The organism is Mucilaginibacter sp. 320_HR (assembly GCF_059691875.1).
Genome location: NZ_JCAWAI010000005.1, coordinates 1 through 115,343, shown reverse-complemented (window position 1 = coordinate 115,343; position 115,343 = coordinate 1). Strand labels below are relative to the sequence as shown.

General features: G+C 42.6%; 101 protein-coding genes and 1 pseudogene (1 of these 102 running past the window's edge). 29 read left to right on the top strand and 73 right to left on the bottom strand.

The window, feature by feature from the left end:
* Positions 1-3,510: the 5' portion of an NACHT domain-containing protein gene (locus AC59GT_RS17835; RefSeq protein WP_497238896.1), read on the bottom strand. The gene continues 786 nt to the left of window position 1, outside the view; the window shows 3,510 of its 4,296 coding nt (coding positions 1-3,510); it begins with the start codon at positions 3,508-3,510; its stop codon lies beyond the left edge, outside the window.
* Positions 3,511-3,692: 182 nt separating this feature from the next.
* Here AC59GT_RS17835 and AC59GT_RS17830 point away from each other — a divergent pair, with 182 nt between their 5' ends.
* On the top strand, positions 3,693-4,010 hold the full coding sequence (locus tag AC59GT_RS17830) for a hypothetical protein (RefSeq protein WP_497238895.1): 318 nt from the start codon (positions 3,693-3,695) through the stop codon (positions 4,008-4,010).
* A 16-nt stretch (positions 4,011-4,026) separates the two neighbouring features.
* Here the strand turns inward: AC59GT_RS17830 and AC59GT_RS17825 are convergent, their stop codons facing one another.
* From AC59GT_RS17825 to AC59GT_RS17795, 7 genes are all read right to left on the bottom strand, one after another.
* Positions 4,027-5,457 (bottom strand): hypothetical protein, encoded by a 1,431-nt coding sequence (locus AC59GT_RS17825; protein ID WP_497238894.1) that lies wholly within the window; start codon positions 5,455-5,457, stop codon positions 4,027-4,029.
* Positions 5,458-5,493: 36 nt separating this feature from the next.
* Complete coding sequence (locus AC59GT_RS17820; RefSeq protein ID WP_497238893.1) at positions 5,494-6,597, bottom strand: hypothetical protein; 1,104 nt, start codon at positions 6,595-6,597, stop codon at positions 5,494-5,496.
* A 41-nt stretch (positions 6,598-6,638) separates the two neighbouring features.
* Entirely contained in the window at positions 6,639-7,601 is a 963-nt protein-coding gene (locus tag AC59GT_RS17815; protein WP_497238892.1) for a hypothetical protein, read from the bottom strand.
* A gap of 20 nt (positions 7,602-7,621) precedes the next feature.
* A complete protein-coding gene (locus AC59GT_RS17810) occupies positions 7,622-8,110 on the bottom strand; it encodes a hypothetical protein (RefSeq protein ID WP_497238891.1) in 489 nt (162 codons plus the stop codon).
* Positions 8,111-10,591 carry a GmrSD restriction endonuclease domain-containing protein gene (locus AC59GT_RS17805; protein WP_497238890.1) on the bottom strand — a complete coding sequence of 827 codons (2,481 nt, stop codon included), beginning with the start codon at positions 10,589-10,591 and terminating at the stop codon, positions 8,111-8,113.
* Positions 10,592-10,601: 10 nt separating this feature from the next.
* Positions 10,602-12,497, bottom strand: a complete 1,896-nt coding sequence (locus tag AC59GT_RS17800; RefSeq protein WP_497238889.1) for a DUF262 domain-containing protein — start codon at positions 12,495-12,497, stop codon at positions 10,602-10,604.
* A 180-nt stretch (positions 12,498-12,677) separates the two neighbouring features.
* A complete protein-coding gene (locus AC59GT_RS17795) occupies positions 12,678-13,277 on the bottom strand; it encodes a hypothetical protein (protein WP_497238888.1) in 600 nt (199 codons plus the stop codon).
* 316 nt (positions 13,278-13,593) lie between these two features.
* On the opposite strand from AC59GT_RS17795, the gene AC59GT_RS17790 reads away from it, so the two are divergent.
* A complete protein-coding gene (locus AC59GT_RS17790; protein ID WP_497238887.1) occupies positions 13,594-13,821 on the top strand; it encodes a hypothetical protein in 228 nt (75 codons plus the stop codon).
* Here the strand turns inward: AC59GT_RS17790 and AC59GT_RS17785 are convergent.
* Both AC59GT_RS17785 and AC59GT_RS17780 read right to left on the bottom strand, forming a co-directional pair.
* Complete coding sequence (locus AC59GT_RS17785; RefSeq protein ID WP_497238886.1) at positions 13,818-14,621, bottom strand: SOS response-associated peptidase; 804 nt, start codon at positions 14,619-14,621, stop codon at positions 13,818-13,820. The genes AC59GT_RS17790 and AC59GT_RS17785 overlap by 4 nt on opposite strands.
* Positions 14,622-14,624: 3 nt before the next feature.
* Entirely contained in the window at positions 14,625-15,113 is a 489-nt protein-coding gene (locus tag AC59GT_RS17780; RefSeq protein ID WP_497238885.1) for a hypothetical protein, read from the bottom strand.
* Between the two features lie 145 nt (positions 15,114-15,258).
* On the opposite strand from AC59GT_RS17780, the gene dinB reads away from it, so the two are divergent.
* The 5 genes from dinB (at position 15,259) to AC59GT_RS17755 (ending at position 28,297) form a co-directional block, all read left to right on the top strand.
* Positions 15,259-16,416 (top strand): DNA polymerase IV, encoded by a 1,158-nt coding sequence (gene dinB / locus AC59GT_RS17775; protein WP_497238884.1) that lies wholly within the window; start codon positions 15,259-15,261, stop codon positions 16,414-16,416.
* Positions 16,417-16,419: 3 nt separating this feature from the next.
* On the top strand, positions 16,420-19,362 hold the full coding sequence (locus AC59GT_RS17770) for a DNA polymerase III subunit alpha (protein WP_497238883.1): 2,943 nt from the start codon (positions 16,420-16,422) through the stop codon (positions 19,360-19,362).
* 160 nt (positions 19,363-19,522) lie between these two features.
* Entirely contained in the window at positions 19,523-22,783 is a 3,261-nt protein-coding gene (locus tag AC59GT_RS17765; RefSeq protein ID WP_497238882.1) for a DEAD/DEAH box helicase, read from the top strand.
* The gene (locus AC59GT_RS17760) at positions 22,783-27,630 is read left to right on the top strand and encodes a DarT ssDNA thymidine ADP-ribosyltransferase family protein (protein ID WP_497238881.1); all 4,848 of its coding nucleotides are present in this window, start codon (positions 22,783-22,785) and stop codon (positions 27,628-27,630) included. The genes AC59GT_RS17765 and AC59GT_RS17760 overlap by 1 nt, the downstream gene beginning before the upstream one ends.
* Complete coding sequence (locus AC59GT_RS17755) at positions 27,611-28,297, top strand: macro domain-containing protein (protein ID WP_497238880.1); 687 nt, start codon at positions 27,611-27,613, stop codon at positions 28,295-28,297. The genes AC59GT_RS17760 and AC59GT_RS17755 overlap by 20 nt, the downstream gene beginning before the upstream one ends.
* A gap of 74 nt (positions 28,298-28,371) precedes the next feature.
* Here AC59GT_RS17755 and AC59GT_RS17750 read toward each other — a convergent pair whose 3' ends face one another.
* The 34 genes from AC59GT_RS17750 to AC59GT_RS17585 all read right to left on the bottom strand — a co-directional run bounded on the left by AC59GT_RS17750 (position 28,372) and on the right by AC59GT_RS17585 (position 59,719).
* Positions 28,372-29,169 carry a DNA/RNA non-specific endonuclease gene (locus AC59GT_RS17750; protein ID WP_497238879.1) on the bottom strand — a complete coding sequence of 266 codons (798 nt, stop codon included), beginning with the start codon at positions 29,167-29,169 and terminating at the stop codon, positions 28,372-28,374.
* Between the two features lie 63 nt (positions 29,170-29,232).
* Entirely contained in the window at positions 29,233-29,712 is a 480-nt protein-coding gene (locus AC59GT_RS17745; protein ID WP_497238878.1) for a hypothetical protein, read from the bottom strand.
* 167 nt (positions 29,713-29,879) lie between these two features.
* A complete protein-coding gene (locus AC59GT_RS17740) occupies positions 29,880-30,110 on the bottom strand; it encodes a hypothetical protein (RefSeq protein ID WP_497238877.1) in 231 nt (76 codons plus the stop codon).
* 47 nt (positions 30,111-30,157) lie between these two features.
* Entirely contained in the window at positions 30,158-30,622 is a 465-nt protein-coding gene (locus tag AC59GT_RS17735) for a PH domain-containing protein (RefSeq protein ID WP_497238876.1), read from the bottom strand.
* On the bottom strand, positions 30,606-31,199 hold the full coding sequence (locus AC59GT_RS17730) for a hypothetical protein (RefSeq protein ID WP_497238875.1): 594 nt from the start codon (positions 31,197-31,199) through the stop codon (positions 30,606-30,608). The genes AC59GT_RS17735 and AC59GT_RS17730 overlap by 17 nt, the downstream gene beginning before the upstream one ends.
* On the bottom strand, positions 31,199-31,975 hold the full coding sequence (locus AC59GT_RS17725) for a DUF4099 domain-containing protein (protein WP_497238874.1): 777 nt from the start codon (positions 31,973-31,975) through the stop codon (positions 31,199-31,201). Before AC59GT_RS17725 ends, AC59GT_RS17730 begins: the two co-directional genes overlap by 1 nt.
* Before the next feature lie 3 nt (positions 31,976-31,978).
* On the bottom strand, positions 31,979-33,136 hold the full coding sequence (locus AC59GT_RS17720; RefSeq protein WP_497238873.1) for an ArdC family protein: 1,158 nt from the start codon (positions 33,134-33,136) through the stop codon (positions 31,979-31,981).
* Positions 33,129-33,560 carry a M23 family metallopeptidase gene (locus AC59GT_RS17715; protein WP_497238872.1) on the bottom strand — a complete coding sequence of 144 codons (432 nt, stop codon included), beginning with the start codon at positions 33,558-33,560 and terminating at the stop codon, positions 33,129-33,131. Before AC59GT_RS17715 ends, AC59GT_RS17720 begins: the two co-directional genes overlap by 8 nt.
* Complete coding sequence (locus tag AC59GT_RS17710; protein ID WP_497238871.1) at positions 33,557-33,967, bottom strand: hypothetical protein; 411 nt, start codon at positions 33,965-33,967, stop codon at positions 33,557-33,559. The genes AC59GT_RS17715 and AC59GT_RS17710 overlap by 4 nt, the downstream gene beginning before the upstream one ends.
* A 1-nt stretch (position 33,968) precedes the next feature.
* The gene (locus AC59GT_RS17705; protein ID WP_497238870.1) at positions 33,969-35,957 is read right to left on the bottom strand and encodes a type IV secretion system DNA-binding domain-containing protein; all 1,989 of its coding nucleotides are present in this window, start codon (positions 35,955-35,957) and stop codon (positions 33,969-33,971) included.
* 48 nt (positions 35,958-36,005) lie between these two features.
* Positions 36,006-41,441: a helicase-like domain-containing protein gene (locus AC59GT_RS17700; protein WP_497238869.1), complete on the bottom strand. Its 5,436-nt coding sequence runs from the start codon at positions 41,439-41,441 to the stop codon at positions 36,006-36,008.
* A 1-nt stretch (position 41,442) separates the two neighbouring features.
* Positions 41,443-41,658: a hypothetical protein gene (locus tag AC59GT_RS17695; protein ID WP_497238868.1), complete on the bottom strand. Its 216-nt coding sequence runs from the start codon at positions 41,656-41,658 to the stop codon at positions 41,443-41,445.
* 6 nt (positions 41,659-41,664) lie between these two features.
* Positions 41,665-42,459 carry a conjugative transposon protein TraN gene (traN, locus tag AC59GT_RS17690; RefSeq protein WP_497238867.1) on the bottom strand — a complete coding sequence of 265 codons (795 nt, stop codon included), beginning with the start codon at positions 42,457-42,459 and terminating at the stop codon, positions 41,665-41,667.
* A 65-nt stretch (positions 42,460-42,524) separates the two neighbouring features.
* Positions 42,525-43,664: a conjugative transposon protein TraM gene (traM, locus tag AC59GT_RS17685; RefSeq protein WP_497238866.1), complete on the bottom strand. Its 1,140-nt coding sequence runs from the start codon at positions 43,662-43,664 to the stop codon at positions 42,525-42,527.
* A 6-nt stretch (positions 43,665-43,670) separates the two neighbouring features.
* Positions 43,671-44,090: a hypothetical protein gene (locus AC59GT_RS17680; RefSeq protein WP_497238865.1), complete on the bottom strand. Its 420-nt coding sequence runs from the start codon at positions 44,088-44,090 to the stop codon at positions 43,671-43,673.
* Positions 44,068-44,682, bottom strand: coding sequence for a conjugative transposon protein TraK (gene traK / locus AC59GT_RS17675; RefSeq protein ID WP_497238864.1), 615 nt, complete (start codon positions 44,680-44,682; stop codon positions 44,068-44,070). Before traK ends, AC59GT_RS17680 begins: the two co-directional genes overlap by 23 nt.
* Before the next feature lie 59 nt (positions 44,683-44,741).
* Positions 44,742-45,899, bottom strand: coding sequence for a TraJ family protein (locus tag AC59GT_RS17670; RefSeq protein WP_497238863.1), 1,158 nt, complete (start codon positions 45,897-45,899; stop codon positions 44,742-44,744).
* Positions 45,896-46,672: a hypothetical protein gene (locus AC59GT_RS17665; protein ID WP_497238862.1), complete on the bottom strand. Its 777-nt coding sequence runs from the start codon at positions 46,670-46,672 to the stop codon at positions 45,896-45,898. The genes AC59GT_RS17670 and AC59GT_RS17665 overlap by 4 nt, the downstream gene beginning before the upstream one ends.
* A 46-nt stretch (positions 46,673-46,718) precedes the next feature.
* The gene (locus tag AC59GT_RS17660) at positions 46,719-47,381 is read right to left on the bottom strand and encodes a hypothetical protein (RefSeq protein ID WP_497238861.1); all 663 of its coding nucleotides are present in this window, start codon (positions 47,379-47,381) and stop codon (positions 46,719-46,721) included.
* Positions 47,378-48,043 (bottom strand): hypothetical protein, encoded by a 666-nt coding sequence (locus AC59GT_RS17655; RefSeq protein WP_497238860.1) that lies wholly within the window; start codon positions 48,041-48,043, stop codon positions 47,378-47,380. Before AC59GT_RS17655 ends, AC59GT_RS17660 begins: the two co-directional genes overlap by 4 nt.
* Positions 48,040-48,702, bottom strand: coding sequence for a hypothetical protein (locus tag AC59GT_RS17650; RefSeq protein ID WP_497238859.1), 663 nt, complete (start codon positions 48,700-48,702; stop codon positions 48,040-48,042). The genes AC59GT_RS17655 and AC59GT_RS17650 overlap by 4 nt, the downstream gene beginning before the upstream one ends.
* Entirely contained in the window at positions 48,699-51,017 is a 2,319-nt protein-coding gene (locus AC59GT_RS17645; RefSeq protein ID WP_497238858.1) for a TraG family conjugative transposon ATPase, read from the bottom strand. Before AC59GT_RS17645 ends, AC59GT_RS17650 begins: the two co-directional genes overlap by 4 nt.
* Before the next feature lie 82 nt (positions 51,018-51,099).
* Positions 51,100-51,387 carry a plasmid transfer protein gene (locus tag AC59GT_RS17640; protein ID WP_497238857.1) on the bottom strand — a complete coding sequence of 96 codons (288 nt, stop codon included), beginning with the start codon at positions 51,385-51,387 and terminating at the stop codon, positions 51,100-51,102.
* Positions 51,387-51,671, bottom strand: coding sequence for a DUF4134 domain-containing protein (locus AC59GT_RS17635; RefSeq protein ID WP_497238856.1), 285 nt, complete (start codon positions 51,669-51,671; stop codon positions 51,387-51,389). The genes AC59GT_RS17640 and AC59GT_RS17635 overlap by 1 nt, the downstream gene beginning before the upstream one ends.
* Before the next feature lie 229 nt (positions 51,672-51,900).
* On the bottom strand, positions 51,901-52,191 hold the full coding sequence (locus AC59GT_RS17630) for a DUF4134 family protein (protein WP_497238855.1): 291 nt from the start codon (positions 52,189-52,191) through the stop codon (positions 51,901-51,903).
* A 3-nt stretch (positions 52,192-52,194) separates the two neighbouring features.
* Positions 52,195-52,476: a hypothetical protein gene (locus AC59GT_RS17625; RefSeq protein WP_497238854.1), complete on the bottom strand. Its 282-nt coding sequence runs from the start codon at positions 52,474-52,476 to the stop codon at positions 52,195-52,197.
* Positions 52,473-52,814 carry a hypothetical protein gene (locus tag AC59GT_RS17620; RefSeq protein WP_497238853.1) on the bottom strand — a complete coding sequence of 114 codons (342 nt, stop codon included), beginning with the start codon at positions 52,812-52,814 and terminating at the stop codon, positions 52,473-52,475. Before AC59GT_RS17620 ends, AC59GT_RS17625 begins: the two co-directional genes overlap by 4 nt.
* The gene (locus AC59GT_RS17615; RefSeq protein ID WP_497238852.1) at positions 52,789-53,430 is read right to left on the bottom strand and encodes a ParA family protein; all 642 of its coding nucleotides are present in this window, start codon (positions 53,428-53,430) and stop codon (positions 52,789-52,791) included. Before AC59GT_RS17615 ends, AC59GT_RS17620 begins: the two co-directional genes overlap by 26 nt.
* A 17-nt stretch (positions 53,431-53,447) precedes the next feature.
* Positions 53,448-54,386 (bottom strand): relaxase/mobilization nuclease domain-containing protein, encoded by a 939-nt coding sequence (locus tag AC59GT_RS17610; RefSeq protein WP_497238851.1) that lies wholly within the window; start codon positions 54,384-54,386, stop codon positions 53,448-53,450.
* Positions 54,387-54,662: 276 nt separating this feature from the next.
* A complete protein-coding gene (locus AC59GT_RS17605) occupies positions 54,663-55,073 on the bottom strand; it encodes a plasmid mobilization protein (RefSeq protein WP_497238850.1) in 411 nt (136 codons plus the stop codon).
* Positions 55,074-55,215: 142 nt separating this feature from the next.
* Positions 55,216-56,142, bottom strand: a complete 927-nt coding sequence (locus AC59GT_RS17600) for a DUF8464 domain-containing protein (protein WP_497238849.1) — start codon at positions 56,140-56,142, stop codon at positions 55,216-55,218.
* A 577-nt stretch (positions 56,143-56,719) separates the two neighbouring features.
* Positions 56,720-57,556, bottom strand: coding sequence for an RteC domain-containing protein (locus AC59GT_RS17595; RefSeq protein ID WP_497238848.1), 837 nt, complete (start codon positions 57,554-57,556; stop codon positions 56,720-56,722).
* Between the two features lie 84 nt (positions 57,557-57,640).
* The gene (locus tag AC59GT_RS17590) at positions 57,641-59,014 is read right to left on the bottom strand and encodes a cysteine peptidase family C39 domain-containing protein (RefSeq protein ID WP_497238847.1); all 1,374 of its coding nucleotides are present in this window, start codon (positions 59,012-59,014) and stop codon (positions 57,641-57,643) included.
* 63 nt (positions 59,015-59,077) lie between these two features.
* The gene (locus AC59GT_RS17585) at positions 59,078-59,719 is read right to left on the bottom strand and encodes a hypothetical protein (protein WP_497238846.1); all 642 of its coding nucleotides are present in this window, start codon (positions 59,717-59,719) and stop codon (positions 59,078-59,080) included.
* Between the two features lie 104 nt (positions 59,720-59,823).
* Here AC59GT_RS17585 and AC59GT_RS17580 point away from each other — a divergent pair, with 104 nt between their 5' ends.
* A complete protein-coding gene (locus tag AC59GT_RS17580) occupies positions 59,824-60,468 on the top strand; it encodes a rhomboid family intramembrane serine protease (RefSeq protein ID WP_497238845.1) in 645 nt (214 codons plus the stop codon).
* A 6-nt stretch (positions 60,469-60,474) separates the two neighbouring features.
* Here AC59GT_RS17580 and AC59GT_RS17575 read toward each other — a convergent pair whose 3' ends face one another.
* Positions 60,475-60,669, bottom strand: a complete 195-nt coding sequence (locus AC59GT_RS17575) for a hypothetical protein (protein WP_497238844.1) — start codon at positions 60,667-60,669, stop codon at positions 60,475-60,477.
* 105 nt (positions 60,670-60,774) lie between these two features.
* On the opposite strand from AC59GT_RS17575, the gene AC59GT_RS17570 reads away from it, so the two are divergent.
* The 4 genes from AC59GT_RS17570 (at position 60,775) to AC59GT_RS17555 (ending at position 62,325) form a co-directional block, all read left to right on the top strand.
* Entirely contained in the window at positions 60,775-61,080 is a 306-nt protein-coding gene (locus AC59GT_RS17570; RefSeq protein WP_497238843.1) for a helix-turn-helix domain-containing protein, read from the top strand.
* Between the two features lie 115 nt (positions 61,081-61,195).
* Positions 61,196-61,402, top strand: coding sequence for a DeoR family transcriptional regulator (locus AC59GT_RS17565; protein WP_497238842.1), 207 nt, complete (start codon positions 61,196-61,198; stop codon positions 61,400-61,402).
* Positions 61,403-61,439: 37 nt separating this feature from the next.
* Positions 61,440-61,874 carry a MauE/DoxX family redox-associated membrane protein gene (locus tag AC59GT_RS17560; protein ID WP_497238841.1) on the top strand — a complete coding sequence of 145 codons (435 nt, stop codon included), beginning with the start codon at positions 61,440-61,442 and terminating at the stop codon, positions 61,872-61,874.
* Positions 61,875-62,013: 139 nt separating this feature from the next.
* A complete protein-coding gene (locus AC59GT_RS17555; protein WP_497238840.1) occupies positions 62,014-62,325 on the top strand; it encodes a DUF6520 family protein in 312 nt (103 codons plus the stop codon).
* A gap of 37 nt (positions 62,326-62,362) precedes the next feature.
* Here AC59GT_RS17555 and AC59GT_RS17550 read toward each other — a convergent pair whose 3' ends face one another.
* From AC59GT_RS17550 to AC59GT_RS17535, 4 genes are all read right to left on the bottom strand, one after another.
* Complete coding sequence (locus AC59GT_RS17550) at positions 62,363-63,718, bottom strand: RagB/SusD family nutrient uptake outer membrane protein (protein WP_497238839.1); 1,356 nt, start codon at positions 63,716-63,718, stop codon at positions 62,363-62,365.
* A 16-nt stretch (positions 63,719-63,734) separates the two neighbouring features.
* Positions 63,735-66,941, bottom strand: coding sequence for a SusC/RagA family TonB-linked outer membrane protein (locus AC59GT_RS17545; protein WP_497238838.1), 3,207 nt, complete (start codon positions 66,939-66,941; stop codon positions 63,735-63,737).
* Positions 66,942-66,955: 14 nt separating this feature from the next.
* Positions 66,956-68,218: a TlpA family protein disulfide reductase gene (locus AC59GT_RS17540; protein ID WP_497238837.1), complete on the bottom strand. Its 1,263-nt coding sequence runs from the start codon at positions 68,216-68,218 to the stop codon at positions 66,956-66,958.
* A 168-nt stretch (positions 68,219-68,386) separates the two neighbouring features.
* The gene (locus AC59GT_RS17535) at positions 68,387-68,611 is read right to left on the bottom strand and encodes a hypothetical protein (protein WP_497238836.1); all 225 of its coding nucleotides are present in this window, start codon (positions 68,609-68,611) and stop codon (positions 68,387-68,389) included.
* A gap of 334 nt (positions 68,612-68,945) precedes the next feature.
* Between AC59GT_RS17535 and AC59GT_RS17530 the strand changes: the two genes are divergently transcribed.
* The 6 genes from AC59GT_RS17530 (at position 68,946) to AC59GT_RS17505 (ending at position 75,460) form a co-directional block, all read left to right on the top strand.
* Entirely contained in the window at positions 68,946-69,203 is a 258-nt protein-coding gene (locus AC59GT_RS17530) for a helix-turn-helix domain-containing protein (protein ID WP_497238835.1), read from the top strand.
* A 213-nt stretch (positions 69,204-69,416) separates the two neighbouring features.
* On the top strand, positions 69,417-69,641 hold the full coding sequence (locus tag AC59GT_RS17525; RefSeq protein ID WP_497238834.1) for a helix-turn-helix domain-containing protein: 225 nt from the start codon (positions 69,417-69,419) through the stop codon (positions 69,639-69,641).
* A 136-nt stretch (positions 69,642-69,777) separates the two neighbouring features.
* Positions 69,778-71,991, top strand: a complete 2,214-nt coding sequence (locus AC59GT_RS17520; protein ID WP_497238833.1) for a DEAD/DEAH box helicase family protein — start codon at positions 69,778-69,780, stop codon at positions 71,989-71,991.
* Positions 71,991-72,209: a hypothetical protein gene (locus tag AC59GT_RS17515; protein ID WP_497238832.1), complete on the top strand. Its 219-nt coding sequence runs from the start codon at positions 71,991-71,993 to the stop codon at positions 72,207-72,209. The genes AC59GT_RS17520 and AC59GT_RS17515 overlap by 1 nt, the downstream gene beginning before the upstream one ends.
* A gap of 1 nt (position 72,210) precedes the next feature.
* A complete protein-coding gene (locus tag AC59GT_RS17510) occupies positions 72,211-74,400 on the top strand; it encodes an AAA family ATPase (RefSeq protein WP_497238831.1) in 2,190 nt (729 codons plus the stop codon).
* 1 nt (position 74,401) lies between these two features.
* The gene (locus tag AC59GT_RS17505) at positions 74,402-75,460 is read left to right on the top strand and encodes an AlbA family DNA-binding domain-containing protein (RefSeq protein ID WP_497238830.1); all 1,059 of its coding nucleotides are present in this window, start codon (positions 74,402-74,404) and stop codon (positions 75,458-75,460) included.
* 5 nt (positions 75,461-75,465) lie between these two features.
* Here AC59GT_RS17505 and AC59GT_RS17500 read toward each other — a convergent pair whose 3' ends face one another.
* The 5 genes from AC59GT_RS17500 to dndC are packed head-to-tail and all read right to left on the bottom strand — an operon-like array spanning position 75,466 to position 81,582.
* Positions 75,466-76,404, bottom strand: coding sequence for an O-methyltransferase (locus AC59GT_RS17500; RefSeq protein ID WP_497238829.1), 939 nt, complete (start codon positions 76,402-76,404; stop codon positions 75,466-75,468).
* Entirely contained in the window at positions 76,401-77,699 is a 1,299-nt protein-coding gene (locus AC59GT_RS17495) for an ATP-binding protein (protein WP_497238828.1), read from the bottom strand. Before AC59GT_RS17495 ends, AC59GT_RS17500 begins: the two co-directional genes overlap by 4 nt.
* Positions 77,700-77,742: 43 nt before the next feature.
* Positions 77,743-78,135 (bottom strand): DndE family protein, encoded by a 393-nt coding sequence (locus AC59GT_RS17490; protein ID WP_497238827.1) that lies wholly within the window; start codon positions 78,133-78,135, stop codon positions 77,743-77,745.
* Positions 78,125-80,263: an AAA family ATPase gene (locus AC59GT_RS17485; protein ID WP_497238826.1), complete on the bottom strand. Its 2,139-nt coding sequence runs from the start codon at positions 80,261-80,263 to the stop codon at positions 78,125-78,127. Before AC59GT_RS17485 ends, AC59GT_RS17490 begins: the two co-directional genes overlap by 11 nt.
* Positions 80,257-81,582 (bottom strand): DNA phosphorothioation system sulfurtransferase DndC, encoded by a 1,326-nt coding sequence (gene dndC / locus AC59GT_RS17480; RefSeq protein WP_497238825.1) that lies wholly within the window; start codon positions 81,580-81,582, stop codon positions 80,257-80,259. The genes AC59GT_RS17485 and dndC overlap by 7 nt, the downstream gene beginning before the upstream one ends.
* 93 nt (positions 81,583-81,675) lie before the next feature.
* Here dndC and AC59GT_RS17475 point away from each other — a divergent pair, with 93 nt between their 5' ends.
* Positions 81,676-82,782 (top strand): HNH endonuclease domain-containing protein, encoded by a 1,107-nt coding sequence (locus tag AC59GT_RS17475; RefSeq protein ID WP_497238824.1) that lies wholly within the window; start codon positions 81,676-81,678, stop codon positions 82,780-82,782.
* A gap of 3 nt (positions 82,783-82,785) precedes the next feature.
* Here the strand turns inward: AC59GT_RS17475 and AC59GT_RS17470 are convergent, their stop codons facing one another.
* The 3 genes from AC59GT_RS17470 to AC59GT_RS17460 all read right to left on the bottom strand — a co-directional run bounded on the left by AC59GT_RS17470 (position 82,786) and on the right by AC59GT_RS17460 (position 84,683).
* Positions 82,786-83,202 (bottom strand): hypothetical protein, encoded by a 417-nt coding sequence (locus AC59GT_RS17470; protein WP_497238823.1) that lies wholly within the window; start codon positions 83,200-83,202, stop codon positions 82,786-82,788.
* Positions 83,203-83,212: 10 nt separating this feature from the next.
* Positions 83,213-83,548 carry a hypothetical protein gene (locus tag AC59GT_RS17465; RefSeq protein ID WP_497238822.1) on the bottom strand — a complete coding sequence of 112 codons (336 nt, stop codon included), beginning with the start codon at positions 83,546-83,548 and terminating at the stop codon, positions 83,213-83,215.
* 67 nt (positions 83,549-83,615) lie between these two features.
* On the bottom strand, positions 83,616-84,683 hold the full coding sequence (locus AC59GT_RS17460; protein WP_497238821.1) for a DUF932 domain-containing protein: 1,068 nt from the start codon (positions 84,681-84,683) through the stop codon (positions 83,616-83,618).
* An 896-nt stretch (positions 84,684-85,579) separates the two neighbouring features.
* On the opposite strand from AC59GT_RS17460, the gene AC59GT_RS17455 reads away from it, so the two are divergent.
* Positions 85,580-85,714, top strand: a complete 135-nt coding sequence (locus AC59GT_RS17455) for a hypothetical protein (protein WP_497238820.1) — start codon at positions 85,580-85,582, stop codon at positions 85,712-85,714.
* A gap of 132 nt (positions 85,715-85,846) precedes the next feature.
* Here the strand turns inward: AC59GT_RS17455 and ligD are convergent.
* Positions 85,847-88,764: pseudogene (ligD, locus tag AC59GT_RS17450) on the bottom strand (DNA ligase D).
* Positions 88,765-88,832: 68 nt separating this feature from the next.
* Positions 88,833-89,006 (bottom strand): hypothetical protein, encoded by a 174-nt coding sequence (locus AC59GT_RS17445; RefSeq protein WP_497238819.1) that lies wholly within the window; start codon positions 89,004-89,006, stop codon positions 88,833-88,835.
* Between the two features lie 157 nt (positions 89,007-89,163).
* On the opposite strand from AC59GT_RS17445, the gene AC59GT_RS17440 reads away from it, so the two are divergent.
* The gene (locus AC59GT_RS17440) at positions 89,164-89,520 is read left to right on the top strand and encodes a helix-turn-helix domain-containing protein (RefSeq protein ID WP_497238818.1); all 357 of its coding nucleotides are present in this window, start codon (positions 89,164-89,166) and stop codon (positions 89,518-89,520) included.
* Positions 89,521-89,582: 62 nt separating this feature from the next.
* Here the strand turns inward: AC59GT_RS17440 and AC59GT_RS17435 are convergent, their stop codons facing one another.
* From AC59GT_RS17435 to mnmE, 3 genes are all read right to left on the bottom strand, one after another.
* Positions 89,583-90,716 carry a tyrosine-type recombinase/integrase gene (locus AC59GT_RS17435; protein ID WP_497238817.1) on the bottom strand — a complete coding sequence of 378 codons (1,134 nt, stop codon included), beginning with the start codon at positions 90,714-90,716 and terminating at the stop codon, positions 89,583-89,585.
* Between the two features lie 2 nt (positions 90,717-90,718).
* Positions 90,719-91,132: a helix-turn-helix domain-containing protein gene (locus AC59GT_RS17430; protein ID WP_497238816.1), complete on the bottom strand. Its 414-nt coding sequence runs from the start codon at positions 91,130-91,132 to the stop codon at positions 90,719-90,721.
* Positions 91,133-91,689: 557 nt separating this feature from the next.
* Positions 91,690-93,054, bottom strand: coding sequence for a tRNA uridine-5-carboxymethylaminomethyl(34) synthesis GTPase MnmE (mnmE, locus tag AC59GT_RS17425; RefSeq protein ID WP_497238815.1), 1,365 nt, complete (start codon positions 93,052-93,054; stop codon positions 91,690-91,692).
* A 102-nt stretch (positions 93,055-93,156) separates the two neighbouring features.
* On the opposite strand from mnmE, the gene AC59GT_RS17420 reads away from it, so the two are divergent.
* Together AC59GT_RS17420 and AC59GT_RS17415 are read left to right on the top strand one after the other, a co-directional pair.
* Positions 93,157-94,215 carry a nucleoid-associated protein gene (locus AC59GT_RS17420; protein WP_497238814.1) on the top strand — a complete coding sequence of 353 codons (1,059 nt, stop codon included), beginning with the start codon at positions 93,157-93,159 and terminating at the stop codon, positions 94,213-94,215.
* A gap of 25 nt (positions 94,216-94,240) precedes the next feature.
* Positions 94,241-94,624 carry a hypothetical protein gene (locus AC59GT_RS17415; RefSeq protein WP_497238813.1) on the top strand — a complete coding sequence of 128 codons (384 nt, stop codon included), beginning with the start codon at positions 94,241-94,243 and terminating at the stop codon, positions 94,622-94,624.
* An 11-nt stretch (positions 94,625-94,635) separates the two neighbouring features.
* Here AC59GT_RS17415 and AC59GT_RS17410 read toward each other — a convergent pair whose 3' ends face one another.
* The 4 genes from AC59GT_RS17410 to proS form a co-directional block, all read right to left on the bottom strand.
* Entirely contained in the window at positions 94,636-94,992 is a 357-nt protein-coding gene (locus AC59GT_RS17410) for a DUF5655 domain-containing protein (protein ID WP_497238812.1), read from the bottom strand.
* Between the two features lie 46 nt (positions 94,993-95,038).
* Positions 95,039-95,887, bottom strand: coding sequence for a TIGR02757 family protein (locus tag AC59GT_RS17405; protein WP_497238811.1), 849 nt, complete (start codon positions 95,885-95,887; stop codon positions 95,039-95,041).
* Between the two features lie 81 nt (positions 95,888-95,968).
* Entirely contained in the window at positions 95,969-97,108 is a 1,140-nt protein-coding gene (locus AC59GT_RS17400) for a cystathionine gamma-synthase (RefSeq protein WP_497238810.1), read from the bottom strand.
* 119 nt (positions 97,109-97,227) lie between these two features.
* Positions 97,228-98,700 (bottom strand): proline--tRNA ligase, encoded by a 1,473-nt coding sequence (proS, locus tag AC59GT_RS17395; RefSeq protein WP_497238809.1) that lies wholly within the window; start codon positions 98,698-98,700, stop codon positions 97,228-97,230.
* 104 nt (positions 98,701-98,804) lie between these two features.
* Here proS and AC59GT_RS17390 point away from each other — a divergent pair, with 104 nt between their 5' ends.
* From AC59GT_RS17390 to AC59GT_RS17380, 3 genes are all read left to right on the top strand, one after another.
* Positions 98,805-99,683 carry a hypothetical protein gene (locus tag AC59GT_RS17390; protein WP_497238808.1) on the top strand — a complete coding sequence of 293 codons (879 nt, stop codon included), beginning with the start codon at positions 98,805-98,807 and terminating at the stop codon, positions 99,681-99,683.
* A 25-nt stretch (positions 99,684-99,708) separates the two neighbouring features.
* The gene (locus AC59GT_RS17385) at positions 99,709-101,214 is read left to right on the top strand and encodes a hypothetical protein (protein WP_497238807.1); all 1,506 of its coding nucleotides are present in this window, start codon (positions 99,709-99,711) and stop codon (positions 101,212-101,214) included.
* Between the two features lie 272 nt (positions 101,215-101,486).
* Positions 101,487-104,807, top strand: coding sequence for a patatin-like phospholipase family protein (locus tag AC59GT_RS17380; RefSeq protein WP_497238806.1), 3,321 nt, complete (start codon positions 101,487-101,489; stop codon positions 104,805-104,807).
* Between the two features lie 62 nt (positions 104,808-104,869).
* Here AC59GT_RS17380 and AC59GT_RS17375 read toward each other — a convergent pair whose 3' ends face one another.
* Positions 104,870-105,349: a Dps family protein gene (locus AC59GT_RS17375; protein ID WP_497238805.1), complete on the bottom strand. Its 480-nt coding sequence runs from the start codon at positions 105,347-105,349 to the stop codon at positions 104,870-104,872.
* A gap of 102 nt (positions 105,350-105,451) precedes the next feature.
* On the opposite strand from AC59GT_RS17375, the gene AC59GT_RS17370 reads away from it, so the two are divergent.
* Genes AC59GT_RS17370 through AC59GT_RS17360 form a run of 3 tightly spaced genes read left to right on the top strand, consistent with a single transcriptional unit; the run spans position 105,452 to position 107,870 of the window.
* Positions 105,452-106,213, top strand: a complete 762-nt coding sequence (locus AC59GT_RS17370; RefSeq protein WP_497238804.1) for a DUF4905 domain-containing protein — start codon at positions 105,452-105,454, stop codon at positions 106,211-106,213.
* Positions 106,214-106,234: 21 nt separating this feature from the next.
* Complete coding sequence (locus tag AC59GT_RS17365; RefSeq protein WP_497238803.1) at positions 106,235-107,230, top strand: LysM peptidoglycan-binding domain-containing protein; 996 nt, start codon at positions 106,235-106,237, stop codon at positions 107,228-107,230.
* Positions 107,223-107,870 (top strand): uridine kinase family protein, encoded by a 648-nt coding sequence (locus AC59GT_RS17360; protein WP_117381078.1) that lies wholly within the window; start codon positions 107,223-107,225, stop codon positions 107,868-107,870. Before AC59GT_RS17365 ends, AC59GT_RS17360 begins: the two co-directional genes overlap by 8 nt.
* An 8-nt stretch (positions 107,871-107,878) precedes the next feature.
* Here AC59GT_RS17360 and AC59GT_RS17355 read toward each other — a convergent pair whose 3' ends face one another.
* From AC59GT_RS17355 to AC59GT_RS17330, 6 genes are all read right to left on the bottom strand, one after another.
* Positions 107,879-108,148: a hypothetical protein gene (locus AC59GT_RS17355; protein ID WP_133300140.1), complete on the bottom strand. Its 270-nt coding sequence runs from the start codon at positions 108,146-108,148 to the stop codon at positions 107,879-107,881.
* A gap of 155 nt (positions 108,149-108,303) precedes the next feature.
* Entirely contained in the window at positions 108,304-110,445 is a 2,142-nt protein-coding gene (gene pnp / locus AC59GT_RS17350; RefSeq protein ID WP_497238802.1) for a polyribonucleotide nucleotidyltransferase, read from the bottom strand.
* Positions 110,446-110,573: 128 nt separating this feature from the next.
* On the bottom strand, positions 110,574-110,852 hold the full coding sequence (gene rpsO, locus AC59GT_RS17345) for a 30S ribosomal protein S15 (RefSeq protein WP_117381075.1): 279 nt from the start codon (positions 110,850-110,852) through the stop codon (positions 110,574-110,576).
* A 538-nt stretch (positions 110,853-111,390) separates the two neighbouring features.
* Positions 111,391-112,509 carry an FAD-dependent monooxygenase gene (locus AC59GT_RS17340; protein WP_497238801.1) on the bottom strand — a complete coding sequence of 373 codons (1,119 nt, stop codon included), beginning with the start codon at positions 112,507-112,509 and terminating at the stop codon, positions 111,391-111,393.
* Positions 112,510-113,159: 650 nt separating this feature from the next.
* Entirely contained in the window at positions 113,160-114,284 is a 1,125-nt protein-coding gene (locus tag AC59GT_RS17335) for an FAD-dependent oxidoreductase (protein ID WP_497238800.1), read from the bottom strand.
* A 48-nt stretch (positions 114,285-114,332) separates the two neighbouring features.
* Positions 114,333-115,160: a helix-turn-helix domain-containing protein gene (locus tag AC59GT_RS17330; protein WP_497238799.1), complete on the bottom strand. Its 828-nt coding sequence runs from the start codon at positions 115,158-115,160 to the stop codon at positions 114,333-114,335.
* Positions 115,161-115,343 lie beyond the last annotated feature (183 nt).

The window sequence follows — 115,343 nt, the reverse complement described above, 5'->3', positions numbered from 1 at the left end:
TTTGTAATCTTTTCTACGCAGGAAAATTGCTTCAACATAGGTGAAAAGCTGACGGTTAAAAGACTCCTTGCACTGGTGGAAAAACCCATGCAGCAAACACCAGTCACCTGCTTTACCCTTGAACTGTGCAGGATAGACATACGGTTCGATATCGGGGACACTGGAATCATTACAATGAATTTTAAGCGGAATATCAGTATCAATAAAATCTTTGACAATGTGCGCCGTCTCCTGTGATTCCTCCTCTTCCACAGGATCAAATTTTGGTTCCTGTATACGGATCACGCTTTCCGAGCTGAGGCTGGCTTTGCCAAGATCGTTCAGATGCCCGAGTAATTCATAGTAAGCCTGATCGATGTACTTATCAGCGTAACGTTTTACTCCTGACTTATCACCGTACTCCTGCCATCTGACAATGGTTTTATCAAGTTCGCCGAATAATTCAAAATCATAACCAAGCTGATACGCTCTCCAGCGCAGATTTCCAAGGCGCTCGTTGTAAAGCGGCGTCGGCCTGTATTCGTTGCCGCCGGCACTGATGGGAAACATTTTTTCTTTCCCGAAACGGTGATGGATCAGTCCGTTACCATCCCGGTACTGGTTTTCATTTTTATCGGGGGAAAATCCCCAGTCCTGTACACCCAGGGCAGAAAAATTCTCCTTAATAGCTGCAAGCATCTTTGGATCATCCACTATGATCTCCAGGGTTTTAAAAGCATAATCGCGTGTGAGCAGTTGCGAGGTAGTGTAAATACTCGCGGGATTAAACAGGGTGTTTGCTATAAATTCACCCATGTTTTTAAACCGGATCCTGACATTTGGGTCCAGTCTGTTCTGAAGCACGATGTTATAGCCGATCACACTCATCCACTCGAAAACGGTCGGGTCATTTATACTGACTGAAAAATTGTAGAGGTCAAAAAATGCGTCCTCATTGAGTTTACCGAAATCATAAATTCCCTGGGACAGCTTCTTTTTCAAAGTGGGATCTGTTGAAGTCAGGTTCCACATCAGGAACCTGGCCACGAGCTTAAGCTTTTCCCGCTGTTCGGAACTTAAAACCGGTTGTTTCAGGAGTTCCGAAAAATCGTTTAACAGGTCATCGTGATAAGCGGCGTCCTTATTTCTAAGGTATTCCGTCCAGGTTGTATCCCGCAGATTCATCGGAATGCTGTGCAGATACTCCTCAAAAAAGCGAAAATTAAAAGGATGATTCGACAGAAACAGAACAGGTTCACAACGTTCTAAAAAAACAATAAAGTTATTTCCCACCCTCATGAGTTCCTTAATATTTCCAATCTCGCTTTGCGTAATACTCTCCGCAGGCAAGAGTAATGTAGCTTTTACAGAAGCATTAAAAAGCCAGTTAAAAGTTTCGTCGCCAGGCGTTACCCCTTCTATTATATGATGAACAAAAACCCCTTGTTGTAAAGGCAGCAGGGTACAAAGAGCGGTCAGGACATCCTCAAAAACAGGATGCTGCGACTGACCCCAGTGGTCGGTTAATCTTTTCCCCTCCTGAGTATTAAAAAAAGCACCGAAATCAGCTACCGTACCGAGTAAATATCGTGCGATAAAATAGCCCGACATCAGATCATAAGTAAGGTAAATGTGCTCGCTCTCGGAGCCGAAGTCACGTGTAAACAGCAGTTCTTCGTCGAGTATAGCCTTTGTAGCAGACTGATCGAAATGAACCATTCCGTCAGGATCAGCCAGATCGCTTAGCGTTTCCAGATCTATCCGGCGGCGTGGATTGATCCAGATGTCTGACGCGATTTTTTCAGTTATGGTACTTGCGAGTTTTTTATATTTTGCAAGAGGAGGCTTCCCTGTTTCAGTTAATTTACGGAAGATCTTCGCATCAGCTAATTCCGTGTACTTCTCAAAAGTCCTGTAGATAGAATGGTAGCCGAGTGATATCTCCTTCCAGTCCAGTTTATCAGGATTGGTTACCTCACAGAATATTTTGATGTAGATTGGTTTACTGAACTGGATCAGGGAGTTGAAGGACAGATCAGCCTGTATCTTATATTCCTGGAAATACTTTTTTGTTAATGCTTTCAGGTCTTCATGATTATTAAACCCGTCCAGTGAATGAAACTTGTCGCTGGGATGAAGATTTACATCGGACCAGAAATACTGTCCGTAGGACCTCCGGCAAGTTGTGATGAGCACCAGATTTTTCCTTGAGGTGATTTCAATTTCAAGCTGAGGAAGATCCTCGCGCACAACTCTATTTAAGGAGCCGTTTATTGCCAGGGCTTCATTCAGCCCGTCAATCACGACAGGCACCCGGATGTTATGAATGTGCCCTAATGAATCGAGCAGGTCCAGAAAACCGGTAAAATTATAATCCTTCGGAATATCGAAGAGCCTTAATATCTGATCACTAAGCGGGTTGGAACCGTTCAATTTTATTCCGGGGATAAACAGCGCCGGCAGCTGATGGTCCACATGGTCTTTTACCAGCGCAACACATAAGTTAGTCTTGCCCGACCCGCCGCTTCCCAGAAAATGATTGATCTTTTTCTTCAGCGGAATAGCCATATCGCGAACATAATATTCGATCTCCCGGATCAGATCAGCGCATTTGCTGTCGTGACTGCTTTTCGCTGCCAGATAGTGGGTATCTGATTTCAGTTCTGATTCGCCGCTGCTTTTTGTGACCTTATCTATATCACTGTAGAACTCCCGCCCGGCATTTTCATTAATAAGTTTTAGTTTATCGATCTCGGTAGCGAAATCATTTGGCTTCAGGGCGTCAATAGTATTCGCAAAAACTTTTTTGTACCGCTCAGCAAGCTGTGGCCTGAGCAGATCATACAGGCTATAAAATTCGGCGTATGCGGTCCTGTATTTCTTAAAGGCCGGACGAAAACGTTCGTCACCGGTTTTGAACGCATCCAGAATTTCTTGTCCTTCATTTGAAAGTTTATCCAGATGATCTTTGTAAAAGCTGATTCGCTGGCGGAATTTAGCGTTGCAGAGCGCAGGATTCAAACGGTAATATTCAAACTCACCGTTGCGGACGTACAACAACTCGTCAAATTTATTGCTGACCAGTGTGAACGTTTTTGCAAAAGACCTTTTGAACCAGGCAGCGTCAAGTTCAAGCGTATCAAAGAAGGCATGCCATATACCGGTAAATTCAGGCTGGTTTACATATGTATGTATCAGAGAATGCGTCCATGGTATGATCTCCATTTCCCTTTCAGACGGGATCTTGTTTTTTAGACCGCCGTTTATCCAGGTGGTTTCATCCGGTGTCGGATCCAGCGGAAGGCACAAAAACCATTTCTTCAAACGGGGATGTTTATCGAGACTCTTGGTGAGCGAACCGATAATGGCGGGTTTTCGGTTACTGTCAGCCAGACGAACGTTGCCCTCGTAAAACTTACACTGCCATCCCCATTCGTCGCCGTTCTCCAGTGTTAAGTAAAACTCAACTCCGTCGCCGCCGCCGCTGTCATCTATCGGCGTAAAAACGCCCATGTGTCCAAATTTTCTCACAGCCAGCTGAAAACATAATTGTTCAAAGCTTCTTTCCCTGCTTGTCTTATACGGTTTAAGTTTATTCCAGTCCAGCATATTAAAACAAAAATAAAGAATCAGGAAGATCAAAATCTTAGTATTTATCAACGTTATGTCTTCATCATTCGGACGATTTGTACATTCACGCAGATTATAACCAAATGAAAAACGGAAATACCATTTATCCCTGGAGAATAAAAAAAGGGGCTTATAACTTTATGAGTTCGCGGTTAAGGTATCCGGAGCAGGTTGACCGGAGGATGGATGACCAGATCTGCCGGATTACGGTAACAGATTATACCATAAAAGCTAATATAAAACCCCAATACCACCAGGAACTTGAGCGGGACCACTTATGGCAGGTAGAAGTACTTGGGATCAAAGACCGGGAATTTCTGGTGCTGCAAAGCCAGCTGACCGATCTCGGGGAGGATATCATTGTATTTGACGAAAACGGGAATAAACTATTTGGTCAATAAGCAAAACAAGTACATGTTATTTCAAGGTGCCAATTTTGTTAAAGTTGAAAGACCGCAGAAATAAATCAAGTGTCACTCTGTTATAAAATGATCTCACTTTGAGCGTGTGAGCTTCGATTTCATTTTTAAGTTCTTCTGTTGTTTGAAGATTGAAAAAGTTTACCATCTCTGTCGCGAAAGCCTCCTGTTCTGCTTTTTTCAAAAACACCGGGGGCTCTTTAAGGAAGACAATGCTCCATGGTTTCCAGCCATGGCTGAACCTGGAATGATCAGGTTTGGTAATTTTGTTATAGAGATATAGAAAAAAATCAGCTGCTGCAAAGTCTCTCATCGGAATCAGTTCGGCCAACGCTCCATTTTGATGCCTGTCTTTAAGCAAATTTGCATGCAGGCTTGTGATTCCGCGCCTTTCACTTTCTTCTTTCAGCAGATACGCCCATTCTGTCCCATAATAATAATAAACATCGGCAGGCCCGTTTTCCTCTAAAAGATATTTTACCGTTATTGTTTTTTGCAGTAAGCGCTGAATAATTGAATACTGCTCCTCTGCAATCAGGAACGCAAATAAGGTGGTAAGCATTTCATGGCCAGCAAAACGAAAGAAATCATAATCACCGTCGAAGGTAATTCCGCCGCTATCAGCTACCCGATATCTTTCAATTACGCTTCCAAACCATTTATAGATCTCTTCAATTAAGGTAGCATCTTTTATTACCACAGCAGTGTTTGCAACAACTGCAAATTCCAGTACCAGTGGTTCCGACTTCTCAATAGCCGACATTAAATGATCTAAGGTGCCGCCATTGTGAATTGTTGGCGGTGCCAGTTCTGACAGCTTCTCCAGGATGGTTTTCAAAAACCTCCTGAGCGTTATGATCCGGTTGTTTGACTGGTTTTCAATGGCGGATATCAATGCATTGATATCCGGACTGGTTAGTTCATCATCGGGAACCACAAGGAATGCATCTCTGAGCGCGCCGTTAAGCTTATTTTCAAGTTCTTTTCGTGTTTCGGCCCGTTCAACCGCATTTTCAGCAGAACAATAAGTCATGATGCGTTTTGAGCGAAGATCGAATGGCAATTCTTCGGGTTTCCCAAATGCAGTATTAAAAACAAGAATAACCCGTTCATGGCCAAGGCAATGCAAAGCATACCCAAGTTCGATAAGCACATTAGGATTCGGGGTTTTACGGCCCTCGTAACTGCTGTTTATAATGGATATATCGGCTACAAACACATGACTATTGCTGATCTTATGAAATATCGCTGCTGAAATATCTGGTGAACCGGGCAGGTCAAGGGTGTCCCTGTCAATCCTCGGCTCAACTGCTACCGAATGATCCGCCGCGATCTTCTTTGCTGCCGTTTCTAATGAATGCTGGATCAGGTTGCGGTTTGCCGCACCTTTAATATCAGACTGCCATGAATAAAATACCCGTCTTATCATTTTACATTAACACTTGATTTTAGAATTTAGTAAAAATTACAACAACGCTTTTGCCGCGTTAACAGCAGCTAATATCATTGTCCTCGCCCCGGCTCTTTTCAATAAATTCTCATATTCTTCACTTGAAATAATCCAGTTATTAAAGGCCAGAAATTGCATGTTTATTGCCTCTTCCGTTCGGCATTTTGTCAAAAACACCATTTGTATATGGGTCGTTTGTTCCCATACATAAAGACCGAAATCTGAAACTACAACACTTACATCTGTGTATCCTATCACATTTTTGACCTGGGTTTCCGTCGCTGTTCCAAATACACCGACAAAATGTATTGGTCCTGTTTTACCTGCATCATATAAAACAGGGTCATTTAAAAAAGGACGCCCCGCAAATGCTTTAGCGTCCTCCCTGGACATATTGTCCGGGATGGAAAATACAGGTCTTGTAACGTCAGGAAAATAAACAGAATTGCTTATCAATTTTTTAAGAATCCTGGTAATTGCTTTATCCCTGTCACTATATTTCATCTTCTTCCAATCAAGGGAGACCTTGTTGTTCGATTCTACGTTAAAATACTGGTTGGACAATTTAATGCGTGTTTCGAAATGCCTGGATAAAGTGCTTAGCACAGTTTGATAAAGTTCTTCTTGAAAGTCAGCAGATGATTTGTGGCCTGTCATCAGCTTTACCGGGTTGCCAAACCTGTTCATTTTCGAAAGGTAATCTTCAAACGCCTTGTTTCTTTTTATATCCTCTGCCTCAAAAGAGTTAACAAGTGCAAATTCCCTGATATCGATCACTGCAGTTTTATTTTGTGAAACAGCGAGTGCCTGCTCCATTTCGGCATGACAGATACCTACATCAATTCCTGCAGGTGCCCAGCCTCCATAGCCATTGTATAAAACAATGGTAAAATCTGAATCCTTTATTTCGTCAAGGCAGGTTTGATAACTGTCTTTTGATGCATCCGCTGCAAAATCCTCATTAATCTTTACTTCAAAAATTGGATTACCCAAAAACAGTTCACTTTGAAGTTTTGCTTTTAATTTCCGTCTAATTTTTGTAAGACTTTCGCCTGGTACAGTATCAATTGTGATTGGGTCATTGTTGCGGCTGGAAATAAATATCTTAAAATTTAACATGACAGGTTTAATAAGGACTTTTAAAATAGGTGGAATTGAGTTTATAGCTGATTAGTTTGCCTCGTGATTTTAACAGGACCATTATTTTCGATATGAAAAATATCAGCCTGATTGGAATCTAATGAACCCACAATTGTATATGTAACGGTTTTCAAGCACAATTCATCACGGATTTGATAGACTATATGACCAAAATTATATTGGGAAAGTCCGTCTTTACTGATAGGATAACCTGGGAATCGTTTTGTAGGATCATTAAATTCCGGCTGCAAAGTGTGGACCAATAGCTTTTCGGCATCCAAAGCTATGGTACGTTTTGTCGGAAATGTCTTGAGAGCAACGTCCGAGTCATCTGGTGTAACTGTATCTACTGAAACTACTTCGCTAACATCAAACAGGAGTAAACAAAGTTCGTGGGTAGGCAACGCCTTCCCTTGCGGCATCACAATACTTAGGATTTTCTGAAGGGTATTGTGACCATCCAACCGCTTCCAGATGGGCTGATCTGTAGCTTTCCCTACATAATGTACATGATATGTAATAAAAGGCAGGAAATTACCAGTAACCTCTGCATGTAATTTATCTGTCAGCCAATGGTATATAAAGCGTTCTGGCGTTAGCCAGCTTTTAAAATGCCCGTCTTCAAAAAATCTCAGACCGTCCACTTCTGTCAACGGCAACTTAAGCGGATCACGATTTTTATCATGCCAGCCAATTTCCATTGCCAGATCAGCATTAATATCGTCAAATAGGCTTATTTGACGTATAGGCATTTTACAATTTAACACATCACTACATAATTGCTGATGAATTTCAAAAGTAATGACATCGTTAAAAGATGCAACATTTTCAAAAGTTAATAACGGACGCTGGACGATTATATAAAGCATACTTTCTGCCAGCAAGTCCCGAACTACTTCCTCCGTTCGCACAAACGTAAAATCGTAATTGCTGATCGGCGGATAGGCCAGTCGAAGCCTGATATCAAGTCCTGTAAAATTCATTTTTATTATGATTTAGTAAATTATGACCTTACAAATAGTCCATACGCAACAACTTTATACATTCCTTCTTCCCGCCAGCCATTGTTAATTATTCGGTAATTTTTGATCACATTATGGCTCAGACTGCATTGTTTATTCTTGATGTAAGAAAAATCATCATGTGTATGTGAATAGATTAGCAGGCTTTCAACGTTACTTAGCTCTGTTGGTTTAAGTTTTTGTTCTTCACTCAAATTCCCAAAGCTGACCATTAACTTATGTCTTTTATGAGCTTCCTTAAAATCAGCTTGCTTAAGTAAGTGATCTTTCTGAAATATCCTAGTGGTTACATACTGTTCTATGCATTTCCCGATATAAAAAAGCTTGAACATGTTATTGTGCCGGCCAACAATTTTGTAGAAATAAGTGTCCTTACATTTTTCTACTTCCATTTCGCTCACTACCTCCAGGCTAAGCGGTTTTTGCCATTTGATCGCGACGTCAATTCTTTTATGCTCAAACTGGTGCATTTATTGTATTTTTAAGAGTGATTCGGAAAGATCGCGAAGCGTATAGACAACTGTTCGCTCATCTACATTTATAACATATCTCAAACCATTATCTTTAAAGGAAAGGTTAGAAAGACTGATTTTGATATTGTCATGGATTTCTACCTGATCCTGATTATAAAATTCTACGCTGAATTCTGCTTTAGTACCTTCGGAATAAATAGCCACCGTATAGAGTGAGTCCCTGTAAGAAAAACTTTTTAGTCTTAGACACGGTTCTTCATTAGAAGATTTAACATCATGATGTCTGATCTGATCATTAAAGGCGCTAAAATGCAGGGTTCCGGATTTTTCCAGCATTACCCACAATGCATATAAATAGAGATCTGTATGATAATGGTTCATCTGCGATTGGCTCAGTAAGGTTACTTCAAGATTATCACGAACTTTGATCATTCGCTGATTACAGTATCCAATACACTTTGGCGTAGAGATAAATATTCTTCGCCAATCTGTAATGGACGACCCGTTAATAATATCTATAAGCTCTCTGTTGTCATCGAGAAGATCTTTTAGACAACTGTTTTTTTCATTGTTCCTGAACAGTCTTCGCCAGTTCTCCTCACGCTGCCTTACAGTTCCACGCCCAGATTGGCAAAAGCTGACGTTTCCGCCAGATTCGATCAGAAAGTTACCTTTTGTCAGCAGTGCCCGCTGCAACCTGAATTTATTCACATCGGCTGCGAATGCTTCATCGGAGAAGAGAGCCTTAGCTTTGGCGGCATATCGTTTGAAATCTTTAAGGTAATCTTCTTTATTGATCCTGCTGAATAATAATAGAAAACCTATTTGCCCGTAAAAATATTCATGATTTTCCGCATGGATCAGTTCGTTTTCCCAGGCTCTGTCGGCAGTTATCAGGCGGCATTTTACTTTTTCTTCTGTAAGTTGTGCGGGGGATAAAAACAAAATGTCGTCGACGCTGTCCGATGCGAGATAATTATATATCTGAAATTGGTGTTCGGATAATTTGACAATGGATTTCAAAGCACTGATATAGTCCGGCGGACTATCTATAGCAGAATTATAAATAAGGTTTTTTGTTACGCGTGACCATTCAAACAATTGACGTCGCTCATCATCAGAATATAAGGAAAGATTAATCTTGCGAGCCGAAATAAAACAAATCAATGCGTGAATATAACAGCGGTCCCATAAATTGATCGTTAAAAGGTCCGGCCCCAACAATTTTCGAAGTATCTGATCTTTGCCTTCCGGATATAATGGTTCCAGAACAGTTTCAAGTACACTGTATCCGCTGTCTTCAAGTGCGGAAAGTGTATGAAAGATATGATTTAGCTCTGTTTCTGAAAAGCAGCCGATGCCTTTATATACAGCCGGAGGTATATAATCGTTCTTCCGAAGCAGGTCAAAATTAAAGCTTGCAGAGGCTGATATCTTGCTGTCGTTTACCTCAACTGTTCTCGCATAAATGTTAAGTGCCATGAAGTTGAAAAAAGCCATATACTGGTCATCAACTTCAAATGAGTTTTTTTTCTTGAAACGCCAGAAAAGATCTGCCCACTGAATATCAATTCTCTTATGCCACTCTTTAATTAATATTTTAAGATCCTCCTTTTTAACGTGTTCCTGAAGCCATGTTTTGAAGTTTTCAAAATCGGACAGCTGTTTTCCTCTGGCATTCATTTTAACATACAGGTCATCAGTAAGTTCGAACTTGTCCATATCCAGAAAGTCGAATGAGATAAGATCTGACTGGGTAAGCGATTCCAGCATAAGCTCCAGGCGGTCGTTTGCGAAAGATGACAGATGACGGTGTATCTCGTCAAGTACCGTTAACATTCCTTTCACTGTGGGATCTTTACGCCAGTAGGAAAAAAACCAGGACCGGTCTGAGATCTGAGATGAGAGTAAATTTTGTTTTGCCGCCGCATACTGCGAAGGGTCGTCAATCAGGAAATCTTCAGTTGATAAGGCGCGGCAAAAACTGTCAGATCCGGGGCGTGTACGGTAAGTAAAATTAAGCAGCGCAGTCCTGCTTCTTTGTGTTCTGGTCAGGAGATACCAATGCAGGAGATACAGTGTTGTCAGACGCTGCTGACCATCAAGCGGAACAAACGTAGTATCCGGAGATGCACTATCTGCGGTACCAGACATTTCTAAAAATTCATATTTTATCTTAATCTTAAGCGTATCTGAATAAGATTTTACAGATTTAAGCAGACTGTCTATAGCCGTCTTGTTTTTTTGGCGGGTATGAGCATCTATTCGTCCGTTAATTTTCCCGTAAACGAAGTCAAGATGTACAGGTGTTGTTCGGTTATTAAGATTAGTAACCAGGTCTGTCACAAATTTTTTTCTGATCTGAGCAGCCTTTGGATCATCCTGTTCATCCCGGCCCTGTGCATAGTCGCGCTGTATGATCGGAATCTCAACCCTGTGATTAGTTATTAGCTTCCAGAAAGTGTTAATTTGGTTCATACGTAGTTCATCAGGGTTTATAATAATCGCTCAACGTTTCTTCAATGGAGGCCTCATAATCTTTTCTGTCTTCCGCACCCCAAAATTCCATCTGTATATCAGTAGTCGCTTTAGTGTAATATTTAAGGAAAGCATTTTTTGTACATACAGGAATGAATGCAGATTCAAACTTTCCGTTAAGAGTCACACCTCCTTTTCTGTCAGCGTCCAGAATTACCAGCCTCTTATCTAAAAAGGGTTTATTCCCAATCGCACTATTGGTTTTCAGATCCAGCAATGCGAGATTGGCAATTTTGTGAGTATTTAAATATTCAGCTAGTTCTTCTGATAATTCTGCCAGGTTCTGCTTTTGAAGTGCTTTTAGGGGATCCTGGCCTAAGCCTTCAGCCAAATCATTTAGCCTGTTCTGAAGGGAAGAATTCTGTTCTGTAGGTTCTTTTCGATCTGAAAGCACATTTTTTAAAAGGTTAAGGCTATCCGTCGCCCAAAGTTTCACCTGGTACACGGTGGTAAACAGTTTAGTCTGCTGGGCGTGGATATGCTCAATGCTCCAGCGCTGCTGTTTCAACCGATGAAACGGAAACCTGAAATTCGCATCACTTCGCTGGTAGGTCTCTATATTAAATAATTGCAATACTGCGAGAGTCTCAGCGGGTGAATCCTTGTAATGCAGGTTGGTTAAACCGTATGCAGATGATTTTCCATTGACCGGCTTAAAACGATCATGTATGATTTTCTTTAACTGTTCCTTATAATACTCTTTCCCGTGTCCCTTGCTGATTTCTACCAGTTGAGAAACTGTTTTAAACTGCTGAGAGATAATAAAACCCATACGATGATAGGTTTCCCGGTCATCGAACCATTCAGATAGCTGATCAAAAAGTTGTTTAACTTTACCCCAATCCAGTTTTTTCCCTGATTTCAGATCATTTGCATACTGCCTGTAAGTGAAATAATCATCTTTTTTATTCTTGTCCTTCAACTCCTTCTTTTTGATGATGTTAAAAAGAATGTCGATGCGTGTCGGGAAATGTTCCTTGTCCGGATTCGGGTGAATAAAATACCAGAACTCCGGATTTTGGAGTGCATTTTCAATTGCATTCCAATCATGTGCTATTGAATTCTGACGGAAGTCATTAACCTCTTTATTTGAGATATCTTTACAGCTGATCAAAAACAGTGCTTTAATCAATTCAGCGTTAGTTAAACGTATTTTCCCGCTGTTAATATTAAGAAAAACATTTTCCGGTGATTCTTCAGAATAAATCTCATACCAGATAATGTTGGTGAACTCCAGGAGGTTAGATCTGAATCTCGCTAACTCATCGATAGATTTGCCGCTAAACCAAGCCCTAATTGTATTCCAAACCTGGAAAAAATGGTAATTGTCAACATTGTCAAATTCCGCACTTTGACTTAACAGATAGTCATTCCACTGGGCATCCAAACTATTAATTAGCTTAGGAACATCCGGTATAAGATGATTAAGAACTTCGTAATGCTTAAGCTGATTAACCTGATTAATAAAAATTCCGCTCGCCGGTCTTGTCCGGTAGAATATCTTGCAGAAATCTGCCGTGCCATTCAGATAACTCATGATCATGAAGATGGTTGTCATCCGCTGTTGCCCATCGATCAGTTCATAAACTTTATTGGAACTAAAAGCAGGGAAAACAAAGTCGGTATTATCACTATCAAGTTCTTTAACAACAAGAGGCTGAAGGCAGTAGATTCCTGAATCAGTATCGAATTCATGGACATCGTTTAAAAGATCAAGAGCTTCCTGAGCTGTCCACTTATAACCTCTCTGATAACTGTTAACGAGAAAATTCAGCCCTTTGAGTTCATGAACTGGTCTAAGCCGAAAAAGAAGTTCATCATCATTTAATATTTTTTCAGAAACCATACGGGATTGTAATTGTGATTTGACCGAGTTAAAGGTGGATAAAAATACAAACAAAAAGCACATTGTAATGAGCGGTTGTACCTGTAGTTACATTTATTACTAAAACCTTCCTTCAATAATTAGAAATCAACGGACGGTCGAAAAAATTTTATATAACAGGAATTAAGGATCTGCAAAACATTAAAAAAGTGAAAGCTGCACCATGTTTACTTCAGCTTTTATAATATCCCGGAGAGTGCCGGTAATGACAGTGTGTTTGTAATTGGTCGTATCTGGATGGTTGAGTTTATCGGTCATTATTTTTTTAAGTTCAGTCATACCTGCGTTCACTGCAGATTCCCTCTTGCTGAACTGTTTGCCATAAACAGAAAGCGCTGAACCGCCGCCAGCAGTACCAAAACTGTAATTTAGTGCGTAAGTCCATACATTTGATTTGCCTTTGCCAATATGGATAATACTGTGCTCACCGTATCGTGCTTCATTTCCGAATTTCAGATCTTGTGTTTCCAAAAACTGGGGGCGGTTAAACCAGCCATACTGATCAAAACTGATGTCTCTAAACCCGAATTCACAGCTTTTCCGAAAAGCATAAACATTCATCAGAATGCTGCGGAAGCAGTCGCCGAACTGATTGAACCAGTTAAGCCGAGTGATGTCAGACTGCTCAACAGATAATAGAATCTCTTTCAGAATGGCGGGTTCGTAATGTGTATGACACCCTTTATCCAAGTAGGTTTTTACTTCATTCGCTGATTGGAGGTTTAAAAATGCTGTTTCCATAATTACTTTTTGATGCAGGAATAAAGCAAACGGATGATGTGTCAGGGGCCACGGTGTGCCGTGGTTTATATACCCTTGACGCATTAGCAGGAAGATTTACCTTAGCATAAAAAAAGTGGTTTTGGAACAGTTCCCTCCAAATCAGTATGATTGAAAATAAATGATTCGGCAAGACGCTGGCAACCCGAGTTATGAGAATAACAAAGTTTGTGCGGATCTGATCAATTCAAGATTTTGGCGGATGCGTCTGCCCATATATTTGAAAAATGATCAGGTATTATTGCAACTATATTAAATCCAATTTGTTAATGAACTTATGGAATCGTATGAAGAACTGCACAGTTTTCCTTATAATGAAACAATTGACGGCGTTGAGCATAATTTCCGTATTACCGAAAATGGCAACAGTTATGGTATAGAAAGTGACGGTATAGTGATTGCTGAGGTATCACATGATGACCAGTGGCAGCAAATTTCCGGCAATCCACTAAGTGAAGAATTGAAGCGCAATATCTGTGAACATATCGAATCACATTACGATTAAAAGAGGCTCGCCTGTTCAGCTGGTGGTTCTTCCTGACCGTAAACCGGCAATTTTTTACCCCAGTCATAATAGGCATCGCGTGGCTGACCAGCTGGTAAAGCGTTTTTGCCCCGGATGGTCCATACCGGGTGATGAGCAATCGCATCAGATGGCATTTCAAAATGAAAAAACTCATCCATGTCATCATCAGCCAGATCATCCAGTACCCAGGCTTGTTCCATTTCAGGTGTAAGGAAAAGTGGCATGCGGTGTTTATTATCACCGGAGTTATGTATCCACTGCATTTTATCGTTGGCATGCCGTGTGATCATGGTGAAGGACGCCACACTGTAAAATTCACCAGTGTACTGGTCCACTTCCTGACTGACCTGGTAAAGTGCCGGCACATAAAATCCCTTGCGGCCTTCAAGGCTGATATGATAAGGTATTTTATTTTTAAATCCTTTTACTTCCCTATGTTCATAGATGCCGGTAACCGGGATCAGGCAACGGTTTTGACGTATCCGATACCAGTAGGATTTTTTATCATCAATAATTCTTTCAGACCGGGCATTTACATAATTTAGCCGCTGCTTTTGCCTTTCGTTAGGATCATCGATAAATGTTGGCACTACACCCCAGCTCATATTCGCTAAGACCAAGGCCTTCCTGTTTACTACAATCGGGTGTGTGGGCAATACTTCGCAGGTTACATGCACCATTTCGTTAGGATAATGAGCCAAACTGGGAGCCAGTTGAATACCCTTAAAATCCTGCGTTACGATCTGTATTTCTGAATGAAAGCTAATATCTCTGCACATAAGCTATTTGATCATATCATAAAAAAGCGCCGTATGAATTAGTTCACCCGAAGTGATCTCTGCTTTCAAACGCCCGTATTCCACAAATATACGCACATCAAAATGATCCTCTTTTTTCATGCGGATATAGTGAATATACGCAGAAACACTTTTTACATAAGCTTTTTGAAGTCTTTTTTCATGACGGGCATCTATTGTGCCATTAAAGAACATCGCAATTCCCAATCCGGTTTTTAAAAGCTTAATAACTGTCTGGTACTGACTCAGATCCAAAAGATTCTGCGCCTTACCCTCATTAAGCCGTAATTCCTGCTCATGGTAACGCGCTTCATGCTCCTCCGCATAAGCAGACAATAAAAATGTTTTTTGTAATGGCTGGCCGGGCCACTGAAAACGCTGGATAACCACATAAGGCTTGCCAGTCCCCATGAGTTTCTTCAGGGTATCTTCCTTGATGCGCAGAAATGGATTATAAAACAAGCTATCAGTCATTTAGCCCGGTGTTTAAAATTATTTTCAAATATAAACAAAATGCTAATATTTTTAGTATTAGTTTTGTTATCCATTTTCTGAACGAATAATAGCAAAAAATGATGTGATTAAAAATTGACCATTTACTAATTAATCAAAAGGCATAATGAACGCAGACCGCCAGATCATCCACATGGATCAGGATGCATTTTTTGTATCCGTTGAAGTCCGTAAAAACCCGCAGTTAACAGGTAAACCGGTGATTATCGGCAGCCTGTCCGACCGTGGCGTGGTCGCATCCTGCAGCTATGAAGCAAGAAAGTTTGGGGTGCACTCGGCTATGCCGGCCAAGCTTGCGCGCATGCTCTGTCCGCATGGCATTTGGATCAGGGGAAACATGGACGAATACTCCAAAGCCTCGCACGAAATTACAGCTATTCTGAAAGAACGGGTTCCGCTGATCGAAAAAGCCAGTATCGATGAACATTACATCGATATGACCGGCATGGACCGTTATCACGGAACGCTGCAATATGCCCATGAACTGAAAGAGGCAGTGATTAAGGAAACAGGTCTTCCAATTTCCTTTGGGTTGTCAGTAAACAAGACCGTATCAAAAATGGCGACCAATGAATGTAAGCCAAACGGGGAACTCTTCGTTGAGCCAGTAGGTGTACGGCCATTCCTAAATCCGCTTTCAATAAAAAAGATACCAGGCCTTGGTGAAAAAACTTTTATCAAACTGAGTGACATGGGTGTTAAACGCATTTATCAGCTGGCCGAAGTACACCCCGAATACATGACGAGTATTCTCGGAAAGAACGGGATCTGGTTATTGAACAAAGCAAAGGGCATAGATGATTCACTGGTTGTTCCTTATCAGGAACAAAAATCTATCGGTACACAGAGCACGTTCAAAAGTGACAGCATAGATATGGAGGCAATTAATTATTTACTGACTTCGATGGTAATGGATCTGGCTTTTGAACTTCGTCAGAAACAGAAACAATGTGCATGCATAACCGTAACTGTGCGGTATTCAACCCGGGAGGACGTAACCAAACAGGCTGCGATACCTTATACAGCCCTGGACGGTGTTCTTATAAAAAAAACAAAAGAACTGTTTAAACAAGCTTATCAAAAGCGCCTTCTGATCAGGCTTGTGGGTGTAAGGCTGTCTAATCTTGTAAATGGTTTTGAACAGATAGATCTGTACAGTGCGTCCGAAGAACAGTATAGTTTATGCCAGGCAATGGATAAAATACGCCGCCGGTTCGGGCCGCAGGCAATCAAACTGGCATCAGGCATGAATCTAAATTTGTAAACCATGTACCTGAATGTGCATTCACAATACAGCCTGAGGTTCGGAACCATGTCAATTGAGACGCTGGTTGAAGAGGCTATGGCCCGTGGTGTAACACAAATGGCGCTGACAGACATCAACAATTCTACAGGTACGATGGAATTCATTCGGGCGTGTGACGAAAAAGGATTGAAACCTATCGGCGGAATCGAATTCCGGCGGCAAAAGCAATTGTTATATATTGGGATTGCGCAGAACCGGGAAGGCATGAAAGAATTAAACGATTTCCTGACCGAACACAATCTGGAAGTAAAGGAATTGCACGATGCTGCCCCTTCTTTCAAGAATGTATTTGTAATATACCCCTACGCTTACAAGGGCGATCTTAAAGATAATGAATATGTGGGCGTACGCTTTGACGAGCTGAATAAACTTTATGGTAAAGATCTGTCGTCAGTTAAAGATAAATTGGTAGCCCTTCAGCCCGTTTTTGTGATGGACAGAATAGAATACCGGCTTCACGAATACCTGCGTGGCATAGACCTTAATACCGTATTAACGATGGTTAAGCCGGATGATAAATGTGCGCCGACGGATATGTTTTTATCACCGGGTATGCTGGAAGCTAAATTTGCTCGATATGCCTTTGTCCTGGATAACACGAGAAAACTAATGGATAAATGCATAATGGACTATCCGAAAGGCAGGATTAATCTTAACCGGAAAACCTTTTCCGGCAATAAAAAAGATGATCGTGAACTGTTGGAAAAACTGGCTATGAAAGGGTTAGTCTATCGCTATGGAAGGAATAACAAGCAGGCGCTCGCCAAAGTGAGGCACGAACTTCAGGTGATATTTGAACTTGATTTCTGTGCTTATTTTTTAATTACTCATGATATCATCAGGTATTCCATGAGTCAGGGTTATTACCATGTTGGCCGAGGATCCGGTGCTAACAGTATAGTTGCGTATTGTCTCAAAATCACCGATGTTGACCCTATAGAACTGAACCTGTATTTTGAGCGTTTTCTAAATGCCCAGCGTACCTCTCCACCGGATTTCGATATAGATTATTCCTGGGATGAGCGCGAAGATGTACAGGACTATATTTTTAAGCGCTACGGCCGCGAACATACCGCTTTACTCGGAACTATGTCCACTTTCAAGGATCGCAGTATCATACGTGAAATCGGTAAAGTAATGGGCTTGCCCAAATCAGAAATAGATGGCTTTACCGATCAGACAAGAGCCGCATTCAATCAGAACAACGACACTTTCAGAAAAATTGTGGCTATCCACGAGCGAATGGCGAACATGCCTAACCAGCGTTCAATTCATGCGGGCGGAGTATTGATCTCCGAAGATCCCATCACCTACTATACAGCGCTCGACCTTCCGCCCAAAGGTATGCCAACAGTTCAGTGGGATATGTATGAGGCAGAGAAAATTGGCTTTGATAAATACGATATACTCAGTCAGCGCGGCATCGGTCATATTAAAATGGCCGTCAAGCTTGCAGAAGAAAACCAGGAGAAAAAGATCGATATCCATCAGGTTAAAAAATTCATGAAAGACCCGGTAGTAAACGCGCAAATGCGTTCAGGTAATACAATCGGATGTTTCTATATCGAATCACCTGCCATGAGGCAGCTGATCCGTAAACTGAACTGCGATAATTATCTCGTCCTTGTTGCGGCCTCTTCCATTATTCGTCCGGGCGTTGCCAGTTCAGGTATGATGGGCGCTTATATTAAATTCCACAACCAGCCGGAATTGGTACAGTACCTGCATCCTGTTATGGAAGAACAGCTGAAAGAGACCTATGGCGTAATGGTTTATCAGGAAGATGTGATCAAGATATGTATTCATTTTGCCGGCATGGATGGCACGGATGCAGATATTCTGCGGCGAGGCATGAGCGGTAAATATCGCAGCAAAAAAGAATTTGACCGGCTGGTAGAACATTTTTTTGCTGAAGCAAAAAAACTGGGACGGCCTGATAATGTAGTTAAAGAGGTTTGGAGGCAGGTATCTTCCTTCGCAGGCTACAGCTTTTCCAAAGCGCATTCTGCCAGTTTCGCAGTTGAAAGCTACCAAAGTCTTTTTTTGAAAACTTACTACCCGCGTGAATTTATGGTCGCAGTATTGAATAATTACGGAGGATTTTACAACAGGTCACTGTATGTTCATGAACTTCAGAAAGCAGGCGCAGTTGTACATCTCCCTTGCGTCAATAACAGTGATCCAATCGTTAATATCAGAGGGATAGATGCTTATCTGGGTTTTGTTGGAGTTCATGGGCTCGAAGGGAGCCTGACAGAGTTGATACCGGAAGAACGCCGGCTTAATGGCCCGTTTCTGAGCCTGGAGGATTTGATTAAAAGAACAGGAATTGGCCTTGAACAGACAATTACACTAATTCGCGTTGGAGCCCTTCGCTTTACAGGGAAAAGCAAAAAGCAATTATTGTGGGAGGTACATTTACTTTTGGGAACAAAGGTCAAACCCAAAAACGATGCAGAACTGTTCCAGCTGGAAAGCAAGAATTACAAACTGCCGGTACTCGTAAATACCCGGCTGGAAGACGCCTACCACGAACTTGAATTATTGGGATTCCCTCTCTCTATGACCCTGTTTGAGTTGCTGGAAAGTGATTATCGGGGGGAACTTTTCACGAGTGATCTGATCAACCATGTAGGGCAAACGGTAAAAATGGTCGGCAGGTATGTTTGTGAAAAAACAGTGCATACCAAAAACAATCAGAAAATGTGGTTTGGCACTTTTTTGGACGCAGAGGGTAATTTTTTCGACACTGTGCATTTTCCAAACCGTACGCCTGCCTATCCGTTCCGGGGACCGGGCTGCTACCTGATGCTTGGCAAAGTGGTACAGGAATTTGGTTTCGCCAGTTTGGAAGTAATTAAATTTGCTAAACTTCCAATCATGGGGAATCCTGTTATGAATTGAAAGAGCTCATAAGATACTTTCAAATCTTACTAAATGTTTATCAAAAAGCGGAAGTACTCCAAAGTATTTAAGCGCATTATAATTAGTTGCAACCTATTACCTTCAGGGAATTTCAAAGGGATTTATTTATATTTAGAGGCACCTTATCTGAATTACAGGAATGCCGACCACCAGCTCGCAAAGTACATGGCGATTATTTATAGAAGCCAGAAAAAAACTTACAACCCTTTATGAACAGCCCATAGCGACTAAAGGCGTTATTCAACAGGCATCAGTATCTGGTTTCTCGCTTGAAGTTGACCAAAGATTTACACAGGAACATTTTTATCAAACCCTGAACAAGAACCTTGGCATCAACGACTCAGATATTGATAAAAAAGGCGGATGTTTTTATCTCGATTGGCAGACTCAAATTAATGACTCTCAGTTAGAGCAACTTAAGGATATAGCAGCGACATGCTATTTTGATTATGACCCCCAGCCCTATTTATCTGGTGTTTTATCAACATTAGCAGGACCTGAACTGAATTTGCTTATTCAGGAGGCGAACAAAATAAACCTGATAATTAAAGCAGATGACAGACAGGGCCGTATTCAATTTCCGCCAAAGGCCTATCCGAACTTGATTAATTTTCTTACAACTTCTCGATGGAAAAATTATATTTCTATTCCCGATTCTTTTCAGATTGTGCTTGGAATCACGCCAGATTATCCACGTTATCTTGACCGTTTACTTTTTGAAAGCGGACTTGCTGGTAAGGTTTCTATTAGAAATAAACAGGTTAGCGAAAAAGATCAATTGTTAAAATTGAAATTTAAAGCTAATGTACCTGTTACCGATGAAATATGTTCCTATTTTGAAACTGTGGGATTTGACAAAGGCATTGAAGGTGATTGTCATAAATTTAAATCAAAACTTACAGCAACAGAATATAAATCCTTTTTTTATAAAAACCACTTAGCATTTAAAGAGCTCCTGAATGAGTTCGTTGATATTACCTTCAAAACAGGGTTGAAAAACGACCATTTAATTTTCCATTTAAAAGATTACAAGATATTTGATAAAGTTCTATCCCGGCTTAATGAAATTCCGGATATCCATATTTTTTACCGACCAGAGTTTACTCTTGCATCAATTCTCCCCGAACCCGGACTAACACTGGTTTCATTATCAGATAAACTAAAAACGCATTTCCCGGCTCTTGAACTCAATTACGGAATTTATGGGCAGAGCATTCATTTTCGTCATTTTATGGAATTTAACGGACGATTATCGAGTCGTCTAAATTTCATGAATTTACTTGATGAGTTAACCAACAACACAGATATCGAAGTTCGTCTTGATAACAGCCAGCGTTTATGTTTTTTGGCAAAAGAGAATACTAAATTAAAGGCATTTCAGGAAACCGTGAGGTTTAGCCACTTATTAGGTGAAGAATTTTGTATCGGCCAAGGCAATGAAATGCTGGTGATTGGAACGCTCCAAAAAATAAAATTTCCTTATCTAATATATCAAAGGCTCCTATCTGATAGTCAACTTAAAGAAATGGACCTCACCTTAATACGGGCAAATTTAAGAGGAGAGCGCGAAAAAATTGAGCGGTTAAATCAAACAATGGAAAAGCTCGCGGGCGATGCCAAAGCGTTACCTAACCCGCTTACTAAATCATTTGTTTTCGACTCATCTAAAGCAAGGCCAGTCCTGGAACCAGAACTGATGATTGAGAATGGGAATCTATGGCAGGAGATAGAAAAGCATTCTTACCAGCATCTTAATCCCTCACAGACAAGGGCAGTACTTTCAACTTTGCTCGCACCTGACCTTGCACTGATACAAGGACCACCAGGGACGGGAAAATCAACGGCGATTTCCCAAATTATATGGCATAACATCAGAAGAAAGCCCGACCAGCAAATATTATTGACATCGGAAACAAATATGGCGGTTGATAACGCGATTGAGAAGCTTGAACATCCCATTCATAATCTTGTAAAACCAATACGGATCGGCAAAGAATCTAATCTTGAAAGTGAAGGATCGCGATATGCTCTTAGCCGAATAGAAGAATGGATTAATTCATCTGAAGACAAATCATTTGATGACAATGCTGTTGCCCGATGGCTCCCTAAACTGGCAGTACGAACCAAAGAAACCCTACCTGAGGAATTTCAAAAACAATGGCAAAAAATTCTTTCCGCCCCTACGGAAGAAATCCGTTCAGAAGCCGCGAAACTTTATATTAAACACAGTAATGTTGTCGCTTCCACTGGGAGTTACATCGGTGAAAATAATTCCGAGGGGAAGAAAACAGGCTTTTTCAGGCAATATTTAAAAATATGGCAGTTAAAACAGGTCCTATCACAAGCACCTAAAGGCAGGCAAAAGCCAATGTTACCAAAGATAGCATTCGACATTGTTGTCATGGACGAGGCAAGTAAGGCAACTCCGCCAGAACTTGCACTCCCGTTGACGTACGCAAAAAAAGCGATAATCATCGGTGATCACCGGCAATTACCGCCCCTTCTTGATGAGGAAGAGTTTGAAACCACGCTTAGCGGTGCAGGCGGTGCTGCTCTCGCACGCTCATTTATACAAGATAAACAAGCGCAAATTTCACAGTTTGAGCATTTGTTCTTAAATCCCGGGCTTGACAAATCACTTGTGTCCCGTTTCAACCGACAGTACAGAATGCACCCCCATATTAACGAAGTAATCAAGCAATTTTACATAGATGATGGTGGCTTGGAATGCGGAATATCAAACATAGATGCTGATGATCCTAATTTGAACAAGCCGTTAAGTCGATATCACGGCTTATTTCACGAAGACTTTATTAACCCAAGCCGCCATTTGCTGTGGATTAATGTAGACGAACCTGAAATGAAGGAAGGCTCTTCGAGGGTTAATTTTTCGGAAGTTGAAGCTGTCAGGAGGGTTCTTCAATATTTGCGGAATAGCGAAGGTTTTGAAGCTTTTCAAAATTCCTGGAATAAACCTGAAGAGAAGGAAGTTGGGTTGATTAGTTTTTATGGAAAGCAATTATTTTATCTGGATCAACTAAGGCAGGAGTTTGCAGATAATATTCCAATACGGGTAAGGACAGTTGACCGGTTTCAAGGAATGGAAAGGAATATTATCATTGTTTCTATGGTACGCAGCAACAAAATAATTTCCTCACCTCACCAATTACCTGATTTTTCGAAATTCCCCGAAAATGCCGGTTATCCTCAACAAACAGGCCTTGGATTTGCAGAATTTCCAAACAGATTAAACGTTGCCCTTTCGCGGGCTAAAAGGTTACTCGTCATAGTAGGAAACGCCGCTCATTTTAGTCAGCACGACTGTTACAAAAGGGTTTTTGAACAAGTTCAGGAATTGGGTGCCGTAATAGATTACAAAAATTTAAACCGCTATAGTTAATGGCAGAAAACCAAAATTTGAATAAAAATACAGGATATCCTGATGTGGTTTTCTCCGGATCAATACGTGAAAAGATAAAGGGGGAACGTTTTCTCATACCAATTGATTACCGAATAGCAAGTCCGGTTACGGATTTGGAAAAATTAATCATATCCTATATTCGCTATAAAGGTTCCACAGTTATAAGAAATGAACTTGCGCAGGCACTTGGTTTTGCGATTGCGGATGATCCGGACAGGCATATCTATTATGATCCTGCTGAAGTAGCTTTATTTGACTTCATCATATCTGGATTGATCGACTATGGACTTATAACCCATTTGGGCGGCAAGTTAAATTTAACACCATCTGCTGCTGATGCTATCGATAATAAGCGCAAATACTTTTACTTCAAAGGGTTTACAGGTAATTTCAATTTTACGCGTTTACTGGTGGATGATGACTTTGATTTTAAAGCAATTGGTTTTCCCGCTACCCTTATTGAAAATAACCGGTTAACCGGCTACATAAATTTATCAAAAAACAAGGACGATAAGTATTTGAACGACCTTGAGAACCAAATTCGTTGCATAGAAAAATATGATACCTGTGACTTGCTTTCAGCGGGAAAGCCGTATTATTACGCACCTGATGAATTAGAAACAGATATACTTTTTAATAGCCTTAATGCCAGTGTATCAGTTATATTTAATGGTGAAGTAAATGAGTACCTGACATCTTGCTTTAACAACCCGAAAAATCTTGAATATAGAGAGGAACTACGAAGACAAGGCGCGTTCAATAAGCTTTGGGCTAATGAGGAAACGGATATAACCTGGGATGATCTGGTTAATTTTTCAGATCAGTGGGTATATTCAGATCTTCTTCGTTCTCAGCGTCTGAACTGGGAAGATGACAGAATTGTAAAGCATCTCATTACTCACATGGAGGCCAATGATTGGCTTACATTTTCAGAATATCTCCCCGTTCCGTTACTCGTGCAACACTTTGAGGACTTTTTAACTCAATGGAACTGGCAGATTATTACAAAGCGGCTGGACGAACAATTTATTTTAAAGCGGTTTACAACCAACGGTAGCGAACTTAAATATGCATGGGATTTTGAGGAACTTTCAAATAAAAGCGCTTCATTTATTGAAACTGCCCTTTGGAAGAATGCCACATTTGTAGAACATTACGATTTTACTTGGGAAGACTTTCGCTGGAACTGGCCAATTCTGTCAGAATCATTGCCGGATGAGGTAATCTTGAACGGGCTTTCAAAAATGCCGTTTAATAAAACTGTCCTTTCAGAAAGATCTGGTAGCTTTCTTCAAAAAGCCTTACGGGAAGTATCGCAAATCAGCGATTGTAGCTGGAATTGGACAAAACTGCAAGACAAAATTTCCCCCGATTTTCTCTTTGATCATCTAATAGTATTTTCTCCATTTCTTGATTGGAAGGAATTGACAATTCGCGTTTTTTCTCCGGATTTTCCCTGGCCAGCAAAGACGGATCGAGTTTATTTTTTGGATGTAATGAACTCACAGGCGTCGAGCATTCGACCCTTTACAATGGAGCGACTTCCGTGGGATAATTATTTGATTGAATGGTTTGATACCAGAGAATTGCTGCGTTGGACGTCCACATTATCGCAACCTGGATTTGAACTTAACCCGAATATTGTATGGGATGAAGAAACTTTTGAGAAGTTCAGCAAAAAAATAACCACCAATCAAGGCCGCACACATATAAGTAAGGTAATTTCTTCATTGTCAATAATCGAAGATTACCCTGATTTTGGTTGGAATTGGGATATGATATCGGGCAATACTACGATTGCATGGCCTAAAAGAGCGCTACTGCATTTTGCAGACCGATTGAATTGGCAAATATTACTTTCCCGAATACCAAATGACGAGTTAATCACAACGATTGCTGCTTTTGACAACATCGGACAATTAACAGGTAGTTCCGTTCGTGAAAGCATTTGGAAATATCTGAATAATGCATTACCGGTTAGTGCCCTGCTTTCAGAATACGACAATTATCCTGATTATATCGCAGTCGACATACTGAGCATCAGAGATCCAAACTTGGTAATAGACTTCATACTCGAAACAGAAAATTTATTATTATCCTGGAACTGGCCGGCAATAGCGCAAAAAGCCGATGTTGAACATATTGTTCAACTACTACCTGTATTAAATCAATTTTATTTTTTTAACAGCAGATCTTCTGAACTTGATTTCATCAAAAAGTTTTGGTTGGATGTTACTCCACGATTGGATGAAGAGTTCTTAGTTAGCCATGCACTGACTTATCGAAATGAGTGGGATTGGAAATACCTCAGCAAGCATCTTTCTAAAGAGATTCTAAAATCAAACTTAAACGCCTGGCAAGAAAAACTGGATTGGACTTATCTCACTAAAGAGACTTTTGATAAAACAGAAATTAAAGATATTATTTCAGATAATCCTAACATAGCGACTCGCCTTTGGTGGCCACATGTTATCAACAACGCCCTTACACCTGATGATTTGTTGGAACGTTTATATGAAATTGCTAAAATTGTTAATCGAATAACCGATAAAACGCTAAAAAAAGAAACATGGTCAAATTTGACCAAACGAATACCAATTGAAGGGATTTTTCCTGAAATCATCAATAAACCACCGATCCAACGCCTTCAATTTGAAAAGTTTCTAAAGTTTGACTGGAGTTTTTTATCATCAGATGAAAGACTTCATCCCCATCTAACTGTTAAGTTTCTTGATACCTACTATCATTTCTGGGACTGGAAAACACTTTCACAAAACTCCTTTATCAACGACAATTGGACGTATCTGAAGGCATTTCGAAAAAAATGGGATTGGACATATCTCTCTCAATACAGCCGGTTTATGAAACCTAAACGCAGTTTTGCAGAGAATAAGAAAACATATCAGGATTTTCACCTCGATATAGACTGGGCTGCATTCTCACTTCGCGAAGATTTACAGTTTGAACATTCACTGCTCATCCGCTATTCAGGCAAAGGATGGGACTGGACTGCGTTATCTGCTTCAAAAATGCTTCAAGTGGATGCCTCCCTGCTCGAAAGATTACCTGATAAACCCTGGAACTGGCAACTTCTATCCCAAAATTCAGCTGTGTCTATGGGCACTGAATTTTTAATCAGTTTTGGCGATAAGAATTGGGATTGGCAATCATTATCAGCGCGGCGCGACCTTATACCTGAATTTAAATTATTCGAAGTTCTATCCGATAAACCTTGGGATTTTACTGCAATATCACGACGAGTGGATTTTGAATGGACGCCGCAATTATTCAAACTATTAAAAGATAAACCGCTTGACTGGGAGTTTATTTCCAGAAAAGCAAAGGTTTACTGGGATAAACAAACGTTAACTGTACTACAGAAAAAATTTGATTGGGATCTCCTTTCGTTAAATTTATCCGTGCCACTTGGGGAAGAGTGGTTTGATGATTTTTCCCATTGCTGGAATTTTAAAATTATGTCTAAAAGGACAGATCTTGTGTCGGTTCCAGAAATTATAATTCGTCATAAAAACGCTTCATGGGATTGGGATGTACTATCCGCCAGAGAAGATTTTGATTATTCTCCGGATGTTTTAGAAGTATTAAAAGAATATTTGTCGTGGCCGGCTTTGTCAAAAAAATACTGGAAACGATTTGAAGCTTCATGGCTTGAAAACTTTAGAGAGAAGTGGGATTGGATCGCCTTGTCAGAAAACGATTCTGTCACCCGAGATAAAGAGACTGCAGCCGCCTTAAGTGAGCTATTCGCTAATGACCACCCTTTAGAATTCAGGCGTAGAGTGCATGAACAAGCTTCGCGATGGAAAGGTTATGTTTATCACTTTGCGCACCTGACGAACGCAGCTCAAATAATATTATCCGGGCAAATTCTCAGCCGCCATAAGGCAGAATTATTAAAAAATGGATTCGCTAATGCCGCAGGCAACGTTGTCGCCCGTCGCGATGAAGCCCACAATTACGCGAGGTTTTACTTTCGCCCCCAAACACCTACGCAATTTTATAATGAAATGCTTGGCATGAGTGAAACAAGCAAGTATTATCATCGTGCATTATTGCTTGGTTTACCAAAATGCCCTGTACCCGTATTTTTCCGTTTCCCCCTTAAAGAGGTTTTAGACAAAAATCCAGGAAAGTGTTTCGCAAGCAATGGTAATATGCAAACGAACTGGGCACAAGTGTTTCCAGTCGGTCCTGAATTATTAAATCAGTTTGATTTTGATTTTCTCTACATGACTTCTGAACGCGTGGGGCAGATAACAAAAAATAAAGTTGGAGGATACGACCCAGAATATTTTCGTCAGATTTTTGGCGAATTATTTCAACGGCAGCAAACTGCGTCACAACAGGAATTCCTTATTCGTGATATCTTCAAACTCAGTGAGATTTCCGGTATTGAAATTATAGTTAGTAATGAAAACTCAAGGCAGGCTCTTTTGCAATTTATCGGAACCGACCATCCCCTTGCGGAAAATATTCGGGTTGACGATGGCAGTCTAAACATTTTTCATTACAACAATCCAGGAGTTGATTATACAATTGAAGGAAATGAGTTGAGTTTCAGTACACATTATAGCAGACCGCATGAACTCGTTTTTGAATCGATTTCAGCCGCACAAACAGAAATTTTAGATGGTTTTCCAATAAAACAAGGAAGCAGGATGATCACCGCCGAAAAACATATTAATTTAAGGATAGATCCTTTTGTACCATTCACGTTAAAATTCCGGGATGAAAAACGCCAGGAATGGGTGATATTTGAAAATAGAAATCTAAACCCTGTATCTTATGGCGATAACCTATCTTAAAGGCAACATCTTCAATACTCAGTCAAAGACAATCGTTAACACTGTTAACTGCGTTGGCATAATGGGAAAAGGAATTGCATTGGTATTCAAACTTCGATACCCGCAATTATTTGATGCTTATCAAAAAGCCTGCAAGAACGGCGATATACGCATCGGTTATCCATGGCTTTACAAAGAGCAAAAGGATATCCCCTGGGTTCTGAATTTTCCTACAAAAAATCACTGGAAATATCCAAGTGAACTTAATTATATTGAAAAGGGGTTAAAGAATTTTGCGGATAATTACCTTACCTGGGAGATAAGTTCAATAGCATTTCCTATGTTGGGTACACATAATGGCGGCCTTGATCCGGTCTTAGTAAAGGAAATGATGGATCGCTATCTGACGCCATGTAATATTTCAATTGAAATTTATGATTACGATCCGAATGTACCGGATGATCTTTTTGACAAGTTTAAAAAACAATGGTTTACGTTATCCCCAACTATGATTAAACTTCATACAGGAATCAGAAACCAATCCCAGGTCGATGCCGTCTACCGGGCACTGAGATCTGAGCGGATAACATCGCTCATAGGTCTTATTGAAGCACGGGGCGTTGGGATGGTAACGATGGAAAAGTGTTTTCGATTTGTGATGGATTACCGACAGGCAAGCCTATTCTAATATCTTATCTAAAAAATATTAAAAGTTAACTGGAATTACCCGGCATTTAATTGCTTTATTACCACCTGCGACTATTATTCATGAAAAATGATCATTGGATCAAATCCCAAATTTTTAACCAGCCCCTCATGTGTGATAATACATCTGAATAACGATTCCTTTTTCTCTGTTGGTAAATTGGGCATCCAGTAACAAAGTACTATGCGGCCGCCAACATTTCGGTCGTAGTATTGAATAATCTTATAATAATGCGATGGAACGGCTACCTGCAAGCCGTAATTAGTATAGGCATTCTGTCTCCCAAATGTCCCGCACCAGATCTTCACACTGTCTGTCACCGCCTCTGATTTAAAGCCAGTCAGCTTCCGGCAAAGTTCTTCCGTAGCTATTTCTGTTCCCACGTTCTGTCCCTGGTATTCCATCCCCGCGTTAAACGTATAGGTATCAGATAAAATGGCGGCATCAGCATTCCATGCCAAAAGAATCCAAGCCTGGCAGTGGCCTTTGGCAATCATTCGGGCTGAATTTGGCTGGCCGATAATCTTGTTGGCCTGCCGGTAAACTTTGGTTTCATCAGGCTGGCCTGCTACGGAATGCCATGAACCGTAGATTCCCTTTCGCGGTAAATTCAGGCGCTCCTGTTCTTCACGGTGCTCCCTGGTATAAATATAATAAGTGATTTTTGGCGTGTGGTTAAGCGTATCGCCTATAGATTTGAAATATGGATTTACCCAGAGCAGACACGAAGGGCAAAGACTGGATTTTTGTGTGGGATATTTTTTATAAAGCGCTCTTACGTAAGCGGCGTTGGGCACCTGAGCCTTTACTAAAAAGGAAGATAGAATGAAAAGGAAAATGAAAAAGTGCTTCATCAAATACGTGAAGCACTAATGTAGTAAAAAATGAGATCCTGAAACGATGATATTTTGGTGCAGCTATCGCCCCGGCTGGCGGTGGTTATTCTGCTTTTCTAAATTCTCTCTGATAAAATCAGGGAGAAAAGTTTCAGATAGGTTCTTTATTCCGGCTTTAAGATTTTCCTGAATAGGATATTCATCAAGAAAGCGGTCGTCACTGTAGCCAACGCTCTGGGCGGCGGCTACCGGATCAAGTGTCAGCTCATCCGGAAGTTTAACTAATACTACATTTTCAGGCAGCTCGGTAAGGTCATCATCCAGTTCGTAAATACGGTGCTGTTTCGTATCATAAAAGAAAAGCAGGCAGTCAGCTTCCATAGATGTTTCAAGTTCACTGATATCCAACCGGTTCCAGGGTGATTCGGTTTCCCGGAGTTCCTGAAGGCGAAGATCAATGGTAAAGTCTGAGCCATTAATGTCAATATGCGGCAGTCTGCCAGCCAGTCGCCAGGCGACCAGTTCGGCCTGTGACAGCGGGCGGCTATTTTCAGTTTCCATAAAATTCAAAGGGTAAAAAAATAAGGGACGCGCTATGAAACGTGACCAGCCGGAAATAAAAATCCCCTGAACGCTCGCCGCCAGGGGATTTTAACCTAAACCTTATCACAATTAGTGAGCGGGTTGCTCACCAAAATAATAACGCAATCTAATAAATATTTATTTTGTCAGCGGCGGATCTGATGCCTCATTTTCGAGCGCATAAAATCACTGAACATCCGCTCATGGAAGCGTCTTTCTGCCTGTTTCTTTGCTCTTCTGCTGCAGCCCCAGATAAACAGGGCCCATATGCCGAAGGCGATACCAAAGCATGGAAAAGGATTTTTTGCGGCCAGCGCACCAAAAAATGCGAAGGTCGAGATCAGACAGGTTGCTGTAAAATAGAACGCAGTTTTCATAACGATTTAACACTTAAAAATACCAATATCCCGGCAGAAAAACAAATTTAATTATTAATTAATTCATAAATATGGTTGTCTTTCCGCGCTTCCTGCACATGATCGCGGATCGTATCCACGATGTCCGATTCCGGAATTCCGGAGAGGCAGAGCACGGGATTTTCCGGGTCTGTGCTTTTCAGTGTCAGGTTCATCAGCCGGAATAACTGCAGCATAAAGGACTGGGTAATGATGTAATCCTTGATGCGGTACATCTCAAGCTGATCCGCGCGTTTGAAAAATATGCCGCGGCTGATCCTGATTATCTCAGCACTGATGAGATATTTGAAACTGCGGATGTAAAGCAGCCTGTACCAGGCCACTCCAAGTACACCAAAGCTGAAAAATAAAAAGAAAGGCGACAGCCACCAGGCCAGCAGTAGAAAAATAACTGACAGGCAGATCAGTGGCAGCACCTTCAGGACGGCGTAACTTACCGCAGGCCTCAGGAGCAGTTCATTGTTGTTGTTCATATCTGAGTTGTTCTAAATAGGTGTTATGCAGATTAGATTTTCTGGTGCGGATACCGCTTCGTAAACCTGCTGCTTTTTCAAATGAGTTGAGGGTAAGCGATTCCGGGTTCACAGAAAATGAACGACCGTTGGCACGGCAGATAACCGCATTTCCGTTCCAGTCCAGCCGGATCTCCCGGTTACGTATGCCAGCCGCTACGCGGATATCTGCAAGCCGGCCTGTCAGGTCTTTACTGTGAACGAGTGTTATTTTTCTTTTTTGGCAGCAGGATGTGATCCATTCCAGCTGTGGTTTGCAGGGAAGACAGCCGAGCGCCATCAGCGAAACGGCGCTGATCACCGGATAGCGGTGCAGGTTCAGCGTGAGATAAGCAATGGCTTCCATGGCGCATGTTGTGATGATCAGTTCGGATGCTGTGTAATTTCCGGCCATCCACATTCCCTGTGTTGTGGGAACAAAGTGCATATTCCTGCCGAAATATTCATAATCCTGTTCATAGCTGAATACCGGTTCCTGAAGCTGAAAAAAAGCCTGGAGTTCCGCCGGAACTCCAAGCTCTGCAAACAGCGGATGCATCAGCGGCCGGTGCGGGTCTGGGTACTGAACCGGATATGGCTGTTATCAATTGCCGGACGCTGGTCTTCCAGATCTTCCATAGCGCTGTAATAACCGGGGCTCAGCTGTTCGGCTTCTTTCGGATCATGCTTTTTGCCGAAAGCGGCATTCAGTCCCTGATAAACCATAAAGGACAGCCCGCCGTCAATGAGTATGGAGGCAACCAGCGCCAGCCTGTTGGATCGGATACCGTGGATATCGGTGCCCGAATAGCTAAACGAGGTTTTGTCGGCCAGTTCCACTTCCCTGCCCTTGCGGTAATTTTCTTTCTGGGCGGGTGTCAGGAATTCGCTGTTCACCATATCCGGAGCCATGATCTTCTCCGTATCGGACACGATGAACTCCCTTGTTTCGGCATCATATTCCACCAGCACTTCTTTTTGATTGCCCCTATCATCTTTGGTGATTTTCAGGTAGTGTGCAACTTCTCCCTTTTCCAGCTGCCGTGCTTCGTTATCATCCAGAAAATCAGGGGTAGCAGGTTTGCGGTAGATCGGATGGATCAGCAAATCTGTTCTGCCGTCCCTGTTCGTACGCAGGCTGATCTTAGCATCCATTGCCTTAATCTGTATGCCGTCAGCTTCCAGGTTCTTCAACTGCATCAGGCTGGTTCTCCTTCCGGAAAGCAGTGCTTTCAGATCATCCACATTAAGCAGCAGCTGCCCGCCTGAAGCCAGGCCGATAGTTTCCAATTCCTTGATTGGAAGATCTTTTTCTTTAAAACTGATCAGGTTCATTTCTTATCTCCCTATTTTTGCTGATTGTCCTTCTTCAATTTCCAGTTCCTGTTTCGCCGGATTATTGCGGGCTTCGATCAGGCTGCTGAACAGCTTATCGGTCGGCTTAAGCCTGAACTTCTCACCGGTATCCGATTTTTCCATTTCGAAACTCTTTCCCTTTTTATCAAGCACCTTGTAGGTGGTATCGTTGTAAAAGATCTCATCACCTTTAGCCAGGGTTGCGGAGGTGCTGTTAGTTTGCTTCAAATCCCGTTTCTGGTCAGTACCCAGCAGCTTTGACGCTATCTTCTGGGCATCCGCAGATGCGCGTGAAATTTCAAAAGGATCGTCTTTCAGGATTTTTGCCCAGCTGCCGGAATACGCTGGATGCTGGCCGAAACTGTGACCGATCTTAAGTTCTGCACCAACCAGCATAGCAGCTATGGATGCGCGGAGTTCCTCATGCGCATATTCGATAGAGCCGAAGCGGCCTTCCATATTCCGGTTAAGGCGGCTTTCGTGGCCCGTCCAGTGCGCAAGCTGGTGGATGGCCGCCTGATAGTATTTCGTTTCATTGTCGAACTGCTCCATCTCCGGAAGATGGATCACATCTTTTGCCTTATCATAAAAGGCTTCCTGACCGCCATGAACGATCACTGCTTTGCTGTCGGCAAGCAGTTTTTCAGCTTTCTGCAGCGGTGACAGCTGTTCGCCGCTTTCCCGCGAAGCCAGCCACTCTTCCAGCGGCGGAATATCCTTGATCTGGGCTGCATTGAACAGGAATGCTTTACCATTCTGCACTTTATCATATTCAATGGTTCTGGTCTGGGTTTTGCCATCCTCGCCTTTGACTTTGGCCCCGTCAGGTGTCCTGATGGCCTGTATCTCATTTCCTTTGGGGAATGTGATCAGTGTTCCTTTGGAACCTTCCTTAACAAGGTAACCGTTAAAGCTGGCGGAATCAGCCGACATCCAGCGCGGGTCATCAAAACCTTTTAATGCCAGGTTAATGGCATTCATCGCGCTATAGCCTTTTCCGGTTATGGGATTTACCGGAGGGACAAAGGCCGGAACGCCGTTGCCTTTTACCGGTTTTTGAATTGGTGATGTGCCGGCTTTGAATTCGGCAGTAAGCTTTTCGGCAACCTGCACGTAAAGCGGTTTGAAATTTTTACTCATGATTTTTGTTTTTTAAAATATTCTGATAAATGAATTCAAGAGGATCGAGCGGCTGCTTTCCGCAGCGCACCGCAAAATGAAGGTGTTCTCCGGTAACCCGTCCTGTAGATCCGGTGATACCGATTGGCTGGCCGGCCAGCACACTATCGCCGCTCATGACGAATACATTGCTGAGATGGCCATAAAGGGTCTCAACAGGACCGTGAACAATTCGGATATGGATACCAAATCCGTGATCATAACTCACACCGGCGACTGTGCCGTCCGCGACGGAAAACACGGTGTCGCGGTGTGCCCGGAGGTCTATGCCGGAATGAAAGGCAAGCCTGCCGTTCAGCGGGTGATGCCGGTAACCATACAGAGAGGTGAGCTGCAGATGCTTTAAGGGCAGGCAGATCAGGCAGTACAGCAGCAGCGTTTTCATCGTGCAAAACTTTGCGACTGCTGACGGTTCTGGCCTTCACCAACAGTCATCAGGCTGTTCGGCCAGATACCCGGATTGTCCCTGGCAATTTCCAGCGCGTTCCAGATATCTATGCTCCTGCCCATATCCTGCAGCGTAGTAATTTTGTAGAGATCCTTGTAACCATTCAGGTCTACCGGCGCGGTAACAGCTTCCTGAGCGGCAAAAATCTTCTCCCGTTCTTTAAGTGCGAAAACAGCATCCATCGGATAAACCGCTTCAAATTCATCGGGAAAGCGGAGGTATATCTCATCATTTGGATCATCTACATAAGCCACCACACCAATTTCCCCTTTGCGTCCGGCAGGGTCATTTTCTATTTCGGGATTTACCAGTACCAGTGTTCCCAGAAGTTCGTTATTTTTCATATTACTTTATTTTTGATTTTACTGAATTGGCGGGCTTAAAAAGCAGCACCATGTTTTCTATATCCTGTGTGATCCGGTTGAAGTTCTGCCGCAGTTTTTCATCCTTGCGGCCGCTGAAATCATAGTACGCTGGCAGGGGCCTGTAATTCTTTTCCTCCGCAGCTATTTCAGTCATATTGAGGTCGATGCGGCAGTTAACCGCAGAGGTTTCAAACTGCCCGGTGAATTTTTCCTGGGCATCCGCGGCGATCACGCCGACCATTTCACCGGAGTTTAGCGAAGCGATCTTGCCCGCAGGAATCAGCACCTCCAGCTTTTCGTTCAGGGAGGTTGAAGTTTTATTGCGGTCAATTGAAAGGCCTTCGCCGATCTGCTTGGATTTGCCGAACAGGCGTTCCAGCCATTCAAGGGTCTCCTTGTTCCTTACCGAGCCGGAAAGCACATTGCCCACCACTGAAGTTATGGTAGCAGCGGTGTCTTTGCCGTACTGCTGATTAAACTGCGGCAGTTCCTGAAGACCCATCAGCACGGCAACCTTATTGCTTCTCGCCGTGGCGATCAGATTTTCCACCTTATGGACGAACAGCGTTGGCACCTCATCCACGATCAGCGCTGAAGGTAGATTGCCTTTGGTGTTGATCAGCTTGGTCAGGCGGTTAATGACGATGGAATAGCAGGCCGAATTGATGTTCTGGGTGTTGGGATCATTGGCCAGCACCAGTATACCGGGGCTGTCTTTGCCGGAGATTTTGAGGTCAAAGTCATCACCGGAGAATACCCAGTAGGTTTCCTTGGTAGCAAGCCGGCTGATAAAAACCTTGAGCGTACCGATCTGTCCTTCCAGCTGATCAAAAGCCTTGGCATTGTAAGCCGTCATGAAGGGTGACATCAGTGAGCGCAGTTCCGGTTCAGATACGAGCGCATTGAATATTTCCTCATACGTGCGGTTGAGCATAGCCAGCACATGGGGCAGGCTGGAATATTTACCGTCGCTGTACTTGCTGAGAAAATAGATACAGGATGCCAGAAAGTTAATGGCCGACTGGGTAAAAAACTGGTCGCTGCCGCCGGATTTATCACCTTTCTTCAGCGCCTCCACAAGGCCTTCGGCTGTTTCGGCAGCATCAGCCAGCGAACGGATATAATCTGCGCGCCAGGGATTGATCCTCCGGCTTTTCTCCGGATCGTTCAGATTCAGCACATGAAAAGTGTATCCCTTCAGCTTTCCGGCCTGTTTCGCTTTGAGGTAATGGTAATAGGCGATCTGTCCGAGATCCGGGAATTTGAAATCATACAGGCATACCGCGAATTCCTTGGCAATCAGCTGCCGGATAAAGGGGTTGACCACAGAAAAGCTTTTACCGGAACCCGGTGTACCGATCACTATCGTTCCCCGGAATACATTGCACAGGTTGATCCAGCCTTTGCGCACCTTACGGTCATGGTAAAACAGCATGGGGATATTTACCGAATACGGCGTATCGATCTTCTTAACAGGCTGCATGAAGCTTTCCGCCTCCGTGTTCCATTTGTCTTTGCCCAGCCCGGAACTGATCATTTTGGATATGTTATCCATGGAGATGCTGATGAGTACCGCGCCGGCAAAAGAGCACATCAGGTAAGCCATGTCATACCAGCTGGTATAAGGGAAAGCCTCTGGCGAAGGCCGGCCCTGAAAGACCACACATCCGAAAAAGAGTACCAGCCCCAGAGCCAGCGGGTAAACAATATGTTTCTTCGGGTCGAGATCAGTTTTCTTTTTTGCCAGCGTACCGATACTGACCAGGCAGATCAGGGAAAAGGTAGCGAGCTTGCTGTACAGCAGACTGCTGTAAATTATGATATGACCTATCTTTTCAAGGGGTGAAACAAAAACGCCCCAGAAAGGGGCGCGTTTGTAAATAAATACTGAGGCTTCAAGCAGGATAGATAAATAGATGCCGCACTGCAGAAAGCCATGCAGCTTCTGCTGTTCTCGTGTTTCTTCCATAAATTTTTGATTAAAATGTGCGGCGGCTGAATCAGCCGGGACGGTTCATCAGCGTTTTGACCGCTGGTAAGTCAATTCTTCAGCTTCCGTAACCCCGTCAAAGATCTCTTCGGTTTCGGGTTCCTGCTGCCTGGCTTCGATCTTCCGGCTGATTTCCAGTTCAAGTGCGGCAAGTTCCTCTTTCAGGTCACGGAGTATTCCTTCCTGTTCAAAAGGTTTTTCGGTCAGCGCCCGGACAACGGGAAGTTCTTTTTCCAGTTTTTCCAGTTTATCCCGGTACCTGCCGACCAGCGTACTGACATGATCAATGGCGTTAAGGAAATACCGCGCAGCGGTTTTAGGATTTTCCGTGGAGGGAACACCGTTGTTACGCATATACTTTATGCCAGTCAGGCTGCTTTCAGCATACAGAGTGCTGACGTAATCATATTTGCTTCCCTGTTCCGTCTGAACCCAGGCCAGCTGCCGGTTAACAAATAAACCGAATCCATATAACTCACCAAACTTATGATCTGTGTGTTCTGAAGATTCGGGACGCCATTTTCTGTACAGGTCAATGAATTTCCGGCCAAGCGTTTCAGGGTCTGCTTCAGGTTCACTATACAGCCTTACCGGATTAAGCTTATTCCCCTTAGGGTCATGCTTCAGGGCATTCAGGTAAGCCTTTTCATCGATAATAAGCCTGGACAGCATATCTGCGGTTTCACATTTTTTCTTTTCAGTGTCCTCCAGCAGGTAACGGCTTCTGGCAACATCCTTAAAGTGAGATGTCTTATAGCCCTCCAGTTCAGCAACCTTTTTCTCGACTTTCGTTTTTTCGAGCAGTGAGGTATCGCCGGAAAGAATGGCTATGTATTCAGAAAAATTCATTCCGCTCTGTTCATCCATTGCGCCTTCATCCAGCGTACGGACACTCAGTTCGCTCTTTTTCATCTGACTGATAAAAGTCTGCTTGTTCTTCAGCAGATTGAACTTATAGTTATCCAGTGACTGCTCAACGGCATAGATATAATTTCTAACCTTATTGCCGGAAAACATTTTAGCGAGCCAGTTGCCCTGCCGTGCACCTCTGCCGTCCCGCTGTTCCAGTTCAGAAGGCTTCCAGGGAATATCGAGATGATGCATCGCAACAACCCGCTGCTGCACATTCAGGCCGGTACCGGCTTTTTCTGTGCTTCCGATCAGGACGCGGATCTCACCGGCATTCATTTTTCTGAATAGTTCCGGCTTTTTACGGTCAATCCAGTCATGGATAAATGTGATCTCCGAATCAAGGATGCCATATTCAGCAGTCAGCTTATTCTTCAGTGCATCATAAATATTAAATCCGTCCGGTTTCGGTGTACCGATATCGCTGAAAATGATCTGTGTGCCTTTATGTTCACTGCTTTCCCGGTATTCCCTGCCGACATTTGCAGTACAGATACTTACCTTGTTTCCGGGATGGTCTCCGTACCGGCTGTCGCTGACAAGCCGCATATCCACCGCCATTTTCTTGGCGTAGTTGGTGGCGATGAGCATACGGCCGAGATCCTCGCTCGCGGTCAGCGGCTGACGGCCGATGAGCGTGGCATCTCCTGTTTTGGCAAACTTCATTAGTCTGCGCGTAAAATCCTGCTGTTCCGGAGTAGGCGGAATATTTACCAGCACCTCGTCAAGCACCGGTTTGTCCAGGCTGATATGCGTGGCCGTTTTGTAATCGGTGATCTCGTTGTAAAACCGGGCAAGTTCCGGCACTTTGATAAAGTAGCGGAATCGTTCCTTGGCCCTGATCTCATTGGTGACACTGAATTCAAAATCAACCGTTTTGCGGGCGTATACTGCTGCCCAGGCATCAAAGTTGCTGATACGCTGCCTTTCCATTTCGTTCGGCCTGAGGTACTTGAAGATCAGGTACATTTCGGTCAGGCTGTTGGAGATCGGCGTCCCTGAAAGGAACGTTACACAAAGGTCTGCGCCGAATTTCTCCTGCAGGCTGCGCACGGCAAACAGCATATTCAGCGCTTTCTGGCTGCCCTGCATATTGCCTAGTCCGGCCACGCGATTGTGGCGGGTGGTAAATGTGAGGTTCTTGAACTTATGCGATTCATCAATAAAAAGGTGGTCGACACCCATTTCCTGAAAGTTGATCCCGGTATCTTTCCGGTTCTCAATTGCATAAATGATCGCATTGAGATTGACCTGAAGATTATTTTTACGGACCTCCAGTCCCTTAAGCATAGCTTTGTTGATCGCTGCCCCAAGGCCCTGAAGTGTCATGAGATCACGGGTCACGTTATCCAGTTCCGCTTCGTAGATCTGCCGCTGGATTTCGGGCGACTGCGGTATCATACCAAACTGGTCATGAGTAATGATCACACAGTCCCAGTTATTATTTTTGATCTCATGAAACAGCCGCTGCCTGCGCGCGGGCAGGTAATCGTTTTCGCCCGGTGCGAGAATCTTCGCATTGGGATAAGCCTGCCGGAATGTATCGCGGATCGCGCTGACGTTAGCTTTCAGCGCAAGTATCATCGGTTTATGAACGATACCCAGCCGCTTCATTTCGACCGCTGCAATGATCATGGTCAGAGTTTTTCCGAGGCCGACCTCGTGATCGACGAGTGCACCCCGGTTCTGAATGATCCGCCAGGCGGCATCTTTCTGCGAACTGTAAAGACCGGGAATATTAAGCGCCTTCAGATCAAGGCCGGGGAACTGCAGGTGGCTGCCGTCATACTCTCTCAGGACATAACAGTTAAAGGTGTCGTTGTATAGTTTTTCGATGATCTGCTTATCCCCGGCAGGCAGCTGCCGCAGCCATTCTGTGTAGCGGCTGCGGATATTTTCAATTTTGCGGTGGGCCGCCTGAATGGCTTCCGTATCAGGGACGCGGCGCACCCGGTCACCGTCATCTACCGGATAAGTAATATGCGGTGTGGTGTTTTCCAGTGCATGTTCCAGCAAGGTACGGCCTGTCAGCTTATCGCTTTGTCTGGGAATTACGGCGAATTCCTCATCGGTAGTGGTGTTGCCCCTGCCGTAGGTAACTTTAAAAGTATCAACAGAAGGAAAATAAGTAATATCAGCCGGAAGCTTGAACAGATCTTCTGCAAACCGTTCATAATAGCTTACCGGCAGCCAGCGTTCACCAAGGTTAAAGTCCAGCAGTTCAAAAGGTATTTTGTCCGGCTGAACCCTGCGGATCGCGGTCAGGCTGCGCAGATACTGAAAGTTCTCAGGATCATTCCTCACCGCTTCTTCAGCGGCAAGCAGCTTTTCAACGACATTGCCGGACAAATAATGATCAGTGGTCTGCCATTCATTGTTAGACGGGTTCAGCAGGATCTGATTCTCCAGCTGGTAAACCAGGTCGCTTTCACTAAGCCCGGTAGCTTCCATGATCCAATTCAGATCCACCCGCCCGTTATCATTCAGGCAGCGGGCAAGCGCGTCACCTGAATCGGCGGTTTTGAAAGCCGTTTCCTGAAGAAACACAGGCCCATGGAAAATATCGGAACGAACGAATTTGTCATTATCCTTAATTTCCAGCGAGGCAATCACCTTAAATCCCAGAGCTTCATCAGCGAGTATCCGGGAACGGTTTCCGGGTCTGTTCAGTTCACCATATTTATTCCTGAAGGAATCATAATGCTGGTTAAGCAGTTCCCGCAGATCCGGCAGCGGGGTTTTCTGCGCTGCTTCCAGTCCAAACAGCAGCATATAGGCATCACGAAGCTGAATATAGTCCCGGTAAAATGCCATACCGTTTTGTTCTTCAAGGGGACGGAAAGGGGCTCCGCCATTGGCCGGTTCGCAGATCAGGCCAGCTTTTCCTTCAAAAAGAACCAGAGTGCCTTTTTCGTAAAATGGCTTGAGATCCGAAAATGCTTTTGGCCGGTCGGGCGAAAGATTAAATGCAGGCTGCAGGCTGGTATCCCCTTCATAACGAAAGTCATAAGCGAAATATTTCAGTTTACCCGATAGCAGATCCAGTTCATTCCCCAGCGCCAGCCCGGAATGCCATTTAGCAGAAACAGTTATTTCGGCGACATTGCTGAACAGCTTGTAGCAGTAACGGTTATTTGATCTGGCTCTTGCCGTAAGCAGCACAATGCTGTCATGCAGCGGACGCGCCGTAGTACGCACCGTACTGATCACCCGTGCGGTTGAACCTTCTACAGCCGCCAGGTCAAGTTCATTGAGATAAGACTGCGCCTTGTTGCTGTTGGCTTCAGGTACGGCATCAAAAAGGCCGAGCTGACCTGTCGGCGCTAAACCGGTTTCCTCCGGTACCGGCAGAAAAGTAAATTTTCGCTGCGGTGACTGCTGCCGGCCAAAGTCTAAGGTCAGCCATCTGGTCTTGTCAAAATTCGCGATAATTCCCTGCTGCACCTGTGATCTTAATTCTGCAGCTACATCAGCGATATCACCGTTATGCCAGACGGTAAGGTTAGCCTGCCCGTAAGCATTGGTATCCTCAATAATTTCATCTCCGATAAAGAGTTCAGGGTGTGAAGACAGGTAAGAATTCAGGTAATATTTACCTTTGCTGCCTGCACGTTCCTCAGTAGCGATCAGCTGGCCTTCAGCTTCGCTCAGCGTTTGTTTACGGTCGTTCTTCTGAACGATGATGAGATGTGTGCCAACTTCCACGTTTGCATTTTCCTTCATCATATTCGCTGGCAAAGCTGATATGCTGATCAGGTCAGCCGAAGTAAAAAGATATTTTCGGGCGGCATCATTTGACGGACTGTTCAGAAACCCATCGGTAACCAGAAAGGCCAGTATTCCGCCGTCCGCCAGTTTATCCAGCCCTTTTGCAAAAAAGTAATTGTGGATACGGGATGAGATCCCGCTGCTGTTGAAGGCGGGATCATGTACCGCGAAATTGCCGAAGGGAATATTACTGATCACGAGATCGGACTGTCCTTTTTCGTTCGGGGATGTTTCCTCCAGACCGCGAACCTGAACATTAATTTTGCTGCTGACCGCCTGGCTGAGTACGGTAAGAATTTTACCGGTCAGTATATCTTTTTCTACAGCACTGACCGATTCGATTTCCGGAAATGCCTTCAGGGCTTCCAGCACAAACACTCCTGCTCCGGCACTCGTTTCATAAACCCGGCGCGGCAGAATATTATTCTCCTTCAGCACGTTATAGACAGTTTCGGGAAACCAGGCAGGTGTGTAAAATGCCGTACCGACACTGTTGCTCAGTGAATCAAAAGTCCTCTTGTAATCTTTTTCAGCAAGTTTGCCCTTCAGCAGTTCATGCAGCTGCATCACCTGAGGCCAAAGTTTAAGATCTGCCTGCGATATATCGTACTGCTGCCAGTCGTCATCTTTGCCTGCGGGAAAAAGAACTGCCTTAATTCCGCCGAATCCGGAATACCCGGCAAGGAGGTTTATTTCATCCTGAGAAAGGCGCTGCCCGATATAATTCAGCGCAATGCTAATGGCTGCCATGTTATCAGCCAGTTTTTTACTACTGTTGAATGCCATGTCATACCTCCGCTAAATAAAGTGCTATGGTGCCGGTTACTTCATACCTGAGAAACCGGTCATCTTCATCAAGTCCTGTCAGCAGCGGTGCGCATACCTCCAGAATATTGGTCAGTTCATAACGGAGAATACCGTTACTGACAAAGCTCATGTAGGCCCCGAGGAACTCTTCCTCCAGGATCAGCCTTACGTAGTCATAGGCGATCAGCGATGTCATAGGAAATCAGTTTGGAAGAATATCCGCATGAAGGATATCCTGGTAAGAGATCTGAAGGGTCAGTATCCGGCCGGAAACCTGCTTTTCACTGAGTTCTGCCATCAAGACCTTATTGCCAGGAAAACTCATTTTCCGGAATACGAAAATATTGCGGTACCGTTTACTGAATTCCGTGTTCCTGAACAATACAAATTCGGGTCTGACCTCAAAGGACTGTACATTGGAAGCTTTGGTCACCTTTTTATCATCGATGCGAAAACGAAGGTCTTCAATATCATATTTGATCCTCGTGGCGTTTTTATAGCTGATATCCAGAAACAGATAATCGCCTGCGCTGTAAACATGGTTCACACGTCCGGTAAGGCCGAAAGCTTTTGCCTTTTCAACTTTGCCGTCCGGCTTTTCAGCGAAAACCGCCATTGCCATAGTTTTAAGCTGGTTCTGCGAAAAACCGATACCGGAAATATCAAGCGGCCTCGTATCGCCGGGAAGAATATTTATTTCCGTGTTAGCTGTTTTACGGCCGGGCAGTACATGATACTGGACTATAAAAGTTTCTCCGGCAATAGTGACCAGCGCTTCGGTGAATTGCGCAGCAGTATCTTTCAGCTTTATGCGCAGCACATTGGACAGCGGCAGGTCACCTGCGACGGCCTTAGAGGAAATATCCACGTAACGGATCGGTTCCGGGGAAATAAAATGAATTGTTATATCCTTCTGCAGGAAAACTGTTTTAAGACTGTCCTGTGCATGTACAGCAGCGGACATAAAAAGGGCGATATAAAAAAGAAGCTTTTTCATTTAATGCTGGTTTTAGAAATTATATGGGTAAATAGAATGGGAAGTGTTAACAGCCTGAGCACCGGTCAGTGTTGTGCATTCTGCAGGGCATCGGTATCGATCAGGTAGATGTAGGAGTTGTATTTCATTTTAGCCTTGTTCTTGCGGATCAGTCCTGCGATAGCCGAAGAAGTGGACTGAAAAAGTTTATCCACCGAACTCATGATAAACTGGCTTCCGCCTGAATTGCCGTCAATGGTCACACCCTGTACGGAACTTCCGCCAAGGTCTTTGGTAAACTCCCTGAAAGCCGAGGACGGAACATACAGCCCCGGCATACCGTCAAGATCGTACACCTCAAGCTTTACCGGCAGGATACTGCCGGCAGATAAGATACTGGTGATGGCCAGCGTGACGCGCTGTTCGGAAAACCCGCTGATCTGGGCAAAAAGGTAAGTGCCTTTCGGAATCATGTGCTCACCAGCCCGGATGTCTTCGAGCAGTCTGAGCCGCAGACGTGAACCTGCATAGCCGGTAACATTCTCATCTATAACAGCCGTTATAAAATGGTCATTATCCGCAGGTTTGACGGTATTAAAGTCCTCATCTCCGGCACCGGCTTTGCTTACGGTCAGCTTTTTTACAGCCGCCTTTTTAAGTGCAGCCTGCTCTGCAGCCAGCTTTTTCTGCCGTTCGGCCTTATATTCCGGATCATTGGATCTGCTTACACTATCCATGTAGGCCATCTGCATTTTAAAAACCTCCATCGGGTCTTTTTCCTTTGGCGGGCCAGGCATTGCAGGCTGACGCTGCTGCCGGGGCATCTTGTTCAGCATTCCGTCCAGGATTTTATCACGCGAAGGCGGCTGGGGATTATTGAACTTTTCCTTCATGGCCCGGTCGATTGAATCCAGCGTCTGCTTTTCCCTCCCGGTGTAGCTGTCCTTAAAAGATGTATTGGCCGAAGCTTCTTTGGGAATTATATTTACGGCGGAATAACCGTCAGCCTCCTTGTAGGTGTTGCGGTAGGCATCAAGCTTATCAGCAAGTTCTTTTTTCCGCACATCAGAGGAAACGTTCCCGACAGAACCGTTAAGACCGGCTTCCTGTTTAACCTCCTGCTTTGGCTTTGAAAATCCGCTGTGCCATATGTAAAAAAAGAGGCACAGGAAAGGCAGGGCAAGCAATGGCAGCACATATTTGGGCTGCTTAAAATTGATATTCATAGCTGATTATTTTAATGGGTGAATATGCTGTAGCCGGTTCAGTGCGCTGTCGAGCGCTGTACTGTCTGCCGGTGTCAGCTGTTTTTTAGCGGTCAGGCTGTCAACAATATGTTTCAGCCTGATGGTCTGCTGCAGTTCGCCGGTGGTTTTCATGATCTGCCTGAAGCCGTCTTCCACCGGGCTTGGGTTATTCCCCCGGCTTATAGTTTCATCAACGGGTTTTTCGCGGTGCCTAAAAACGGTAAAGGAAAGGCCTGCCGAAACAAGCATCAGCACGATCATTGCACAGAAAAAGAATCTGGGGTGACCGGCGAGCAGTTTTGAGGTCCCGCCGCTGACTGCAATTACCCAGGGACGGAATTCTTTTTTTAATTCGCTGAACAGCGTATCCCTCGGATCGCGGTTAGAATGTATTTTTCTCCACATCTTCGAGGTCTTTATTTTCAAGGGTTTTCCATGCGGTGATCAGTACGCCATGGGGATTATTATCGCTGCGGGGAATATCTTTAAGATAGCCTTCCGTGATGAGTGATCTCACTACAGTGGAACTTCGCCGGTCGATCTTCAGCTTGCCGTAATACCGGAAATAGTGCTTCGGGACATCGACCGCTATCGAATCAGTTTCAAGTGTCAGCACCGAACTTGAGGAAAGAATAGAGTTAAAAAAGCCTTTTTCCTTCAGGTCATTATACTGCTTCATACCACTCTCATCGATCAGGTACATCGCCTTTTTCATCTGATACTCCATATAGTTATCATCCGGCGTCAGTGAAAAGAACAGCGAGTGGAAAAGGTCAACATGCGCACGGTATTCCGCCGGACGGTTAAGCTGCATATCCGTCTGCCGGGCAAGGATCGGCACGCTGTTATCCAGTATATAAATACTCTTCTGAGCATTGGAAACCATTTTATAGGAGTAAAAACTATTCAGGCCGACAATGACAAGTGCGGTAAGCAAACTTCCGGCCGATATGAATACGGCAAGCCGTATTTTGGCTTCAATATTTTTGATGATCATAATTTGTTGAATAAAAAAAGCCGCCCGGCATGAGCAGCTTTACAGGTTGGCAAAAACTGTTAAAAGAAACTTCCGGAGGCTTTTCTCGCCACAGCAGCGACTATACCGGCACTCCTTCCAAAGGTGGAAGTTGCAGAACTGATACCTGAAGTTGAAATGATCCAGGTGGAAATACTGGGTACGGTGAACATACAGATGGCCCCGATCAGAAAAACGATGATTACGGTTCCGAAGGACAATATTCCGTTGCCGGCAAACCATGCCATTTTTTCAAGGTTGGCGCTGAGGCCGTCACGGCCCACAAGTTCCTGGTATTTGCTAATCTCGGAGGTTAGCGCATATTCCTGCATCAGCCCGATCAGATACATGATGAGGTAAGCAATACCAGAGTACAGATTTACGGAAACAAACCGGGCGATCCAGGTGCTGAAACTGTCACGGAAAGCCGGCAGGATGCTGACGGCAACGGCAAACGGACCGAGAATGATCAGGATCGAAGAATAAATGATCTGCAGCATAAATATGATATACACCGCGATCCGGAGAATCCATATTCCCAGCAGTTCAAGCAGCTGGGTAAAGAGCAGCTGCATGCCCACGGTAAGCCTGTTTTTAAGTTCGATCAGCGGTGATACTACCGTACTGATCCCCTGCTTGACCGTACTGGTTACAGAATCCCAGGCCTGACCGTACCAGGTGTCGCTTTCTTTCTCGGCCACCTCCGTCTGGGCCTGAAAGGTATAAAGTGAATTGGCTACTGCCAGCATCAGGTCAGCCCGGTTCAGGCGGAGATTGTTTACAATGGTCTGTTCACTTTCAAACATCTGTTCGGTCTGATTGGTCACCAGGTCAGTTGGAAAAGCGATCACCTTAACAAAAGTTCCCCACCAGAGAATGACCATAGCCAGTCCGAAGGGCCTTAGCAGCGGCATGATCTCCATGCGTTTATCGCCAACCATCATCTCATAGGATTTGATCGCAAAAAATATGATCATAAAAATTGCCGCGAGCGCTTTGGCATCCGTGATGAAGAGATCGAAATGTGTCCATACCGAATCTTTGAGCCCTTTCAGGAACACCATTACGCCGGTTTCATAAACGCCGTCGCCCTGCAGGTATTCCAGTGTTTTGGAATTGCTGATCCCGCCTGCGGGCTGGGCGAAAACTGCCGTCACTCCAAGTAACAGCAGCAATATTAGTATTAGTTTCTTTCTCATTGGATATGCTGTAAAACTTTAGCGGCGATCTGAATATCCGTCTGGGGTGTCCAGTCAGGGGCAGTCACCTGATTTGATTTAAGTGGCTGCTGCTGTGCGGCCATCGCCATGGTTGTCTGGGCGGAGGCCGTACGGATCGCCCAGACACCCGAAAGCCTGCGGTATTCCTGCAGCAGCCGGTGGTATGCCATGATACGCGCCCCTCTTTCCATATCGGCGCTGTGTGCGCCTTCGATACGTTCTTTCAGCCTGTCCAGCTCGTTTTTATACCAGCTGTACAGCCCTTCGGTAACAAGCTTTGAACTGACCTGCGGTGACAATCCCGCGAGGATTGATGCCGTTGAATTATTCAGCACCGGCTTGAATTCATTGCTGTAATAAAGCATCCACAGCGGATCGGCTCCCGAGACCAGGCCAGACTGCCCGGCTATTTCTGACAGGGCGCTGTTCCGTAACGTATCGGACTGCAGTTTATAGCTGTTGTCCGTACTGTTCATGGCAGCAACCAAAGCCAGCCGCTGGGTCTGCGGACCTGAGCCGCTTAGCGGGCGCAAATCAGTTTTATGATAATTGGGATAGAAAAACCCCCAGGTCAGCCAGTACCAGGGGTTAAGTCCTAAAAAGCCGGAGGTGGGTGTGAATTTATTCTGATCCCATTGTTTGAAAACCATACGTTCCTGCTGGTACCGTATACTTTTATCAGTAACCACCGACTGCGCATAGCTTTGCAGGGACAGCAGGAATACTGCTGCTGTAAAAATGAACTGTTTCATGATTTTTTAGATTTATGGCAAGGCAGCGGTGCTGCCTGCCGGTGACTTACTGCCGCAAATAGCGGGCATTTTGAATGATGTCGGATACAATCCGCCTGTCAGTATTGATGAACCCGGCAAAAGGATCAAGTGAAGCGATGATACCACGCTCGTGTGCCCAGTACATCGCCTTCCAGGCCCCGTAAGCCAGACCGTCAAGGATCTGCAGCTGCTGGGTTACTTTCCGGAGCAGCTGATCACGGGAATTATAATCGGCCAATACATTATTTCCTTCCTTCAGCACGAAGCCTGATACATCATTAACCAGCGCAAGCGACCTCGTGCGCATCTCGCCGGAAATCTGGTTTACAAAAAGCAGCAGATAAGGTTCCGATCTGGCCAGTGCAAGTGCCTGACTAATATATCCGGTCATATCGGCAATGATCACGGCCATGTTTTTTACCTCCAGCCCGTTCTTCAAAGCAGAGTTCACGTTGGACAGGCCGTTGTATATCATAGTCTGTGCAAGTACAACTGAACCGGCATTTGTATTCAGGTTTTCCAGATTGCTGTTTATTTTACCCAGATACTGTTCGTGGGTTGATTCGGCGGCGCTCCGGGCAATTCCATTTTCTGTAACTGCAATAAAATGCTGCGGATCGATGACCACCTGCTGTGCGGAGGCAGTTAACCCTGTAAAAGCGGCAAAAATTATAAGCAGTTTTTTCATCTTTTTAAGTATTTAGCGTTTTGGATGATTTCACCTGCAATTGACTTGTCCGCATCAATGAAATTCTGAAACGGATTGGCAGCGCGCAGCACTGAACTTAAATTAGAGTAGCTGAGCAGGCTAAGCATATTTCCTGACAGATCCTGCACATTGCTGAGTTCAGATATCACGTAATCGAAAAGTATTTTCCGGTCAGATGCTTTCATCTGGTTCACAACACCAAGTGAGAGTGTAAGACCTGCGACGTAGGACAGCAGGCTTTTAGCCTTTTCGGCAAACTGCAGTCCAGAACGGTACCCGATGGCAATCAGTGCGGGATTTTTTTCTGCGAGCGCAATAATCTGTGCCTGGTTACTGATGATCCGGCTGACCATGGGAGACGCAAAAATTCCGATATCTGCCAGATCAATGGCCGTTCCGAGTGTATTATAACGCTGCTGAAGCGTACGGTAAGTATTCTTCAGTTTGGCAAGCAGGGTCAGATTGGCCTGTTCATTGGCCGAGGTCAGTGCCTGCTGATTTCTTGCTTTAACCTGTATCTTATTTTCAGAAACCGATTCATCAACAAGCTGGTGAATTCCGACAATGTTGATCACGCTCTGCTGAGCGGATGCGTAATGGCTGACTGCAGCAAGAACGCCGATCATTATATACTTTTTCATTGTTTAAGGTATTTAGCGTTGTTCAGTACATCAGTGGCGATCCTCACATCCTGATTCTGCCATTCGGCCCAGGGATTAAGCGAGCGGAAAACACCGTTCATTTTGGCCCAGTACATTGACCGGTTCATGCCATAGGCGATCCCTCTGAGTATGCGCATTTCCTGGGCAATATGATTCAGCAGTTTGCCGCGCTCACCGGAATCCATCAGGTTGCCATTACCGCCTTTCAGCACAAAAGCGCTGACATCCGCAGCGAGCGTGGCTGCTCTGGTTTGAAAATCCCTTGCACCCTGTTCGGCAAAGAGAAGCAGTACCGGACTCGACCGGGCAAGCTGAACCGAAGATTCGACATCCTTTACGATATCACTACCGCAGTCTGCAATCTCTTTAATGGTTGTGAGATTATTAAGTACTGAAGCAACCTGGCTCAAACCGTTATAGATCTTATTCTGAAGATTATTGACGATAACCAGCTGCCCGCTGACAGCGAGCTGTCCTTTCTGGATCAGGTCAAGCTTGTTATTTGTATTATTCAGCTGACCGTTAATGATACCGGCATTGACAGCAATCGCTCCTGAAGTAACCGGGTCTATAACAAGTTCCTGGGCGAATCCGGTTTTAAAACAGAGTAATAAAACGATAACAATTAACCTTTTCATGATATTGATTTTTGATTGACCTGTTGAATGAATTTAGGAAGTGAAAGCCCGCTGCTGTGGTAATCAGCCACAAAGGCATCAAGCCCTTCGGGATAGGAACCGTACCGGCTGGTATAGCTTTCGACCGCAGATTTTTCCGGCTTTTCCGTTGTATAAGTGAGATACTGCTGCAGTGATACTTCCACGCCATACACTTCGCCTACGGCACCGCGCCTGATATAAACTTCCTTGAAGCGTCCCCGGCCTTCGGTATTATCCAGCTGGTTAATGGTAAAGATTTTACGGCGTTCCGTTTCGTTAATAGAAAGCAGTGCGGCGATGTCCTGATAATTATCCTTGAATTTGGTCTGGTCAAGCAGGCAGATCGTATCGGAGTTGTTGATGATACTGTCTTTTACGACGGCGTTGCCGATGATGTCGCCGAGTTCCTGCGTCACTACAATGGCCTCGCCCCAGAATTTGCGGACAGTTTTATAGAGATAAAGCAGGTACCCCGCCATCAGCGGACTGGCAATTGCTTTCCAGGCTTCCTCTACTACAAGCGCTTTACGGCGGTCTGAGCGGTAACGCATTTTCTGGATAAATACATCCATGATGATCAGCGTTACTATCGGAAAGAGGATCTTGTGCTCTTTGATCGAGTCGATCTCAAACACGATAAACTTTTCGGTAAAAAGGGATTTGTCAGCTTCCTTATTCAGGATGGGTGCAAATTCACCTCCCTTATAAAACTTTTTCAGGACATAGCGGAACTCGTCAAAATCAAAAATGATCTTTTCCTCAGCTTTGATCTGCGGTATCTTTTCCAGTGCGAACTCGTAGAAAGTATCAAATCTCAGATCGCCGTTTTCAGCGAAGAACTTACTGTAATAAGCTGAGATGACATTCGCTACCACATCCCTTTCTACCGGGCTGAAAGTACCTTCTGCGCCTTTCCAGGCTACGCCGATCAGCGTGCAGAGAAAATCTTTTTTTTCAATATTGTATTCCTCCTCCGTGATCCGGAACGGATTCATGGTAATAGGCGACTTATCAGAATAAGTAATGTATTTGCCGTTATAGTAGGAACAAAGTCCGGAATAAGAATGTCCGGTATCAACAATCACCATATCCATGTTGTAGAGCATATACTGCTCAATCAGGGAATTCATGAAAAAACTTTTGCCGCTGCCGCTGGGGCCGAGACAAAAGCGGTTCCGGTTATTGATCCTGCCCGTTCTCATGGGCAGGTCGGACGGGTCAATACCGACAGGCAGTCCCTGCCGGTCGGTAAACCTGATCAGAAACTCGGAGGCATCATCTTTCGGCAGGGATTCCTTAAAGAAAAAACAGCCTGCCGCATCACAGGTCGTCAGGAACCAATCATAAGCTTTAAGTTCTGAAGCATTTCCCGGAAGAACTGAGCGGAACAGTTCAAGCTGGTTATAAGCATTCCTGCTGGGTATGATCCCAAGCTGAAAAAGGGAACTTTCAATAAAATTGGCTGCTTTCTGAACTGCGCCGGCCGGTGCAGCGATCAGGATATTAAAATGACAGTTTACCAGCAGCTGGTTTTCCCTTGCCACATCATTCAGCAGCTGGTCGATATCTTCCACACAGAGCTGATTTGCCGGATCAGGTATGCCTGAATGACGTTTTTTCTTCTGCTCCAGTTTTCGCAGGGTCATGACCTGACCGGGAATTTCTATCACCTGGTTGAACAGGATAACATCACATCCGGGAACCCGGAATAAAAATGACAGGAAATCTACAGGGAATCCCCGGATGCTTTCCCGGTCATTCAGTTCAATATGTGTGCTGACTTCAGGCGGAAGATCAATACTGTCTATGTTTACCAGAGAGATGCTGCGGATCGTTTTATCTCCGGAGCGAATCTCTGTTTCAGACGGGGCGAGGTTATTAAGGCTGATATGAGCACTGCTGAAATCCATGCTCAGCACCTGCATCACCAGCCGGTTAATTTCCTTTTCACTAAGTACCGATGGTGATGGGAGAATATCGAGCACCTTGGCAACAGCCTGCCGGAATTCCAGGAGCATACGGCCATCATACACATAAAATGCCCCTTTCTTAGGCTGACGGGTGATGGTCAGGTAAGTTTCGACGCGGAGACATTCGCGTCCTTCGAAATGCTGGTTATATTTCTGCTGCAGATATTCCTCTGCGGGCCTGCCGTTCCAGGGTGACCGGCTGATGATATCCTGTTTCTGAAGGATATAGCCATCACCTAAAACTTTAACAATATTGAGCAGCAGGTTATGAAATTCATCATATCCGGCAGGGTAAGCGGAATAGCGGATCACAGGATTAACCATCCGGATGATCACAGAGCATTCTCCCTGCAGACCGATCAGCAGATCGTATTCGCCATTTTTGTCCACTCCTGCATAGGGAATGCTAAACGATGTTTTTGCGGCCATAACGATTAAGGATTAAGATGCCGGAAGTCCGGCTTTTGGAATGGAGGCCGCCTTTCTGCTTTGCGGCAGTAAAGAGCAGTCCGCCGACAATACTGCCGATGAGTACCGTAGCGCCAAGCCACATGTTGATCAGTGACATGGTAAGCGCACCCAATACCAGACCGGAAAGCAGAAAGCCGAGGCCCCAGTAAATAAATTTCCCTTTGAAACCTTTGAAAATAAGGGGCTTCTGCAGCCCCTTATAAACAGCGTATCTTCTGGCCATTACAAACCAAAGAACGCCTTGATCACCAGGGCAGATACGACAAGGAATACGCAGGAACCGCCCCAGCCCATCAGTTCTTTGTTGATATCCTGGTCGCCGCTGTTCCATTTGGAATACACGCGGATCGCACCTACGATACCAACTATGCCTCCGATAACAAGGGTAATATTGGTTACGGGTGCCACATAAGTTTTCAGGGTTGATGTAGCTGTGTTCAGGCCGTTAACGCCGCTTTGAGCAAATACCGGGACAGACAGGGCCAGCAATACAGCTGATGCCCACATTTTTTTTGTTTTGTTAAACATTTAATCAGGAATGAAAAATAAAGGCGGAGATCTTTTAGCGGCAGCCGGGAAGCGGCCGTGGTTATAGCAGCAGGCGTTCAGATCACGAACAACGCCCTGATTAATAAACCTCTTTTTGCAGTGTAAGGCGGAAACTGCTACACTTAATTCAATGTGAGACAGATATCTTTTAGCAGTATCCGGGAGGACACTGAGGAGAGCAGGGCGTTCAGATACCGAACAGCGCCCTGAGAAATGCCCCCGCGAGAACCATAAAAAATGCGGCAAAGAACCATGCCGCAACATCCGAATCGATTCTGTCTTTGCCCATCTGCCAGTTATGGTAGATCTTTATGGCACCATTCAGTCCAAGCAGCGTAGCCAGGACGAGAGAACAGTCAAAAGCGGAAAAAAAGTTGGAGGTCAGCTGTTCTTTTGCCTGCTGCATTTCTGCGATCCCAGGCTGAGCTAGTGCATCCAGAGACAGCAGCAGGCCGCAGAGGGTGAACACCTTTTTCATGGTTCAGAAGCTAACAGGCCTTGTAAATTCGATGGCTTCAGCCCTGGCCAGATTGAATAACTGCTTTAGGCTGACACCACCCGAAGACAGTACTGAAGAATCGTAGATCTCCGCTTCAGGTTCAGTTACCTCCCGGACGGGTTCATGATGGTCTTCAAAGGTGATTACATGCGAGTGATCTTCAGCAGGCAGCTTTTTGCTGCGCAGAAAATCCCAGGCAATTAGTAGTGCGTAGTAGATCAGGTAGACAGCGCCCAGCGTGAGGGCGAATTTTATCCAGGTCATAAGTCTGAGTTTTGAATGAATTGTTTAATAATTGTTTTGATTTCCGGAAAGCTGTCAAAGAGATGCTTGACTGAATACGATACCAGCCGGGTGACATCTATTCCCGTGGCCATTTTGAACTGGTTCATTGTGCGCACTGTTTTTTCGTCAAAGCGGACATGCACCATATTTTTATTGGCTGTGTTATCATATTCACTGATGGCTGTAAGAATAGCCGGCACTTTCTCTTTGCCTTTAGGTTTGCTTTCCGTGGTTTTCTTTGTGTTCCGTACATTAACTGGCTCCGGCTTACCGAGCTGCGCCCTGATCTGGTCAGCCAGTGACTTCATATTTTCCATGCAGGTGTTCTGTATAAATTTGTTCAAAAACCGGTGTGATCACCGGCAGTACACTCAGGGGTGTCTGAAAGGTGGTTACCCGCTGAAAATCCACCCGGTCCGGCAGTACCGTGGTGATCATCCCGAATTTGGAAAGCTGCTCATTGACCTCAGCCATGATCTCGTAACGGGCATTTGACTTCACCCTGTTGGGTACAAAAACTATGGAGATTGCCGGATTTATCTTTCGGAGCACCACAGTAAATAGCACGGTTGATTCAAAGGTAAATTCGTCGTAGGCAAACGGGCAGATCACCAGGTCTGCGGAACTGAATACGGGCATCAGCCCGTCATCATCCAGCTTTCCCGGCAGGTCAATTATGGTAATATCCTTTTCGTTCTGTCCGAGCAGTTTTTTCAGCATGGGATAGCTTTCAAGATTAGCCGGAATAACCTGGTAAGGTTCGGCATTTTCCAGGATTTTCGCTTTATCAAATTTCTGGGATATCGACTGCTGGTAATCCATGTCAATAACCGTCGCCCGGCATTTTTTGTCATTGGTCAGGTAGTTGGCAAGCATTAGTGCAAGCGTGCTTTTTCCGGCTCCCCCTTTCTGGTTTCCTATAATTATGATCATAAAATTATTTTTTAAAATTAGCGTGTATTGGTGCGCGCCCTTTTCTGGCGCCTTCTTCTCATACCGTGGATCTGCTGATCATCGACATCATCGGCGATAGCAACCGGGCCGATATAATCGGCAGAAGGCATTATTTTTTCTTCCGCCGGTAAACTGCTTTCACCAGGGGAAACTGCATCAGAATTGTAGAGTTCCCTGAGCGGTAATACCTCGCTTCCTTTGAAAACTTCTTTCTGTTCATGATCTATGATTGAGTAACCATATGGGTTTTTGCCTTCAGCAGCATGAAAGATCAGTTCGATCCCCATAGTTTCTTTCAGATATCCGGGCAGATCCGTTCGGTGTTTATTTTGTATCAGGATGGATCGCAGCTGCAAAGCATGGTCTTTGTCAGGCTTGTTGTTCGCAATTTTTTCCATCAGTAATTTTTCATCAGGGTCTCTACCCGGATAACCAAAACTTTCCATTATCATGAAGAACTGCGCCCTGGTACTGAATGTATACTGCATCGTTTTTTCATAGCCCAAAACTTTATTCATGGATTTCTGCGCATTCAAACCTTCAAAAGCACTGCTGATCTTTCTGCCTTCCCGGTCAACACGGGCAGTTACCAGGTGTACATGGTTATTATCCGTATCATGATGAAAGACGAGCAGGTAAGGCTGGCTGCCATAACCCATCTCCTTAAGCCACGACTCCGCTATAGCAGTCAGTGTAATCTTATCATATGATTTACCCTTAGCCGAAATTACAGCATGAAATTGCGGCAGTTTAACATTCCTGTTCAATGAGGCAAGCGCTGTCAGGTAGTTAATATAATCCTGTGGTTTCAGGTGACCGAAAGACTGGAGCGGACCGAAGTTGGCAACCTTCATCAGCTGCCCTTTGTTTCCGTCGATTTTCCGCGTATTGTACTTAACCCCGTTGAATGCTGCTTTGGGTTTAAATATTTTCACGAACATGGAGCGGTATAACTGTAGAATTATATAACAATGTATCTATAAACCGGGGCAGCAGTGTAACGCTGCAGCTACATAACTTTTGAGCGGTATAACAGGATATCGATCCGTCTCTGTGACATTACATCATTCTGAAGGCTAACTGTGTAACGCCGTATCGATCTAACCATATAAAATTGTAACAGGCCACTTTTATACCAATGTAGCTTTGTAAAATGATAACAGTATATCACTTAATCGATGTTTCAATATATAATCAGAGCAGTCCGCTTATTACTTTCCCATCAGGCGTATGATCATCCGGAAAGAAACTTCGAGGCTGCGCTGGATTTCGATGTATTCTTTCAGCAGGTTGTTATAGATATTAATGACTTCCGGCGTAAGACTGTTTTTTAGCATGAGCGTGTTGGCATGACGGGCAAGCTGATTAATATTGTTGCCTGCGCGGCCAAGTTCGCTGCCGATACCGTCAAGTATCCGGATCATCTCTTTAGAATTGATAATTACCTTGTCAGCCTGGTTGAGCAGGCGCATCCGCAGCAGTTCAGTTTTACTAATACCCAGTTCCTTTTCAAGAGCTGTAATCTGAATATATTCGGCTTCTGTAAAACGGACATCGATTTTCCTGGTACGTTTCCCGTCCTTCAATTTCGGCCTTCCCCTGAGATTTTTAAAGTCATCCATAAGAAAAACGAGTTGCGAAGTTTTGACAATTTACCCCGTAGGGCAAGATACTTTTTGTCCGACAAAAAGACATCTTGCCTTTCCGGAATCAAAAGGGATTCCGGGATACTTCTTTAATGATCTTAAGGGAAACATAACCTGTTTAAAGAGTTACACCTCTTATCTTTTCTTCCGGACTTCCCCTTTCAGGTCTGGCGGTTAATCCGGCAACGATCTTATCATTGTAATCGTTGTATCCTTCAAAGGCCGATGATCTGTCAGCGGCGTACGGAAGAGCTTTGATAAAGTCTCTGGAAGCCTGGTAACCGGCCGTATCCCTGTCAAAATAAACGTCAAGTCCCGAAAACTCCCTGGCCTTAGCAATACCGTCATTCAGCAGGGACAGGGTATTCAGAATAATGATGCTTGCCTTATCTGCGGGGTGTTCGGTACGCCAGCTCAGGTAATTCATGTAGCCTTCGAAAACAGCAGCCCGTTTAGGATCTCCGGAAATTACAGTGATCGCCTTATTACCCAGACAGCCTTTAAAATATTTGTTGCGGACTTCCCAGCTGCCTGCCTCATTTTTCCAACCGGCTGCAAAAAATGGTTTTTTTTCACCTTTCTCATTTTTCACATGGTAATAAAGTTCCTGTAACTGACCTTTGGCCGCATCATATATTCCCCGGCTTTTCAGATAATTGGTTATCGCCGGATGAGTACCGAGTTCTTTAACCTTTTCAACCACATAGTTGCGCACTTTCACGGGAATCCTCGGCCTGTAATCCTGCACAGTCAGCTGCACATTGCAGGCCGTCTGGATCATTTCCACAACTTCGTTGAAGCTGAGTGCCGGCCAGTAAGCGATGCCGAAGTCAATTATATTACCGCCTCTGCCGCTGCCGTGATCATACCAGGCACCGATCTTATCATCTACACTGAAAGATGGTGTATTGTCCCCTTCTCGGAGCATACTGCGGTACATATATTCCTTGCCGGATTTCTTTACCGGCTGATACCCGAGGCGGCTGAGCAGGTCGACAATAGATGCCTGCTCTTTAAGCTGTTTTGCATTTAAAAACTGGGTCATAATTAAAAAGTTTATAGTGAATCAATAGTGGTCAGGAATTATCCCTGTACCGGCAGCGGGCAGCGAACCCGATTAATCCGCTTCTGCCGGTATTGAAATTTCCGGGACTACTCACGTCAGCATCTACATGCCGGATTCTCATCTGCCTCTGCGCTTTCGGTATTTTGAAATGATCTCACCTTCACAGAATTTTCCGCTTTCCGGGCGGAATAATGCTTTGTCCCTGTATGTCAAAGAGCGCCGGTTCTTCGCTGCGAACCGCTGCTGCCAAATCCGGAGTATTCATTTCCGGGTATCAGCTGAGGATGAAACTCTATCAGATTGTTATGATGGGAGGCGGAAAGGGAAAAGCGAGATGCCGTTCAGTTTTAAAAACTATCAGCCGCTTTTGATCCCGAACCGACAGCCTTTGTCAGTTTCATCGGGATCAAAATTGAGGGTATCGGCGGGGCTTAATTGAGGAGGTTTTCGGTACTACCGAAAAATAATATCTCGAAATATTGATATAAGGCTACAGCGTTAGTTAATAACTGGGATATGCAGTTACAATGAAACATACAGGCGGACAAGACTGGGATTAAAGGTTGCCGCTATCAATCTTCTGCATGATGGCGGATTTCATCTGGTCAATAAATTTCGTTGGACTTAGACGTTTTCGCCGTTCAATTTCATTGAAGCGGCGCTGAATAATACCGATGGAGATCTGCAGAGTAGTTTCCAGCCACCGGACGATCTGGTTAAGGCTGGCATTACCGTTATTCAGCTGTCCGGTCAGCCAGATACCGTATGCGAGTTCAACGATATTTACAGAATCTCCTGTCCATTTCAATTCACTGCTTTGTCCCGCATTTTTAACCTGGCTGTCAGGGAACCTGATCAGAGCGATCTGCTCCAGAATAAAATACTGGATATTTTCAGAGGCCATAAACTTGGCAAAAAGGTAACTCATGGGTGTAGAAACCTCATTTTCGATCTCAGAAAATTCAGCTACAGGTATGGTCAGAGGCCCTGCGCTGCGAATAAAATAGAGCTGATCCATGTCTGAAAGGCCATTTTTATAATACTGATAATGATAGTTATTCATGCGGAAAAAACTCCGCCTTGCTTTAAGTTCATCCTCGTAATATTTGATCCTGCTTTCCGCTGTTCCGATAGGTGCATTTACGGTAAGATTATACCGCATGACCTCTTCGATCCGCCTTGCAAGCAGTTCAGGTTTCTGATATTTAAAAAAACTGATCTCTTCCTGCTGATCATCAAAGCGGAGGTGTTCAATAATCGTGTTGATCTCCGCAATGGCTTTGTCAATTGCGGCAAGCAGCTTGTTGAGTTTATCAAGTCCGTTATCAAGGGTTTCTATTTCAAAAAGCTGTTCATTCAGAACCGCCCTGATTTTCTTTATATCATTACTCATAGGTAAAATTCTTAGCGTGAAAAAAAATGGCAATAGCATCCCATTCCGGTAAATTTTACCGGTTCGGATATTAAACTGAGTGTCTTAACGCTGTCGATACCGCCGGACAAGAAGCGCACCTTCTGAGATCACCGGGAAAGCGCTGCAGATCTTCGGAACCAGAATGGTTATAAGGTAACTCAGCAGCACCTCCGTCATCAGCGCTGGATAAGAGAGTTTAAGAGATCTGTTCCGGTACAGGCAAAAAATAAAAATGAGTATTACATTTAAGGTGCCCGCGAATTCAAACCAAAGGATTTTGTGGCCAATTTTCTTTGCTGAGCTTTTGGTAAAACGATGAAAGCGGTTATAATTATCTATATGTAAAGCCAGTCGTATTTCACTGGTTATAATCGGACCTGGCAAAAGCTCATCTCCGGCAAGCCCTTTTTCATATATTCCCGACAGTTCCTGCATGCGGAGATTGTTGCTGGTTTCTTCCGGAATTCTGTTTGCCGAGATATAAAACATAATTATAAGATAGGCAGAATTAAATGCGCCTGTAACCGGTTCGTAGAACCAAAGCCCCGCAGTGACCAGCAACACGATAGAACCGTCAGCCATAACTACTGAAATAAACAGATGTACAGCGGATTGTATCTTTTGAAGATCGCCTAACGCTTTTTTTACTCTGTCAGAGCCGAAGACATGATCTGAACTGTAGATAACCCGGCCTATTAAAGAAGTGTACAGATGCTGGCTTATCTCGCTGTTCAACATGATCAGTACAGTTTGCCTGATGTAAGCAACCACACTTTTAAAGGCGGTCAGTATGAATAACAGCACCATAAGTGCTATAACAATAGTAGTGCGTTCATCGAGGAATGAATCATTCAAGCCTTTTTGAAGCATCCATGTAATTCCGATGCCAAGTAAAGCAGAGCTTATATTGAGAAAGGGAACAGTGATCAGCAGCGTTTTGCGAAAAGCCGGGATACCCATAAGTTCAAACCAGTGAAAGGACCATATGCCTGAAGCTGATTCCTTCAGGTCATCAAAATACAGGGCTGCGTTTTCGATCCAGCAATCTGAAAGTTCCTGCCCATTTATCGAACGGAAACCTGTTGCCGGATCAGCTATGATGTATTTATAGCCAGCTTTAGTCTTCTGCGCACCAAAGCATACTGCAAAGTGATTTCCGGAAGCCGTCTGCAAATGAAGGATACAAGCAGTTTTGTTACTGCGCAGGAAGTCTGACTCCATTTCAACACAGCGGGACTGCAGGCCGAATTCACCAGCAAGCGATTTCATCTGAAGCAGTGACAAACCTGCTTGACCGGCCGAATAGTTATTGATCAGCCGGATAGCATCTTCCTGTCTGCCGCAGAAATTAAGGATCATGGCGATACAGGCCGGGCCGCAGTCATTCGGGCCGGACTGGCTCATAAAATATTTAAAATAATGACGTAAGCTTTTCATAGGAATAGATATTTAGACAGACAGATATTACGGTACATGGAAATAGAGATACATCGATATGATTTACCCGGTGGAGGGAAACATCAGGAGGCTGATAAAGGTGACTGCGCTAATCCAGATTACTAAAGCAGGAATATAAGAGACAGCCACAATCCGCAGCGACTGGTCAAAACTCAGGGAAGAAATCTGTTTAATCAGATAGCCCAGGAGGAACCAGTAAAGCACTTCAAAAAGATTTAAACTCTGCAACGCATAATACCAGTCAGCTGGTATTTCCTTAAATAATAATAAGGCAGAAAAAATATAATACCGGTGCCAGTCCAACAAATTACCGCCGTGATACGTAGAAGTGAATGTCGCTATTTTGATAGCTGCAGGTACTAAAAACAGATATTCAGCCAGTGTGGCTATCTTAAAAATACTGCTGAGTGAAACGTTCTGATTATTAAGATATAATGCAGTATGCAGAATTAACGTGATACATCCCAGCTTAAAAAGCAGGTAGATCGCAGCAGATATGTAAACCCATTTCTGCATCATATCCAGTATGCTGCCACCCTGGCCCGGCACTCCTGAAAGCGGATCCCCGCTGTTTTCATAGAACTCCGGCGTCAGAATTATTTTTTGAGTGATCCAGATCAGCAGGAACGTTAACAGCAGCAGCAGCACCAGATTAAAAGCGCCATATTTCAACAGAATTTTCATACCCATAGATTTTTGGGTAAAATTCTGCGTGAACAATGCCGTTAACAATTACATGAAATTTTAATTTATAAGTTAAAGTAATTGCACAGAATAAAATACTTTTTATGAATACCTGCCTTATCTATAAAATAACATACGGAGCACCGGTTTCCGCTATACTGATGCTCATTACAACGATCAGCAGTCTATACGGATTATATGATAAAAAGTACTTTTTGTCGCTGATCCTTCATCCGACCGGAATTGTAAAGCACAAGGAATATTACCGGCTGTTTACCTCAGAACTGATCCATAATGATTTAGGGCATTTACTGATGAATGAGGTCATGTATTACCTGATCTGTGTTAACCTGGAGCAGATGCTGAATGGCCGCTCGGCTACCGGTAGCGGAATTTTCCTGGTCATTTATGCAGTCAGTTATTTTACCGGGATTGCTGTGATCACCCTGAGGCACAGAAATGATTTTGGTTATTCCAGTGCAGGTGCGTCTGGAAGTATTATGGGCTGCATGATGAGTTTCATGATCCTGAAACCAGATTATATCGGGCTGTATCTGCCCGTATGGGGTGGGGTTAAAAACAGCGTGATGGCGCTGCTTTTTATTGCGGTTCTGATTGTTTATCAGTACCGGACAAAGAACAGGTTAATGAATAATGAGCTGCATTTCTACAGCTGTGTCGGCGGTATACTGGCAACATTTGCCCTGTTTCCGGAGGTTATAAATTTAACGGGGCTAATGCCCCGTTAAGAAGCTTTACCACCAACCCAGGCATGACGGACCTGTTGCTGCGGCAACCGCGCCGATCACAGCGCCGGCACCGCCGAACAGCCCGCCAAAGGAAGCGGACACGCCAATGTTGTACGCACACTGGCTGACACCACCTTTTAATTCATCAGCTTCAGAATCTTTCAGTTCTTTCATTTTGAGATATTTTACAGTTCCTCCCACTATTGAGAATTGAAGTAAAATTGCCTCAGCTGATCGTCGTAAGCTAAAACCTTAACTTGTAATTTATTACTTTTGCTTATAGGAATAAATCGTGTAAAACAGGATATGGAGAGTATCGGAGAGAAAATAAGAATAAGAAGGCTGATCAAAAATTACAGCCAGGAATATATGGCGTTCATGCTGGAAATATCACAGGCCGCATACTCAAATCTGGAACGTGATGAAACCGAACTGACGATCAAACGGGTTTACGAAATAGCGGAAATTCTGGAGATGTCGCCGTTTGAACTGATGCCAAAACCCAAATTCGGAACCGGTATCAATCACCTGCTCTTTTGGAAAACGATCAAAAAGTTTAAAGATCACTGGGTAGCGAAGATCCGGGCAAAAAAAGAAATAAGCAGTCCCTGACTGGTACCCACAGTGACACTTTATAGCTGATAATCAAATAATTTATAAGTACAGGTTATAGTTAATTAGCCGCTAAAAATCCAACTTCATATAACCAATTTGAGGGTGGAGTGTCATGGATTTCAGAACTTATGAGCAGCGGCTTGAATACATTTTAGAATCTTTAGAAAAAGGCCGGTTTCGTTCCCTTGAAACTGCAGCCACCCGCTTTTCCTGCAGTACCCGCACCATCAAAAGAATGCTTAACCATCTTCGCGAACGCGGACACGATATTCAGTACGACCGGCTGGAAAAAAAATATTACATCAAAAAACCTGAGTGACATTTTCTGTCATTATTGGTACACCAACTTTGATAAAATGAAGCAGCAAAGAAATATGATATCAGACTTGGGGTGGTTATTACTTATCCTATTATGGACTTATGCTGCAGTAAGTAAACTTGCACAGTTTGAACATTTTAAAGATCAGATGAGTATACAGGCATTTGGTAGAAGTGCCGGTCTTTACCTGATTTATGTTTTACCTGCCACAGAGCTTGTTACAGTTGCGCTGCTTTCTTTTTCCTCGCTAAGAATCACAGGCCTATACATTTCGATATCATTACTAATAGTTTTCACCATATATATCCTGTTAATCTTATTACATTTTTTTCCGGTTGTTCCCTGCTCGTGCGGAGGAATACTTGAAAAACTCGGCTGGACACCTCATTTGATTTTTAACCTGGCTTTTATAGCAATAAATATATATGCGTTAATCACTTTAAAAAGAAAGGAGGACTGCGGCATTAAATGAAACATATCAACTACAGACATCGGTTAAAAAAACTGCGCTGTAAACGGGATTAACCGAAAACCCGAAAGAGAGTAGGCAGAACAATTTTCATTATTAAAGTTTTTCCTGTGTTTTTTGATTTAATAAAGCATTGAAAATTATGAAACGTTTTAAAATCAATTTCGCCCTTGTAGCAATCGTTTTGGCCAGTACAGCTGCATTTGCTTTCAAAGCACCTGCAACGCACAAAACATTTAATCCGCTGTGGCAGTATGATGGTTCTGGTTCGACAACCGACCCTTCAAATTATTTCCAGGTATCAAGCCTTAGCTGTCCGACCGGCACAAATATTTGTGCGATCATGGCACCGGCTGATCCTAACGACAGTGACGTTCCAAAAATTGACGCACCTTTAAGTGGCCGCATCAGTTCAAAAACCACTTCTTCAGGTGATGTGTTCCTGAGAAACTAAAAAAAAGGCTGCCTGGATATCAGGCAGCCTTTTTACTTTATCTATTATTCTGACTTATGCCGGTCAGCGCTATAACTGATGGCGGAATAAGTAAAGCAAACCGCTTATCATTAGGCGGTAATGAAAAATCAGCACTTCCTACCTTCCTGTTTAAAGTTTTTGCAAACCGGCTGTCAAAGTTCAGCCTTCGTATGTCATTCCACCTTAGTTGTCCCCTGAAAGCAAGTTCCTTTCTGCGTTCTTTCAGAATTACAGATAACAGATCCGGCGTACCTGAAACATAGGGCGTAAATGCACTTTTAGAATAGCGGTTCTTTAGCAAATTATTAAGATCAGCTAATGCATTCGATTCCTTTCCGAGCCTTGCATTGCACTCTGCGCGTGTAAGCATTAGCTCATCAACTGCAAACCCGTTAAATGGCAGGTAATTATTCCCGGAATAAGAACCTTTAAACGCATTATATCCATCTCCTGAATTCGTGTAATAAACCTGTTTACGAAGATCAGAAGTGCTGTAGTTAAGATAAAATGCTGTATCGACTCGGGCATAATCGGGATAAAGCATCGCAGTCTGTCCGTTAGTTACGCTATGGAAAATAACTTCATCATTAAACTGAGAAAATGGAGTAGCAGACGATGAATCTACAGCGTTATAATCAATCACCTTATTATAAATGGCGAGCGATGAATCAGCGTATAATGCCGCGCGGCTATAATCCTGCATGACAAGGTAAACCCGCGAAAGAGCCGCATATGCCGCTGCTCTTCCTGGTCTCGTTTTCACTGATGTGCTCATTGGAAGCAGTCTAGCTGCGGACCTTAAATCATTTAACAACTGAGCGTAACTCTCTGCAATAGTCGCACGGGTAGTTTGTTCCGTAATATCTGAATTTAACCGGAGCGGTATGCCCGGACCTCCGTTACTGCTTCCGGCATCATATGGCATTGCAAAAATATTAACAAGCTGAAAAAAATTGAAACCTCTGAAGAAAAGGGCACTCCCGGATAACTGATCCTGATCGGCTTTTGATATCGATGCAGAAGAACTTTGTTTTAAACCGTCCAGTATAATATTACAGGTTTCAATATTCGTATAAGCGTAATTCCAGTCGCGCTCTATAGTTGCGGCAGGATCCCATTTATAAGTTAACTGAGCAGAGGCCTCAAAATTGGAGAAAGATGAATTGATTAGAAAATAATCATCTGCCTCCACGTTTGCCGCATCAGGAAACAGCTGATTCATATTGTTATTATTATCAAGCAAGGCTTGAAAGTCTTTAGCAGTTGCGGGCACTGCAAGTGCTTTATCCGGTTTTGCGTCAAGGTATTTTTTGCAGGAATTCAGCGAAAACAGTCCTGTCAGAAGTATGATTATAAATATGAAATTTTTCATTTTAAAGTTTTTTAGATTACAAATCGATTTTACATCCAAGTGAAATTGTCCGGACAGCAGGAAGATTGACACCATAGTCCGGATCAAGCCCTTCCTTATTTGCGCGCCAGAGTATGGCAAGGTTGTTTGCATATCCGTATATTGATATCGCCTTAAAAGGGGCCTTGCGGAATTTGCCTAAAGTGTAACTTAATCTCACATCCTTTAAACGGATATTGTCCCCGCGAACTACGGTTGCATCAGAATTCTGATAAAACGCGTCGCGTTCACTGTTTGCCGGATAACTCAAAGAAGGTACATTGGTGAACTGTTCATCACCTGGTTTCTGCCATCTTTTGGCGTAATCGCTGTAACCGGTCCAGGAAGAAAACAGTGATGAATATCCTGTTGTAAATTTCCTGACGTAGAAATCAAACCGGTAACCGATATTAACCGACAACTCAAAGCCTTTAAACTGAAGATCATTCCTCAGACTGCCAAAATACTGCGGCAATGCCGGCCCGTTATACACAAGATCATCCGTATTGGGTGAATTAATTATGGCTGTATAATCCTCACTGATTTGTCCGTTTAAATAACCTCTCGGATTTCCATTAACCGGATTCAGTCCCGCAGATTTATAACTAACAATTTCATAGGCCGGCTTACCCACGATGGGGTTTATAATCGCACCGTTTCCTACATACGCGGAAGCCACTGTAGTTTTGTACAAATATTTAGTGACCTTATTGAAATTTGTTGAAAAGAGTAAAGTTGTATTCCATTTAAAACCTGCAGATAGATTTTTTGAAGCTATTGTAATATCGACACCGTTAGTTTGAAGATCAGCACTGTTTGTGTTCAGGAAACTGCCTGCACCGATGGTACCGTCGGCAGGTATGAGCCCAATCAGGTTAGTGGATTTTTTGCGGTAATATTCGAAGCTTCCTGAAATAACATTTCCAGCCGTTCCGAAATCAAAACCAATATTGAGCATTGCAGATTTTTCCCAGGTTAAATTTGGATTTGGATAATTGGAGATCACGGCAAAAGGTAATCCTGTAATACTATTAAATGAAAATACCGGCTGATAACTAATCGTGGTAACTGCCGGAATTGTATTATTCACATTTCCGCTGAAACCGTATGTTGCCCGAAGTTTGGCATAAGGCAGCCATGGCAATGGATAAAATTTTTCATCAGAAATTAACCATGATGCCCCGCCAGACCAGAGCGGAACCCATTTATTTCTCGTTTCCACCCCAAAAAGGTTTGATGCATCACGTCTGCCGCTCACACTTAATGTGTATTTGTTATCATAAGTGTAGGAAGCATTTGAGTAGGCTGAAACTGTCCGGTTCAGCAAACCGCTGAAGCCGTTAACATATGGAATCTGGCTGTTTACCGCAATACCGTTGAAAATCGGATAAATTGTTATATTGTCTACAGCCTGAGACGTCAGCGTCTGGTTATCAAAACCATATATTCTCACCGAAGATAAATCGGTGCTTTTCTCGCTGACCTCACCACCGGCTATGATATTCAGGCTGCTTTTCGACCAGCTTTTATCAAAATTCAGCTGACCCCGCACATTATTGCTTGTCAGATTATTCTGTGAGAGATCCAATATTCCTCCGTATGGCAGTATCCTTGTCACACCAGCCGAAGATATCTGGGTAAACCGATTGATCAGATCTCTTGCAAAATAAGTATCCGGGCTGTATTCATTCCGCTGACCAATATTGCTGTTTTCATACTGATACCGGACCTCGGCTTTAAGGAATGGTAAAACCTGGTAACTAAGATTTGCATTTAGCAGTAAATCATGAACTCTTCCTGCATTATTGGCTAGTTTTGTTTCTTCAAGAGGCCGGTATTGCCAGTTCAATAGTTTACCGCTGCCGGCAGTATCAATATACGCCTGCCTGAAGTCTTTAGGAAGCGTTAAGGGGTTACCACCAGCATCAGCAAGCTGAGCGTAAGGATAAAGTGTTCTTGCCTTACCGCCGCCGATTGCATATCCGGGATACCCTCCTGAGCTATTGGAAACAGTTTTGCTTTCAGTGTACTGAACAGATGTCTGCAGCTGTAGCTTTTCTACAGGTTTGTAAGTATTATCATTCCGGACTGTTAAACGGTCATAGGAATTCCCGATCAGGGACTGCAGGTTTCGGTCATATCCGGCAGAAAAACTATTGTTGGTAGTTGAATTACCCCCGCTAATCCGTACACTATACTGCTGATTTACGGCTTGGCGGTAGACATATTTTTCAAAATCATTACGGACATCAAGCTGTCTGAGAGCATTGATTTTAGCATTTGCGGCATCATCCGTAATAGATCCGGCGCGCTGTGCAGCTAAAATCTCAACAACCGGTGAAATAACAGGCTTTCTCTTATTGGTTAATGCTGTATTATAGAAACCTTTCGAAAAAAGGAACTGTTCGGCGTCTATAAAATCCGACGTACTTATGACAGGAAAATAATTAAGATCAGGTTTTGGAGAAACTGTTATGTTAGTGTTAACTGAAACGGATAACGGCTGATTAAATTTCCCTTTTTTAGTAGTTATAACAATAACACCATTGCCTGCCCGCGTTCCCCAGATCGAGGCTGCCGCTGCATCCTTTAAGACAGTTATACTTTCTATATCATTTGGGTTAATATTATTAAAATCACCATCATAGGGGAAATTATCCAGTACAATGAGTGGCTGCGCAATTGAACTTGTCAGTGTACTCAAGCCACGTACACTGAAGTTTGTGGTACTGCTTCCTCTCTTGTCATATAGGACACTGCTGGTTATCCCTTCAAGCCTGCTTAAAATGTTGGTACTGACCTGCCTGTCTATAAGTTTATTATTCAGCTGGGCAAATGATCCGGTGGAACGTTCTTTTGGCAGTAACTGATACCCGGTCGAAACAACTACTTCCTGAAGTTCACGATTGTCAGCAATGAGGTTAATATTTAACAGGCTTGCCGTTTGACCTCTTTTTACGGCAAGAACAGTACGCTTAAAACCTGCGTAACTGATCATTAAGCTATCTTCAGGAAAAGAAAGTTCAATCGCGAAATTTCCCTCTTTATCAGATACAGAAATTGAATTTGAAAGTTTAAGCCGGATAGTGGCTCCAGGCAGTCCGGCGTTATCTGTATTATTCACTACACGCCCTCTGATTATATTTTGTGCGATGAGCCAGCCGGGTATAAATACCAGCATCAGCCCTGATATGATTTTTTTCATTTTTATGCTTAGGTTTAATTTAAAGGAGTTGATAAGGAATTATTACGTTCAAGTACATACATTTCCAAGTTCCGGCGGTCTTTGATAAATTTGAAACCGAACTTGTACAGTTCATTATTCCATTCATTTATATCTGAAGGCCACTTTTTCATGTTTAGCACGAAAACCGCCTTGCTTGCGGTTTCATCCAGGACAGGCAGATTTCCTTTTTGATTATTAAGTTTTTCCGCTAAAATTTCTGTGCTGCAGTTGAGTATTGAAAGTGGTTTGTCATCCGGGTTATACATATGCAGGCGTTTGACAGCCGGAAATTTAACATCCCTTATCTTTGTCATAATCCAGCAGTCCTGCATAACAAATACACGTTTCCCGGATATATTTAACTGTTGATCAATTTGGCGGCGAACATCGTTTACTGCTTCATCTTCAGAAACATTCTCGGGAGCTATCACCTCAAATGAAAATTTCCGGGTAGCAATTTCTTTTAAGGAATCCGGAATAATCTGCCTGGATGGCAGCCAGCCGAGTGACGGATCTTTGAATTGCCTAAGAAATAACAACCAGTAAGGATTATTAACATATGTAATCCTTTTGGAATGCCTGGCAGAATCTGTTTTAATAAACTGACCCATATCATATTCCAAAAGATTCCCAGAGATAATTGTCCCAGCCAGGATATCCGAACCGTTGGTGTTTTTCAAAGTGCCCGGAAAAAACAGAGGTTTATCATTTGGGAACTTGCTGATAAACGCACTGGCATAATTTGGGATCCTGATGCCTTTGGATACAGCCATTATATTTTCAGGGGAAACGTCCTCCGCTAAGGTTATGGCATCAACCCTTCCATCAGGCCCTATCCAGACATCATAAGGCATAAAATAATGCGGAAAAAGTTTAGTTAATTCCACATCACCGACAACAGAAGTAATATTGTAAGGCTTGAGATACAGGTTTTTATTAAGGAAGTTTTTGATCACATCTTCAGACTGAGACGTCACCGGAAGAATGACGGCAATATCTTTAAGATCTTTATTTAAAGAAACTGTATGGGGCAGAAAATTGAGACAGCTTAAACAGCTGGTGGCCCAGAAGTCGATAATGAGGACTTTGCCGCGATAATCAGATATTCTGGCGGATTGAGCGGACGAGTTAATAATCTTAGAAAGTTCAACATCAGGAACCCTGTCACCGATCCTCAGACCGGAATAAGGAGGTTCGTTTTGAGCGAATAATCCTAAAGGGATTAAAAACAGAAAAATAAATATATGGCGTTTCATTAATTATAGTTGAGAGATAAAACTTAATCGAAAAAAAGGCAATAGGATTCCAGGGAAGCCGCTTGCTCCGATTTTTTGATCGTTAATAAGAAAGAAAAAGAGATAATTAAGAAATGCAGCTGTTATTCGGGAGGTGAAATCAGCAGCAGCCAGGTATGGACAGGATAGCTATTCACGACCGTTTCCTTCCTGCTCATTTAATGAGGCCCCGTTCGCCTGGTGTAATATGTAAGCCGCGGCCACCAGGTCTATTAACTGATCGAAGAACAGGGCGACTTCTTCATCGGACAGGTCCGCTTTAATATTGCAGTCTCTGGTTACCCAGCACTGAAAAAATTTCCAAAACAATACCTGCGTTGAGCCAGGTGTATGCTCATCGAAAAATTTCTTCATTACCTCTTTGAAGGTTAATGATTCCGTATAATTATTATGTATTAAAACAGCTTCCATTTTAAAAAAATAAACTGGATAGGCTGGTCCATAAAAAAGCCATAGGTGTGGACTCAACTTATCCGACTTAGAGGCCCTGAGAAGCCAACCGAACGGACAAGCGAGCCCACACCTATGGCATGGGCTATCACTTATCGTCTCTTCGGTTTTGAAATTTCTCAGGTTTCTAGGTAGAGACTAAGCGAACGCTTCTTTATTTCTGAAGTATCCGCAAAACAAATATAATATTTCTTTTGATTTGTGGTAGCATTCTACCACAAATTTTATAAAAATTTCTATGACCTTAATTGAAATATATTTACGTCAATTGAAAAACACATATTCCGAGTTACAAGAAAAGTTTGGGTTACATATAAAGAAAATTAGAGAAGATAAAAATCTGGCTTTAAGGGAACTTGCAACTAAATGCGATTTAGATTATAGCCAAATTTCCAAAATTGAAAATGGCAAATGGGATATTCAATTATCTACAATTTTCGAACTTGCTAAAGGACTTGGAATAAAACCAAAGGAACTTCTTGACTTTGATATTTAACACATTAATGTTTAATAATTCCATAATGAATGGATAAATACACAAATAACCACAATATTATAATTGCAAAACTCCAAATAAGAGCCTTATTATTAAAGTGATTTTTCTCTTCCATTCGCGTATATCAATACTCAAAGATAACAAGTGGTGGGTTAAAACCCAACACTTGTTATAGTAAAAAGCTACAATTTCCCCGCAGTTTTCTATACTGCGATGGCACATACTTCAACTCAAGAACACTTAATAAAATTTGGCCATCATTTACAGTCTTTGCGAAAAAGCAAAAATCTTTCCCTACGAAAACTGGCAACTAAATGTAACATTGATCATAGGGATATAGTGCGTTATGAAAAAGGTGAAATTAACATTTCATTTAATTCCTTAATTGAACTTTCTACGGGCTTAGAGATTCCTTTAAAAGAATTATTAGATTATTAATAGGATTAAAGCTTTCCTATTTCAATACGTAGTCAATTTAAGATCTATAAATCCTTTTTGTATATTTAGAAACTAAAGTTAATATTGCTTTAGAGTCATTACCTGAAATCCAATATCATAATTCTAATAGCTCTCGATGAATAGAAAATTGCGTTTTAATGATATTGATTTTCCGCAGTCGAGCCAATATAGTTCTGATTCAAGTAGAATTCCAATTGAATTTTATGAATCCGCAATTCCTAAGGCAATTACTTTTGATTTAGTTCTCGGTTACTTTAGCACTAATTCAATTAGAACGCTTTGCATGGGGTTTGCTGAATTCATTTACAATGGTGGAAATTTAAGAATAGTGACTAATCATGAATTAACAGAACTTGATAAAGAAAATCTTCTTATTAACACTCAAATAGTAGATGAAAATTCCGTAATTAATATTTTTAATAGCCTTGAACTACTTAAAGATCAGTTAGGACCGTTCGGTCAACATTTTTTTGATTGTTTAAAGTATCTTATATCTAAAAATAGATTGTTTTTGCAGCCAGTCATGCATAAACCAATTGCGATGTCTCACTACAAGAAATTAATTCTATTCGATGGATATGATTATTTATATGTTCATGGTAGTGCAAACTTTACAAGTTCTGGGATCATAAAAAATGGTGAAAGCTTCACTGTAGATAAATCTTGGGGAAGTGAAACAGAGGTTTTCCGAATTGAAGAGGAACGTAAAAATTTCGAATTAATATTTGCGAAAAAACATCCATCGTACATTTATTTAAAGCCTGAAGAAGTAACAGGTATAATTAAGAAGGTTGGGAATACCCAAACAGAACTGGAGTTACTTGAAACCTCAGTAGAACTGAGAAGCCAACTTAATTTACCATATGGAGTTCTCGAATATTATAAAAATAGAGAGAGTGAATTTAATGCAAACCTTGATTCAATTGTTAGCAAACCAAAATTTCCTTTTAATAGTTCACCAAGGGAATATCAATTAGAGGCTTATCAAAACTGGATTAACAATAATTATTCGGGACTCTTTGCAATGGCTACCGGTACTGGTAAGACTATTACTGCCTTAAATTGCGCATTAATGGAGTTTGATCGAATTGGTAATTATCACATAATCGTTTTGGTTCCATCAACAGCATTAATGAACCAATGGGAAAATGAATTGAAATCATTCAATTTTTCTAATATTTTAAAGGTTGGAGGCGGAAACAATTGGCTTAATGAAATTTCTGATTATGCGAGTAACTACAAGTACGAAATCAGACCAAACCTCGCAATAATAGCTGTAAATGATAGTTTTGTAATGCCGAAATTTCAAAAATATTATAAAGTTTTTCAACGAGATTTTCTTTTTATCGCGGATGAAGCGCATAATTTAGGTGCTACCAATATTAAAGCTATTTTAACCCATATCAATCCATTAAAACGAATTGGTTTAAGTGCTACGCCAAAACGCATTTATGACCCCGAGGGTACGGAATTTTTAAACACCTTCTTCAAAGACAAGGAGCCTTATTGCTATAGTTTTACTATGGAAAGGGCTTTACAGGAAGGACGTCTAACAAATTATTATTATTACCCTAAAACTATCCAACTAGAGAATGATGAACAAGAAAAATATAATAAGATTTCAAAAGAACTCTTAAAATATTTTGATTTTGAAAAAGGTCAATTCAAAGATAACCCGATGGTTGAAATACTCCTCCTGGAGAGAAAACGTGTAATTCACAAAGCGCGGCGAAAACTTGAATGTTTTGGCGAAATACTTAGGGAACTTAAAAGTAAAAATAAACTTCATTATACCTTTACATATGTTCCTGAAGGAATCTCATATGATTCAAATATTGAAGGTGAAAAACTAATTTATACATATATTAGGAAAGCCCATGAATTTGATCCGAATCTAAAACTTTCATCATATACATCAGCTGACTCGGACCATAGTAATTTGTTAAAAGCATTCACTGCGGGCGAAATTGATATCGTTTTTGCTATGAAAATGCTTGATGAAGGAATAGATGTGCCGAGAACCGAAATTGGAATATTCGCAAGTAGTACAGGGAATCCTCGACAATATATTCAGCGTAGGGGCCGATTATTAAGGACCCATAAAGACAAACTATTTGCAAGTATTTATGACATGATTGTAACACCTCAACCATCAGAATATGATCCGGCTTTATACAGGATTGAGCAGAATCTTCTTAGGTCAGAATTATTAAGGGTTGCCTATTTTGCAAGTCTTTCTATGAATTTTAGAGATACGAAAATAGCTCTTGGAAACATTGCGAGCAAATATGAATTAGATATTGATACATTAATAATAGAGTTACAATAATGAGCCCGGAAAACTTATTGAGAGATATTTTAAGCGACGAGGAACTTAAAACCAAGTATAAATTAAGTGATGCGGTAATCGCTAACGCAAGATTATCTGCACCCTACGAACATGAAATAATTGAATACTTAGCAGCAATTATTAACACCTCAATGGATCAGCATTTAGCCCCACAATCGGTTTATAATAAAATTAAAAACATTATTAAAATAGCTTAACATGGCCTCTATTATAAATCAAGTAAGCTTTCACAATTTTTTTAATTACTACGGCACATATGATAAAAATGAATATGATTTCACCGATGGAGTGAATATAGTTATTGCCGATAACGGCACCGGAAAATCAAAATTTTTCAACGCTTTTATGTGGCTGTTTTATGATGAGGTTTGGGATTCTGATAAAAAAGTAAAGGCCCAGGTCAAATCGTTCGCGGTAAAAATGATTTCAGATAAAGCAAAGGCTGAAGCAAGCATTGGAGACATTATTGAATGTGGTGTAAAAATCCAATATTCTGATAATAGATTCCGATATCAAATTATTAAAAGCCTAAGAGCAAAAAAAATAGGTGAATCAATTACTGAATCTGGCTCCTGGCAAATCTTTTTAAACGAAATAGAAATTTCTAAGAGAGACATAATATTGTTGACATATCATCCTGTATACGATGAGGAAGATAAAATTAAAATTCTTAATAAATTAATTCAGGTAAACCTTAGACCATATTCCTTATTTCAAGGTGAAGAGGTTGATAAACTTATCGATTTTTCTGATCCAAAAGCTATAAAAAATGCTGTTACGACCTTAACCTCAATAACTAAGTATGACGATTTAAAGGAGATAACAGCATACATATCCAAAAGAGCCGAAGAAAGTCTAAACAAAAAGATTGAGGCATCTACAGAGGATACAGCAAATTACGATAGGATTATTAGGGACCAAATTAATAAGCGAGAATCGCTTGAGCATGAAGAAGAAAAGCATAAAAGATTTCAGGAATCATTCGATGAAAATAGAATGGAAGTTGATAATTTGGAAGCCTTAAATGAAAATGCAGAAAAAAGAAAGGTTTTCGATGACAAAATAAAGGATTTGAATAGTCAGTTAAGTCAAGTTAAAGATGAATACGAATCATTAACAAGCAAAATTAACAGTAAATTTTTTGATGGTAATTTCGCGTGGCTTAGTCTTGGGTGTGAAAAATTCGTAGAAACCTTTAAGAATAAAAACAACAATTACACTGAAAAACATATTGCTTATCGCCTGGATAAATTGAACGAAAGCAGCTCAAATAAAGTTTCTTTACTTCCGGTAGGATCTCCCGATCCTATTACCGTAAGAACAATGATTGAAAAGGAATTTTGTTACGTCTGCAATCGTGATGCAAAAAAAGATACTGCGCCGTATAATCATTTAGTAAGTTTACTTGATCGACCGGGGAAAAAAGCAGAAATCGAAGTTTTTAAAAACGATTTAGGAGCTTTTTTTAGTGAAATCATGGTTGGCGCTCAGCCCTTTATAAGCAGAATGGCATCCGTACCAGATTCGGTCAAACAAACGCGTCTTAAGGAAAAAGAACTTAACGATAAAATTAAATCCATTCAGCTAAAAATAAAAGACCAAAGAGACAAGCGTTCACACTTACTTATTGGAGATGGGGATTCTGACGCGAGCAGTCAACGTGCTATAATGAGTCAATACAGAGGAGCCATTAGTAGAATGGAGCGAGCGAAAGCCGATTTAGAGTTAAGCGCAGAACGTGTAGCAAAAATTAAAAAAGATTTAAACTTATTAGGAGATGAAATAGGAAGAATGGGATCTTCTATTAAGGATGTACCTGAAGCCTATAAAACAAATTATTCGTATGCTTTTGATTTAAAAAATGCCGCAGATAGGACAAGATCAAGAATTTATAAAAATATGCTTGATACACTTGAGAATTTCGCAAACCAGCACTTCAGAAATCTGATTAAATATAATGATATAAAAGGCGGTAGACTAAAATTTGTAAACACAGCCAATGATACTATTGAATTTTTCTATATAGATAAAGTGGGAAATGAAGTATCGGGTGCTTCTGAAGGTTTTCAGAGAATGAAAGTACTTTCGGTTTTAATGGCTATCATTTCTGTCACCAAAACAGGGTACGAATATCCACTTTTAGCCGATGCACCTTTGTCAGCATTCGGCCAAGGTTTTATTAGAGGATTTTTCGAGGAGACGGCTAAAGTATTTCCGCAGAGCATTATTCTAATTAAGGATTTGTACGATAAAACAAGTCCAAATAAAATAAATGTATTAGGTCAGGAACTTTTGTCAAATGATGCAATAAAAACAGTTTATTTAAATGAGATTCCTGAAGATCTTGAACAAATAAACATATATACTACAAAAAAGAAGATTAAATAAGATGACGAGCCAGGATTTTAAAGCTGCAATACTTGCAAAAAGCCCTCATTTTGCTAATTCCAATCAAAAGGTGTTTGATGCTTTAGCTAATAAACTACAAAGATCAGGGCAATTCAGCCAATTTGGCGCACTATACGAATTGTTCATTTACTCCTTTTTTATTGGAATTCATATCAATTCAAAAATTGAATTACCAGAAAGGAAACATACTTCTGAATTCGCAAAGATTGGTGCTTGGAAACGTGATTCTCCGATAATAAACTTTATACTTTTCATAGTTTTTAGTAGATCAGAAGAAATAGGCTTCGATTGGAATCAACTTGAGCACATGTCCGATAAGGAAATTGAGGATGTATTAAAAAACATTGTAACTTTCATAGAAGAGTATGCTCACGGTGGACTTAACTACCTTAAAAACAAATATGATAGTGATGAATTAGATAATACACAGTATCTCTTCATTGACTTATTAGATGAGGTTATAGAACATGTTAACGAAATAAGTAATCAAACAACTGATATAGATGAAGAAAGTGAGATTAATGAGCCTTCACAAGAATCGATTATTGCAGAGCTAATTAAAGGAGGGGAATCAACAAACGTTGAATTTAAATCGACTTTGCGTGTTAATATGCATACTAATAAACCTGATAAAGGCATGGAACATACCTGTATGAAAACGATAGGTGCATTCTTAAATAGTAGCGGCGGTACATTGATAATTGGTGTTGACGACAAAAAGCAAATATTAGGATTGGATAACGACTTTAATTCATTCAATGAAAATAAAGATAGATTCGACGAATTTCAAAAACACCTTGATAATTTAATAGAGGCTTATTTTAATAATGGAGTTTTCTCATTGTTGGACATATCCTACCCCACCATTGATGAAAAAATGATCTGCATAATTAGAGTAAAGTTTAGTTCAAAAGGACACGTACTACTCTGCAATAAGTCAGATAATAATTCAGAAGAGTTTTATATCAGGAGATCTGCATCATCCAAAGCTTTAAATGTAACCGAGATGATCAATTACGTCAAAAGTCATTGGAATTAATCTTATTAAGATAACACATCCATATAATTAGGTAGAAATTTATAAAGTTTCCTATACCTGTTTCTATCGGTTTCCGGGATGAATTTAAGCTCTTCTATGTTGACATAATCAGCATGAGTGTTTGGTAAATGAGAATTCAACAAATAGATTTCCTTGTGCGAAATCATAGGCGGGTCGATATTGAACCTATTATGGTCTGTGGAAATAAATTCAAATTTATCCAGGTTGAACTTTTCAAGGGAAAATCCGCTATTAACTCTATCTATTAATCCACCAAAAGAAACCATAGGCGCATTATCTTTATAAGTTAAAAATATCAATTGTCTAAAAATTAACTTATCTTCAGGTGCGAGTGCGTGATTTCGCGATTCAATAACCTGGTTGATTTTATTTAATAGCATTTTACGAATTGTAAGATAATCCTTGTCTCCGGCAAAATCGCTATTTGTGATATCGATTGGAACCAAATCACCGAACCGTTCTTTAAAATCATCCATGGATAGTTTAAGCTGTTTATTACAGCTCATTAAATAAAAACTTCCTGGTTGAATATTTGAAATTATTATTTCAAGATCATTAAAGAAGTCATATTCTAATTCTCCATCGTAGTCCATCCAGATGAAATCTTTATTTTCCAAATCAAATATGGTAGGAAGAAGATCTGTAGATTTTCCTGGGATTACTTCGATGCACTTAAATGGCCGATTAAATTCTACTCTTGGTAACAGGCTTTCTTCTAATTCAAAGCTTATCATTTTCTCGATATTCAACTCTTTGTGAAAAAGTTTAAAATCGGTAAAATAAGTAGAACCAAAACCAACATAACGACAATCAAGAGGGTTGAAATGTTTGAAAAGCTCTTTTAATGTATAAACCAGCATTTTCCGTTCTACAGACTTAGATGCTCTTAAATTGTAGTTTATTCGATTTCCGCTTGCACTCATAAATTATCGGATTCTTTGTTGAGGAAATAATCAAATAATTTAATGCCTAAGTCCTTATTAGTATTTACACCAAAAAACCTTTGTGAGGGTGTTACATAAGTTTTCTCAGCTCTAAAAGATATGGTTGTAAATCTATCATCTACTTCTCCTACTCGTTGTATTACAGGGCTGGCAAAACGCGCGTTATATGTTTTAGTACTTAATTCAATTACATCTACTTCATCAGAGGCTGTTATAATATCATTTCTTTGTTCATCGGATTCCAAAAGCTTTAAGAAGTTCATTACCTGAGTCATTGAAGTAATCATCTCATGTCTCGCAGCTTTATAAACAGGGGAATTACTATCTATACCTGTTTTAGTAGTCGTCATAGGTAATGCTTTTGAATCGTCGGCTGAAAAGAATACGATCCCGCGGAACATAGCATATATATTATGAAATTTTAATACTCCGGATTCTCCAAATCTTTTCCCTTCCCAGCCAGTCAGATTTGTCTTATCCTTCTCTAACACTAACCGGTCGTTACAGTATATATACCAGCCAGCAGCATCAGGATTAGGTTTACCAATGCCTGCATAAATTTTGATATTGACACCTTGAACAGTCAGTTCTTTATAAAAAGGCTTGAGATCGTTGTTTTCAAGAATCGCAAGTCCACTCTTATTTAATAAAGTACCATTAAGATATATAGCTATATTTTTGTCAATACTAAAGCTCAGAGTCCGTTCAATTTCATTTTTCAAAACTGAAAGAAAAACAGCGAGACCGAACTCTTCAATTACATCCTGTGTTAATGACGTTACCCTTATGTAGGTCCCATCCTCACCTAATAAATTGTTTGTATCCGGAGTGATATTTGTATATTGAAAGGTCCAGTCTTCCTGAGTACTCCAATTATTAACATCTACTGATACTTGAAAATGATCTGCCCCACATTTAGATTCGACTTCGAACTGTTTTCCAATTTTAAAAAGGGCCCTTTTCATTCCAACCCCAAAACGACCGACAGAATGTTTCACGTCGTGATCACTGGTTGTTGGTCTTCCAAACATAAAAGCATAGTCCTGTGCAGTTTGTAGGGTAAAACCGCCACAGTTATCCTCAATTATGAATTCGCTCTCATTTACTGTAATTTTAACATAAAGATTGGAAAAATCGCCATTATCTCTTAAGTTTTTAGCGCCGTCGATAGAGTTATCAATTAAATCAATAATAGCACGTTCCAACTTAATATCCTTAGTTAGCATCGTAATAAAGAACTCCTTAGTAGGACTTGCCTTAATTGTGTTGCTCATGTGGTGTAGGTTTAGTATTTATAACATGTAATTTATATAATATTTAGAAAACTGCTATACCTTTTTCAATTTCATTTATTAAAAAGTCTGTACCGGTTATGGATTCTTTCTTTTCAATATCCTTATAAATTAACCTCAATCCTTCATCAATATGCATCTTAACATATTTTTGAATGTCTTTATCAGATTTATTGAGATTATAATGAACACAGATTAACGCAATATATATATCTGTATAATTACCAAAAAGAACTTTGGTATTATATTCCTTTCCTCCAGAATCCTGAATATTGTTCAAATCCAATTTTAGTTCTTTTGAAAGAGAATAGCTAAAGGCCATTCTGGCAATTACATTTTCTGCGCCAAGGTTCAACCTATTGGTTAGTAACGTAACAATGTCTTTGTTAGCCCGTGAAGTTCTAATGTTATTGAACATAGGTCTTTTGTAAATTTTCGAATTGTTCAAAAAGCATTTCCGGCAAAACATCTGCAAAACATGACTTGTATGGCGCGATCTGATTTATCAAATAGCTTTTTCCAACTTTAGGCAACAACATAAAGTATTCACCGGCATTCAACTCTTTTTCTAATAAGGGGAACACAACCACTTGAGATGATATTGCGGGGTAAAAATCCTTAATAATATTACCAGCATGTAATTTATCCAATTTTTGAAGTGGACTATCGATAAATACAGGGAACTGTATATTGGATTCTGTAATCAGCGCTTTTAATAATGCCGTAGCGTATAATTGTTGTTCTCCTTTCGACAAGCTATCTTTATTAATAAGGGAGTTGCTGTAATCATAAAGATCAACATCAATTAAATCTCCTTCGACCTTTACATTCACCTTTTCAACAAAGTCATGCTTATGCATCAGGCGGTTAAGTTCCTTTTTGATATTTTTTTCCAGCGAACCCTTTTTCTTTTGTTTGAGCTGAAAAATAAATGTTTCCAGCTGCTTAACTAACCTTTCGGCAGTTTGTGCCTTTTGTTGATCAGTCTCCCCGATTTTAATATGCTTAGTCTGTTCAGATAGTTGTTTTTTAATATTTGAAGTTTCTTTTTCTAAAACTCCAAGCTTAACCTTGATATCCAAAATACTATCTTCAAGAGCTATGATTTCATTCTGAAGGGAGATATAAGTTTCTTTCAAAGCTTTAATCACAGGATCATCTGCTTTAGCTTCAGCATCCTGAACTTTCTTTTGCGTAATATTATAAGTGCTTTGTAATCGTCTCGCGTCAGCTACCAAGGTTTTAAATTGTTTACTATATACGTTACCCAGGTTATCGATAACTGCGTTGAAAAGATTGTTTTGTTCAGCAGTGAAGTTTAGCAAAACTTTATGACCAGGAGTTTCATCTGATACTAAGTTTATTTCTAATATGGCATTAACTTTAGCAAAATTAAATTCAGGATGTTCCATAAATGCCTGAGAAAGCAATTGATACTTTTCCTGCAATAGACTATTGATGAGACTGTGGTGTGCTTGTCTTTCCTCTAAATCAAGTTGTTTTTTTACCATCTTCATTTTACTGGCTACCATTGCAAATGGTGCTAATTCAAGCAAATCATTAAAACGATTTTTATTCTTTACAAGCTCTTCCTTTAATTGGATTCTAATTTTCTTAAACTCCTGTAACTCTTCAAAACTCATGGCACTTCCTGCCCGAACAAGACGTTCCTGAATTTCTGAAAAATCACTTTTCTTAATTACCCACTCCTGGTCTTTTTTGCTTAAAGTATTCTGATAAAACTCTAATAGATTACTGTTTTCAACCAGCTTATTTTGGTAAATTTCTATCTTTCGAAGGTCAGCCTTGTCAGCAGATTTTTTACTAATCCTTAAAAGCAAGTTTTCCAAATTTGACTTTAAATCAGTATATTTTTTTATTCCAAGAACTTCTGTATATGCCTTGCTGAAATATTGCTTTTCCTCTAAACTTTTAACTTCGGCAAGGGCCGTGATTTTTTCCGCATCAAAAAAGAAAAATTTTGCTATTTCCTTGGGCAATACAAAATCATTTATAAAAATTTCTGTACCAATAGTTTTTGTAAGTTCATTTGGTTTACCATCAATTAGTATTTCAACATTGTCATTACCCGTACTAAAATTATAGGTGCGTTTAATAGAAACCTGTTTACATGAAAGGTGTGGGATAAAGATATTTGTTAAATAAACGGTAACACTAAAGGAAAAAGTTTCTGCGATTTGTTGTTTAATCGCCTCTTTTTCTAAAACGTTTTTTGTAGCCTGCAATTTATCATGAAGTTCTTGTTTGAATGCAATTGCTTCTTCCAATGCAGGACGATTCATTAATTTATTAGCATACTTTTTATAACCGCCGCTCTCATAGATTTCCTTACGATAACGCTCGTCAACATCCGCCATTAGTTTACCATAAAGCACCCAAACCAATGAGGTTAAAAGAGAGGTTTTTCCAAAACCGTTTTGTCCGGATATTACTGTAACATGTTTTTCTGGATTCAATGACAACGATAAGTCATGTTCTCCATAGTAAACTCGAAAATTGCGAATTCTGATTTTATCAATTAACATACAGAACGCTTTATATAATCTCTTTCAATATGATTTTCAAAATCACTTTGAATTCCAAAATTATTAACCAGTAAAATTTTAGATTTTTGGATTTCCAATAATTCAGTAATTAAGTTAAAGTCTGAAGGATCTTCACAAACTTCCTTCAAAAGATCCTTTTCAAATACTTGGCCATCTGAAAAGTCTTCATTTTTCATCTGTGTTTGATAAACCCTGTTATAAATATCCGCGACATTGAAATCAAATATTGAATCACGATGCCAAGTTACCTGTATAGCTACGAGTTCCTGGTAATTAATTAAAATAAGATTAGGATCTTCTTTTTGAACTTCTTTCTGAGCATTCAAAAGAACTTCCAACATGTAAGCTCGTTTTTCCGGTAAGTATGGCCCCCAGGTTTCTTCATCGGCATTTTCAGCACTTGAATTTCTTCTCCAAGTTTGCCTCCAACTCCTATCATTTCTAAAATCGACCAGCATGTCGCGAAATTCAACCAATGGTTCCATCCATTCTTCACCGTTATCAATTAAGGCCTCCATTGATTTGTCTCTTTTAACGACGCTACATACCCAGCATCCAAATCGACTTTGACCACAGGACGGAGTTGTTGTATCAATGACTAAAGGACAATCTCCACCGGTGGCATTGCGATAAAGTGTTACCAAAGCGCGGTGGGATCCACCCCAAGGGGGATTTACTTGAAGTAAATATGTCCAAAGCTCATCAGTTAAAACTTCGGTAATTGGAGAATAAACGAATGCATTAGGAAGTACATGCTTGCGAAGGCGTTCACTGTCTATATAAATTTTATTATTAGCGATACTTTTAGCGCGTGTTGCACTTTCATCACTTCGTGTTCCTAATAAAATTATAGCTTCCCCAACCTCACTTATTTTATTTCTGATAAATTCTGTAGTAGGATTAATTTTTAATCTATCAGTACACCACCTGAAAGAGTTATTAGGCGCCGGATAGCCTTTACCCAATAGATTTACCCAAAAAGTGTCTTCTAATCTTGGGGTTGTTTGATGAACTGTAATAGGTAAATTTTGAGATGCAGCCGCCTTTTGAATATTTTCTAATGTAATATTTATGAATTGAGCAATTTTTGGATTTTCTACCAGGGTGTCATTACATACTACATAGACCTTTCTGCTACGTAAAATTGGATCAATCTTTAAAATAGCCTGCCATACTACTTGAAGCAGCATAGTACTGTCCTTTCCACCCGAAAAACCAATGATCCACGGACGAGGGTTTTCATCATTGATATACTGATCAATAATTTCCGCTTCAATTTCTTTTATATTTAATGCCATATCCTTACGCAAATTTAAACTTAGTATATTATAAAATGGCAATAATTACCTCATCAGTTAATAATTATTTACTTTGTGGAAAAGTTATAACGGATGTCTTTTATTGAAAACAAATTACCTTCTGACGAACGCTTACAGATAGCCGCACTTAGCAGGTGTTTTAAAAGTGTAGCAAATTCGTACAAATTTTACTGGTTTTTGTCAATTCTTGATCATCTTTCGGAACATCGAGATTTGTATATAAGTTTAGATGAACTCTCCATGAGAATGATATCATCCGTGTGGTATCCACTGGATTACTATAAGCTATCGTTCGGAAAACAAGATAGTTTTAAAGAATTAGCCAACACGATATCTACTCTTATGCAAGTTGATAACAGTATTAATTCTGCTGATTTGTTGACTCAAATCAATAACAATTTACCTGGGAAAGAAGCTGAAAGGTTGAGACGAAAAATAGAGGTTGTATTAAAACGGTGGGTTACCTATCGATTTTTAAGTCCATTTTTTACTGATTACTTAAAGGGTCTCAATGATCAGCAAATAAATGATAAAATAACAGAACTAACTAATGATGAAGAACATGAAATAATATCACCTTATCGTATTGAAAAAAAAGGAATAAGAATTCATCCAGCATGGGCCAATTACTTCAATCGTCACCAATATATTCTAAGAGGATATATTAAATACCACCTGATTCAATTTCTGCAAAAAAACAATCCTACAGTAGTTGGTTTATCTCAAAAACTGGAAAAACCATTCTTGAGAGATTTAAAAGTGGCTAAGTTGTATTGGGGAAAATATACTTCTAATAATGCCACTAATTGTATATTTAGTAATAATCCTATTTTAGAAACATCATACAGTCTTGATCACTTTATACCTTGGAGTTATGTTGCTCACGATCAACTATGGAATATTGCGCCGATATCAAGAGCTGTTAATTCTTCAAAAAGTGACAATTTGCCAACACTTTCAATTTATTTGTCTCCATTTTGTGATCTTCAGTACAAGGCTTTAAAGTTTCACATTGACTGCGGCAACCATAAGTTGATGGAGGATTATCATATACTATTCAAATCTTCGAATTTGAATAGCTTAACAAAGGAAGATTTTGAAAAAGTAGTTAGTTTAGAAATCTCAAATAGTTACAGAATCGCAGAAAATTTGGGCTTCAAAACTAACTACTACTTTTAGATGTTAGGAATTTAGAGGAAACTCTTTTTTATAGCTCTCTAACAGCTTCAAAAAAGCCGCCCCAACACCTTCCGATTCTCTATCAAGTTCATTGGCTTCATTTTTCTCAGTTTCTATTAGTTTCTCCCAATTTTCATATTGATAATAACATAGGCGATTATCAAAATGATGAAACTCGATTTCTTCCTTGTTCATTGGCCGTGACATAAATGGCACAGCATAAAATAATCCCATGGGTCTGCGATTACGTGGAGGCCACATTTCGGCGTGAATAAAGACATATATTCTTGGTGGATACTTGTTTTGTGGTTTATAATAATAATCAACTCTGCCTGATTTTTTCCTTGGTAAAGCGTTCACTCTATCATATTCAACTTTTTCCTGAATTGACATTACGTAACCTTCTTTAATCTTAACCATGATTTTCAAATTAAGCTTTTATCTGTATTAAATAAGCGTCGTAACGCTCGGTTATATCTTCCCCTCTGTCAAACCTGTCTTTCCCGAAATCGTACCTTTCCTCAAAAAATGACACCCTGTTGGTCAGGAGGTTAATCTCATAACGGTATGTAGCATTAATGCGCTGTTCGTTCATGGTGCAATGTTCTTTCAGCAGTTTCATTTCTGCATCGGGATCGTTCAGCATCAGGATTGGCTGTATAAGCGTTTCAACTATGTAGCCTTGTTCGGGTGCGCTGCTGCTGTCGGCAACACATTTGATCTTTCTGCCGTTGGTCAGTATAATATGAATATTGGATCGTGTCATGATATTTGATTGTATTTCTTGAAACTGATAAGAAAATATGCGGGGGAATTGATCCCCCGCTATACATTTAGTTAAGTATCAGGCATTGTGCGCCATGTACCGCAAACTCGGTGCATAAGCTGAATGCAGTCTGCGCTCTTAATTTAGCCGTGCCTTCTGTGATGGATTTGAACTTGGCTTCCCCGTCCTTGTAATTCCTTACATTCTGAAAGTAGCCGGTGATTGCATTATACGCACCGAAAACTGTTCCCGCTGTTGTCGGCATCTGCTGGGTTGAACTGCTCTGGGCGTACTCGTAAACCTTGTCAATCACATTGGTATAGTTGGCAGATAATTCATCAAGGTTTCCGCTTTGCAGGTTCTGCAGTACTTCCCTGTTTGGTGCCATGGCAATTTGTATCAGTTTTTTCACATCTTTATCAGTGATACGAACTTGCGCCCAATGGTTAAAAAGTTCAGATAATTCCGAACCTGCGTTATTGCTGATACCCATTAAGGTATGCGCCTGTTTAATGCGGTCGTTGGCCGATGCGGTGTGACGGATTTTAATCGCGTTAGAGTGGTTGCGGAGCGCAGCATTGAGTGTATTATTGCAGACTACACGAACCGGGGTAAATGCAGCTGTTATACTTCCGAACCCGTCATGCGAGGTGGTCAGGAATAAATATTGCTCGATCAGATCGTCCTTGCCGACACGGATATAGTCAGGGAGTTTGGCGGTAATAAATATGCGCTCGCCCTTGCCTAATGCGCCTGCGGTTTCATACAGGATACCATCACCGCCACCAACAATGGCGTCAAAGAATTCAAAAGCGTTAATGTTCTGTACGATCTCATAATCCCGGCCAACCACACCTAAGACATCCTCGGTGTCTGTCCTTACGGTAGCAAAATAATTGGGTACTTTTACTTCCGGGATAATGATATCTGTATCCGGGTCGCCGTTATGATTGTCGGTATCATAAGTAAAAAGCGGGCGCTTTTCTACGGTGTAATCCAGTCCGGCGTATTTGATCGCCTCAGCGCTGGTGGGGTATTGCTGTACTATCTTTCCCAGTCCGTGCCATGCTTTTTCCTGTACGCTGAAAAAGCTGTAATCATTGTTCTTTTCGCTGAAATTCAAGTTGTGTGCCATTTTTTCTAATTTTTAATTGAATTGATTATGTCTGTTTTTCTTTTTTTTGCCAGCCTCCTTCAATCATTTTTTTGGAGAGCGGGGGAAAAGAAAGCGGCGTCGTGTGACCGCAGCGAAGACAAAAGGAAACGGAATAATTGGAGGGGACCCTATGGGGAGGCAGCCGTTTATGCCGTAGTCTTTTGGCATACCCAAATAACAGCAGCGGTCACGAACTTAGCTGCGCTTTTATCCCGTTCGGGAAAAAAGATGAAAGTGGCTTGCGGAATAAGAATATCAGTTAATAAGAAGCTCAATTCCAAAGGCTGACATCAGGGCAAATGCCTGACTGCCGGATGAGCGGGATGAAACAGCCAGGTTAAGCATAGCGTACGGTCTGGTTCAGGATGCGGGACGGCTATGCGGCAGGCAGGCTTTTGCAGCTGCCCGGACCTGGTGAATGAACAAGCGCAGGCGCAGGAAATGAACCGGGTAAAGGGCAGAACAACTCTAATAGTACATTCAACTTCGATTTTCAAGCAGGTGCCTGCCTGCCGGATGAGCGGGCGGAACAGTCGTTAAGCATCGCGTACGGTCTGTTCGGTCTGCGGGGGAGGCATACGGCAGGCAGGCTCCTGCAGCTGGCCGGAACCTGGTGAACGGACAAGCGGTGCGCAGGCAGTGAACCGGGTGCAGGCCTGAATCCTGAAAGCTGTTTTATCACCCGAACAGTTAACCAACCAAAAGCATCAGGGATAGCAGCGGCATCCTTCGCAGAAGATACAGTGTATAGCCTGACTGCGGCTTGCGCAGGATGCCGGAATAAAACAAAACTTCAGGCGTTCATAAAAATGATATGATCGCTGCTATGGGAGGCATGCTGCGAGAAAAGACTATAAAACATATACTGACCATACATGAGATCTATCATGAAAACAGCAATACACGGGGCAGGGAAATTCTGGCACAATACCCACGAGCCAAAACTCATCGAAGTTGCCTCATATAATCAGATACCAGAACTTTCCGGCTTTGAAGGGTCAATGAAATAAATACAATATAAGGATGCCCGGCACAAATAAAGCTTTTATGGCGAAGAACAATATCCAAATATAACTGCCTGGTGCAGTAAATTTAGTGCAGCCACCCGGCAATGCCTCCGATCAAACTGCTGAGCACATCTTTTATAAAACCAGGTTTTTTACTTTTTCTAATGTTTTCATCAAATCTATTCCTGAGCCGAGTACACCGGTAAACAGATCACCGGTCTCCTTTAATCGGTCAATAGCATTATGGATAGTAAAGTCACGCATGGTCAGTCCTGGTCTGACCTCATCCCATGTCACCGGCATGGACACCGTTGCACCCGGCTTAGGCCGAAGAGAATAAACTCCCGCAATAGTTGCACCCGGACGGTTCTGTAAAAAGTCAAGGTACATTTTACCCTTGCGATTAGAGATCATTCTTTCCAGCGTAGTAAAATCAGGGATCTGTTTCTGCACCAGTTTTACAATAATGTTGGCAAAAAGCTGGCTCTGATCATACGTGTACTGTGCACCGAGCGGGATGTAAATATGCATAGCGGTTGATCCGGAGGTTTTCGGATAACTGGGAACATAATGGCGTCCAGCACCTTTTTGACCTCCAGCGCGGCCTGAATCACCTGATCGAAATGCTGTTTGTCAGGATCAAGATCTATAATGCAATAATCGGGATTATCGGGTGACTGAATCCTGCTGAACCACGGGTTCATTTCTATACATCCCAGGGATGCCATCCAGAGCAGCGTTGCCTCGTTATTGCCCAGGAGATAATCCTTATCAACTCCTTCACCATTGGTATGCGGCATAGTTTCAGCCCAGCCGGGTGCTTTGTCCCGGACATTTTTCTGATAAAAACTCTCACCATGTATCCCGCCCGGATAACGGTTCAGCGACATCGGCCTGTCCTTCAGGTAAGGAACCATAAACGGAGCAACCTGATGGTAGTAATTAAACATATCCCTTTTGGTGACCATATCTTCCGGCCAGTATAATTTATTCAGGTGGGTGAATTTGATCAGGTGTCCGTCGACCTTAATTTCTTCCGTTTCCTTTTTGGATGTGATCAAAAGATCTGCGGGAGTTTTACCTGTCTTTGGTTTAACTGAGCGCTTCGGTTTCGGGTCCGTTTGCTTTGATGCATCCCTTTTTAATTCCGCCATCAGACTGACTTCTTCGACAACTTCTTCGGTATCCGATTCAATTTCCATCATCACATCTCTGGCCTTCTTATCACTGCGCATACCTTTAAAGGAAGCCTGACGAACCTTACCGTCACTGGTGATTTCAGCAAACTCAACTTCGCAGACCAGTTCAGGCTTTAACCAGGTAGCTTTAGCGCCTAGTCTTCTCGGCCGGAACTGTGAAGGTTCATCAACATCTGGTTCGACGTCAAACGGACTTTCCATCGTGATGAGTGGTTTGAACTGCGCCATCATTTCTTTTTGTTTCGTATCGTTGAAGCCGGTGCCGACCTTTCCAATATAGCGCAGTACACCTTTCTGGTCAAAAACGCCAATGGCGAGTGCGCTGAAATATTTACCAGTACCCTCATTTTTAGTGAAGCCGGCAATGACCACTTCCTGGCGGCGTTTGGCTTTGATCTTTAACCATTCACGGGAACGTGCATCAGAAGTGTACAGACTATCGGCCCTTTTGGCAATGATACCTTCAAGACCCATCTTTTTTGCTGCTTCAAAAAATTCTATCCCGCCTACATCAAATGTCTGACTGGGCCTGATCAGTTCATTATTTTCCGGAAGTACTGCATCCAGAATTTCACGTCTCGATTTTAGCGGCAGCCCGGTAAGGTCACGGCCGTTATACCATAGGATATCAAAAATGTAATACGCGAGATGCGCGCTTTTTTTATTACGCCAGTTCTGCAGTGCACCAAAATCCGCCGTGCCTTTATCATTTAAAGCTACGATTTCGCCATCAAGCACCATATTCAGGTTCCAGCTTTCCAGTAAATCATTGATCGGCTGGAATTGCCCGAATACCAGGTTATTCCTTGACATCAGTGTGGCCTTGCCATCGTTCAGCAAAGCTACTGCCCGGTAACCATCCCATTTGATCTCATAGATCCAGCCTTGCTGATCAAATGGTTCATCCACCAGTGTGGCTTTCATTGGTTTGATATCTGCCGGAAAAGATGTTTTCGGTAACTCCTTAAGCAAAGCGGCTAAGCCTTGTAGTTCCGGCAAATCCGGTGAATTGACGGTTATTTCAGGATCTTTAACCGGGTTATTTACGTCTGCTGTTTTCGTTTTCCCCTTTGGATTTTTACCGTCCGACAATTCTATCCAAACCGGCGCATGGTCACTTGTTCCCGGCCAGCCGCGTACATATTTGTCCACATTGGCTGTTTTGAGCCTGAATGCAACGTTTTTATTCAGCAGAAAATGATCAAGGCGCAGACCAGCGTTTCTCCCATAAGCATCCCTCAGATAATCCCAGAAGGTATAGATCCGTTCATCGGGATAAAGTTTTCTGATAGCATCCGTCCAGCCCTGATCTACCAGGACTTTAAAAGCCTTGCGGCTTTCGGGACAGAACAAAGCATTTTCGAGATACTTTTCAGGTTTGTAGGTATCAAGTTCTGTCGGCATTACATTATAGTCCCCGATCAGAATAACTGGCAGTTCCCGGTTTACCAGATCTTTTGCATGATCGGCTAACCTTTTAAACCAGCGCAGTTTGTAATTGAACTTCGGCCCAGGATAAGGATTGCCGTTTGGCAGATACAGACAGCCGATCACAATTCCGCCGGTAAAAGCTTCGATATATCTGCTGTGCGTGAACTCCTCATCTTCACAAGGCAGGTCATTGCGCAGTTCCCGGATCTCTGTTTTAGAAAGGATGGCTACACCGTTCCATGACTTCTGCCCGTGCCAGACGGCCTGATAGCCGGCTTCGCTGATGGCAAGCTCAGGGAATTTATGGTTTTCGGATTTAAGTTCCTGGAGGCATACAACATCAGGCTGCGCTTCTTCTAACCAGCGCAGCAGGATTTCTAAACGGCCGTTAATGCCGTTGATATTGTAGGTTGCGATTTTCATTGTTCACTACAGACAAAAAAGCCCCTTGCGGGGCTGTGCTTTTCGGCTATGTTCTGATAATTCGGCAATTATTTCTTCCCGTTCAGTTTACTTTCAACAGCACTGCGCTGATTTGAACCGGCTGACTTTTTAGCGGCATCAACCTTTTTAGCGGTGGTACCTTCCTTTTTCGCTTCGTAAGCTAATTCGTGTGGCTGTTCCGATACGGAATGTCTTTCCACTTTTGATCCTTTAGTTGCCATAGTATAAATGTTTTAGATGTTCATCCTATAACAAGATGTCAATCAGTGTGTTTTAACTTATAACTTATTTATTTGCCGTCATCCGGCATAAAAAGTTTTCGGTAGTACCGAATTACTGATGAATGTATAATTCTGAATAGGCTCAACTTTGCTGTTGATGGAACCCTTTAATTTTAATGAATTGCCAGAAGTTGTAAGGCGTTTGTTCGAGAAAATTGAACAGATGGAAGGTCTGCTGCTCAATTTGCAGCCTAAGGACGAAAGCGAAAATGAATTGCTGGATATATCAGAGGCTGCAAAATTTCTTAAAGTATCAGTTGCATCATTATATACCAAGGTAAGCAGAAAAGAAATCCCGGTAAGCAAGCCTGGTAAAAGACTTTATTTTAATAAATCAGAATTACAGAACTGGATCAGAAGCGGAAGGAAAAAAACGATTACTGAGATTAGCGACATTACCCCAAACCGCAGAACATCAGTAAGTCGGGCAAATCATAAATTAGACAAATTCTAATATCGCCAGAAACCACAAAGCTGCCTGTACCAGGCCGCTTTGCGGTGAATAGTATCCCTATTTTATTTACATAAACTAAGTTTAGTAAGATCAAGTTTAATTCTTCCGGCGGCTTCAATCTTCATTTTGTCCTTAACCTTGGTGTATATCAAAGTTGTTTTGATACTTTTATGTCCGAGCAGCTTTGATACCGTAAGTAATTCAGTTCCCAGTTCCAGCTGAAGTGTAGCATAGGTATGCCTGAAACTATGGAAGGTTATGTTTTTATCAATACCTGCTCGTTCCATCCAAACATTAAAACAGGATTTAATATTTGAATAATGCAAATTGTTAAATACAAGATGTTCGGGTGTCAGGCGTTCGCCCAGAACCTCTATAGCCTGGTCTGAAACCGGTAGAATTTCTGCGCCTTCCGTTTTCTCCTGGGTGAACTGCAGATAAAATTTGCCAGCTTTACCTCTGACTTCTGACCAGGTAAGTGTTTTAACATCTGAAAAACGTAGCCCGGTCAGCCCGGAGAAAATTGCCGCCCTTTTGACAACATCAGATTTAACAGGTGTATTTACCAACAACTGAAACTCTTCAAGTTCAAGTTGTTCCCTGTGTGTCTCCTTTAATTTTATCGGATCAACCTGGCTGTGGAGGTCGACCGTCAGAAGTCCCTGTTTATAAGCGCGTTTTAAAGCGTTTCTAAATTTTGCAAAATAATTGGCGGCGGTATTACGGGAGATAGGTCGCCCGCGCCGGCTGATGCCGGGACCGCTCAGCATGAAGTTTTTATAATCTTCGCACATAAACTCATCCAGATCATTAAAGATCAGGTCATGGCCGGCAAAGGCAACAAAATACCTGTAAGACATTGCATTATTGTCACAGTCAGAATTGGTTTTGGTGCAGATAAACTGTTTAAAGTATTCCACGAAACTTGAACTGCGGTCCCGGTTAGAAATAAATCCATATTTCCGGTTTTGAATATCAAGCAGACGATTTGCCCTGATATTTTCAAGCAGATCATTAGTTTCTATATTATGATTCCGTTCCCATACATTGGAAGGTTTCTCATACACGAAAATATCTAAAAACTCAAAGCGCTGAGGTTTGCCGGTTTTTGGGTTGCGTAAAGGAGGTGAGAAGTCAAGATATACGGACTGCCTTCCTTTTGTTAATGCTTTTTTTCTGATGTGTACTTTTGCCATAATTACAGTTCTGTATAAAAAATTTTATTCAAATCGGATTTGGCCACGTAGGTGTACCATCCTTCCTGAAACTTAAAAAGTTTGTGTCTTTTGATGAGATTAAATAAAGCCGATTCCGAGATCTTAAAAATTTCCTGTGCCTCAGCCATGTGATAGCATTCCGAGATTGGTGGCGGCTTGATTTCTTTAATTTGAACTACCGGAGGCAACTCAAATATTTTATCTATATCAACGCGCCGGACGAGTGTTTTTCGTTCAGAGAGATTAACTGCATGGATCTTACCTAAATTGATAAGATGGTAAACCATTTTATCCGTTGCCTGGAGTAGTTTGGCTGCATTCTTCACGGTGAGAAATTCAGCAGAGGTCTGATCTTCAGGTTTTGCTTCCAGTACTTTTTTAAGGACCTGATCCATTGGAGCCATTTTTTGTGAACGCTCTTTCGCTTTATAGTGCCTTTTATTGCACAGTTTACTGCAGAATCTCGTTACAGTAGTTTTTGCCACGAAAACGGTTCCGCATTGTTCACATAATCGGTTTACAGTAAAATTAGAACTCATATCAGTTTCATTCAAATTCGTTACCGGCAAAATTTTGGCAAAGCAATTCCTTGCGATAATTTCGCCTCTTTTAAAACATTAAAAATCAGTTTGTTACACCATTCAGGTGAGATCACCGGGTAAGTAACTACCGACGATTTTTTCTTTAATCATCGGTTGTAATTACTCCATCTTTAAGGCGGTTTAAGCTTATATAAGGCGCAATAAGCGGAAATAAGAGTATATAAGCTACTTAATTCCTCCTCAAATTTTCAATCTCAAAAAAAATCGTTTTTGAGTAACAACTTAGTAACAAAAATAAGAAATACAATGCATATTATCCAAGAATTTGGACAAACGAAATATACATAACTTATTAACAATGAGTAGTTTACTTGTCGTAAGTTGTCGTTAATTTGGCGTGTTTGTCGGCATCATTTGCCGATACAGAACTTGCTAAAAATATTTTCCAGCAAATCGTCTGTAGTAACTACTCCTGTTATTTCGCCAAGGTAGTGTAGCGCTTGTTTAATGTCCATCGCCAGGAAGTCCGATGTAATGTCATCTATCCCGTTCAGCACCCTTGAGAGACTTTCCTCTGTTTTTTGCATTGCTTCCAGGTGGCGGATGTTGGTAATCAGCGTTTCGTTGCCGTTTAGCTGCTCTTTTACAGCGGCATAATATATCTTTTGTTTAAGCTCTTCTATATTCTGCTTTTCTTTTGCGGAAATAAAAACGGCCGTTTCAGTATGGGGCAGTGGTAATTGCTGTTCGTGGTTCAGCAGGTCGGCTTTATTTGCAACTACCAACATGGTTACGTTTGGTCTTTTTAGGCTTTCAAGGTCGCTGTTCAATTCGGCAACGGTAATTTGCAAAGCGTCAAAAACATACAACAACAGGGCGCTTTCACTTATTTTCTCCATGGTGCGCTGTACACCAATCTGCTCTATAGCATCTGTGGCCTCGCGTATGCCCGCTGTATCAATCAGGCGAAAGTTAATGCCGTTTATGTTTAATATTTCTTCAATGGTGTCGCGGGTTGTACCTGGTATGTGGCTCACAATCGCACGTTCTTCATTCAGCAAAGCATTTAATAAGGTAGATTTACCCGCGTTTGGCCGGCCTGCTATCACAGTGTTCACCCCGTTTTTAATGGCATTGCCTAATTCAAACGAACTGATAAGACTCGTCACTATCCGGTTGATGTCGACTATCAGCTTCTTTAACTGGTCGCGATTGGCAAACTCTACATCTTCTTCGGCAAAATCCAGTTCCAATTCTATCAACGAAGCAAATTGAACTAATTGCTCCCGCAATGTTTTGAGCTGACTGCTAAAGCCACCCCTTAATTGTTGCAATGCAACTTGCTGCGATGCTTTGGAGTTGGAAGCGATCAGGTCAGCGACAGCCTCTGCCTGGGACAGGTCTAGCTGACCGTTAAGGAATGCCCGTAAAGTAAACTCCCCTGCCGTGGCAGCGCGTGCACCATTCCTGATTAGTAGTTTTATGATAGAACCAATAATAAAGTTACTTCCGTGGCAGGAGATTTCTACTACGTTCTCGCGGGTGTAAGAACGCGGCGCAACAAATAACGATGCTACTACTTCGTCCAGTTCCGCGTCACCATCCATTATACGGCCAAAATGCAGCGTATGCGACGCTTGTTTAGTAAGATCTTTCCCCTTCCAAACTTTCTGGGCAATGTTTATGGCATCCGGGCCAGATAAGCGGATAACGCCGATAGCACCCGTTCCAGAGGGTGTAGCAAGGGCCACAATGGTATCTTCAGTTGTAGTCATGTCTTTGTAAAGCATGGATGTTATTGGTTAACCACGGCATCCTGTTTAAACAACAAAAGTCGTTATTTACATCGAACTAAAAACCGCTAACTTCGCCACCCTATGGTAACTTTTTTTGAAGCATCGCTTGATCTTGTATCAGTTCATCACGTCGGCAATCAAACACAAGGTGAGATGTACGCATTGTCGGACCATCCACTTGCTTTAAAGGATGAGGTGATCTCTTCCCTATTGATGCAATACTTTCTGAAACCTTTTGAAAAAGCGAACGAAGTTTACCACCTGATGCATAGTAGCGACAACCTCGAGTTGAACGAGATCTATCATTTTGCAACAGCTATGTTCAACAACAAAGAAAGCTTCCAGAAATCTGCACAGGATATCGCCCGTCACCTCTACAACGTAAGCACCCACCCTAATATCAAAGGGGGCGAATTATATGTTGTTTACTTTAATAAAGTACAAATTGAAGGTGACCTACTGGATGCAATAGGCATTTTCAAATCGGAAAATAAGGAAACCTACCTGAAGGTATACCCGGATGATGGAGGTTTTGCAGTAGATTACGAGCAAGAGGCAATCAACATTAATAAACTTGACAAAGGGGTACTTATTTTCAATATAGAAAAAGAGAACGGCTACAAAGTTGCAGTTATAGATAAAACTACGGGAGGCCAGGATGCGGCAGTGTACTGGAAAGACGAGTTTCTACAATTGAAAATTCGAAACGACAGCTTTAACCAAACCAGTAACGTGCTTGGTATTTACAAAAACTTTGTGACGGAAAAACTTGACGATGAATTTGACATGAGCAAGGCAGACAAAATAGACCTGCTAAACCGGTCAATGAAGTACTTTAAAGAAAAAGAAACTTTTGACATTGATGAGTTTGCCGATGAGGTGATCAGCAATCCGCAGGCTATAGAGTCGTTCAAGAACTTTAAAAACCAGTACGAAAACGAGTTTGACACTAAAATTGGCGATACATTCGAAATATCTGATAATGCTGTTAAAAAGCAGGCCAGGGTCTATAAAAGCGTGTTAAAGCTGGACAAGAACTTCCACATTTACATTCACGGAGACAAAGACCTTATAGAGAAAGGCTTTGATGATGGGAAAGCTATGAATTATTACAAGGTATATTTTAAAGAAGAAGCTTAACAGTTAACCCCCTATACCGAAGAAAATGAAAAAATTGCTATTTGTTGTGTTTGTGTTCCTTTCAACATATGTATTTGGCCAGGATATTGCAATTGATACCGCAGGGAAACCGTCAACGGCTCTTCGTTTGAAAATAATAAATGAATCTCAAAACAGTGGTAAGCTGGACATGTGGACACCCATAAAAGGGCATGAAAAGGACGGTATCCAAATAGCACCCGGCATGTTTGCCACCAAGCGGGAAGTAGCGATTATAAGATGGGCTTACAATTTAGTAGCTATTGGCATCACTAACAAGAAAGAAGTGATATCGATCTATGCGGAATTAATTGCCAAAGACGTAAACAGTAGCGAACTAAAGTGCCTTAACTATGGTTACGATCAAGGAATGAAAAGAACCCGTAAATAACTTTTGTCCTATTACCGCTCTTCATTATAGGCCTTTTGCATAAAACTAAACACTTCTTCATTAAGGTCTTCAGCTTGCAACATCCTAAAATGATGATTAAACTGCTGCTGACCAGGAACCTGCCCTACTTTTTGAAAGCATAGATTATCAGGATACTCCTTTTTAAATGGGAATACCACATGTATAAAGTTTTTACCTAGCTGCGTTACCCAAGCTATGCGCTTGTGATCATTAGATATTCCAATCATGGTTTTGGTAGCCTCTACCTTTATCGGACCAATAGCTATAAACTGATCTATAATGTGGTGTAACAAACCAACAGTATGTTCGCTCTTTCCCTTCAGGAATGCGGCAACGTCCTTATTCATGTTTATCATAATGGTTCAACAAGATAAAGAAAGTCTGGTAATAAAGTTAAAGTGTTGGCAGTATACCTTCTATACCCCATCGTTCTTCTATCCCCAAGCCAAATAGGGCAAAGTCGTATTTTACGGGATCATACGGATCAAGTTCACGCAGGTTTTGTGTGAGTTCTACCGCCGTTTGCCAATCTGTTTGTTTGCGTGTAATAAGTTTAAGTTTGCGGGCAACACGGTCTACATGCAGGTCGCAGGGGCAAATCAGGTCGGCAGGCGTAAGCTTGTTCCAAATACCGAAGTCTACCCCTTGATCATCCTTCCGCACCATCCATCGCAGGAACATGCAAAGGCGCTTGCAGGTGGATTTCTGGGACGGAGATGACACGTGCTTCTTTGTACGATGAGGAAAATCAGGAAGCGAGAAGAAGTAAGAGCGAAAATGATTTAAAGCTGCAGCCCCCCTACCCCCTGAAAGGGGAGTAGAAGTTTGACTAAAGTCATCAAGACATTCCCCCTTTAGGGGGCTAGGGGGCTCCGGTACAAACGCATCTTCCAGGCTTTCAAACCGTTTATAGTGATACCTGAAGAACGAAATAAAGTAAAGCGTATCAATATCATTAAAGGTGCGGTGCTTAAAGTTAAGCAGCTTCTTTAGGTCGGGTTCCTGATGGTTGATGATGAAATCATAGGGCGCCCCGTCCATCAAACCAATAAGTTCTTTACACTTGTTAATGATGGTAACGCGTTGTCCCCAGGCTAAAGTTGCCGCCCAAAAGCCCATGATCTCGATGTCCTGCTTTTTAGTAAACAGGTGAGGGATACTAATTGGATCGTTAGCTATAAAATCAGGCCTGTTGTATTGAGCCACCTTTTGGTCGAGAAAGGAACGAAGATTGTCTGTCATAAAATAGAGTCAGGAATCAAGAGTCAAGAATTAAGAGAAAGCTACTTGTCTTGCCTGCTGATTATTGATTCTTTACGCTGTTTACGACAACGCTTGTTTTAAATCTTCCAGCAAATCTTCAATATCCTCTACCCCTACGCTCAGGCGAAGCAGGTTATCTACTACACCAGCCTTTTCACGTGCCTCTTTAGGAATGCTGCCGTGGGTCATGCTTACCGGATGGTTGATCAGCGACTCCACTCCGCCTAACGATTCGGCTAGGGAGAACACTTTAAATGAGCCTGCGATACGATAGGTTTCCTGCAGATCGGCATCTTTTAGTACAATAGAAATCATGCCGCCAAAGTCGCGCATCTGTTTTTTGGCAACTTCGTGGTTCGGCGAATCGGGGAAACCCGGCCAATATATTTTCTCCACCCGCGGGTGATCTTTCAAAAACTCAGCTACCTGCCTGCCGTTCTCGCAATGCGCTTTCATACGCAGGTGCAGGGTCTTGATACCACGCAGCACCAAAAAGCTGTCCATAGGTCCCGGAGTAGCGCCACAGGCATTATAAATAAACCACAGCTTTTTGTAAAGCTCTTCGTCGTTCAGCATCAGTGCACCCATTACTACGTCGCTATGGCCGCCAATGTACTTGGTTACCGAATGCATCACCACATCGGCACCCAGGTCTATAGGGTTTTGCAGGTACGGAGAGGCAAAGGTATTGTCAACCACAAATAGCAGGTTTTTAGCTTTGCTGATCTTACCGATAGCTTCAATATCCACCACCTGCATGGTTGGGTTGGTCGGCGTTTCTATCCAAACCAACTTGGTCTTCTCATTAACATACTGGTTAATGATCTCCGGATCGCTCAGGTCCAGGAAGTGGAACTTGATGCCGTACTTAGCATAAATTTTGGTAAAGATGCGATAAGAGCCACCATAAAGGTCGTTCCCGGTGATCACCTCATCACCTGGCGCAAGCAGCTTCATTACCGCGTCCGTAGCGCCCATCCCACTGGAGAAAGCCAAGCCATATTTCGCATTCTCTAAGGCCGCCAAACAATCCTCCAAAGCCTTGCGGGTTGGGTTGGTACCACGCGAGTACTCATATCCCTTATTATCTCCCGGTGACTTTTGCCAGTAAGTAGATGTTTGATATATCGGCGTCATAATAGCGCCGGTTGTAGGATCGGGCTCCTGCCCTGCGTGTATAGCTTTGGTTCCGAATTTCATACCCCCTGACCCCCTAAAGGGGGAATTTTGGTTTGCAATGCCGGCAAAGTACCGGCACAAGATTTATAATAAACGTAAATAATTCCACATGTGAAAGCTCCCCTTTTAGGGACTAGGGGTTAGTATGCCCTTGCAAACAATACCCGCTGGGTAGATGGCTTGCCTGTAAGAATGCATTTACCCTCTTCCTGCTTGTTGTTTAAAGGTATACAACGTATAGTAGCCTTGGTTTCGTCTTTAATCTTTTGCTCTGTTTCAGAAGTTCCGTCCCAATGTGCAGAAATGAAGCCCGGCTGTTCATCCAGCATGCGCTTAAACTCTTCGTAGGTATCAACCTCAACGGTATTTTCCTCACGGAATTTAAAAGCTTTTTGATAGATATTTGTTTGAATTTCCTCCAGCAGGGCTTCTATTTTTGCTCCTAAACCTTCCTGTTGTACTGTCTCTTTTGTTTTAGTATCTCTGCGAGCCAACTCCACAGTGCCGTTCTGCATATCACGGCTGCCAATGGCAACGCGCAATGGCACACCTTTTAACTCATACTCGGCAAACTTTGCACCCGGACGATGGGTATCGCGATTGTCAAATTTTATGGATATGTTTTTGGCCCGCAGTTCTTTTGTAAGGCTGTTAACAAACGTGGTAATATTGTCCAATTCTTCCTGGTGCTTGTAAATCGGCACTACCACTACCTGTATAGGAGCAAGTTTTGGCGGTAACACCAAGCCCGCATCGTCGGAGTGCGACATAATAAGTGCTCCGATCAGGCGTGTTGATACGCCCCAGGAAGTCGCCCATACATAATCCTGCACATTTTCCTTAGTGGTAAACTTCACATCAAAAGCTTTCGCAAAGTTTTGACCCAGAAAATGCGAGGTTCCCGCCTGTAAGGCTTTGCCGTCCTGCATTAAAGCTTCTATGCAATAGGTGTCTAACGCACCGGCAAAGCGCTCGTTAGGAGTTTTGCGGCCGCGCACTACCGGCAAAGCCATAAAGTTTTCAGCAAAATCTGCATATACTTCCAGCATCTGCTCCGTTTCGGCAATTGCCTCCTGTGCAGTCGCATGGGCCGTATGGCCTTCTTGCCACAAAAATTCGCTGGTGCGCAGGAACAATCGTGTACGCATTTCCCAGCGCATAACGTTAGCCCACTGGTTCACCAAAATGGGCAGGTCGCGATAGCTTTGTATCCATCCGCGGTAGGTGTTCCAGATGATGGTTTCTGACGTTGGGCGAATAATTAATTCTTCTTCTAATTTTGCTTCCTCATCCACAACAATTTGCCCGTTGCCATCGTTCTTAAGCCGGTAGTGTGTTACAACAGCACATTCCTTAGCGAAGCCCTCCACGTGGCTGGCTTCTTTGGAGAAGAAGGATTTTGGTATGAGCAACGGAAAGTAAGCGTTTACGTGCCCGGTATCTTTAAACATTTTATCGAGCGCGCCCTGTATTTTTTCCCATATAGAATATCCGTACGGTTTTATGATCATGCAACCTCTGACAGGCGAATATTCAGCCATGTCACTTTTTATTATAAGGTCGTTAAACCATTGCGAGTAATCTTCGTCTTTACTAATAACACCCTTGCTCATATCTTGATCTTTGGAATAGAATTTGCCTCTAATTAATATAACTATCGGCCAAATTTATAAATTTATACGTTTATTTGAACTTGAACTTTACTCTTACAGCCAAAATGAAAAGGAACCTACTCTTAGGAATTTCGCTTATCGCCGCTATTGCGGTGAGTTCCTGCTCGGTTAACAAAACTGCATCTACTGCCGCAAACAATGACGACGTTTACTTTTCACAGGCAAAAGCCGGTGATGAGCCTGAATATGTTGCCCCAAAGCCTGTTTACCGCCAGGAACCTGAGGATGCTTACAACGACGAGGATGATTACTATTACTATGATGATTACGCGTCTCGTATAAACCGCTTCAGCTATTATTCCCCATTCAGCTATTATGATCCGTTCTACAGCTACTCGCCTTATGCATATGGTAGTGGCTTTAGCATTGGTTTAGGCTATAATCCATGGTATTACGGTTCGGGATGGGGCTTATATGGCGGATTAGGGTTTGGCTACGGCGCATTTTCACCTTATGCCGGATATGGTTACGGTTACGGTTATGGTTATTCGCCTTACTCCTACTGGGGTACGGGCTATTACAACGGCGGCTATCCATACTGGGGTGTTTATTCGGCTTACAACAACTCAGGTACAGCACGGCCTTACAGGGGCAGCGGCAATCCAAGAGGTGTAGTTGGTAATCGTAGTGGAAACGGTATTGGCTACGCTAATGGTAACGGCATGGGTTACTATCCTGGTCGTCCCACCAGAACAAGTGTTGGTGGCAATGTACGTACCAATAGCAATGGTGGGTATAGCAACGGCAACGGTAGCTATAGCCGCCCCGCAAGGCCTACACGTAATGAACAGCCATCTTATCAGCCTAGGCCTACACAAGTAGAGCGTTCGTACTCTCCTCCTCCATCTAACATGGGTGGTGGCGGTGGCGGCAGCTCGTCAGGTGGTGGCGGTGGTGGCGGCGGCAGACCAGCCCGACCATAATTTTTTACGATTTACCTAACTCTTTATGAAAATAAAATATCTACTCAGTGTGATCGCTATAGTAGCGGTTACTAAAAATAGTTTTGCCCAATATTCACAGGATGCTATCCGCTTTTCAGGTGGCCAGCCGGGTTCTACCGCACGCATTAAAGGCGTTGGTGGTGCCGGTACAGCTGTTGGTGGCGATCTAACATCTGTTAGCGCTAACCCTGCAGGTTTAGGTTTTTTCACCCGCTCTGAATTAAGTATTACTCCTGAATATAACAACATCAAGACCAATTCAACTTATTTTGGCACCAGCTCACAGGCTACCAACAACACCGGTAATCTTAATAACGCTGCTTTGGTTATTTATCAGCAATTAAAGAAAGCTCGTGGCGCTGATAAAACTAAAGGCTGGTTAAGTGTGAATTATGGTATAGGTTACAGCCGTACTAATAACTACTATGAGAACATCAATTATGGTGGCACTAATAACAGCAGCAGCATAGGTAATTACTTTGCAAGCTTGGCCAACGGTTCAAAGCAGAGCGATAACCAGGGCTACTACCTGCCGAGCGGATCGTTGGAGTCATGGGCTTACAACCATTATCTTATCGAAGAAAATAACGGCAACTTCACATCTAATGCACAGCCTAATGGTAACCAACAGGTAAACATTAGCCGTACAGGCGGATTGAGCGAGTTAGATTTTTCGCTAGGTGCTAATTACAGCAATAAACTTTACATTGGTTTAGGTCTTGGTTTTACAACCCTTAGGTACAACTCTACGTCGCTGTTTAGCGAAAGCGGAAACGTTATCTTACCGGCTACACCAACACTTCCGGCAGAACAATTGGACTATAGCACCGGCTTTGCGCAAGATCAGTCTACAAGAGGTACAGGTTTTAACGCCCGCTTAGGTTTAATATACAAACCGGTGGAAGCTGTTAGGTTAGGCGCTACGTTTACTACACCAACTTGGTACAGCATTGATGATGTATACAGCGAAGGCTTAAGAACACGTTACCCGTCAAGCACAACTAACAGCGATTTTGAAGACCGCACTGATCAGCCATATGCTTTAACCTACAACTTACGCACTCCTTATAAGGTAGCTGGTGGTATAGCTGTGTTCATTAAGCAATTTGGCTTTATTACAGGTGATATTGAGTACGTGGATTACACAAGCACCCACCTGAGCAGCAACGATAGTTATGACGCAGATTACAAGGATAACCCTGAGATTAAAACACTTTACAAATCGGCAGTAAATTACCGCATTGGTGCAGAGGCCAGGTTAACAAACTTCTTCATGCTGCGCGGGGGTTACGGTATACAGGGCGATTATCGTAAAAATTACGGTAGCGACATTAAAACTGCAAGTGGTGGTATAGGCCTGCGTTTCGCAAACTATTACCTGGATGCAACATACATGCACTCCACCGGTAGCCAAACAGTCTTCCCTTACGAGATTGGCAGCAATACCCCTAGTGCATTAATTAATAAGACCAATAACAGCGCGTTCCTTACATTAGGATATCGGTTCTAATACCAGATACACAATATGCCTGCTAAAGAGCGATGAATTTTTTCATCGCTCTTTTTTATTTTAACGCCTTTTCATATTGAGATTAAATATCAAATGTAAAATAATACATATGTTATTATAGGTTATAAAATCAACGTATCTTAAAGCTGATCTTCAAGCCGCATGTATAAAACATTTATTGATACATTATTTTGTAAATATTTTAAATATTCATAAAAGGAGTATTATATTTATAATGTTCATTCAAAAGTATCACCTAAACCACTCACAACATGGACATTATCACAGACTTAACTGCGCACGCGGTATCTTACATTACTATTTACCAGGATATTTGTAAAGACAAGTTTTTCAGCGAAAATAAAATTGTCACAAATGACCATTGCTCACAGGAGCAGTATAATCGCATAAAAGAAGTTTTCATGAGCAGAGAGCTGCTGGATGAAAATACGCTTAAAAAACAGTTCTTTAGGCGGGTACATCAGCTTTACAGTTGGATAAAAAGTGGGGGCGACGCAGCAATTGCAACCATGCAGATGACCGCCAACAGCAATGACATTTACCAGCCACCCACCTACTGGAGAAAAAAAATTAGGGCTATGTTGTTTGCTGACGCCAACGAGCGTTCAGAGTTAGCGAGGATTCTGAACTATGTGCCTATTCAAGTAATACTTGCTATGGGCGGAAACAAGATTAAAAATTATGACCGTACTTACCAGGCTTATGATAATACGGAACAACCCAAAGAAACTTCGACTACTGGCTTGATCAAAAACGCTCAAAGGGATAAATGGTGGGCGGGCAACATTAAGGGAAAACCAAGAAGATCTTTGACAATTGAGCTCCTGGAGAACAACGAAAAGCTAAAGAATTGTCTTATAACGGCAAACGCACCATTACCATTTGACACCTTTTTTGCAGAGGAACTAAAGGAGGTTGAACAGAGCCGTGAAAGCCGCCGTAAAGAATTAGAACCCGGGATGGTACCTCCATCAAATACCCCTAAACACGCGGTAGACCCCGACCCTTTTCTGCTCGCGTCGGATATGAAACTTAAAGGGTTGGCACTATCAGGCGGGGGCATACGCTCGGCAACATTCAGCCTTGGTGTTATACAAAAACTGGCTTACCTGGGTCAACTTAGTTCTTTTGATTATCTGTCAACCGTGTCAGGCGGCGGATACATCGGGTCCTGGCTAATATCATGGATAAAACGTGGCGGCTCTGTAACCAAGATCAGCAATCGTTTAAACCCTGCTAAGTCTACCGATCCGATGGCTGACGAAGTAAGGCCTATTCGCTGGTTGCGTATGTACAGCAACTACTTGTCTCCAAACGCCAGCATTATGTCTGCGGACGCCTGGACCACCGGCATGACCTGGTTAAGAAACACAACCATAAATCAATGCATATTGTTGCTATTACTACTAAGCGTTCTTGCACTCGTTTCTGCTTTTTTTAACCTGTGGCGTATATTTCAATCAACCGGTAACAACTATAGCAATTGGTCCGTCGGTATTTGGAGTTTCATACTGTTGGCACCGGCAGCTTTGCTAACCGGCTTTGGAATGAGAGGATACAAAACCGTGGACGGAGTTAATACCAAGCCTCTTATTGCAAATGCTTATACATCATCCCTGATGGTGTTTTGGGCCGTTTTAGCTGGTTGTATTATCAGCTCCTGGCTCTATGCAGGGTTACCTGAACTTGGCGGCTACTTGTACAACGGCAACAAGCTTTGGCCTGTCGCTGCGGTAGGTGCCGCTTTAATGATTACAGTAGCATCAATTGGTAAGTATGCGTCACAAGCCAATGAGATGGGCACATACAAAATTTACGTTGTACCAGGTTGGCTTCGTATTTGGTGCTGGATTATCATTTCATCATTAATAGCCGCTCTGGTGGGGTTGGCTGCTTTAACAGCTGTTTGGACGCTGTTCTGCAATTTGCCTGTAGCTAAGTGCGGCATTACCAATTTTTACGAAAAGGAGATATTCATATTAGGCCCTCCGCTTATTATCGAAGTAGTATGCGTTTCTATTGTAGCACGCATGGCTTTAATGGGGTTATTGTTCCCGGACGAAAAACGTGAATGGTGGGGCCGTATGGGCGGCATTGTACATCGCTTTATTCTCCTGTGGTTGTTGGTAACAGCAGGTGCCCTACTACTGCCAGATTACATAAGATATAATAGCAAGTATATCCCCAAAGAACTTGCACCCATAATAGGTACCGCAGCTACCTGGGCCGGCCTTGTTGGCGCAGGTGTAAAAATGGCATTTAACGCTGCATCTGAAGGTAAAAAATCTGACCCAGGGAAATCAAAAGCCGCAGATATGTTTGTGCGGTTTGTTCCATATCTCTTTATGTTAGGTTTTCTGCTGATAGGTGCATATACCCTAGAGGCACTTACAAGAGTATTTGTGGACATTGAAAACGCTAATGCCAAAACTTTAGCCAGCTGCTTTGGACTGTTATCCGGCGGTTTAATTGTAATTACCTGGATTATAAGCTGGCGCACTGGTGTTAACGAGTTTTCTTTACACCACTTTTATCGCAATCGGCTTACGCGGGCCTACCTGGGTGCAACACGCAGAAGGGATGACCGTGATAATACGGCAAACTCATTTACAGGCTTTGATCAAAGGGATGATCTGCCCCTTACAGATTTCAAGTACAAGGGAAAAAATGGCAGATATATTGGCCCCTACCCTATACTCAATACTGCACTGAATGCCACTGATGCAAGTGAGCTGGACAGGCAAGACCGCATGGCCGAATCTTTCATATTCTCGCCACTTTACTGTGGGTTTGATTTTAGCGCAACCAAGTCAGCCATCAATAATAAATCTTCAAAATTCAACTATGGTTACCGTAACACAGACAGGTATTCCGCGCCGATGGGTCCACAGTTAGGTTCGGTAATGGCTATGTCCGGCGCTGCAGTTAGCCCAAATATGGGTTATCATTCATCTGCCGCAACGGCATTTTTACTCACAATGTTCAATGTAAGGCTGGGCCGATGGATTGGCAACCCCAGGCAAGACAGGTGGAAACATTCTGAGCCGACCGCCGGCATAGGGTATCTTGTTAAGGACTTAGTGGGCGATACAGATATTGATAACGATTACGTATACCTGTCAGACGGCGGGCACTTTGATAATATGGGCCTCTATGAATTGGTGCGAAGAAAATGCAGCACAATTGTGCTGGTTGATGGCGAGCAGGACAGCAAAGCCAATTGTGAAGGCCTGGCCAATGCAATAAGGCGGTGCCGGATTGATTTTGGTGTTGAAATTGAGATTGACACAACTAAGATTACCAAAAAAGATAAAGATACCGGCTTTTCATTGGCGCATGCCGTTACCGGCAAAATACATTACCCTGGTGTTACTGATGTAGGGGAATTAATTTATGTGAAAACCACACTTACCGATGATAATGCAACTGATGTACGTGAGTACTACATGAGCAACCCCGAGTTTCCGCAAGAGTCAACCGGCGACCAGTTCTTTAATGAAGCGCAGTTTGAGAGTTATCGCAAACTAGGTTACTTGTCTATTGATAAAAGTATATTTTCTTTTTCCAAATAAATATCGTTAACAAAAAAAGCGATGGATTTCTCCATCGCTTTTTTTGTTATACCTGTTACAAATTAATCTTCGTTCACAAACGAACGCAGCATCCAGGTGTTCTTTTCTTTAAACTGCATAAAACGATTCACCATATCGTTGGTGCCGTCGTCGCCTGCTTCTGCAGTAATATCAAGCAGCTGGCGCTCCATTTCAATCAGCGTAGCCATATCATCAATCAAGGCCTTTACCATATCGGTATCTTTCATACCAATTGTATTAATCTCCTTTATTGTTGATGTGGTTATATAATCGTTAAATGTGCTATACGGTGGTTTACCCAGGGTAAGTATACGTTCGGCCAGTTCATCAATTGTAGTCAGTGCTTCTGTATACAATTCCTCAAACTTTACATGCAGGGTAAAAAAGCTTTGTCCTTTTACGTTCCAGTGGCAGCCACGCAATTTTTGATAGTGAATGTGGTAATTGGCTAACAAGTCGTTCAGGTGATCTACAACTGGTTTTACTTTCTTTTCTTCTAGGCTAATTTCTTTCGCGTCCATGGTAAATATTGTGTGTGTTTTGGTGTAACAGCCTTCAGGAGGCATTGTTCATAAAGGTAAGCACATTTAATATTAATGAGCATATTTGCACATAATTTAACAATGGACAAACTATTGGCCCCGTTATTAACACATTGTTTTACCGCACCGGTGTGGCGCATGGAAATTGATGAGCTGAGTGACGCAATTGTTTTGGAACTGCGTAGTGAAGCCGAAAAGCAGGTGAGATTTACCTCTTTAAGCCTGAATACGGGGCTTATAAATTTCGAGGATTACCAGACAGAAGAACGCTGGCTGGTTGGCCTGGAAGCGGTTTACGGCGGCGTAACACTGCTTCACTACTATAAAAACGAGAACAGCCCCGAACATAAAGGTATTATCGCGATTGATGCACAAACCGGTACTAACTTGTGGGCTAATTACAGCTTTGCTTTCGACGGCCTTACCCTTAATGGCCTGGCGGCTTACAACACCGCACTACAGCCAAAAAAAACGGTACTGCTTGATATAGCCACCGGTGCTGTTTTAAGAAATTACACTCCCGCTGATAAACCTTTAGCCAATAGTATAGTCGTACCATCAATGATCTCAGCGCAGCAGTTGCCGCAAGATTACCTGCCTTTGCAACCGTACGGAAATATGGTGCATTACCTCCATTACAATAAGTACATAATTGTATCTTTGCACACATTTGAAAACGGGGTGCTGCAACAGCACATGTTTATAATAGATGGTGCAAATATTGTTTACCACGATGTTTTAAACAGTGGTATACAAAAATTACAGCCGGAGGCGTTTGTATTACATAAAAACGTACTGGTTTACATTAAAAACAAGACCGAGTTAAAGGCCGTGCGCTTGTAAATTTTTGTTCAATAACACATTATGAGATTTAAGATCGTATTGTTATCTACCATATTGCTGTCCTTATCAGCAACTCTTTTTGCCCGCCCGCTTGTAGATTCAGTAGGCATTGAAAATCTGAACGGCAAAAAAGTGATCCTCCATAAGCTGGATCCAAAAGACAATTACTACTCTATTGGCCGTAAATACGGTGTGAGCCCGAAGGCAATTATCTCTTTTAATAACAATGCCGGTATGCAAATCGGCAAAATAATAAAGGTGCCTACAGAGCGACCGTTTGACGTATCAGAACAGGCCACTGTAACACCACCGCAAAACAAGCCGGTTACACAAACACAACAAAATAAACCTATAACGCAGCAGCAAACACAACCCGCAACTACTACAGTAGCTCCCCCGACGGTACAAAACCCGGTTGATCAAAAAGCCGCTCAGCAGGTAGCAAATTCCAACGCCAATGGCATAACCTCCCAGCAATACAAAGTGTCCGCAGGCGAAACGCTCTACTCTATTGCAAAACGTTTTAATACTACTGTGGAGGACATTACCGCCACTAACAAACTTACAGAGAGCATTAAACCGGGCCAGCTGCTTACCATCCGCAGCAACGTTCCACCTCCGCCGACACCGGCTGCAGTTGCTAATGATAGCCTGCTAGCCAAACGCGACTCCACAATGGTTGCACCGGCAGATACAATGGGCGAACACCGCCCCGGTACCAACAAGTACGGTTTGTTTGAAAAGAACGAGCGCGGTGTTGCCACCTGGATAGAAGATACCAGCCTTGATCCCAACAAGAAGCTTATACTACACCGCACTGCCCCTATTGGCACTATTATGCGCATAAGCAACCCCATGACCGGTAAAAGCACCTTTGCAAAAGTAGTTGGCCGCTTTACCGATAACCAGCAAACCAAAGATGTGGTTATTGTAATGACCAAGAACGTTGCCGACAGTATCGGCGCGCTGGACAAACGTTTTCATGTAAATATTAGCTACGGCACTCCTAATGAATAAACCTTTTGTTGTTGGCGTTGCTGGCGGAAGCGGCAGCGGAAAGACCTTTTTTTTGAAATGTTTCCTGGAGCATTTTACTGCTGATGAGGTGTGCCTTGTATCGCAGGATGATTATTACATCCCGGTAGCCCACAACATGACCAAGGAGGAGAACAAGTTGTACAACTTTGACCTCCCCAGCACCATTGACGCAGACCGCTTTGAGGCAGACATCAGTAAGCTAATGCGCTGGGAAACGGTTTATCAGCAGGAGTACACCTTCAATAACCCCAACATTGTACCCAAGATGCTGGAGATAAAACCCGCACCTATTATTATCGTAGAGGGCTTATTCATCCTGCATTTTAAGAAGGTAGCCAACGACCTGGACATGACCATTTTTATTGATGCGGATGAGGAAGTTGCGCTGCGCCGCCGCCTTAAGCGCGACCTTGCCGAGCGTGGCTACTCCAACGAAGATGCCAGCTACAAATGGCACAACCACGTTGTACCGGCTTATAAAGAGTTCCTGCTGCCATTTAGGGACACCTGCGATCGCGTTATTATAAACAACGGCCACATTGCAGATGACATTATCAAAGTCACTGATGACATATCGCAGGAATTAAGAGAGAAAGTTTTTGGAGAGAAGAAGAAGTAACTAAAAGATCAATCGCAGTTAAGCAACAGATCATAGTACTTTTTCATGAGAACGGTATCATAGTTCACGAGGGAGTTGTACGCTTCGGTAACCAATTCGTTAAGTATGGACGAGCCAAGCTGCCCCGCCCCGTTTGGGATGGAATCGTAATAGGCAATAAGCTCTTTAACCCTTATAATTTCGTACAATAACTGTTGTATGAGGTCGGCTTGCGGGCCACCGTTCATACCCCCCGAGTTATTGAGAAAACCAAGCGGGTCGTTCATAGTAGACGTCATTTTCAATATACAGGACCGGCTTTATTTTCTTTTAGCACATTTATACTTAATTATACCAAACCGCCTAATAGCTGATTTGTTTTCAAAGTTTAAAAAAAAATAATAACAACAAAGCCCTCGTTAATGAGGGCTTTGTTGTTATCAGAATACAATTCTTAGTTGTTGTTTTCCGGCTTTTTAACTTCAGGTTTTGGCAATAGAACTTTACGGGAAAGTTTCAGTTTGCCTTGCTTGTCAATGTCAAGCAATTTAACCCTTACCTCATCACCTACCTGGAATATACCGTCCATTGTTTCAATACGACGGTGGTCAATTTCAGAGATGTGCAGCAAGCCATCTTTACCTGGCATGATCTCGACAAACGCGCCGAAAGGCATTATCGAGCGTACTTTACCTTCGTAGATCTCGCCTACTTCCGGTTTAGAAGCAATAGCACGGATACGGCCTACAGCTGCATCAATAGATGCTTTGTTATCAGCAAATACCTGTACTATACCAACGTTGTTAACTTCTTCGATAGAAATAGTAGCACCGGTTTCGCGTTGCATTTCCTGGATGATTTTACCGCCGGGCCCAATTACAGCACCAATAAATTCTTTATCGATCTTGATGGTGATAATGCGCGGAGCGTGTGGCTTGTAATCCTCACGTGGTTCGGTAATGGTTTTAGCCATTTCGCCAAGGATATGTAAGCGACCATCTTTTGCCTGGTGAAGGGCAGCAGCAAGCACTTCGTAAGATAAACCGTTTATTTTGAGGTCCATCTGTACAGCAACAATACCGTTTTTGGTACCGGTTACCTTAAAGTCCATATCACCTAAGTGATCCTCGTCGCCAAGGATGTCAGAAAGGATGGCGTATTTAGTACCCATTTCGTTGGTGATCAAACCCATTGCAATACCCGAAACCGGGTTAGCAATTTTCACACCGGCATCCATCAGCGCAAGCGTACCGGCGCAAACAGTTGCCATAGATGACGAACCATTAGATTCAAGAATGTCAGAAACGATACGGATAGTGTACGGGTTTTCGTCCTCAGCAGGCAATACGCGTTTTAACGAACGCATAGCCAGGTTACCATGACCAATCTCGCGACGGCCGGCACCCCTGTTAGGCCTAACCTCACCGGTAGAGAAACCTGGGAAGTTGTAGTGTAACAGGAATTTCTGGTAACCGTTAATGAACGCACCGTCAATCATCTGCTCGTCGTCCTTAGCACCTAAGGTAACGGTAGTTAATGACTGTGTTTCGCCACGGGTGAATACCGCGCTGCCGTGAGCAGATGGCAAATAGCCAACTTCGCTCCAGATTGGGCGTATCTGCGTAGTAGTACGGCCGTCAAGGCGTTTGCCTTCGTCCAGTACCAGGTTGCGGATAGCGTCATACTCTACGTCGTGGTAGTATTTTTTTGCTAACGATTTAGTGATATCGTCTATCTCGCCAAGGGTTTCTATGTAAGCGTCACGTACAGCTTTAAATTTTGCACTGCGCTCGTCTTTAGCAGAAGCCGAAGAAGCAATGTCATACACCTGCTGGTAAGTAGCTTCGTAGATAGCCTTTTTCAGGTCTTCGTTGCTATGCTCGTGGTTGTAAGTACGTTTTTCTGTTTTGCCAACTTCCTGGGTAAGTTCAATTTGTGCAAGGCACTGTACTTTAATAGCAGTGTGCGCAAATTTAATAGCCTCAACAAGTTCATCTTCCTGTATCTCGGCACTCTCGCCTTCCACCATGTTGATGTCGTGCTGGTTACCTGCTACAATAAACTCTAAAGTTGCATTTGCTAACTGGCTTAAAGTTGGGTTTATAACCAACTGGCCGTCAATTTTAGCTACACGTACTTCAGATATAGGACCATTGAAAGGGATATCCGAAACAGATAAAGCTGCTGAAGCTGCCAAACCCGCAAGCGCATCAGGCATGATATCTTTATCAGCGCTGATCAGGGATATCATCACCTGTGTATCTGCGTGATAATCTTCAGGGAACATGGGGCGCAGGGCGCGGTCAACCAAACGAGAAATTAAAACCTCGTAGTCTGACAGACGTGCCTCACGGCGTAAAAAACCACCCGGGATACGACCGGTGGCAGCGTATTTCTCTTGGTAATCTACAGAAAGGGGCAGGAAATCAATGCCTTCTTTCGCTTCTTTTGATGATACTACAGTAGCAAGCAACATGGTGTCACCCATTTTTACTACTACCGAGCCATCGGCTTGTTTGGCCAGTTTACCGGTTTCGATCTCAATGGTGCGGCCGTCACCTAAATCGATTACCTTTTTAATTACATTTAAACTCATCTTGTTTGTGTTGCGGTGCGCTTTTCATCTTCAGGAGCACACCTTTTTTATGTTTGTAAAAATTGTTTCAGAAATTAAAAAAGCCATCCTGCTTAGGCGGACGGCTTTTTTTTGTTTTTCAACAAAAGTTATTTGATGATATCCCTCAGCTGTAACGCCTTGATGATAGCACGATACCTGTTAATATCCTTTTTGTATAGGTAAGCCAGCAATGCGCGGCGTTTACCTACTAACTTCTGAAGTGATAACTGTGTAGAAAAATCGTGTTTGTTTTTCTTTAAGTGACCAGTTAAATGCGCGATACGCGTAGTAAAAAGAGCTACCTGACCTTCGGCTGAACCTGTATCAGTTGCGCCTTTACCGTGTTGTGCAAAGATCTCTGCCTTTGCTTCTTTACTTAAATACATTACCTGAATAATATTAAAGCGTGTAAACTTTTGTTAATTGTGGTGCAAAGGTAACTAATTAAGTCTGAAGTTTCAAGCGTTTACGAATAAGAATATCGGAGTCAAGAGTCAAGAGTCAAGAGTCAAGAGTCAAGAGTGAATGTTTGGCTGGACTGGTTGTTTTAAATTCTATTAAATCTTTAAATTTCAGAAATTCGAGTTCAGACGATTCTGAAAATTCTGACTCAGACTATAACACTGACCGACTCACCCCGACATCGCTATCGCTCGTCGACCCTCTCTCCGCTACGCGCAAAGAGGGTTAAGATTAGACTGCCTTATAATATATACATGACAACACCCCCTCTTTCCGCAAGGCGGAGAGAGGGGGCCGGGGGGTGAGTAGATTCGCCGCGAGCAATTACGTGGCAATCACCGACATGCCTGTCGTCGACCTTTCCATCGAAGATTGCTTCGTTCCGCAATGACGCATGGGAATGTTTGATAATTACTTGCCTACTGATTGATCGCTTTGTTTCTCGAGACAGAATTAAGACAATCAAAAGATTTCTTCCCTTTCATTTCTTTCCCGAATAGCTTCTTCAGTCCTGGGAATAAAATTCTCCAGTACGTTCTTTTCGGCGGTGGCTTGTACTTCTTCAATAAAAGAACGGATGCTTTTTTCATAAGCCGCAAACGCCAGGTTGTAATCACCCCCGTGTTCAACTAAGGCATCGGCCAGCGCTGCCGCCCCTATCATTGATAATGATGCACCCATACCTGCGGCCGGCGAAGCGCAATAAGCCGCATCACCAACCAACGCTACCCTACCCTTTACCCATGCAGGCATCTTTATCTGGCAGAATTTATCAAAATAGAAATTACCCGAATGCCTTATTTCGTTTAATAGTTCCGGCGTGCGCCAGCCCTCACTGGCAAAATGTTCCAGGATAAGGTTTCTTTGCTGCTCAACATCGCGGTAACTATAAGGGATCTCCTCTTGTGAATGGAAGCAGAAGATGACATCAGTTTTATTCTTATATGCATTAAGCATAACGGCTTTATTCGGCACGTTAAACATTTGCATGGTATTTTGCTCTACCAGCAGCTTGTCCACTATCGTGATAGAGAAATACGCCTCCATGAAATGCGCGTACTCCGCTTCGGGACCAAACCACAACTTCCTGGTGCCGGAATGTGAACCGTCGCAGCCTAGCACAAGATCGAACGTGCGTTGTGCCCCATTTATAAAAGTAACCTCAATATTATCCCCGGTGTCGTTTAAAGCGGCAACGCTATTGCTAAAAATAAACTCCACGTTGTTCTTAAGCCGGGCAAACAGGATGTTTATAAACTTATCCCGCTCAATTTCCACTTCGTTGTTTTCGTCATCATTGCCGTCGAGCACCATGGTGCGTTCAGAAACGTCTTCGGCATTTTTAAATATTACCTGTTCTACATTGAGCTTATTTGCCTCCAGTTCATCAAGGATGCCCATGCGGCGTGCTATATCAACGGTATTCCCGCGTATATCAATAGCAGAGCCGGCGGTGCGTGGCTGACCTGCAACTTCCACAACAGTTACGCTATACCCTAAATTATTCATCCACCAGGCGCAGGAAAGCCCCGCTATGCTTGCGCCGGAAATAAGTATTCTTTTGTTTTTGAATGGTTCCATAGTTCAATTGTAGCCGATTGATGACTACGGTATAAAATTGCACAATGCACCTCCCCTACGCTTGTACAAACACGACAAAAGCAGGTAGCTATTTGAAAGTCGAAGATTGCTTCGCCCCTTGCAATGACGCAGTGTCAGAACGAGCACTGCTAACCCACGCCGACTCACCCCGACATCGCTATCGCTCGTCGACCCTCTCTCCGCTGCGCGCAAAGAGGGTAAGAAGAATTACAAAACAAGAGCTGCACAGCCAGAACAAGCACATTTAAAACCGGTATCAGGAACGTTCCGGCAGTATAGGCATTGCTAAAGCACCAACTTCGAAAGAACGTAACGTAGCCGGCACTTTATTCACTCCGTTAATGAGATCGCTACGCTAAGTTTCTTTGGTTCGTTTCTTTTGGTGTCAAAAGAAATGAACATCCACCGGCGTGAATAAGGCAGAACCATTCCTCACGAGCACTACCAACTCACCCCGACATCGCTATCACTCGTCGACCTTCTCTCCGCTGCGAGCAAAGAGGGTTAGAAAGTCAGTCGACAGCACCCCCTCTTTACACGAAGTGAAGAGAGGGGGGCGGGGGGTGAGTCGACTAGCGAAGTCGCCCTTCAATACCAACTCACCCCAACGCTGCCCCGCTTATCAAAAGCTAACGAATAAACCTGTGAAATGAAAAATCAGGATGTCGCATTTCCAACTCGTTCGCAGCCGACTGGCGTTGCGCCTCTGCCGCATAAACAAACATTTGCTGTTCGTAATCTTCTATAGCAGCCTGTATGCTGGCGTGCTTGCCGTTGGTAAGATTATCCGACAAAATTAGTGCGTCCGTTAAACCTGTGTTTACACCCTGCCCTGCAAAAGGCGGCATAAGGTGAGCAGCATCGCCAATAAGCGTCACCAACAGTGGTCTTTCGCTTTTCCAAGGTTTATCTAAGGGCAATTTCTTTGTAGGCAGTACCCAAAAAGAGTTGGTTGCCGCAAACAGCTGCCTGTAAACATCAGCCCATTGTGCAAGCCTGCTGGTCAAGTATTTGATAATGCTATCCCTATCCAATCCGGCACTTATAACCCCCGGCTCAACAGCACTGCTAAACATTACACCGTAGCTTAAAACCCCGTTGTTACGAGGGTTAGCAACCACCGAAGTGCCTTTCCTGGATACCATCAGGATATTGCCATTGCACAGTTGGTAAAAGTCGGGACAACGCACAGCGGCATCGTGCACCTCTCCCTGCACTATGATCGTCCCGGTATCCTTCACCTCTGTACCTGTAAGGTACTTCCTAACGGTTGACATGCCACCGTTAGCGCCAATCACAAAGTCGGCAGTGGCATCCGGCTTATTTTCAAAATGTAATACCCATTGATCGTTATCTGCCTCAAGGCCCTTTAATTTTCTATCCCACCGAACAGTGCCCGGGGTTAAACTTTCCAGCAATAAGGTTCTGAGGGAGTTGCGGTTGATTTCAGGGTTGTCGTGTTCGTTTTGTGGCGTTGGCATCTTGGTGAACAAGATATTACCTTGTTCGTCGGCAATGGTTCTGCCCATTGGTACTGCCATTGCGTAGTAGCGCTCCAGCAGTCCCGCCTTTTGCATCGCTATCTGTCCAGACTCCTTATGAAGATCAAGCGTGCCGCCCCATATACGTGCTTGCGCGTTGGCATCCCTTTCGTATACGGTAACATTGATCCCGCTTTGCTGTAGCAGCCTGGCCATAGTAAGCCCAACTGGACCGGCGCCGATAACGGCTACCTTTTTATCTTTCAATAACATAGTATTGCATCATTTATTTATGATGCAAATGTGCGGCTGACAACAGCCTTAATCTTGTACAAACGCGACAAAGTTGGCCACAGCCGAATTGCCGCTTTTAGCTTTACGGGCGAAAGCTGCCGGCGTAGTGCCACTGTAGCGTTTAAACTCTCGGCTAAGATGTGCTTGGTCGGTATAGCCTAAGTCGGCGGCTAAAGCAGCAAGGTTGGCGGCGGGAGTAAGCCATAAGCGGTTTCGGACCTGCTCAAAACGCATAACCCCCGAAACATCTTTTACGGTGTGGCCGGCGGCTTGCTTAAATTTCCGTTCCAGTGTACGTACCGTAGCGTGCGCAGCCTCAGCCACCTCACTCACCGGAATAGTGCCGTTGGCATTGTTTAAGGCAGCGCCAGCTTTATGCAGCATAGGATCTGCTATATGCTTTTTGTGTTCTAAAAAATATTGTTTCAGCAAAGCCAACGCATCATCGGCGCGATCTGCAGCCATTAAGCCGTTTAAAACGGGTTGAAGTTGGGCGATAGGGTGTGTAAAAACGCGAACACTCTCGTTACCTGCCGGTAAGTCCAGCAGATCGAACACTGTCCATGGGAAACACCTTACCCCCAATACCTGCAAACGGCCTTGCGCATTTAATATCACCGGCTGGCCAAGCAGTCCCATCAGAAATGGTGACGGCAAAGGCTGCAAGCCTTCGGGAGTGGATACGCTGCAAGCGGCACCAAAAAGAAAAACGATCTCGGCATAACCATCGGGCAATACTTCAAAATTTGAAGGCTGCTCACCAAACTCTATTATCGTGTACCAAAATTCCTGTATACTCTCCCGTAGTTCTTCGGGCGGTTTATACTCGTAATGCCGCATGCCGAAAGATAGCATAACGAAGCGTGCATTGCGTAATCAAGTAAAAATTTGTTTGCACCAATGAGGAACAACAAGTCACACCAGGAATGCTTTTCGACTGTTAAAATAGACTGTACCAACAGTAACATCATCTGACTTGTCCTGGAATGAGTTTACACGGTAAAAGGAGTAAACGATGAAAAGAAGTAAGGAGCAAAA

Excerpts from the sequence above, each read along its gene's own strand:
- AC59GT_RS17605 (WP_497238850.1), bottom strand. The coding sequence starts at position 55,073 with ATGGATGACTTTAAAAATCTCAGGGGAAGGCCGAAATTGAAGGACGGG.
- AC59GT_RS17790 (WP_497238887.1), top strand. The coding sequence starts at position 13,594 with ATGGAATCGTATGAAGAACTGCACAGTTTTCCTTATAATGAAACAATT.
- AC59GT_RS17335 (WP_497238800.1), bottom strand. The coding sequence starts at position 114,284 with ATGTTATTGAAAGATAAAAAGGTAGCCGTTATCGGCGCCGGTCCAGTT.
- AC59GT_RS17730 (WP_497238875.1), bottom strand. The coding sequence starts at position 31,199 with ATGCATCCGCTGTTTGCAGAGCTTGGAGTTCCGGCGGAACTCCAGGCT.
- AC59GT_RS17825 (WP_497238894.1), bottom strand. The coding sequence starts at position 5,457 with ATGATAAGACGGGTATTTTATTCATGGCAGTCTGATATTAAAGGTGCG.
- AC59GT_RS17590 (WP_497238847.1), bottom strand. The coding sequence starts at position 59,014 with ATGAAAAGCTTACGTCATTATTTTAAATATTTTATGAGCCAGTCCGGC.
- AC59GT_RS17565 (WP_497238842.1), top strand. The coding sequence starts at position 61,196 with ATGGATTTCAGAACTTATGAGCAGCGGCTTGAATACATTTTAGAATCT.
- AC59GT_RS17330 (WP_497238799.1), bottom strand. The coding sequence starts at position 115,160 with ATGCTATCTTTCGGCATGCGGCATTACGAGTATAAACCGCCCGAAGAA.
- AC59GT_RS17755 (WP_497238880.1), top strand. The coding sequence starts at position 27,611 with ATGGCGATAACCTATCTTAAAGGCAACATCTTCAATACTCAGTCAAAG.
- AC59GT_RS17695 (WP_497238868.1), bottom strand. The coding sequence starts at position 41,658 with ATGACATCGCTGATCGCCTATGACTACGTAAGGCTGATCCTGGAGGAA.
- AC59GT_RS17540 (WP_497238837.1), bottom strand. The coding sequence starts at position 68,218 with ATGAAACGCCATATATTTATTTTTCTGTTTTTAATCCCTTTAGGATTA.
- AC59GT_RS17530 (WP_497238835.1), top strand. The coding sequence starts at position 68,946 with ATGACCTTAATTGAAATATATTTACGTCAATTGAAAAACACATATTCC.
- AC59GT_RS17665 (WP_497238862.1), bottom strand. The coding sequence starts at position 46,672 with ATGAAACAGTTCATTTTTACAGCAGCAGTATTCCTGCTGTCCCTGCAA.
- AC59GT_RS17390 (WP_497238808.1), top strand. The coding sequence starts at position 98,805 with ATGAAAAGGAACCTACTCTTAGGAATTTCGCTTATCGCCGCTATTGCG.
- AC59GT_RS17660 (WP_497238861.1), bottom strand. The coding sequence starts at position 47,381 with ATGAAAAAACTGCTTATAATTTTTGCCGCTTTTACAGGGTTAACTGCC.
- AC59GT_RS17615 (WP_497238852.1), bottom strand. The coding sequence starts at position 53,430 with ATGATCATAATTATAGGAAACCAGAAAGGGGGAGCCGGAAAAAGCACG.
- AC59GT_RS17705 (WP_497238870.1), bottom strand. The coding sequence starts at position 35,957 with ATGGAAGAAACACGAGAACAGCAGAAGCTGCATGGCTTTCTGCAGTGC.
- AC59GT_RS17670 (WP_497238863.1), bottom strand. The coding sequence starts at position 45,899 with ATGAGAAAGAAACTAATACTAATATTGCTGCTGTTACTTGGAGTGACG.
- AC59GT_RS17465 (WP_497238822.1), bottom strand. The coding sequence starts at position 83,548 with ATGACACGATCCAATATTCATATTATACTGACCAACGGCAGAAAGATC.
- AC59GT_RS17440 (WP_497238818.1), top strand. The coding sequence starts at position 89,164 with ATGGAACCCTTTAATTTTAATGAATTGCCAGAAGTTGTAAGGCGTTTG.
- AC59GT_RS17650 (WP_497238859.1), bottom strand. The coding sequence starts at position 48,702 with ATGAAAAGGTTAATTGTTATCGTTTTATTACTCTGTTTTAAAACCGGA.
- AC59GT_RS17560 (WP_497238841.1), top strand. The coding sequence starts at position 61,440 with ATGAAGCAGCAAAGAAATATGATATCAGACTTGGGGTGGTTATTACTT.
- AC59GT_RS17525 (WP_497238834.1), top strand. The coding sequence starts at position 69,417 with ATGGCACATACTTCAACTCAAGAACACTTAATAAAATTTGGCCATCAT.
- AC59GT_RS17420 (WP_497238814.1), top strand. The coding sequence starts at position 93,157 with ATGGTAACTTTTTTTGAAGCATCGCTTGATCTTGTATCAGTTCATCAC.
- AC59GT_RS17710 (WP_497238871.1), bottom strand. The coding sequence starts at position 33,967 with ATGAAAAATAACGAACTTCTGGGAACACTGGTACTGGTAAATCCCGAA.
- AC59GT_RS17380 (WP_497238806.1), top strand. The coding sequence starts at position 101,487 with ATGGACATTATCACAGACTTAACTGCGCACGCGGTATCTTACATTACT.
- AC59GT_RS17460 (WP_497238821.1), bottom strand. The coding sequence starts at position 84,683 with ATGGCACACAACTTGAATTTCAGCGAAAAGAACAATGATTACAGCTTT.
- AC59GT_RS17505 (WP_497238830.1), top strand. The coding sequence starts at position 74,402 with ATGACGAGCCAGGATTTTAAAGCTGCAATACTTGCAAAAAGCCCTCAT.
- AC59GT_RS17680 (WP_497238865.1), bottom strand. The coding sequence starts at position 44,090 with ATGTGGAGAAAAATACATTCTAACCGCGATCCGAGGGATACGCTGTTC.
- AC59GT_RS17830 (WP_497238895.1), top strand. The coding sequence starts at position 3,693 with ATGAAAAACGGAAATACCATTTATCCCTGGAGAATAAAAAAAGGGGCT.
- AC59GT_RS17715 (WP_497238872.1), bottom strand. The coding sequence starts at position 33,560 with ATGAAAACGCTGCTGCTGTACTGCCTGATCTGCCTGCCCTTAAAGCAT.
- AC59GT_RS17620 (WP_497238853.1), bottom strand. The coding sequence starts at position 52,814 with ATGGAAAATATGAAGTCACTGGCTGACCAGATCAGGGCGCAGCTCGGT.
- AC59GT_RS17745 (WP_497238878.1), bottom strand. The coding sequence starts at position 29,712 with ATGGAAACTGAAAATAGCCGCCCGCTGTCACAGGCCGAACTGGTCGCC.
- AC59GT_RS17490 (WP_497238827.1), bottom strand. The coding sequence starts at position 78,135 with ATGTTCAATAACATTAGAACTTCACGGGCTAACAAAGACATTGTTACG.
- AC59GT_RS17385 (WP_497238807.1), top strand. The coding sequence starts at position 99,709 with ATGAAAATAAAATATCTACTCAGTGTGATCGCTATAGTAGCGGTTACT.
- AC59GT_RS17455 (WP_497238820.1), top strand. The coding sequence starts at position 85,580 with ATGAGATCTATCATGAAAACAGCAATACACGGGGCAGGGAAATTCTGG.
- AC59GT_RS17795 (WP_497238888.1), bottom strand. The coding sequence starts at position 13,277 with ATGGAAACAGCATTTTTAAACCTCCAATCAGCGAATGAAGTAAAAACC.
- AC59GT_RS17815 (WP_497238892.1), bottom strand. The coding sequence starts at position 7,601 with ATGAATTTTACAGGACTTGATATCAGGCTTCGACTGGCCTATCCGCCG.
- AC59GT_RS17810 (WP_497238891.1), bottom strand. The coding sequence starts at position 8,110 with ATGCACCAGTTTGAGCATAAAAGAATTGACGTCGCGATCAAATGGCAA.
- AC59GT_RS17725 (WP_497238874.1), bottom strand. The coding sequence starts at position 31,975 with ATGAACCTGATCAGTTTTAAAGAAAAAGATCTTCCAATCAAGGAATTG.
- AC59GT_RS17495 (WP_497238828.1), bottom strand. The coding sequence starts at position 77,699 with ATGAGCAACACAATTAAGGCAAGTCCTACTAAGGAGTTCTTTATTACG.
- pnp (WP_497238802.1), bottom strand. The coding sequence starts at position 110,445 with ATGAGTTTAAATGTAATTAAAAAGGTAATCGATTTAGGTGACGGCCGC.
- proS (WP_497238809.1), bottom strand. The coding sequence starts at position 98,700 with ATGAGCAAGGGTGTTATTAGTAAAGACGAAGATTACTCGCAATGGTTT.
- AC59GT_RS17520 (WP_497238833.1), top strand. The coding sequence starts at position 69,778 with ATGAATAGAAAATTGCGTTTTAATGATATTGATTTTCCGCAGTCGAGC.
- AC59GT_RS17765 (WP_497238882.1), top strand. The coding sequence starts at position 19,523 with ATGCCGACCACCAGCTCGCAAAGTACATGGCGATTATTTATAGAAGCC.
- AC59GT_RS17645 (WP_497238858.1), bottom strand. The coding sequence starts at position 51,017 with ATGGTTAATCCTGTGATCCGCTATTCCGCTTACCCTGCCGGATATGAT.
- AC59GT_RS17545 (WP_497238838.1), bottom strand. The coding sequence starts at position 66,941 with ATGAAAAAAATCATATCAGGGCTGATGCTGGTATTTATACCCGGCTGG.
- AC59GT_RS17700 (WP_497238869.1), bottom strand. The coding sequence starts at position 41,441 with ATGGCATTCAACAGTAGTAAAAAACTGGCTGATAACATGGCAGCCATT.
- AC59GT_RS17475 (WP_497238824.1), top strand. The coding sequence starts at position 81,676 with ATGTCTTTTATTGAAAACAAATTACCTTCTGACGAACGCTTACAGATA.
- AC59GT_RS17640 (WP_497238857.1), bottom strand. The coding sequence starts at position 51,387 with ATGGCCAGAAGATACGCTGTTTATAAGGGGCTGCAGAAGCCCCTTATT.
- dinB (WP_497238884.1), top strand. The coding sequence starts at position 15,259 with ATGAACGCAGACCGCCAGATCATCCACATGGATCAGGATGCATTTTTT.
- AC59GT_RS17820 (WP_497238893.1), bottom strand. The coding sequence starts at position 6,597 with ATGTTAAATTTTAAGATATTTATTTCCAGCCGCAACAATGACCCAATC.
- AC59GT_RS17720 (WP_497238873.1), bottom strand. The coding sequence starts at position 33,136 with ATGAGTAAAAATTTCAAACCGCTTTACGTGCAGGTTGCCGAAAAGCTT.
- rpsO (WP_117381075.1), bottom strand. The coding sequence starts at position 110,852 with ATGTATTTAAGTAAAGAAGCAAAGGCAGAGATCTTTGCACAACACGGT.
- AC59GT_RS17485 (WP_497238826.1), bottom strand. The coding sequence starts at position 80,263 with ATGTTAATTGATAAAATCAGAATTCGCAATTTTCGAGTTTACTATGGA.
- traM (WP_497238866.1), bottom strand. The coding sequence starts at position 43,664 with ATGAATATCAATTTTAAGCAGCCCAAATATGTGCTGCCATTGCTTGCC.
- AC59GT_RS17360 (WP_117381078.1), top strand. The coding sequence starts at position 107,223 with ATGAATAAACCTTTTGTTGTTGGCGTTGCTGGCGGAAGCGGCAGCGGA.
- AC59GT_RS17535 (WP_497238836.1), bottom strand. The coding sequence starts at position 68,611 with ATGAAGAAATTTTTCGATGAGCATACACCTGGCTCAACGCAGGTATTG.
- AC59GT_RS17510 (WP_497238831.1), top strand. The coding sequence starts at position 72,211 with ATGGCCTCTATTATAAATCAAGTAAGCTTTCACAATTTTTTTAATTAC.
- AC59GT_RS17515 (WP_497238832.1), top strand. The coding sequence starts at position 71,991 with ATGAGCCCGGAAAACTTATTGAGAGATATTTTAAGCGACGAGGAACTT.
- AC59GT_RS17600 (WP_497238849.1), bottom strand. The coding sequence starts at position 56,142 with ATGACCCAGTTTTTAAATGCAAAACAGCTTAAAGAGCAGGCATCTATT.
- AC59GT_RS17800 (WP_497238889.1), bottom strand. The coding sequence starts at position 12,497 with ATGGTTTCTGAAAAAATATTAAATGATGATGAACTTCTTTTTCGGCTT.
- AC59GT_RS17500 (WP_497238829.1), bottom strand. The coding sequence starts at position 76,404 with ATGAGTGCAAGCGGAAATCGAATAAACTACAATTTAAGAGCATCTAAG.
- traN (WP_497238867.1), bottom strand. The coding sequence starts at position 42,459 with ATGAAAAAGCTTCTTTTTTATATCGCCCTTTTTATGTCCGCTGCTGTA.
- traK (WP_497238864.1), bottom strand. The coding sequence starts at position 44,682 with ATGATCATCAAAAATATTGAAGCCAAAATACGGCTTGCCGTATTCATA.
- AC59GT_RS17735 (WP_497238876.1), bottom strand. The coding sequence starts at position 30,622 with ATGAACAACAACAATGAACTGCTCCTGAGGCCTGCGGTAAGTTACGCC.
- AC59GT_RS17370 (WP_497238804.1), top strand. The coding sequence starts at position 105,452 with ATGGACAAACTATTGGCCCCGTTATTAACACATTGTTTTACCGCACCG.
- AC59GT_RS17740 (WP_497238877.1), bottom strand. The coding sequence starts at position 30,110 with ATGAAAACTGCGTTCTATTTTACAGCAACCTGTCTGATCTCGACCTTC.
- AC59GT_RS17785 (WP_497238886.1), bottom strand. The coding sequence starts at position 14,621 with ATGTGCAGAGATATTAGCTTTCATTCAGAAATACAGATCGTAACGCAG.
- AC59GT_RS17445 (WP_497238819.1), bottom strand. The coding sequence starts at position 89,006 with ATGGCAACTAAAGGATCAAAAGTGGAAAGACATTCCGTATCGGAACAG.
- AC59GT_RS17585 (WP_497238846.1), bottom strand. The coding sequence starts at position 59,719 with ATGAAAATTCTGTTGAAATATGGCGCTTTTAATCTGGTGCTGCTGCTG.
- AC59GT_RS17780 (WP_497238885.1), bottom strand. The coding sequence starts at position 15,113 with ATGACTGATAGCTTGTTTTATAATCCATTTCTGCGCATCAAGGAAGAT.
- AC59GT_RS17365 (WP_497238803.1), top strand. The coding sequence starts at position 106,235 with ATGAGATTTAAGATCGTATTGTTATCTACCATATTGCTGTCCTTATCA.
- AC59GT_RS17435 (WP_497238817.1), bottom strand. The coding sequence starts at position 90,716 with ATGGCAAAAGTACACATCAGAAAAAAAGCATTAACAAAAGGAAGGCAG.
- AC59GT_RS17630 (WP_497238855.1), bottom strand. The coding sequence starts at position 52,191 with ATGAAAAAGGTGTTCACCCTCTGCGGCCTGCTGCTGTCTCTGGATGCA.
- AC59GT_RS17805 (WP_497238890.1), bottom strand. The coding sequence starts at position 10,591 with ATGAACCAAATTAACACTTTCTGGAAGCTAATAACTAATCACAGGGTT.
- AC59GT_RS17355 (WP_133300140.1), bottom strand. The coding sequence starts at position 108,148 with ATGACGTCTACTATGAACGACCCGCTTGGTTTTCTCAATAACTCGGGG.
- AC59GT_RS17550 (WP_497238839.1), bottom strand. The coding sequence starts at position 63,718 with ATGAAAAATTTCATATTTATAATCATACTTCTGACAGGACTGTTTTCG.
- AC59GT_RS17750 (WP_497238879.1), bottom strand. The coding sequence starts at position 29,169 with ATGAAGCACTTTTTCATTTTCCTTTTCATTCTATCTTCCTTTTTAGTA.
- AC59GT_RS17430 (WP_497238816.1), bottom strand. The coding sequence starts at position 91,132 with ATGGATCAGGTCCTTAAAAAAGTACTGGAAGCAAAACCTGAAGATCAG.
- AC59GT_RS17760 (WP_497238881.1), top strand. The coding sequence starts at position 22,783 with ATGGCAGAAAACCAAAATTTGAATAAAAATACAGGATATCCTGATGTG.
- AC59GT_RS17400 (WP_497238810.1), bottom strand. The coding sequence starts at position 97,108 with ATGAAATTCGGAACCAAAGCTATACACGCAGGGCAGGAGCCCGATCCT.
- AC59GT_RS17625 (WP_497238854.1), bottom strand. The coding sequence starts at position 52,476 with ATGACCTGGATAAAATTCGCCCTCACGCTGGGCGCTGTCTACCTGATC.
- AC59GT_RS17570 (WP_497238843.1), top strand. The coding sequence starts at position 60,775 with ATGGAGAGTATCGGAGAGAAAATAAGAATAAGAAGGCTGATCAAAAAT.
- AC59GT_RS17595 (WP_497238848.1), bottom strand. The coding sequence starts at position 57,556 with ATGAGTAATGATATAAAGAAAATCAGGGCGGTTCTGAATGAACAGCTT.
- AC59GT_RS17410 (WP_497238812.1), bottom strand. The coding sequence starts at position 94,992 with ATGAATAAGGACGTTGCCGCATTCCTGAAGGGAAAGAGCGAACATACT.
- AC59GT_RS17555 (WP_497238840.1), top strand. The coding sequence starts at position 62,014 with ATGAAACGTTTTAAAATCAATTTCGCCCTTGTAGCAATCGTTTTGGCC.
- AC59GT_RS17375 (WP_497238805.1), bottom strand. The coding sequence starts at position 105,349 with ATGGACGCGAAAGAAATTAGCCTAGAAGAAAAGAAAGTAAAACCAGTT.
- dndC (WP_497238825.1), bottom strand. The coding sequence starts at position 81,582 with ATGGCATTAAATATAAAAGAAATTGAAGCGGAAATTATTGATCAGTAT.
- mnmE (WP_497238815.1), bottom strand. The coding sequence starts at position 93,054 with ATGACTACAACTGAAGATACCATTGTGGCCCTTGCTACACCCTCTGGA.
- AC59GT_RS17340 (WP_497238801.1), bottom strand. The coding sequence starts at position 112,509 with ATGGAACCATTCAAAAACAAAAGAATACTTATTTCCGGCGCAAGCATA.
- AC59GT_RS17470 (WP_497238823.1), bottom strand. The coding sequence starts at position 83,202 with ATGGTTAAGATTAAAGAAGGTTACGTAATGTCAATTCAGGAAAAAGTT.
- AC59GT_RS17770 (WP_497238883.1), top strand. The coding sequence starts at position 16,420 with ATGTACCTGAATGTGCATTCACAATACAGCCTGAGGTTCGGAACCATG.
- AC59GT_RS17580 (WP_497238845.1), top strand. The coding sequence starts at position 59,824 with ATGAATACCTGCCTTATCTATAAAATAACATACGGAGCACCGGTTTCC.
- AC59GT_RS17655 (WP_497238860.1), bottom strand. The coding sequence starts at position 48,043 with ATGAAAAAGTATATAATGATCGGCGTTCTTGCTGCAGTCAGCCATTAC.
- AC59GT_RS17635 (WP_497238856.1), bottom strand. The coding sequence starts at position 51,671 with ATGTGGGCATCAGCTGTATTGCTGGCCCTGTCTGTCCCGGTATTTGCT.
- AC59GT_RS17405 (WP_497238811.1), bottom strand. The coding sequence starts at position 95,887 with ATGACAGACAATCTTCGTTCCTTTCTCGACCAAAAGGTGGCTCAATAC.
- AC59GT_RS17415 (WP_497238813.1), top strand. The coding sequence starts at position 94,241 with ATGAAAAAATTGCTATTTGTTGTGTTTGTGTTCCTTTCAACATATGTA.